General features: G+C 60.4%; 103 protein-coding genes and 1 pseudogene (2 of these 104 only partly in view). 45 read left to right on the top strand and 59 right to left on the bottom strand.

The window, feature by feature from the left end; translation table 11 throughout:
• The 4 genes from NE357_RS17925 to NE357_RS17910 form a co-directional block, all read left to right on the top strand.
• On the top strand, positions 1–803 hold the 3' portion of the coding sequence (locus NE357_RS17925) for a hypothetical protein (RefSeq protein WP_169430989.1). The gene continues 532 nt to the left of window position 1, outside the view; the window shows 803 of its 1,335 coding nt (coding positions 533–1,335); the start codon falls outside the window, past its left edge; it ends in the stop codon at positions 801–803.
• 46 nt (positions 804–849) lie between these two features.
• Complete coding sequence (locus tag NE357_RS17920) at positions 850–1,614, top strand: enoyl-CoA hydratase-related protein (protein WP_169430988.1); 765 nt, start codon at positions 850–852, stop codon at positions 1,612–1,614.
• Between the two features lie 121 nt (positions 1,615–1,735).
• Positions 1,736–2,830, top strand: coding sequence for a catalase family peroxidase (locus tag NE357_RS17915; RefSeq protein WP_169430987.1), 1,095 nt, complete (start codon positions 1,736–1,738; stop codon positions 2,828–2,830).
• Positions 2,827–3,372 (top strand): cytochrome b, encoded by a 546-nt coding sequence (locus tag NE357_RS17910; protein WP_169430986.1) that lies wholly within the window; start codon positions 2,827–2,829, stop codon positions 3,370–3,372. Before NE357_RS17915 ends, NE357_RS17910 begins: the two co-directional genes overlap by 4 nt.
• A gap of 9 nt (positions 3,373–3,381) precedes the next feature.
• Here the strand turns inward: NE357_RS17910 and NE357_RS17905 are convergent, their stop codons facing one another.
• Positions 3,382–4,587, bottom strand: coding sequence for an MFS transporter (locus NE357_RS17905; RefSeq protein WP_169430985.1), 1,206 nt, complete (start codon positions 4,585–4,587; stop codon positions 3,382–3,384).
• A 151-nt stretch (positions 4,588–4,738) separates the two neighbouring features.
• A complete protein-coding gene (locus NE357_RS17900) occupies positions 4,739–5,890 on the bottom strand; it encodes a M14 family metallopeptidase (RefSeq protein ID WP_169430984.1) in 1,152 nt (383 codons plus the stop codon).
• A 97-nt stretch (positions 5,891–5,987) separates the two neighbouring features.
• Between NE357_RS17900 and NE357_RS17895 the strand changes: the two genes are divergently transcribed.
• Complete coding sequence (locus NE357_RS17895) at positions 5,988–6,206, top strand: hypothetical protein (RefSeq protein ID WP_169430983.1); 219 nt, start codon at positions 5,988–5,990, stop codon at positions 6,204–6,206.
• 151 nt (positions 6,207–6,357) lie between these two features.
• Here NE357_RS17895 and NE357_RS17890 read toward each other — a convergent pair whose 3' ends face one another.
• Positions 6,358–6,696 (bottom strand): DUF6124 family protein, encoded by a 339-nt coding sequence (locus NE357_RS17890; RefSeq protein WP_169430982.1) that lies wholly within the window; start codon positions 6,694–6,696, stop codon positions 6,358–6,360.
• Positions 6,697–6,825: 129 nt separating this feature from the next.
• On the opposite strand from NE357_RS17890, the gene NE357_RS17885 reads away from it, so the two are divergent.
• Positions 6,826–7,482: a LexA family protein gene (locus tag NE357_RS17885; RefSeq protein ID WP_085648459.1), complete on the top strand. Its 657-nt coding sequence runs from the start codon at positions 6,826–6,828 to the stop codon at positions 7,480–7,482.
• Between the two features lie 39 nt (positions 7,483–7,521).
• On the opposite strand, the gene NE357_RS17880 is transcribed toward NE357_RS17885, so the two are convergent.
• The 4 genes from NE357_RS17880 to NE357_RS17865 are packed head-to-tail and all read right to left on the bottom strand — an operon-like array spanning position 7,522 to position 13,083.
• Complete coding sequence (locus NE357_RS17880) at positions 7,522–9,471, bottom strand: acetyl/propionyl/methylcrotonyl-CoA carboxylase subunit alpha (RefSeq protein WP_169430981.1); 1,950 nt, start codon at positions 9,469–9,471, stop codon at positions 7,522–7,524.
• The gene (locus NE357_RS17875) at positions 9,471–10,286 is read right to left on the bottom strand and encodes a gamma-carboxygeranoyl-CoA hydratase (RefSeq protein ID WP_169430980.1); all 816 of its coding nucleotides are present in this window, start codon (positions 10,284–10,286) and stop codon (positions 9,471–9,473) included. The genes NE357_RS17880 and NE357_RS17875 overlap by 1 nt, the downstream gene beginning before the upstream one ends.
• Before the next feature lie 13 nt (positions 10,287–10,299).
• A complete protein-coding gene (locus NE357_RS17870) occupies positions 10,300–11,907 on the bottom strand; it encodes a carboxyl transferase domain-containing protein (protein WP_085612691.1) in 1,608 nt (535 codons plus the stop codon).
• Between the two features lie 12 nt (positions 11,908–11,919).
• On the bottom strand, positions 11,920–13,083 hold the full coding sequence (locus tag NE357_RS17865) for an isovaleryl-CoA dehydrogenase (RefSeq protein ID WP_064597789.1): 1,164 nt from the start codon (positions 13,081–13,083) through the stop codon (positions 11,920–11,922).
• A 201-nt stretch (positions 13,084–13,284) separates the two neighbouring features.
• Here NE357_RS17865 and NE357_RS17860 point away from each other — a divergent pair, with 201 nt between their 5' ends.
• Positions 13,285–14,982 (top strand): AMP-binding protein, encoded by a 1,698-nt coding sequence (locus NE357_RS17860; RefSeq protein ID WP_169430979.1) that lies wholly within the window; start codon positions 13,285–13,287, stop codon positions 14,980–14,982.
• A gap of 663 nt (positions 14,983–15,645) precedes the next feature.
• Here the strand turns inward: NE357_RS17860 and NE357_RS17855 are convergent.
• From NE357_RS17855 to NE357_RS17845, 3 genes are all read right to left on the bottom strand, one after another.
• Positions 15,646–16,545, bottom strand: coding sequence for a hydroxymethylglutaryl-CoA lyase (locus NE357_RS17855; protein ID WP_169430978.1), 900 nt, complete (start codon positions 16,543–16,545; stop codon positions 15,646–15,648).
• Positions 16,546–16,688: 143 nt separating this feature from the next.
• Positions 16,689–17,090: a MerR family transcriptional regulator gene (locus tag NE357_RS17850; RefSeq protein WP_007951507.1), complete on the bottom strand. Its 402-nt coding sequence runs from the start codon at positions 17,088–17,090 to the stop codon at positions 16,689–16,691.
• A gap of 55 nt (positions 17,091–17,145) precedes the next feature.
• Positions 17,146–18,090, bottom strand: a complete 945-nt coding sequence (locus NE357_RS17845) for a LysR family transcriptional regulator (RefSeq protein ID WP_011334997.1) — start codon at positions 18,088–18,090, stop codon at positions 17,146–17,148.
• 189 nt (positions 18,091–18,279) lie between these two features.
• Here NE357_RS17845 and NE357_RS17840 point away from each other — a divergent pair, with 189 nt between their 5' ends.
• A complete protein-coding gene (locus NE357_RS17840) occupies positions 18,280–19,509 on the top strand; it encodes an acyl-CoA dehydrogenase (RefSeq protein WP_003223710.1) in 1,230 nt (409 codons plus the stop codon).
• Positions 19,510–19,649: 140 nt separating this feature from the next.
• Here the strand turns inward: NE357_RS17840 and NE357_RS17835 are convergent, their stop codons facing one another.
• Both NE357_RS17835 and xthA read right to left on the bottom strand, forming a co-directional pair.
• Positions 19,650–20,984, bottom strand: a complete 1,335-nt coding sequence (locus NE357_RS17835) for a substrate-binding domain-containing protein (protein ID WP_169430977.1) — start codon at positions 20,982–20,984, stop codon at positions 19,650–19,652.
• A gap of 115 nt (positions 20,985–21,099) precedes the next feature.
• Complete coding sequence (gene xthA, locus NE357_RS17830; protein ID WP_169430976.1) at positions 21,100–21,912, bottom strand: exodeoxyribonuclease III; 813 nt, start codon at positions 21,910–21,912, stop codon at positions 21,100–21,102.
• Positions 21,913–22,086: 174 nt separating this feature from the next.
• Between xthA and NE357_RS17825 the strand changes: the two genes are divergently transcribed.
• The 7 genes from NE357_RS17825 (at position 22,087) to NE357_RS17795 (ending at position 33,309) form a co-directional block, all read left to right on the top strand.
• Positions 22,087–22,737, top strand: a complete 651-nt coding sequence (locus tag NE357_RS17825) for a GNAT family N-acetyltransferase (protein WP_169430975.1) — start codon at positions 22,087–22,089, stop codon at positions 22,735–22,737.
• A gap of 66 nt (positions 22,738–22,803) precedes the next feature.
• On the top strand, positions 22,804–24,531 hold the full coding sequence (locus NE357_RS17820; RefSeq protein WP_169430974.1) for an autotransporter assembly complex protein TamA: 1,728 nt from the start codon (positions 22,804–22,806) through the stop codon (positions 24,529–24,531).
• Entirely contained in the window at positions 24,528–28,202 is a 3,675-nt protein-coding gene (locus NE357_RS17815; protein WP_169430973.1) for a translocation/assembly module TamB domain-containing protein, read from the top strand. The genes NE357_RS17820 and NE357_RS17815 overlap by 4 nt, the downstream gene beginning before the upstream one ends.
• A 245-nt stretch (positions 28,203–28,447) precedes the next feature.
• On the top strand, positions 28,448–28,930 hold the full coding sequence (locus NE357_RS17810) for a MarR family winged helix-turn-helix transcriptional regulator (RefSeq protein ID WP_169430972.1): 483 nt from the start codon (positions 28,448–28,450) through the stop codon (positions 28,928–28,930).
• Positions 28,920–30,389 (top strand): efflux transporter outer membrane subunit, encoded by a 1,470-nt coding sequence (locus NE357_RS17805; RefSeq protein WP_169430971.1) that lies wholly within the window; start codon positions 28,920–28,922, stop codon positions 30,387–30,389. Before NE357_RS17810 ends, NE357_RS17805 begins: the two co-directional genes overlap by 11 nt.
• A 15-nt stretch (positions 30,390–30,404) precedes the next feature.
• Positions 30,405–31,607, top strand: a complete 1,203-nt coding sequence (locus tag NE357_RS17800; protein WP_169430970.1) for an HlyD family secretion protein — start codon at positions 30,405–30,407, stop codon at positions 31,605–31,607.
• Positions 31,608–31,779: 172 nt separating this feature from the next.
• Positions 31,780–33,309, top strand: coding sequence for a DHA2 family efflux MFS transporter permease subunit (locus NE357_RS17795; protein ID WP_169430969.1), 1,530 nt, complete (start codon positions 31,780–31,782; stop codon positions 33,307–33,309).
• Positions 33,310–33,433: 124 nt separating this feature from the next.
• On the opposite strand, the gene lpxH is transcribed toward NE357_RS17795, so the two are convergent.
• Together lpxH and NE357_RS17785 are read right to left on the bottom strand one after the other, a co-directional pair.
• The gene (gene lpxH, locus NE357_RS17790) at positions 33,434–34,186 is read right to left on the bottom strand and encodes a UDP-2,3-diacylglucosamine diphosphatase (protein WP_169430968.1); all 753 of its coding nucleotides are present in this window, start codon (positions 34,184–34,186) and stop codon (positions 33,434–33,436) included.
• A complete protein-coding gene (locus NE357_RS17785; protein ID WP_169430967.1) occupies positions 34,183–34,689 on the bottom strand; it encodes a peptidylprolyl isomerase in 507 nt (168 codons plus the stop codon). The genes lpxH and NE357_RS17785 overlap by 4 nt, the downstream gene beginning before the upstream one ends.
• Before the next feature lie 252 nt (positions 34,690–34,941).
• Between NE357_RS17785 and NE357_RS17780 the strand changes: the two genes are divergently transcribed.
• Together NE357_RS17780 and cysS are read left to right on the top strand one after the other, a co-directional pair.
• Positions 34,942–36,642 carry a glutamine--tRNA ligase/YqeY domain fusion protein gene (locus NE357_RS17780; RefSeq protein WP_169430966.1) on the top strand — a complete coding sequence of 567 codons (1,701 nt, stop codon included), beginning with the start codon at positions 34,942–34,944 and terminating at the stop codon, positions 36,640–36,642.
• A gap of 20 nt (positions 36,643–36,662) precedes the next feature.
• A complete protein-coding gene (gene cysS, locus NE357_RS17775) occupies positions 36,663–38,045 on the top strand; it encodes a cysteine--tRNA ligase (protein ID WP_169430965.1) in 1,383 nt (460 codons plus the stop codon).
• 92 nt (positions 38,046–38,137) lie between these two features.
• Here cysS and NE357_RS17770 read toward each other — a convergent pair whose 3' ends face one another.
• Both NE357_RS17770 and NE357_RS17765 read right to left on the bottom strand, forming a co-directional pair.
• Complete coding sequence (locus NE357_RS17770; protein WP_169430964.1) at positions 38,138–39,010, bottom strand: undecaprenyl-diphosphate phosphatase; 873 nt, start codon at positions 39,008–39,010, stop codon at positions 38,138–38,140.
• 244 nt (positions 39,011–39,254) lie between these two features.
• On the bottom strand, positions 39,255–41,102 hold the full coding sequence (locus NE357_RS17765; RefSeq protein ID WP_169430963.1) for a sigma-54-dependent Fis family transcriptional regulator: 1,848 nt from the start codon (positions 41,100–41,102) through the stop codon (positions 39,255–39,257).
• A 248-nt stretch (positions 41,103–41,350) separates the two neighbouring features.
• On the opposite strand from NE357_RS17765, the gene NE357_RS17760 reads away from it, so the two are divergent.
• The 6 genes from NE357_RS17760 to NE357_RS17735 are packed head-to-tail and all read left to right on the top strand — an operon-like array spanning position 41,351 to position 47,303.
• Complete coding sequence (locus NE357_RS17760) at positions 41,351–42,445, top strand: ABC transporter ATP-binding protein (protein WP_169430962.1); 1,095 nt, start codon at positions 41,351–41,353, stop codon at positions 42,443–42,445.
• A complete protein-coding gene (locus NE357_RS17755) occupies positions 42,445–43,557 on the top strand; it encodes an ABC transporter ATP-binding protein (RefSeq protein ID WP_169430961.1) in 1,113 nt (370 codons plus the stop codon). The genes NE357_RS17760 and NE357_RS17755 overlap by 1 nt, the downstream gene beginning before the upstream one ends.
• Positions 43,554–44,420, top strand: coding sequence for a carbohydrate ABC transporter permease (locus tag NE357_RS17750; protein WP_007981247.1), 867 nt, complete (start codon positions 43,554–43,556; stop codon positions 44,418–44,420). Before NE357_RS17755 ends, NE357_RS17750 begins: the two co-directional genes overlap by 4 nt.
• A gap of 9 nt (positions 44,421–44,429) precedes the next feature.
• Entirely contained in the window at positions 44,430–45,230 is an 801-nt protein-coding gene (locus NE357_RS17745; protein ID WP_169430960.1) for a carbohydrate ABC transporter permease, read from the top strand.
• Between the two features lie 10 nt (positions 45,231–45,240).
• Positions 45,241–45,513 carry a DUF2160 domain-containing protein gene (locus NE357_RS17740; protein ID WP_039767461.1) on the top strand — a complete coding sequence of 91 codons (273 nt, stop codon included), beginning with the start codon at positions 45,241–45,243 and terminating at the stop codon, positions 45,511–45,513.
• Positions 45,514–45,560: 47 nt separating this feature from the next.
• On the top strand, positions 45,561–47,303 hold the full coding sequence (locus tag NE357_RS17735; protein WP_169430959.1) for an ABC transporter substrate-binding protein: 1,743 nt from the start codon (positions 45,561–45,563) through the stop codon (positions 47,301–47,303).
• A gap of 43 nt (positions 47,304–47,346) precedes the next feature.
• Here the strand turns inward: NE357_RS17735 and NE357_RS17730 are convergent, their stop codons facing one another.
• The 6 genes from NE357_RS17730 to NE357_RS17705 all read right to left on the bottom strand — a co-directional run bounded on the left by NE357_RS17730 (position 47,347) and on the right by NE357_RS17705 (position 53,033).
• Positions 47,347–48,225, bottom strand: a complete 879-nt coding sequence (locus tag NE357_RS17730) for an alpha/beta fold hydrolase (protein ID WP_169430958.1) — start codon at positions 48,223–48,225, stop codon at positions 47,347–47,349.
• Positions 48,222–49,172 (bottom strand): class I SAM-dependent methyltransferase, encoded by a 951-nt coding sequence (locus NE357_RS17725; RefSeq protein WP_169430957.1) that lies wholly within the window; start codon positions 49,170–49,172, stop codon positions 48,222–48,224. The genes NE357_RS17730 and NE357_RS17725 overlap by 4 nt, the downstream gene beginning before the upstream one ends.
• Positions 49,169–50,392: a YcaO-like family protein gene (locus tag NE357_RS17720; RefSeq protein WP_169430956.1), complete on the bottom strand. Its 1,224-nt coding sequence runs from the start codon at positions 50,390–50,392 to the stop codon at positions 49,169–49,171. The genes NE357_RS17725 and NE357_RS17720 overlap by 4 nt, the downstream gene beginning before the upstream one ends.
• Positions 50,393–50,442: 50 nt before the next feature.
• Positions 50,443–50,571, bottom strand: coding sequence for a hypothetical protein (locus NE357_RS17715; RefSeq protein ID WP_279382152.1), 129 nt, complete (start codon positions 50,569–50,571; stop codon positions 50,443–50,445).
• Between the two features lie 384 nt (positions 50,572–50,955).
• Entirely contained in the window at positions 50,956–52,362 is a 1,407-nt protein-coding gene (locus NE357_RS17710; RefSeq protein WP_169430955.1) for a heavy metal sensor histidine kinase, read from the bottom strand.
• Positions 52,359–53,033, bottom strand: a complete 675-nt coding sequence (locus NE357_RS17705; RefSeq protein ID WP_169430954.1) for a heavy metal response regulator transcription factor — start codon at positions 53,031–53,033, stop codon at positions 52,359–52,361. Before NE357_RS17705 ends, NE357_RS17710 begins: the two co-directional genes overlap by 4 nt.
• A 409-nt stretch (positions 53,034–53,442) precedes the next feature.
• On the opposite strand from NE357_RS17705, the gene NE357_RS17700 reads away from it, so the two are divergent.
• The 5 genes from NE357_RS17700 (at position 53,443) to NE357_RS17680 (ending at position 59,847) form a co-directional block, all read left to right on the top strand.
• Positions 53,443–54,690: a TolC family protein gene (locus NE357_RS17700; protein WP_169430953.1), complete on the top strand. Its 1,248-nt coding sequence runs from the start codon at positions 53,443–53,445 to the stop codon at positions 54,688–54,690.
• Positions 54,691–54,739: 49 nt separating this feature from the next.
• On the top strand, positions 54,740–55,933 hold the full coding sequence (locus NE357_RS17695; RefSeq protein ID WP_169430952.1) for an efflux RND transporter periplasmic adaptor subunit: 1,194 nt from the start codon (positions 54,740–54,742) through the stop codon (positions 55,931–55,933).
• A 15-nt stretch (positions 55,934–55,948) separates the two neighbouring features.
• Positions 55,949–59,101, top strand: a complete 3,153-nt coding sequence (locus NE357_RS17690) for an efflux RND transporter permease subunit (protein WP_169430951.1) — start codon at positions 55,949–55,951, stop codon at positions 59,099–59,101.
• A gap of 134 nt (positions 59,102–59,235) precedes the next feature.
• Complete coding sequence (locus NE357_RS17685; RefSeq protein WP_169430950.1) at positions 59,236–59,436, top strand: co-regulatory protein PtrA N-terminal domain-containing protein; 201 nt, start codon at positions 59,236–59,238, stop codon at positions 59,434–59,436.
• A gap of 78 nt (positions 59,437–59,514) precedes the next feature.
• Positions 59,515–59,847: a DUF2790 domain-containing protein gene (locus NE357_RS17680; RefSeq protein ID WP_169430949.1), complete on the top strand. Its 333-nt coding sequence runs from the start codon at positions 59,515–59,517 to the stop codon at positions 59,845–59,847.
• Between the two features lie 148 nt (positions 59,848–59,995).
• On the opposite strand, the gene NE357_RS17675 is transcribed toward NE357_RS17680, so the two are convergent.
• The 23 genes from NE357_RS17675 to NE357_RS17565 all read right to left on the bottom strand — a co-directional run bounded on the left by NE357_RS17675 (position 59,996) and on the right by NE357_RS17565 (position 87,567).
• Positions 59,996–61,321, bottom strand: a complete 1,326-nt coding sequence (locus NE357_RS17675; protein ID WP_169430948.1) for an OprD family porin — start codon at positions 61,319–61,321, stop codon at positions 59,996–59,998.
• Positions 61,322–61,569: 248 nt separating this feature from the next.
• Positions 61,570–63,033, bottom strand: a complete 1,464-nt coding sequence (gene nuoN, locus NE357_RS17670; protein WP_169430947.1) for an NADH-quinone oxidoreductase subunit NuoN — start codon at positions 63,031–63,033, stop codon at positions 61,570–61,572.
• Between the two features lie 7 nt (positions 63,034–63,040).
• A complete protein-coding gene (gene nuoM / locus NE357_RS17665; RefSeq protein WP_007951464.1) occupies positions 63,041–64,573 on the bottom strand; it encodes an NADH-quinone oxidoreductase subunit M in 1,533 nt (510 codons plus the stop codon).
• 39 nt (positions 64,574–64,612) lie between these two features.
• Entirely contained in the window at positions 64,613–66,466 is a 1,854-nt protein-coding gene (gene nuoL / locus NE357_RS17660) for an NADH-quinone oxidoreductase subunit L (RefSeq protein WP_085712395.1), read from the bottom strand.
• Positions 66,463–66,771: an NADH-quinone oxidoreductase subunit NuoK gene (nuoK, locus tag NE357_RS17655; RefSeq protein WP_003180046.1), complete on the bottom strand. Its 309-nt coding sequence runs from the start codon at positions 66,769–66,771 to the stop codon at positions 66,463–66,465. The genes nuoL and nuoK overlap by 4 nt, the downstream gene beginning before the upstream one ends.
• Before the next feature lie 3 nt (positions 66,772–66,774).
• Complete coding sequence (nuoJ, locus tag NE357_RS17650) at positions 66,775–67,275, bottom strand: NADH-quinone oxidoreductase subunit J (protein WP_085690004.1); 501 nt, start codon at positions 67,273–67,275, stop codon at positions 66,775–66,777.
• A gap of 9 nt (positions 67,276–67,284) precedes the next feature.
• Positions 67,285–67,833 carry an NADH-quinone oxidoreductase subunit NuoI gene (nuoI, locus tag NE357_RS17645; protein WP_085690002.1) on the bottom strand — a complete coding sequence of 183 codons (549 nt, stop codon included), beginning with the start codon at positions 67,831–67,833 and terminating at the stop codon, positions 67,285–67,287.
• Between the two features lie 11 nt (positions 67,834–67,844).
• Positions 67,845–68,852, bottom strand: a complete 1,008-nt coding sequence (gene nuoH, locus NE357_RS17640) for an NADH-quinone oxidoreductase subunit NuoH (RefSeq protein ID WP_007951460.1) — start codon at positions 68,850–68,852, stop codon at positions 67,845–67,847.
• Positions 68,849–71,563, bottom strand: coding sequence for an NADH-quinone oxidoreductase subunit NuoG (gene nuoG / locus NE357_RS17635; RefSeq protein ID WP_169430946.1), 2,715 nt, complete (start codon positions 71,561–71,563; stop codon positions 68,849–68,851). The genes nuoH and nuoG overlap by 4 nt, the downstream gene beginning before the upstream one ends.
• 137 nt (positions 71,564–71,700) lie before the next feature.
• Positions 71,701–73,056 (bottom strand): NADH-quinone oxidoreductase subunit NuoF, encoded by a 1,356-nt coding sequence (nuoF, locus tag NE357_RS17630; protein ID WP_064597744.1) that lies wholly within the window; start codon positions 73,054–73,056, stop codon positions 71,701–71,703.
• Positions 73,053–73,550 carry an NADH-quinone oxidoreductase subunit NuoE gene (nuoE, locus tag NE357_RS17625; protein ID WP_003223804.1) on the bottom strand — a complete coding sequence of 166 codons (498 nt, stop codon included), beginning with the start codon at positions 73,548–73,550 and terminating at the stop codon, positions 73,053–73,055. The genes nuoF and nuoE overlap by 4 nt, the downstream gene beginning before the upstream one ends.
• A gap of 2 nt (positions 73,551–73,552) precedes the next feature.
• Positions 73,553–75,337: an NADH-quinone oxidoreductase subunit C/D gene (nuoC, locus tag NE357_RS17620; RefSeq protein ID WP_115078470.1), complete on the bottom strand. Its 1,785-nt coding sequence runs from the start codon at positions 75,335–75,337 to the stop codon at positions 73,553–73,555.
• Positions 75,338–75,407: 70 nt separating this feature from the next.
• Positions 75,408–76,082 (bottom strand): NuoB/complex I 20 kDa subunit family protein, encoded by a 675-nt coding sequence (locus NE357_RS17615; protein ID WP_007951456.1) that lies wholly within the window; start codon positions 76,080–76,082, stop codon positions 75,408–75,410.
• A 10-nt stretch (positions 76,083–76,092) separates the two neighbouring features.
• Positions 76,093–76,506 (bottom strand): NADH-quinone oxidoreductase subunit A, encoded by a 414-nt coding sequence (locus NE357_RS17610; RefSeq protein WP_003223812.1) that lies wholly within the window; start codon positions 76,504–76,506, stop codon positions 76,093–76,095.
• A 545-nt stretch (positions 76,507–77,051) separates the two neighbouring features.
• Entirely contained in the window at positions 77,052–78,377 is a 1,326-nt protein-coding gene (gene aceA / locus NE357_RS17605) for an isocitrate lyase (RefSeq protein ID WP_039767419.1), read from the bottom strand.
• Positions 78,378–78,853: 476 nt separating this feature from the next.
• Positions 78,854–79,591: a secretin N-terminal domain-containing protein gene (locus NE357_RS17600; RefSeq protein ID WP_169430945.1), complete on the bottom strand. Its 738-nt coding sequence runs from the start codon at positions 79,589–79,591 to the stop codon at positions 78,854–78,856.
• A 243-nt stretch (positions 79,592–79,834) separates the two neighbouring features.
• Complete coding sequence (locus NE357_RS17595; RefSeq protein ID WP_169430944.1) at positions 79,835–80,260, bottom strand: GNAT family N-acetyltransferase; 426 nt, start codon at positions 80,258–80,260, stop codon at positions 79,835–79,837.
• Positions 80,253–81,428 carry a ribosomal protein uL16 3-hydroxylase gene (locus NE357_RS17590; protein ID WP_169430943.1) on the bottom strand — a complete coding sequence of 392 codons (1,176 nt, stop codon included), beginning with the start codon at positions 81,426–81,428 and terminating at the stop codon, positions 80,253–80,255. Before NE357_RS17590 ends, NE357_RS17595 begins: the two co-directional genes overlap by 8 nt.
• 86 nt (positions 81,429–81,514) lie before the next feature.
• The gene (purB, locus tag NE357_RS17585) at positions 81,515–82,885 is read right to left on the bottom strand and encodes an adenylosuccinate lyase (RefSeq protein ID WP_085712387.1); all 1,371 of its coding nucleotides are present in this window, start codon (positions 82,883–82,885) and stop codon (positions 81,515–81,517) included.
• Between the two features lie 127 nt (positions 82,886–83,012).
• Positions 83,013–83,636: a high frequency lysogenization protein HflD gene (hflD, locus tag NE357_RS17580; RefSeq protein ID WP_064380694.1), complete on the bottom strand. Its 624-nt coding sequence runs from the start codon at positions 83,634–83,636 to the stop codon at positions 83,013–83,015.
• The gene (gene mnmA, locus NE357_RS17575) at positions 83,633–84,757 is read right to left on the bottom strand and encodes a tRNA 2-thiouridine(34) synthase MnmA (protein WP_169430942.1); all 1,125 of its coding nucleotides are present in this window, start codon (positions 84,755–84,757) and stop codon (positions 83,633–83,635) included. The genes hflD and mnmA overlap by 4 nt, the downstream gene beginning before the upstream one ends.
• A gap of 59 nt (positions 84,758–84,816) precedes the next feature.
• Positions 84,817–85,263: an NUDIX hydrolase gene (locus tag NE357_RS17570; protein WP_169430941.1), complete on the bottom strand. Its 447-nt coding sequence runs from the start codon at positions 85,261–85,263 to the stop codon at positions 84,817–84,819.
• 78 nt (positions 85,264–85,341) lie between these two features.
• Positions 85,342–87,567: an NADP-dependent isocitrate dehydrogenase gene (locus NE357_RS17565; protein WP_169430940.1), complete on the bottom strand. Its 2,226-nt coding sequence runs from the start codon at positions 87,565–87,567 to the stop codon at positions 85,342–85,344.
• 481 nt (positions 87,568–88,048) lie between these two features.
• On the opposite strand from NE357_RS17565, the gene icd reads away from it, so the two are divergent.
• Positions 88,049–89,305: an NADP-dependent isocitrate dehydrogenase gene (gene icd, locus NE357_RS17560; protein WP_169430939.1), complete on the top strand. Its 1,257-nt coding sequence runs from the start codon at positions 88,049–88,051 to the stop codon at positions 89,303–89,305.
• Between the two features lie 61 nt (positions 89,306–89,366).
• Here the strand turns inward: icd and NE357_RS17555 are convergent, their stop codons facing one another.
• Positions 89,367–89,648: a cold shock domain-containing protein gene (locus NE357_RS17555; RefSeq protein WP_169430938.1), complete on the bottom strand. Its 282-nt coding sequence runs from the start codon at positions 89,646–89,648 to the stop codon at positions 89,367–89,369.
• A gap of 224 nt (positions 89,649–89,872) precedes the next feature.
• On the opposite strand from NE357_RS17555, the gene clpS reads away from it, so the two are divergent.
• Both clpS and clpA read left to right on the top strand, forming a co-directional pair.
• Positions 89,873–90,256, top strand: coding sequence for an ATP-dependent Clp protease adapter ClpS (clpS, locus tag NE357_RS17550; RefSeq protein ID WP_011334948.1), 384 nt, complete (start codon positions 89,873–89,875; stop codon positions 90,254–90,256).
• Positions 90,257–90,286: 30 nt separating this feature from the next.
• Positions 90,287–92,557: an ATP-dependent Clp protease ATP-binding subunit ClpA gene (gene clpA / locus NE357_RS17545; RefSeq protein WP_169430937.1), complete on the top strand. Its 2,271-nt coding sequence runs from the start codon at positions 90,287–90,289 to the stop codon at positions 92,555–92,557.
• Between the two features lie 1,009 nt (positions 92,558–93,566).
• Here the strand turns inward: clpA and infA are convergent.
• The 3 genes from infA to aat form a co-directional block, all read right to left on the bottom strand.
• The gene (gene infA / locus NE357_RS17540; protein WP_002553999.1) at positions 93,567–93,785 is read right to left on the bottom strand and encodes a translation initiation factor IF-1; all 219 of its coding nucleotides are present in this window, start codon (positions 93,783–93,785) and stop codon (positions 93,567–93,569) included.
• Positions 93,786–93,897: 112 nt separating this feature from the next.
• A complete protein-coding gene (locus tag NE357_RS17535) occupies positions 93,898–94,605 on the bottom strand; it encodes an arginyltransferase (protein WP_085732140.1) in 708 nt (235 codons plus the stop codon).
• Positions 94,606–94,663: 58 nt separating this feature from the next.
• Positions 94,664–95,344, bottom strand: coding sequence for a leucyl/phenylalanyl-tRNA--protein transferase (aat, locus tag NE357_RS17530; RefSeq protein WP_169430936.1), 681 nt, complete (start codon positions 95,342–95,344; stop codon positions 94,664–94,666).
• Positions 95,345–95,819: 475 nt separating this feature from the next.
• On the opposite strand from aat, the gene NE357_RS17525 reads away from it, so the two are divergent.
• From NE357_RS17525 to cysG, 6 genes are all read left to right on the top strand, one after another.
• Positions 95,820–98,228 carry a DNA translocase FtsK gene (locus NE357_RS17525; RefSeq protein WP_169430935.1) on the top strand — a complete coding sequence of 803 codons (2,409 nt, stop codon included), beginning with the start codon at positions 95,820–95,822 and terminating at the stop codon, positions 98,226–98,228.
• A 65-nt stretch (positions 98,229–98,293) separates the two neighbouring features.
• Positions 98,294–98,914, top strand: coding sequence for an outer membrane lipoprotein chaperone LolA (lolA, locus tag NE357_RS17520; protein ID WP_007958184.1), 621 nt, complete (start codon positions 98,294–98,296; stop codon positions 98,912–98,914).
• 24 nt (positions 98,915–98,938) lie between these two features.
• A complete protein-coding gene (locus NE357_RS17515; RefSeq protein WP_169430934.1) occupies positions 98,939–100,261 on the top strand; it encodes a replication-associated recombination protein A in 1,323 nt (440 codons plus the stop codon).
• Positions 100,261–100,635, top strand: a complete 375-nt coding sequence (gene crcB / locus NE357_RS17510; RefSeq protein ID WP_007958188.1) for a fluoride efflux transporter CrcB — start codon at positions 100,261–100,263, stop codon at positions 100,633–100,635. Before NE357_RS17515 ends, crcB begins: the two co-directional genes overlap by 1 nt.
• A 15-nt stretch (positions 100,636–100,650) precedes the next feature.
• Positions 100,651–101,931, top strand: a complete 1,281-nt coding sequence (serS, locus tag NE357_RS17505) for a serine--tRNA ligase (RefSeq protein ID WP_169430933.1) — start codon at positions 100,651–100,653, stop codon at positions 101,929–101,931.
• Entirely contained in the window at positions 101,932–103,326 is a 1,395-nt protein-coding gene (cysG, locus tag NE357_RS17500; protein WP_169430932.1) for a siroheme synthase CysG, read from the top strand.
• Positions 103,327–103,371: 45 nt separating this feature from the next.
• On the opposite strand, the gene NE357_RS17495 is transcribed toward cysG, so the two are convergent.
• From NE357_RS17495 to NE357_RS17460, 8 genes are all read right to left on the bottom strand, one after another.
• Positions 103,372–104,373: a glutathione S-transferase family protein gene (locus tag NE357_RS17495; protein ID WP_169430931.1), complete on the bottom strand. Its 1,002-nt coding sequence runs from the start codon at positions 104,371–104,373 to the stop codon at positions 103,372–103,374.
• A gap of 91 nt (positions 104,374–104,464) precedes the next feature.
• Positions 104,465–105,466: a glycosyl transferase family protein gene (locus NE357_RS17490; protein WP_169430930.1), complete on the bottom strand. Its 1,002-nt coding sequence runs from the start codon at positions 105,464–105,466 to the stop codon at positions 104,465–104,467.
• Positions 105,463–105,798: a TusE/DsrC/DsvC family sulfur relay protein gene (locus NE357_RS17485; protein WP_169430929.1), complete on the bottom strand. Its 336-nt coding sequence runs from the start codon at positions 105,796–105,798 to the stop codon at positions 105,463–105,465. The genes NE357_RS17490 and NE357_RS17485 overlap by 4 nt, the downstream gene beginning before the upstream one ends.
• Positions 105,795–106,088, bottom strand: a complete 294-nt coding sequence (gene tusB, locus NE357_RS17480) for a sulfurtransferase complex subunit TusB (RefSeq protein ID WP_169430928.1) — start codon at positions 106,086–106,088, stop codon at positions 105,795–105,797. Before tusB ends, NE357_RS17485 begins: the two co-directional genes overlap by 4 nt.
• Positions 106,088–106,444 (bottom strand): sulfurtransferase complex subunit TusC, encoded by a 357-nt coding sequence (gene tusC, locus NE357_RS17475; RefSeq protein ID WP_039767393.1) that lies wholly within the window; start codon positions 106,442–106,444, stop codon positions 106,088–106,090. The genes tusB and tusC overlap by 1 nt, the downstream gene beginning before the upstream one ends.
• Position 106,445: 1 nt before the next feature.
• Positions 106,446–106,838: a sulfurtransferase complex subunit TusD gene (gene tusD / locus NE357_RS17470; protein ID WP_169432669.1), complete on the bottom strand. Its 393-nt coding sequence runs from the start codon at positions 106,836–106,838 to the stop codon at positions 106,446–106,448.
• A gap of 77 nt (positions 106,839–106,915) precedes the next feature.
• Positions 106,916–107,620 carry a YoaK family protein gene (locus tag NE357_RS17465; protein WP_169430927.1) on the bottom strand — a complete coding sequence of 235 codons (705 nt, stop codon included), beginning with the start codon at positions 107,618–107,620 and terminating at the stop codon, positions 106,916–106,918.
• A gap of 25 nt (positions 107,621–107,645) precedes the next feature.
• Positions 107,646–107,975 (bottom strand): DUF6388 family protein, encoded by a 330-nt coding sequence (locus NE357_RS17460; RefSeq protein ID WP_169430926.1) that lies wholly within the window; start codon positions 107,973–107,975, stop codon positions 107,646–107,648.
• 135 nt (positions 107,976–108,110) lie between these two features.
• Between NE357_RS17460 and NE357_RS17455 the strand changes: the two genes are divergently transcribed.
• Positions 108,111–108,461, top strand: coding sequence for a hypothetical protein (locus tag NE357_RS17455; protein WP_169430925.1), 351 nt, complete (start codon positions 108,111–108,113; stop codon positions 108,459–108,461).
• Positions 108,462–108,480: 19 nt separating this feature from the next.
• On the opposite strand, the gene NE357_RS17450 is transcribed toward NE357_RS17455, so the two are convergent.
• Positions 108,481–108,906, bottom strand: coding sequence for a GNAT family N-acetyltransferase (locus NE357_RS17450; protein WP_169430924.1), 426 nt, complete (start codon positions 108,904–108,906; stop codon positions 108,481–108,483).
• 149 nt (positions 108,907–109,055) lie between these two features.
• On the opposite strand from NE357_RS17450, the gene NE357_RS17445 reads away from it, so the two are divergent.
• From NE357_RS17445 to NE357_RS17430, 4 genes and pseudogenes are all read left to right on the top strand, one after another.
• Positions 109,056–109,493 (top strand): hemerythrin domain-containing protein, encoded by a 438-nt coding sequence (locus NE357_RS17445; protein WP_169430923.1) that lies wholly within the window; start codon positions 109,056–109,058, stop codon positions 109,491–109,493.
• Between the two features lie 223 nt (positions 109,494–109,716).
• Positions 109,717–110,352: a lytic polysaccharide monooxygenase auxiliary activity family 9 protein gene (locus NE357_RS17440; protein WP_169430922.1), complete on the top strand. Its 636-nt coding sequence runs from the start codon at positions 109,717–109,719 to the stop codon at positions 110,350–110,352.
• Positions 110,353–110,391: 39 nt separating this feature from the next.
• A pseudogene (locus NE357_RS17435) lies at positions 110,392–111,393 on the top strand (chitinase); the annotation flags it as partial.
• 148 nt (positions 111,394–111,541) lie between these two features.
• A complete protein-coding gene (locus tag NE357_RS17430) occupies positions 111,542–112,132 on the top strand; it encodes an NUDIX domain-containing protein (RefSeq protein ID WP_169430920.1) in 591 nt (196 codons plus the stop codon).
• On the opposite strand, the gene NE357_RS17425 is transcribed toward NE357_RS17430, so the two are convergent.
• Entirely contained in the window at positions 112,129–112,644 is a 516-nt protein-coding gene (locus NE357_RS17425; protein WP_169430919.1) for a methylated-DNA--[protein]-cysteine S-methyltransferase, read from the bottom strand. The two genes, NE357_RS17430 and NE357_RS17425, sit on opposite strands and share 4 nt — an antisense overlap.
• Positions 112,645–112,779: 135 nt before the next feature.
• Between NE357_RS17425 and ggt the strand changes: the two genes are divergently transcribed.
• From ggt to NE357_RS17410, 3 genes are all read left to right on the top strand, one after another.
• Positions 112,780–114,507, top strand: a complete 1,728-nt coding sequence (gene ggt / locus NE357_RS17420; protein ID WP_169430918.1) for a gamma-glutamyltransferase — start codon at positions 112,780–112,782, stop codon at positions 114,505–114,507.
• A gap of 66 nt (positions 114,508–114,573) precedes the next feature.
• Positions 114,574–115,107: a cysteine hydrolase family protein gene (locus NE357_RS17415; RefSeq protein ID WP_169430917.1), complete on the top strand. Its 534-nt coding sequence runs from the start codon at positions 114,574–114,576 to the stop codon at positions 115,105–115,107.
• A gap of 98 nt (positions 115,108–115,205) precedes the next feature.
• A protein-coding gene (locus NE357_RS17410) for a lysozyme inhibitor LprI family protein (protein WP_169430916.1) crosses the window boundary here: on the top strand, positions 115,206–115,343 show its start. The gene runs 882 nt beyond the window's last position; the window shows 138 of its 1,020 coding nt (coding positions 1–138); it begins with the start codon at positions 115,206–115,208; its stop codon lies off the right edge, out of view.

Below are 115,343 nucleotides of genomic sequence, written 5' to 3'. Positions count from 1 at the left end.
GTTTTGAACGTACACACCGTTTTGCCGGTTGGGCTGCCTTGCTGCTGTTCTGGGCCATGACGCTGGTGTTTGCCCGGGACCGCAATCCAGCGACAGATCTGACACAGGTGTTGCTGACGTCTGCGTCGTTCTGGATGCTGCCGGTGCTGACGCTCAGCATTGCGTTGCCCTGGCTGCGCCTTCGCAGGGTGCCGGTGACGTTGGTCAAGCCATCGTCACATGCAGTCATTGCCCGCTTCGATCACCATACGCCGTTCGCCGGATCCTCCACCGCGATCAGTCGCAATCCGCTGTGGGAATGGCATTCCTTTGCCAACATTCCTGCACCGGGCGAGCGGGGTTTTCGCTTGATCATTTCCCGAGCGGGTGACTGGACAGGCGAACTGATCGAGCAACCGCCAACCCATGTCTGGGTCAAGGGCATCACCACCGCCGGGGTCGCTCGCATTGAAACCCTGTTCAAGTCGGTGGTTTACGTCGCCACGGGCAGCGGGATCGGCCCGGTGCTGCCGCATCTTTTGGCGCGGCAGGTGCCCATTCATCTGATCTGGTCGACCCGCAGCCCGAGAAAGACCTACGGCGACGCATTGGTCGATGAAATTCTTCAAGCCCAACCCGATGCGCATATCTGGGATACCGATCTGCTGGGCAAGCCAGACCTGGTGAGGCTGGCCTACTCGGCGGTTCAACGCCACGGCGCGGAGGCGGTGATTTGCATTTCCAACCAGACGTTGACGGAGCGCGTGGTCAAGGAAATGGAGGGACGGGGCATTCCGGCCTATGGCGCGATCTGGGATTCCTGACGGGCGTATTACCGTTTTCCTTCCCCTTACATAGAAAGAGACTGCGATGAATATATTGATCGAAAGACTGGGTCGCGTGGTGTTGATCCGCCTCAACCGGCCCCACGCCCGTAACGCGCTCAGCGCACAATTGATGCGCGAGCTGCTGGAAACCCTGCAAGCACTTGATGGCGATCCGGGTGTCGGGTGTTTCCTGATCACCGGTACGAAGGATTACTTCGCGGCAGGCGCTGATATCAAGGAGATGTACGAAAAGTCTTGTCTGGACATGATTCAGGAAGATTACTTTGCCGGTTGGGACGCGTTCGCCGCGCTGCGTACTCCGAAGGTTGCGGCAGTAGCGGGGTTCGCCTATGGCGGAGGGTGTGAGCTGGCAATGATGTGCGATGTGATCGTAGCGGCCGAGTCCGCACAATTCGGTCTGCCTGAAATCACTTTGGGGGTGATGCCGGGCATGGGTGGCACGCAGCGACTGACTCGCTTGATCGGTCGTGCAAAAGCCATGGACATGATTCTGACGGGGCGCTCGATGTCCGCTCGTGAGGCCGAGCAGTCGGGGCTGGTATCGCGGGTGATCGCCGCCGAGCATTTGCTTGAAGAGGGATTGGCGGTTGCGCGGCGGATTGGCGGATTCCCTCGCACCGCGACACGGGCTGCGCGAGAGGCGGTGGACCGGGCCGATGAATCAGGGATGCGCGAAGGCCTTCTGTTCGAGCGGCGTTCGTTTCACGGCTTGTTTGCTACGCCCGGCCAAAAGGAAGGCATGCAGGCATTTCTGGAAAAGCGCGAGCCACGGTTCGATCTGATGTAAACGGCCCGGAGGTGGGCTTGCGCGTCACCGCGTGAAAGAAACTACAGTTCAAAGGGAATAAACCTACGAGGCGTGCGTCTCATAGCACCTTTCCCTATGGCCGATGGCCCTGGAGTTTTTCATGGTTGATCGCAGCTCACCGCCCGGCGGCCCCCAACGCCCGCCACTGAGTGCCGCGAGCCTGGTGTTGCGTCTCGGCGGAATCGCCGTGGTGGTCGCAGCCGTGGCCGGGGCGTTTGCCTACGTTCATGGCAACTTTGACCCACAACGCCTGACGCCCAAGGCGCTGGTCGATGTGCTGGAAAAGAACAACGGCGTGCATCCGGGGTTCCGTCGCAATCACGCCAAGGGTGTTTGCGTCAGCGGTCATTTCGAAAGCAGTGGTGAGGCGCGTCCTTACTCTGTCGCGCAAGTGTTCAATGAGCCACGCACTCCGGTAGTCGGTCGATTCGCGCTGCCGGCGGGCAATCCTTATGCGCCGGACAGCGCGGTACCGATTCGCAGTCTGGCGCTGCGCTTCACCCAGGCCAACGGGCAGCAATGGCGCACCGGAATGAACAGCATGCCGGTGTTTCCGGTCGGCACGCCCGAGGCGTTCTATCAGTTGCAGCAGGCGCAATTGCCGGACCCGGCGACCGGCAAACCCGATCCCGCCAAAGTGCCGGCATTTTTCGCCGCGCATCCGGAGGCCGTACCGTTCCTGACCTGGGTGAAGACGGCCAAACCTTCGGCCAGCTACGTGACCGAGACTTACAACAGTATCAACGCGTTCTATCTGGTCGACGCGAGCGGCAAGAAACAGGCCGTGCGCTGGAGCATGGCGCCGTTGGCCCAGGATGCAGCGGGAGCTGTGGCTCCAGAAGGCAGCGATTTTCTCGAGAAGGATCTGGTGCGACGGCTGGCCGAAGGGCCGCTGCGTTTTCAGTTGAACCTCACGCTGGCCAATGCCGACGATCCGGTGAATGACGCGAGCAAAGTCTGGCCTGCCGGTCGCAAAATGCTGAACGCCGGCACCCTGGTCCTGGAAAAGACTCAGCCGCAACTCAGCGGCGAATGCCGCGACATCAACTATGACCCACTGGTTCTGCCCGCCGGGATAGAAGGCTCCGACGACCCGTTGCTGGCTGCGCGCTCAGCCGGCTACGCCGATTCCTATCTGCGCCGCACCAGTGAAGTCAGTCAATTGCCCACTGGCAAACAGGAGGCACGCCCATGAGAACGCCACCGACGCATTTCAATCCGCTGGCGCGGCTGCTGCACTGGCTGATGGCACTCATGATCATCGCCATGTTGTTCATCGGGGCCGGCATGGTGACCTCGGTGTCAGCGCGGCATGAATGGCTGATCAACCTGCACAAACCTTTGGGTATCGCAATTCTGTTGCTGGTGATCGTGCGCATCCTTGTCCGGTTGGGGACTCGTCAGCCACCGCTGCCGGAGGACCTGCCGGGATGGCAGGTGATGGCAGCCAAGGCGTCGCACCTGTTGCTTTACGCATTGATGCTGGTGTTGCCGCTGCTGGGCTGGGCGATGATCAGTGCGGCGGGGGATCCGGTGATGTTGGGGCGATCCCTGCAATTACCGTCAATCCTGCCGGCGGATGCCCAGGTGTTCGCCTTGCTGCGCAAGGCGCATGGCTATCTGGCCTATCTGCTGTTTCTGACCGTGTTGCTGCATCTGGCTGCCGCGTTGTTTCATGGCTGGGTGCGCCGCGACGAGGTACTCGACAGCATGCTGCGGGGACGGAGTCGCGACTGACCCCGGAGGTTATTCCGACGTGGCGAGGGAGCACTGCTCGCCACGTTTTTGCGGTGCCAATGTTCGCCACCAGTAAAGCAGCGCGACGATATTGATTGCGGCACCCAACCAGCAGACACCCGACCATCCTGCCCAGGCGTACATGGCCGTCGAGGCCATGGATCCCAGGGCGCTGCCAACCGAATAAAACAGCATGTAGCCGGCAGTCAGTCGGCTCTGTGCCTGTGGGCGAACGCTGTAGATCATGCTCTGGCTCGTGACATGCACGGCTTGCAAGCCCAGATCCAGAGTGATCACGCCGATCAGTAGCGCCCACAACGAGGATTGGGTCAATGCGATCGGCAGCCACGAACCGAGCATCAGCAACAAGGACAGGCCGCTGACCCATTGCCCGAGACCACTGTCCGCCAAGCGTCCGGCTCTCGCAGCCGCCAGTGCGCCAGCCGCGCCGGCCAGTCCGAACAATCCGATTTCACTGTGGGAAAGCGACAGCGGCGGGGCGGCCAGCGGCAGGACCATGGGTGTCCATAGCACCATGGCGCTGGCGAAGGTCAACAACGCCAGAATCGCCCGTTGTCGCAGCACGGGCTCCTCTCGAAACAGGCTGAACACCGAAGCAATCAATGCTGCGTAGGAGGTTGCCGGTTGGGGGCTCTCATCCTTGGGCAGCGCGCGAAACAGCAACAGCGCCATGATCAGCGTCATTCCTGCCGACAACAGATAGATCGCCCGCCAGCCGGCCAGATCCGCCATCCCGCCGGCTACGGTGCGTGCGAGCAAGATGCCGACCACTATGCCGCTGGTGATCACGCCGACGACGTGTCCGCGTTGCGCCGGGATGGCCAGGGTTGCGGCATAGGCCACCAGCACTTGAGTGACGACGGCGAGCAGGCCGGTCAGGGTCATGCCTACCAGCAGCCAGGTGCTGTTGGTGGCCAGTGCGATCATCAACAATGCTGCGGCGGACAGCAGGGTTTGCGTGACGATCAAGCGTCGGCGGTTGAGCAGATCGCCGAGCGGCACGAGCAATACCAGTCCGATGCCGTAGCCGACCTGGGTCAGCGTGATGACGATGCCGATGCTCGCGGGTGACAGGTTGAATGCTTCGGCCATGGCGTCCAGCAACGGTTGCGCGTAGTACACATTACCGACGGCCAGCCCGCAGGCGATGGCGAACAGCAGCACGACACCGCTGCCGAGTGTTTGCGCTTTCATGTTCTGATTCCTTTTCAGGTTTTAAATTAAAACTGGATTGACGGTAGGTAATCTGGTTTTGTTTTGCAACCTGATTAGGCAAAAAGTGCAACGCGAAAAAAAAGATCGCAGACAGCGCTGCGATCTTTCATGTGGCGAAAAACAGGGGATATCAGCGCAGGGTGTCGACCATGTCGGCGATGGTGGTCAGCACATCCTTGCCCAATTGCTTCGACCGCTGGCCCGACCAACCGGTAAGCGGGTTCGGCGCATCGTCGTGATCCTTGAACGGCATTTCCAGGGTCAACGACAGGCAGTCGAACTTCTGGCCGACGCTGTTGCAGGCCAGGGTCATGTTGGCCTGACCCGGTTCATCGCGGGTGTAGCCGTACTTGGTCTGGAAGTCTTTGGTGGTGTGTTTCAGATGGCTGCGAAAGTGCTCTTCGAGTTTCTCGATCCGCGGGGTGTAGCCTGGATTGCCTTCGCAGCCGGCAGTGAACACGTGAGGAATTTCTTCGTCGCCGTGTACGTCGAGGAACAGATCGACGCCATATTTTTCCATCTGCTGCTGTACGAAAAGCACTTCCGGGCTGACGTCCTGACTGGCGTTCTGCCAGGCGCGATTCAGGTCCTGGCCCATGGCGTTGGTACGCAGGTGACCGTGGAAGGCACCGTCCGGGTTCATGTTCGGCACCAGATACAGATCGGCACTTTCCAGCAGTTTGTTCAGCACTGGATCGTTGTGATGCTCCAGACGTTCGATCACGCCTTCCATGAACCACTCGGCCATGTGTTCGCCGGGGTGCTGCTGGGCGATGATCCAGATCTTGCGGCGGCCTTCGGCACCGGTGCCTTTGCGCAGGAGCTGGATGTCGCGGCCTTCAACGCTTTTGCCGGTGGCCAGCAGTTCGGTGCCGGCCTTGGTCAGCGCTTGCTCGATCAGCCAGTCATGACGGCCACGGCTGTAAGGCTCGAAGTAGGCGAACCAGGCGTGAGTCTGCTCGGCTTCGAGGCAGAAGCGCAGGCTGTCGCCTTCGAATTGGGTCGGAATGCGGAACCAGTTGACGTGGTCGTAGGAAGCGACCGCCTGATAGCCGGTCCAGGCTTTGTTGTAGGAGGACTGGCTGGCGTTGACCAGGCGGAACCAGTGCTCCTGATGAACATGCAGGCCGCTGGCCTTGAAGTGGAACCACTGGAAATGGGCGCTGCGGGTATCTGGCCGAATGGCCAGAACCGGGTTGAGCGGGTTGCTGATGTCGATGACTTGGATGTTGCCGCTGTCGAAGTTGGCGCTGATGTCGAACGAAGATTTGGCCACGGTCATAATCGGTTCCTGAATATGATTTTTATGGCGGCTACTTTACACGCAAGGCAGGGGTGAAACCGAGGGAAATTGCGGGTTGCGGCGGGGGGCGTCTTCCATGACGCGCAGGCAGCTTAGTGGCTGTGCGATTGATTCTCAAGTGCTAATTGGCATTAGTTCGCCCCAATGTGGCCGGGGTTCGCTTGCCAAGCAATATTCTTTTGATATTATCCGCGCCATCGAATTTGCGGCACCCAAAGACTTCATTAGCCTGAAGCCAAAAGCCAGAAAACTGGCAAAAAAAAGACCCGGCAAAAAGCCGGGTCAAAAACCGTGATTAGCCTGATGAGGAGATAGTCCAGAAGACCGACCTAAGGTCTCTGGCCCATCGACTGATCTCGCGACCAGCTGCTTGCAATAATAATCATTATCATTTGCAAGTCAAACGTTTTTATCTGCGCGATTGGAAAATTCTTTCCTGTCCGTCTTCATCGAACACCGCCATCCAGCGAGTGATCGACCATCGCCCGTGCCATGTCCACCATGTGCACTACCGAAAACGCCAGATCCCGACTGACACCCTGCAGACCATCCGCTGCCTTGAATGCCGTGGCCGCCGCGCATCGCAGCAGATCGGAGGCGTGGACCAGGGATTCTTCGCCGCTCAGGTTGCTGTTTACGCCGAAAAATCGTTCTTCCACGTCCGGCGCTGACACAGCCGGTTTCAAGTAATAGTCCAATGCCCGCTGCGCTGCGGCACAGCCCTGCGGTGACTTGAAAGTGGTGTCTATCTGCAGGTCGGGCAAGTCGTTGCTGGTGATATTCATGGTGAAAGGTCACTCCTTGGTCGATTCAAATCCGTGACCCAAGAATAGTACTTATAGTATTTGTGACCAGAATTTAAATACTACAATATGTGTTTTGCCGGCCGAAGGCGTCCACGTATGGTGCCGCACATGGATAAATGGATTGAGTTGGTCAAAGCCAAAATGAGTGAACTCAACGTCACTCAAGTCGAGCTCGGCGAGCGCGTCGGCATGTCTCAGGGTGGCATCGGCCATTGGCTGAACAAGCGCCGCGAGCCCGGCATCACGCAGATGAACCGCGTGCTGAAAGCACTGGGCATGGAGTATCTCGAAGTCGCGGTGGTAATTCGTGAACCGCAGATCGATGCGGACGACGAAATGCCTCTGGCACAGAAGTACAACCCTTACTTTCGCTATCCGGTCAGCGAGTGGAATGCGCCGGTCGAGGCCCGTGAAAGTCAGCCAGCGTATTCGAGTGCCAAAGACAAGCGACGTTTCGAACTGACGGATTACCACGCCCGTGGCCCGGCGTTCTGGCTCACGGTAACGGGCAACGCGATGACTGCGCCCACCGGGCAGAGCATTGGCGAGGGGATGATGATCCTGGTGGATCCGGCGCTGGAAGCCGAGCCCGGCAAACTGGTGATCGCCCAGTGGCCGGACAGCGACGAGGCAATCTTCCGCAAGCTGATCGAAGAGGGCGGTCAGCGTTACCTGGTGCCGCTCAATCCGACCTGGCCGAAAGCCTTGTTGACCGAAGAATGCCGAATCATCGGTGTCGTGGTTCAGGCAACCGCCAAATACTAGTCAGATCGATCCTCGCCAGGCGTAGGATCGATCCACCTTTCACGCTTCTTCCAGTTCGACCAGTGCACTGCCTTCGCTGACCATTTCGCCTTCCTGGCAATACAGCGCCTTGATCACGCCGGCATGGGGCGCGCGGATGCTGTGCTCCATCTTCATCGCTTCCAGCACCACCAATTGAGCGCCGGCCTCAACCGATTGCCCGGCCTCCACCAGCACCCGCACGATGCTGCCGTTCATCGGCGCCGTCAGACCGCCCTGATGGCTGTGACTGGCTTCGACAGCGCTGATCGGATCGTACGTTTCAACGTGTCGCAGCTCGCCGTCCCATTGCAGATACAGAAACTCTCCACGACGAATCGCACGCAGCTGTCGACGCAGCCCATCGTGCTCGAGCACCAGATGCTCGCCGATCAGTTTTGCATTGCCGCCAGCACCGAGCGTCAACGCCCGATCCTGCCCCTCGCAGCTCAAATGCAGAGTGATTTCCCGTGGCAACCCAGCGCGCAAACCACTGTGAAGCGCCCAAGGCGAAGCGGGATCATCCGCCCGAGCCATCCCCGGCAGGCTCTGTGCAAAAGCCTGCGCCGCCGCCTCCCAGAATTCATCGCTCAGCGCAGCAGGCGCTGGCAGCAACTGTTCCTGATAACGCGGAATGAACCCGGTATCCAGCTCCGCCGCCGCAAACGCCGGATGCCCGATGATCCGCCGCAGGAAGTTGATGTTGGTCTTCAGCCCGCCAATCGCAAGCTCGTCGAGCATGCTCAGCAGCCGTAAACGCGCCTGCTCACGATCCTCGCCCCAGGCAATCAGCTTGCCGAGCATCGGGTCATAGAACGGCGAAATCTCATCGCCTTCCTCAACGCCGCTGTCCACACGACGCCCCGGCCCGGCGGCGGATTCACGGTACAGATCCAGACGCCCGGTCGCCGGCAGGAAGTCATTCGACGGATCTTCCGCATACAGCCGCACCTCAATCGCATGCCCGTTCAGCGGCACCTGATCCTGAGTGATCGGCAACGCTTCGCCACGGGCGACTCGAATCTGCCAGGCCACCAGATCGAGACCGGTAATGGCTTCGGTGACCGGGTGTTCGACCTGTAGCCGCGTGTTCATCTCCATGAAGAAGAACTCGCCGCGCGCGTCCAGCAGAAACTCCACTGTGCCGGCGCCGACGTAACCGATGGCCTGCGCCGAACGCACAGCCGCTTCACCCATCGCCCGACGCAGTTCCGGACTCAAGCCCGGTGCCGGTGCTTCTTCAACGACCTTCTGGTGCCGGCGCTGGATCGAGCAGTCACGCTCGTTCAGGTACAGGCAATTGCCATGCTGATCGGCGAACACCTGGATTTCCACGTGACGCGGCTTGAGCAGGTATTTCTCCACAAGCATCCGCGAATCGCCGAACGACGACTGCGCTTCACGCTGGGCCGAGGCCAACGCTTCAGCCAGTTGGCTGACGTCTTCAACGACCTTCATGCCTTTACCGCCACCACCGGCGGTGGCCTTGAGCAGTACCGGATAGCCGATGCGCTCGCAAGCATCGCGGAAGGTGTCCAGATCCTGGGCTTCACCGTGATAGCCCGGCACCAGCGGTACGCCAGCCGTTTCCATCAGGGCCTTGGCGGCGGATTTGCTGCCCATCGCGTCGATGGCCGAGGCGGGTGGGCCGAGGAAGATCAGGCCGGCGGCTTCGATGGCGCGGGCAAACCCGGCGTTCTCCGACAGAAAACCATAACCCGGGTGAATCGCCTGAGCGCCGCTGGCTTTGGCCGCCGCGATCAGTTTGTCGATTTGCAGGTAACTGTCGGCGGCTTTGCTGCCGCCCAGATCGACACGAATATCCGCTTCACGGCTGTGCCGCGCTTCACGGTCGGTGGCGCTGTGCACGGCAACGGTGGTCAGGCCCAAAGCCTTGGCGGTACGCATGACCCGGCAAGCGATTTCGCCACGGTTGGCCACCAGCAGGGTGGTGAGAACAGGTGCGCTCATCAACGCGACTCCTTGGTGGTGGTTGCGGCTTGCCAACTCGGTGGGCGTTTCTGCAGAAAGGCCCGCAGACCTTCCTGACCTTCCGGGCTGACGCGGATGCGGGCGATGGCATTTTCGGTGTAGCGACGCAGGGCCGGGGTCAGCGCGCCGTTGCCGACTTCACGCAGCAGATCCTTGCTGGCGCGCATGGCGGCGGGGCTGTTGAGCAGCAGGTTGTCGATCCATTGCTCGACTTTCTGTTCAAGCTCGCTTGCGGGATAGCTTTCCGACAACAAACCGATTTCCCGCGCCCGCTGCCCGCCGAAACGCTCGGCCGTCAGCGCATAACGCCGCGCCGCCCGTTCGCCGATGGCTTGCACCACGAACGGGCTGATCACCGCCGGCGCCAGACCAATGCGCACTTCCGACAGGCAGAACTGCGCGTCATCGGCGCCAATCGCCATGTCGCAGCAACTGATCAGACCCAGCGCGCCGCCGAACGCCGCGCCTTGCACCACGGCCACGGTCGGGATTTTCAGTTTGGCGAGGTTGTACATCAGCTCCGCCAATTCCCGGGCGTCGTCGAGGTTGGTGTGGTAATCGAGCTCGGCCGATTGCTGCATCCAGGCCAGATCCGCGCCGGCGCTGAAGTGTTTGCCGCGTCCGCGCACCAGCAGGAAACGCAGGCTGGCGTCGCTGGCGACCTTGTCCAGCGCCAGGATCAGTTCGCGGATCATCTCGGCGTTGAACGCGTTGTTCTTTTCTTCGCGGCTCAGCCACAGGGTCGCGAAACCCCGTGGATCGCTCTGCAATTCGAGGGTGTTGAAGTCGCTCATGAGGTTCTCCCGATCACATCCGGAACACGCCGAAGCGGCTCGGTTCGATAGGCGCGTTCAACGACGCGGACAAGGCCAGGGCCAGTACATCGCGGGTTTGTGCCGGGTCGATGACGCCGTCGTCCCACAGCCGTGCGCTGGAGTAATAGGGGTGACCCTGTTCTTCGTACTGGTCGAGAATCGGTTGCTTGATTTCGCTTTCCTGCTCGGCACTGAATGCCTGGCCACTGCGTTCGGCCTGCTCGCGCTTGACCTGAACCAGCACGCCGGCTGCCTGTTCGGCGCCCATCACGCCGATCCGCGCGTTCGGCCACATCCACAGGAAACGCGGATCGTAGGCCCGCCCGCACATGCCGTAGTTACCGGCGCCGAAGCTGCCGCCGATGATCACGGTGAATTTCGGCACCTTGGCGCACGCCACGGCGGTCACCAGTTTGGCGCCGTGTTTGGCGATGCCGCCGGCCTCGTATTTCTGGCCGACCATGAAGCCTGTGATGTTCTGCAAGAACAGCAGCGGAATGCCGCGCTGGCAGGCCAGTTCGATGAAGTGCGCGCCTTTTTGCGCGGCTTCGGCGAACAGGATGCCGTTGTTGGCGAGGATCGCGATCGGGTAGCCGTGCAGGTGGGCGAAACCGCAGACCAGCGTGGTGCCGAACAAGGCTTTGAATTCATCGAACACCGAACCGTCGACCAGTCGCGCAATCACTTCACGCACATCGAACGGCTGCTTGGCGTCCGCCGAAACCACGCCGTACAACTCGTCGCTGGCGTACAGCGGCGCAATCGGCGCGCGCTGCTGCACTTCGCCGAGCTTGCGCCAGTTGAGGTTGGCGACGCTGCGGCGGGCGAGGGCGAGGGCGTGCTCGTCGCTTTCGGCGTAGTGGTCGGCGACCCCGGAAATCTTGCAATGCACATCGGCCCCGCCGAGGTCTTCGGCGCTGACCACTTCACCGGTCGCGGCTTTCACCAAGGGTGGGCCGGCGAGGAAAATCGTCGCCTGATTGCGCACCATGATCGCTTCGTCAGCCATCGCCGGCACGTAAGCGCCGCCGGCGGTGCAGGAGCCCATGACCACGGCAATCTGCGGAATGCCCATGGCGCTCATGTTGGCCTGGTTGAAGAAGATCCGCCCAAAGTGCTCGCGATCCGGGAACACTTCGTCCTGACGCGGCAGGTTGGCGCCGCCCGAGTCCACCAGATAGATGCACGGCAGGCGATTCTGCTGGGCGATAGTCTGGGCGCGCAGGTGTTTCTTCACGGTCAGAGGGTAGTACGAGCCACCTTTCACGGTCGCGTCGTTGGCGACGATCATGCACTCGACGCCTTCCACGCGACCGATCCCGGCAATCACGCCTGCGGCCGGCACGTCTTCGCCATAAACGGCGTGGGCGGCCAATTGACTGATTTCCAGAAACGGCGAGCCCGGATCGAGCAAGCGGTTGATCCGCTCACGGGGCAGCAGTTTGCCGCGCGAGGTGTGCCGTTCCTGAGCTTTCGCGCCGCCGCCCTGAGCCACTTGGGCGAGCAGGGTGTGCAGGGCGTCGACCTGTTTGAGCATCGCCGCGCTGTTGGCAGCGAACTCCGCTGAACGAGGGTTGAGCTGGGTATGCAGGATAGCCATGGGCAGCTCCGTTTAGCGGGTTTCGTTGAACAGTTCGCGACCGATGAGCATGCGACGGATTTCACTGGTGCCGGCGCCGATTTCGTACAGCTTGGCGTCACGCAACAGACGGCCGGCGGGGAATTCGTTGATGTAACCGTTACCGCCGAGAATCTGGATCGCGTCCAGGGCCATTTGCGTGGCGCGTTCGGCGGTGTAAAGGATCACGCCGGCGGCGTCCTTGCGCGTGGTCTCGTTGCGCTCGCAGGCCTGGGCCACGGCGTAGAGGTAGGCGCGGCTGGCGTTGAGCTGGGTGTACATGTCGGCGACTTTGCCCTGGATCAGCTGGAATTCGCCGATGCTCTGGCCGAACTGCTTGCGGTCGTGGATGTACGGCACGATCAGGTCCATGCACGACTGCATGATCCCGGTCGGGCCACCGGACAGCACGACGCGTTCGTAATCGAGGCCGCTCATCAACACTTTCACGCCGCCGTTGAGTACGCCGAGGATGTTTTCTTCCGGCACTTCGACGTCATCGAAGAACAGCTCGCAAGTGTTGGAGCCGCGCATGCCGAGCTTGTCGAACTTGTTGCTGCGGCTGAAGCCTTTCCAGTCGCGCTCGACGATGAACGCGGTGATGCCGTGAGGGCCTTTTTCCAGGTCGGTCTTGGCGTAGATCACGTAGGTGTTGGCGTCGGGGCCGTTGGTGATCCAGGTTTTGCTGCCGTTGAGTACGAAACGGTCGCCGCGTTTATCGGCGCGCAGTTTCATCGAAACCACGTCGGAACCGGCGTTCGGCTCGCTCATCGCGAGTGCGCCGACGTGTTCGCCGCTGATCAGCTTCGGCAGGTATTTGGTTTTCTGTTCGTGGTTGCCGTTGCGGTTGATCTGGTTCACGCAGAGGTTGGAATGGGCGCCGTAGGACAACGCCACGGAAGCCGAGCCACGGCTGATTTCTTCCATCGCCACCACGTGCGCCAGGTAACCCAGACCAGCGCCGCCGTACTCTTCCGGTACGGTGATGCCGAGCAGGCCCATGTCGCCGAACTTGCGCCACAGATCAGCCGGGAACAGGTTGTCGCTGTCGATCTGCGCGGCACGCGGAGCGATCTCTTTGGCGACAAAGGACTGAACCTGATCGCGCAGCATGTCGATGGTTTCACCGAGGGCAAAGTTCAGGGATGGGTAGCTCATGGGTCACCTTTTGGCTTTTTTGTAGGGTGGGGAGGGCGGCGTTTCGGCTCTCACCTTTACGTTAACGTAAGCCTGTGACGAATGGCTGTCAATCACCCTTTACGTTAACGTCAACTTGAGCGAGAGTAGGGCCAGTTCTGAATGGTCGGAGCTCATATGGCTCCGGTCCAACACCCACTAATAAAGACAATAGGGGTCGTCATGGATCAACCCAGTGCAAACCCGCAGCGCAGCTACACCCGTGGTTCCCAGGACAAAGCCTTGCTGGCGATGACCATCGGGCAGAAGTTCGACGAAACTGTCGCGCAGTACCCGGACGGCGAGGCGCTGGTGGTGCGCCATCAGCAGCTGCGTTACACCTGGCGGCAACTTGCCGACGCGGTGGACGTGCATGCCAGAGCCCTGCTGGCGTTGGGTTTGCAGGCCGGTGATCGGCTCGGCATCTGGGCACCGAACTGCGCGCAGTGGTGCATCGCTCAGTTCTCCACCGCGAAGCTCGGCGTGATTCTGGTCAACATCAACCCGGCCTACCGCAGCTCCGAACTCGAATACGTGCTCAAGCAATCCGGTTGCCAATGGCTGGTCTGCGCCGGGGCGTTCAAGAGCTCCAACTATCACGGCATGTTGCAAGGCTTGCTGCCGGAACTGGCCGAGCAATCCATCGGCGAACTGCGCAGCGAGCGCCTGCCGGAGTTGCGTGGCCTGATCAGCCTCGATTCACAGCCGCCTTCGGGTTTTCTCCCGTGGTCGCAACTGGCCGATCTGGCCGCCAGTGTCTCTCCAGAACAATTGCGTGAACGCAGCGACAGCCTGCACTTCGATCAGCCCGTCAACATTCAGTACACCTCCGGCACCACCGGTTTCCCCAAGGGCGCGACCCTCAGTCATTACAACATCCTCAACAACGGTTACATGGTCGGCGAAAGCCTCGGCCTGACCGCCGCTGATCGGCTGGTGATCCCGGTGCCGCTGTATCACTGCTTCGGCATGGTCATGGGCAACCTCGGCTGCATCACCCACGGCAGCACGATGATTTACCCCAACGACGCCTTCGATCCGCTGCTGACCCTGAGCACCGTCGCCGAAGAAAAGGCCACCGCGCTGTACGGTGTGCCGACCATGTTCATCGCCATGCTCGATCAGCCGCAGCGTGCCGAGTTCGACCTGTCGACCCTGCGAACCGGGATCATGGCCGGCGCCACCTGCCCGATCGAGGTGATGCGCCGGGTCATCAATGAAATGCACATGAGCGAAGTGCAGATCGCCTACGGCATGACCGAAACCAGCCCGGTCTCGCTGCAGACCGGCCCATCCGATGAACTGGAATTGCGCGTCACCACCGTCGGCCGCACCCAGCCACAACTCGAAAGCAAAATCATCGACGAGGCCGGCAACCCGGTACCGCGCGGCACCATCGGCGAACTGTGCACCCGTGGCTACAGCGTGATGCTCGGCTACTGGAACAACCCGAATGCCACCGCCGAAGCCATCGACGCAGCAGGCTGGATGCACACCGGCGACCTGGCGAGCATGAACGACGAGGGTTACGTGTGCATCGCCGGCCGCAACAAGGACATGATCATCCGTGGCGGCGAAAACATTTACCCGCGTGAACTGGAAGAGTTCTTCTTCACCCATCCAGCGGTGGCGGACGTGCAGGTGATCGGCATTCCCTGCTCGCGTTACGGCGAGGAAATCGTCGCCTGGATCAAATTCCACCCCGGCCACAGCGCGACCGAACAAGAACTGCAAGCGTGGTGCAAGGAGCGCATCGCCCACTTCAAGACGCCGCGTTACTTCAAGTTTGTGGAGGAGTTTCCGATGACGGTGACGGGCAAGATCCAGAAATTCCGGATGCGTGAGATCAGTATCGAAGAATTACGCGAAAAGCACGCCTGACACAGATCAAATGTGGGAGCGAGCTTGCCCGCGAATGCAGTGTGCCATTCACCAAGCATGTTGGCTGACCTGACGCATTCGCGAGCAAGCCCGCTCCCACATGGCGGCGGTGAAAACAGGAATCACAGGAAGCACAAAGGGGAGCCGAAGCTCCCCTTTAATTTTGTCGTCGCGTGCTCTTTTTATTATTGAGGGTCGGTCTGTTGTTGTTTTTGGCAACCGTGGCCCTTTACCGCTGTTTTTGGCGACCCCCATCCGGGGTCAAGAGCAAACGTATTTTTTTGAGCGCTGATCTACTTTCTCGTCTAGCGATCCAACCGATTCGGGAGCTACCTGAAGGTAGTTTTATTGTTCTCTGCCCGGTTGCGGGTCATTCCGAGGAACACCCTGAAAAGCACACCTTCTCCAAAAAAATCTGTTAGCTGCGTCTCTGCCGTGTTGTTTTTGTTATGTCAGAGTCGGTACGTCTTATTTTTATTGGTTTGCTGCTTTTTATTCTTGTTATGCCATAGAGATAGCAGAAGCCGTGCCAACTTTTCAAAACCCTTGTAAATCAATGGTTTGAGATTTTTGAGGGATTTTTCCTTCAGGCTAAACCAGACAATTTGTTTCCGTGTTACTCGCTTGCGCCCACGTTTCGCACTCGGCGGTAACACCATCCCCTCACTGTGCGCTACGGGCCTTGGCCACGCGCGAACCGGTCGGGCGACCCAGCACCGCACTGATCTGCTGGCCGGCGGCAATCAAGGCGTCGAGGTCGATACCGGTCTCGATGCCCAGGCCGTTGAGCAGGTACACCACGTCTTCGGTGGCGACGTTACCGCTGGCGCCTTTGGCGTACGGGCAGCCGCCGAGGCCGGCGATCGAGCTGTCGAACACCGCGATGCCTTCCAGCAGGCTGGCGTAAATGTTGGCCATGGCCTGGCCATAGGTATCGTGGAAGTGGCCGGCGAGTTTCTCTCGCGGCACCTCCTTCGAGACCACTTCGAACAGCCGGCGGGTCGCGCCCGCGGTGCCGGTGCCGATGGTGTCGCCCAGCGACACTTCATAGCAGCCCATCGCGTACAACTCGTGGGCTACCACCGCCACTTGCTCCGGGGCGACCTCGCCTTCATAAGGACAGCCGAGCACGCAGGACACGTAACCGCGCACGGTAACGCCGTGCTGTTTCGCCGACTCCATGATCGGCGTGAACCGCGCCAGGCTTTCGCTGATCGAGCAATTGATGTTGCGCTGCGAGAACGCCTCGGACGCAGCGGCAAACACCGCGACTTCCTTGACCCCGGCGGCCAGCGCATCTTCAAAGCCGCGCAGGTTCGGCGCCAGCGCGCCGTAGGTCACGCCGGGCTTGCGCTGGATTTGCGCGAACACCTCGGCGGAACCGGCCATCTGCGGCACCCACTTGGGCGAGACGAAACTGCCGACTTCTATATAGCCGAGGCCGGCGGCGCTCAACGCGTCGACCAGTTGCACCTTGTCGGCGACGCTGATGGGCTGGGCTTCGTTCTGCAGGCCGTCACGCGGGCCGACTTCGATCAGGCGTACTTGGGAGGGGAGGGACATGGCGTTGACCTGCTGTTTGAATTCCTGCGGAACCCTTGTGGGAGCGGGCTTGCTCGCGAAGGCGGAGTGTCAGCCGACAAATCTGATTCTGAAACACCGCATTCGCGGGCAAGCCCGCTCCCACAGGAGATGAATTGTGGCTGTTACTGCGCGACTTGCTGACTCTTGAGCGTCTGCTCCAGCGCCTGCACGCAGCGTTCTTCGGCGGTGTCGAGTTCCAGCTTCATCTGTTCGATGTCCAGCAGTTGCTGTTCAAGCTGTTCACGGCGTTCGCTGATTTTCGCCAGCATGCTGTTGAGTTGTTTGGTGTTACCGCTGGAGGGGTCGTAGAGCTCGATCAGCTCGCGGCACTCGGCCAGGGAAAAACCGATGCGCTTGCCCCGCAGGATCAGCTTCAGGCTGACCTTGTCGCGTGGCGAATAGATACGTTCCTGGCCTCGGCGCTCGGGGCTGAGCAGGCCTTGTTCTTCATAGAAACGGATCGCCCGGGTGGTGATGTCCAGCTCGCGGGCGAGGTCGGAAATGCTGTAGGTCTGGCTGCTCATGAAAGCGCTCGAAGAAGGGTCTTGGCGCTAAGCTAATGGCAGGTTGACGTTTACGTCAAGTGGCGGGCGCCTGCAGCTTGTCGAGCTTCTTCTCGTGCGCTGTCACTTGCTGGCACAACTCGATCATCTGCTCGCGCATCCAGCGGTTGGCCGGGTCCTGATCGGTGCTTTCGTGCCAGTACAAATGGGTTTCCACCGGTGGCACATCGTTGACCGGCAGATTGAACGCATGCAGATCATGGCGACGGGCGAAACGCTCCGGCACGGTCATCACCATGTCGGTCTGCTGCAACACCTGGGAAGCCATCAGGTAATGCTGCGAGCGCAGGGCGATCTTGCGCTGGATGCCCATCTTCCCCAACGCCAGATCGACATGGCCCAGGCCACTGCGCCGGCTGGAAATATGAATGTGGGTCAGCGACAGGTAATCGTCGAGTGTGAATTTTTCCTTGGTCGCCAGCGGATGACCCTTGCGCATCGCGCAGACGTAACGGTCTTCCATCAGCTTGACGTGACGCACCTGCGGGTCGGTGTTGAGCGGCGCATCCACTGCGAAATCGAGGCGCCCGGCGGCCAGTTCCTTTGTGGTTTCCCGGCGCTTGGACAGGAAACTCTCGATGATCACCGTCGGTGCCAGCCGACGCAGGCGCTGGAACAGCGGGGGCAGAATCACCGCTTCGGTAAGGTCAGTCATGCTGATGCGGTAGGTCTTGACCGCTTGCGATGGGTTGAAAATCCGGCTTTCCTGAACCGATACCCGCAGCAGCGACAGCGCGTTGCGCACCGGGCCGATGATGTTCTGCGCCATGGGCGTCGGCACCATGCCCTGGGCGGTGCGTACGAAGAGCGGGTCGTTGAAGGTCTCGCGCAACCGCGCCAAGGCGTTGGACACCGCTGGCTGGGTGATGCCGACAATCTGCCCGGCGCGGGTCAGGTTGGCTTCGGTGTAGATCGCGTCGAAGACGATGAAAAGGTTGAGGTCGACCTTGCTCAGATTCATTACGCGGCTCTCTTGTTATAGGGGCTTGTTATAGGTGAATGGCGCGGGTCAGGGCGGCCAGGAAAATCAACCAATCATATATCGGTGATGAATGTTTATACACGCCGAGAATAGGCTAGGTAAATTATCAACGCTGTTCTAGCATCGATTGCATGACTTAAACAACCTGCCGAAAAAAGGTAATTGCTCATGGATTTCGCTTATTCGCCCAAGGTGCAAGAACTGCGTGAGCGCGTGACCGCGTTCATGGACACTTACGTTTACCCGGCCGAAGCCGTGTTCGAACGGCAGGTTGCCGAGGGCGACCGCTGGCAGCCGACCGCAATCATGGAAGAGCTCAAGGCCAAGGCGAAAGCTGAAGGGCTGTGGAATTTGTTTCTGCCTGAGTCGGAGCTCGGCGCCGGCCTGACCAACCTCGAATACGCGCCATTGGCAGAAATCATGGGCCGTTCGCTGCTCGGTCCCGAGCCGTTCAACTGCTCGGCGCCGGACACCGGCAACATGGAAGTGCTGGTGCGTTACGCCAACGAAGAACAGAAGCAGCGCTGGCTTGAACCGCTGTTGCGCGGCGAGATCCGCTCGGCGTTTGCCATGACCGAACCTGACGTCGCGTCCTCCGACGCCACCAACATGGCCGCCCGTGCCGTGCGCGATGGCGACGAGTGGGTCATCAATGGCAAGAAATGGTGGACCTCCGGCGCCTGCGATCCGCGCTGCAAGATCCTGATCTTCATGGGCCTGAGCAACCCCGACGCTCCGCGCCACGCCCAGCACTCGATGATCCTGGTGCCGGTCGACACCCCCGGCGTGAAGATTGTCCGCCCGCTGCCGGTGTTCGGTTACGACGACGCACCTCACGGCCACGCCGAAGTGCTGTTCGACAACGTGCGAGTGCCGTACGAAAACGTCCTGCTCGGTGAAGGACGCGGCTTCGAAATCGCTCAAGGTCGCCTTGGCCCGGGCCGGATTCACCACTGCATGCGTTCGATCGGCATGGCCGAGCGTGCACTGGAACTGATGTGCAAACGTTCGGTAAGCCGTACCGCGTTCGGCAAACCGCTGGCGCGCCTGGGCGGTAACGTCGACAAGATCGCCGACTCGCGGATGGAGATCGACATGGCGCGCCTGCTGACCCTGAAAGCGGCGTATATGATGGACACCGTGGGTAACAAGGTCGCCAAGAGCGAAATCGCGCAGATCAAGGTCGTCGCACCGAACGTCGCGTTGCGGGTGATCGACCGGGCGATCCAGATCCATGGCGGGGCCGGGGTGTCGAACGATTTTCCGCTGGCCTACATGTACGCCATGCAACGCACCCTGCGCCTGGCCGACGGCCCGGACGAAGTGCACCGCGCGGCGATCGGCAAGTTCGAGATCGGCAAGTACGTGCCGAAGGAAATGCTGCGTAGCGGTCATTAAGACCGCGGTGCCTGCTATCGCGAGCAGGCTCGCTCCCACGGGTTCGCTGGTGTCCACACACTTTGTGTTCACTGGAGATCTAATGTGGGAGCGAGCCTGCTCGCGATGGGGCCTGCTCGTTCAACGCATCACCAACAAATTCAGTAAACCCAAACCTCAACCCGCCGATTCTTGATCCTGCCTTCATCCCCGCTGTTGGTCGCCACCGGCATCAGCGCGCCAAACCCGCGCACTTCGCGCAACACCACGCCGTTTTTCACCAACTCCCGGCGTACCGCCATCGCCCGCAGCTTCGACAGCAAATCCGCCCGGGCCGGGTCGTCCTTGGCGTCGCCGAATCCCACCAGCGTTACCGCGCGGTCGGTCTTGTCGTGGTGCTTTATATAGTCGAACACCCGGGCCAGATCCTGCCGGGCCTTGTTGTCGAGGCTGGCGCTGCCTTCTTCGAAGCGGAAGTTCACGGTCAGACGCTGGGCGTGCCGGCTGAGGGATTGATAACCCTCGGGCATCAGCGCATTGGGCGTGACCGAGATGGCGTGCACGGTCTGGGCGATAAAACCGTTGGCCGCGACAATCGCCTGGCCCTGGCGGCTTTGCGCAAAATCCACCAAGGCTGCGGCCCACGGATTTTGATTGTCGGGTGGCAAATAGAAAAACAAGCGCCGAGACAGTGGATAGTCTTCGGTGGCGATCAGGCTGGCCAGTGGCAGCATGGCCTGGGATTGCCCGTCGACAATCGCCACGGCTTTGGCCTGGCGCACATAGGGCAAACCAATAAAACCGATGGCCTGGGGATCGGCGCTCACGGCGTCGGACAATTGCTCGCTGGATTCGAAACGTTTCGCCGAGCTGTTCAGGGTTTTCCCACGACGGCTGAGGACAAGTTCCTTGAACGTGTCATAGGTGCCGGACTGATCATCCCGCGCATATAAATGAATCGTCCCACCCTTGCCGCCGACGTCTTCCCACGTCTTCGCCTCGCCGCTGAAGATTCGCGCCAGTTGTTCTGTGTTCAGTTGATTCAGCGGATTGTCGGGATGGAGGATGATCGCCAGACCATCGATGGCGATGACTTGCTCGGCGCCGGGGCTTTTCAGGTCACCGAGAGGTAGCAGGCTAGCGAGTTCGCTGTCCTTGATCGGACGGGAGGAGGCGGCCAGATCGGCGCTTTTGCTTTTGAGAGCGGTGAAACCGGTGCTGGAACCATGGGCGGCGATTTCCACCACGACCCGCTTACCTTGAGCCGTGAGGCCGACGACCCGTTGTTCGTTGGCGGTGTCCGGGGTTTCGCTGTGGATTTTCAACAGCCCCTGATCTTGCAGCAAGCCTTCCACCAATGCCGGACCCAGCGCCGCACCAATGGTGTTGGAACCCTGGATGCGCAAGGCCGGGCCGTTCTCGGGAATGGGTAACGCCGCGGCCGAAACCTGCAGCCAGCCGCTCAGGAGAAAGACGAACAGAACACGCAGGGTCATGCCGGCACCGATTGCAGCCAAGGGGATTGCCGGGGAGATTAAGTCAGTTAGGTTGCTGAAAGATGACAGGACAGAAGATCACAACCGCCGGCCGTGATCTTCTGCTTCAAGCGGGTCAGCTCAATTCCAGCCAGATCGGCGCATGATCCGAAGGCTTTTCCATCCCGCGCAATTCATAGTCAACGCCGGCCGCTTTCACCCGTGGCAGCAAGCCATGGGACGCCAGAATCACATCGATGCGCAGACCGCGCTTCGGCTCGTCTTCAAACCCGCGGCTGCGGTAGTCGAACCAGCTGAACATGTCCGTCACGTCCGGGTTCAGGTGACGGAAGCTGTCGGTCAGGCCCCAGTTTTTCAGGCGGGCCATCCATTCGCGTTCTTCCGGCAGGAAGCTGCATTTACCGGTTTTCAGCCAGCGCTTCATGTTGTCCGGGCCAATGCCGATGTCGCTGTCTTCCGGGGAAATGTTCACGTCGCCCATCACCACCAGTGGCTGTTGATTGTGGAACTGGCTTTCCAGCAACGCCTGCAAATCGCTGTAGAAGCGCTGCTTGGCCGGGAATTTGGTCGGGTGGTCGCGGCTTTCGCCCTGTGGGAAATAGCCGTTCATGATCGTCACCGGCACGCCGTTGGCGTCGGCGAATGTGCCCCAGATAAAGCGCCGCTGCGCGTCTTCTTCATCGGTGGCAAAGCCCTTGTGCACGGCAATCGGCTCCTGGCGCGAGAGCAGGGCAACGCCGTAATGACCTTTCTGACCGTGGAAATACACGTGATAACCCAGGGCCCGTACGTCTTCCAGCGGGAACTGGTCGTCGTGGACTTTGGTTTCCTGCAGGCCGATGACGTCCGGCTGATGCTTTTCGATCAGCGCCGCCAGCTGATGCGGGCGAGCCCGCAGTCCGTTGATGTTGAAGGAAACGATCTTCATGGTCGGCAGTCCTGGCAAAAGGGCGATGCTAGCTGACATGTAGGATCTGGGCCAGCGTGGCGGTAGTCCATATGCGCTGCTAATGTCTTTCGGGTGTGGGAACGATCCCTTCAGCCCAAGGCTCGTATAACAAGAACGGGGCCTGTTGAGTTCCGTCCAGGGAGAATCACCGTCATGCCTGAAACCTCGACCGCCATCGCCGACATCCACATGCTCGACCGCGGCTATTCCCGTGAAGCGCGCTCCTTGCTGTATCAGGCCTATCGTCACGAGCCGACTTTCGCTTACCTGTTCGAGGCCGAACGTCCGGGGTACGAACAACGCGTGCGCGCCACGGTGCGGGAACTGGTCAAACAGCATTTCCTGCAGGATCTGCCGGCCATCGGCCTGCTGGTCAACGATCGCTTGATCGGCATTGCCCTGATCGCGCCGCCGCAACGACGACTGGGTGTCACCGAAAGCTGGGCCTGGCGTTTGCGCATGGTGTTGAGCACCGGTTTTCGCTGCACCCGGCGCTATCTGGAATATCACGCCGCCGTTGAAGCCTGCGTGCCCACCGACTCGGTGCACATGCTGCCGCTGCTGGGCGTGCATCCGCAATTTCAGGGCAAACACTTCGGCGAACAGCTGCTGCAAGCGGTACATAACTGGTGCGCGGTGGACGAAAACTCCCAGGGCGTGATCCTCGATACCGGCAACCCGAGATACCTGGAGTTTTACAAGCGTCAGGGCTACGAGGAAATCGGCGAAGTCGCCGTCGGCCCGGTGCGTGAACACGTGTTTTTCCACGCCAACCCGCAGGTGTTACAAACTGCAACGGCTTGAGGGTCGAACTTTCCGCGCACCCCAAGGCTCTATCACGCTCCCAAGCTCGTGATAGCATCCGCGCCTATGAAGTTTCCAGGAAGATTTACCAGTGGCGTGCTCATGCTGTTAACCAGCTGCGCGGCGCTGGCGCAAAGTGAATTGGATGTGCGGGTCAAACCGTCCAACGATGAACTCAAGGCCAATATAGAAGGCTATATCGGCAGCCTCGGCGATCGTGACGAAGAAGCCTTGCAGCGCTTCAGTCGCGGTGCCGAAGAGCAGGCGCGCAAGGCCGCCCAGGCTTTGGGCTACTACCAGCCGCAGATCGACAGCGAAGTGAAGGGCGGTGAAAAACCGCGTCTGGTGCTGAAGATCGATCCCGGCGAGCCGATTCGCCTGCGCAACGTGACCGTGCGCGTCGACGGCCCGGCGGCCTCCCTCAAATCCTTTCGAGTCCCCAAGAGCGACGTGCTCAAGCCCGGCGCGGTGCTCAACCATGGGCGTTACGAAGACGCCAAGCGCCTGATTCAGAACCAGGCGTCGCGCTACGGCTTCTTCAGCGGTCGTTTCACCAGTCAGAAATTGATGGTCGATCCCCGCGCCGGGGTCGCCGACGTAGAACTGATCTACGAAAGCGGCCCGCGTTATGCGCTGGGCAAAGTCAGTTTCGAGGGCGACACGCCGTTCGATGAAGACCTGCTCCAGCGCATGGTGCCGTTCAAGCCGGGCGAGCCTTACGACTCCGAACTGATCGCCGAACTCAACCGCGACCTGCAATCGAGCGGCTATTTCGAAGGCGTGCGGGTCGACGCCGCGCCGACCGCCGCAAAAAACGACGTGATCCCGGTGGACGTCAAACTCGACACCCGCAAGCCGCGCACCATGGGCCTGGGCCTTGGTTATTCCACCGACGTCGGCCCGCGGATCAAGGCCAACTGGACCCGTCACTGGGTCAACCCGCAAGGCGACAGTTATGGCTGGGAGGCCGAGCTGTCGGCGCCACGGCAGAACGTCGGTCTGTTCTACGACATTCCGCTGGATCCGCCACTGACCGACAAGTTGCGCTGGGCCGGTGGTTATCAGTACGAAGACATCGACGGCTCCGACACCCTGAGCAAACTGCTGACCTTCGGCCCGGAATGGCACAGCAAGTTGCCCAGCGGCTGGCAACGGGTCATTTCGCTGAAATGGCAGCGTGAGGAATATCAGCTCGGTGACGATTCGGGCCTGAGTACCTTGCTGATGCCCGGCATCAGTTACTCCTATCTGAAAAGTGACAATCGTATCGACCCGCACAACGGCTATCGCCTGACCTTCGAAAGCAAGGTGGCGAAAGAAGGCCTCGGTTCGGACAACAACTTGCTGTATGGCACCGCGCTGATCAAAGGCCTGACCACGGTGTTCGACAACCACCGCTTTCTCGGACGTGTCCAGGTCGGTGGCAGTGCCACTAACGGTTACAGTTCGGTGCCGCCATCGCTGCGTTTCTTCGCCGGTGGCGACCAGAGTGTGCGCGGTTACGACTATCAGAGTCTGTCCCCGGAGAACTCCAAAGGCGACCGCATCGGTGGGCGCTACATGGTGGCCGGCAGTGTCGAGTATCAATACTCGATCGCCGAGAAATGGCGGGTCGCGACTTTCGTAGACCAGGGCAACTCCTTCAACAAACTCGAACTGCCGAACCTCAAGACCGGGGTCGGTATCGGTGTGCGCTGGGTTTCACCGGTGGGGCCGATCCGCCTCGACCTGGCCCATGCGCTGGACGATGACGGCGGCATCCGGCTGCACTTTTCCATGGGGCCTGAGCTGTGAAGCGTGGTTTGAAAATATCGGCGCTGGTGCTGTTGTCGTTGGTGCTGCTGATGGTGTTGAGCATCACCGCTGTGCTCGGAACGCAGGCTGGCAGCCGGTGGGTGTTGGGGGTGGTGCCGGGCCTGAGCGTCGACAACTTCCAGGGTCGCCTCGGCGGGCAGTGGAGCGCCGATCATCTGTTGTGGCAGCAAGACAGCAGCCGCGTTGAGTTGAGCAAGCCGATCTTCGAATGGTCGCCACTGTGCCTGACGCGTATGACGCTGTGCATCGAGCAGCTCAAGGCTGATCAAGTCATCCTGCAGTTCCCGCCCAGTGAAGAAACCACCGAAAGCGGTCCGATCAAACTGCCGGACCTGCAATTGCCGGTGGCCATCGAGCTGGGCGACGTGCAAGTCGGCAGCCTGCTGTTCAACGGCAGCGAACAGCTCAAAGGCCTGCAACTGGCGGCGCACTGGACTGCCAAGGGCATGCAGATCGACAGCGTGAAGCTGCAACGCGATGACTTGAGCCTGAAGCTGTCTGGTCTGTTGCAACCCACCGGTAACTGGCCGCTGAGCATTGCCGGTGATCTGACGCTGCCGTCGCCGGGCAGTGGTCCATGGACACTGGCACTCAAAGTCGACGGCGACCTGCTGAAAACCCTCAACCTGCACGCCGACAGCCGTGGCTACCTCGACGGCCAGTTGAGCGGCGAGCTGCAACCGCTGGTGGAAAACCTGCCGGCCAAGGTGCGGATCACCTCGGAAGCGTTCAAACCGAGCGCGGATCTGCCGGATACCCTGCAATTGAATCAACTGGTATTGACCGGCGAAGGCGACCTGAAAAACGGTTACCAATTGCTCGGCAACGCCACGTTGCCTGCGGATAAAGGCCCGGTAGCGCTATTGCTCAAGGGCAAGGTCGACGCCAAGGGCGCACAGATTGCCGGCCTCGACCTGACGGCCAACGACAAGCAAAGCCTCAAGCTCACCGGCAACGTCGACTGGAGCAAAGGCCTCAGTGCCCAGGCCACTATCAACTGGCTGGATTTTCCGTGGCACCGGCTCTATCCGGAGATCGACGAACCGCAGGTCACGTTGCGTACCTTCACCGGCGAAGTCTCCTACACCGACGGTCAGTACATCGGTAACTTCGCCGCCGCCGCAGATGGACCGGCGGGGGCGTTCAGCCTGAGCAGTCCGTTCAGCGGCAATCTCAAGCAGATTTTCCTGCCACAACTGAAACTCGAAGCCGGGCAGGGTAAAGCCGAAGGCCATGTGAACGTGCAGTTCGCCGATGGCATCGCCTGGGACACTGCGCTGGAACTGTCGGCGCTCAACCCGGCGTACTGGGTTGCGGAGTTGCCGGGCACCCTGGCCGGCCCGTTGAAAAGCAAAGGTGAAATGAAGAACGAGCGCCTGAGCCTCAACGCCGACCTCGATCTGAAGGGCAAACTGCGCGGGCAACCGGCGATCCTGCAAGCCAAGGCCGACGGCGCGGGCGAGCAGTGGAATCTGAATGCCCTGCAAATCCGCCTCGGCGACAACAGCATCAACGGCAAGGGCAGCCTGCAACAGAAGCTCGCCGGGCAGATCGACATCAAGCTGCCGCGTCTGGCCCAACTCTGGCCGCAGCTGCGCGGACAGGTCAACGGGCGGGTCGATGTCGCCGGCACGCTGAAGGCGCCGCAGGGCAAGCTCGGCCTGCAAGGTTCGCAACTGGCGTTCCAGGACAATCGCCTGCAAAGCCTCAACCTCGACGCCACTCTCGACAGCGCGCAACGGGCAAAAATCGACCTCAAGGGCAGCGGCATCCAGGCCGGCGATACGTCGCTGGGCACCCTGACCGCCAGCGCCCAAGGTGACATCAAAAGCCAGAAACTCAATCTCGACCTGCTCGGGCCGAAGCTGAAACTGGCGCTGGGCCTGGACGGCAATCTGGACAAGGGCAACTGGCGCGGTCGTCTGGCCAGCGGTGATATTCAGGCTGGCGGCCAGGACTGGAAGCTGCAAAACCCGGCCAGGCTCGAACGACTGGCCGACGGCAAGATCAACTTCGGGGCCCATTGCTGGATGTCCGGCAATGCCAGCCTGTGTGGCGAAGACCAGCGGTTGATGCCGGAGCCGAAGCTGCGTTATCACCTCAAGCAATTCCCGATCGAAAGCCTGGCACAGTGGCTGCCGAAGGATTTCGCCTGGCAGGGCAAGCTCAACGCCGACCTGCAACTGGACCTGCCGGCCAGCGGCCCGAACGGCCAGATCAGCATCGACGCCAGCGGCGGCACCTTGCGCATGAAGGAAAAGGATCAGTGGCTGGACTTCCCGTACCAGACCCTCAAGCTCACCAGCAAACTCACGCCGAAACGCATCGACACCGACCTCAATTTCGTCGGCGGCAAACTGGGTGAACTGATGGTGCAGGCGCAGCTCAATCCGTTGCCGAAGAACAAACCGCTGAACGGCTCGTTCCGTCTCAGCGGGTTGGATCTGTCGGTGGCACGGCCGTTCGTGCCGATGGTCGAGAAACTCACCGGGCACCTGAACGGCAGCGGCACGATCTCCGGCGGACTGCTCGCGCCGCTGGTCAACGGCACCGTGCAACTCAGTGACGGTGAAGTGTCCGGCCCGGAACTGCCGCTGGAGTTGCAGGCGCTGCAACTGCAAGCAGTGATCGCCGGGGAAACCGTGCGACTGAACGGCGGCTGGAAAAGCGGCAAGGCCGGGCAGGGCAGCCTCAGCGGCAATGTTGCCTGGGGCCAGGCGCTGGTGGTGGATCTGGCGCTCAAGGGCACGCAATTGCCGGTCACCGTCGAACCCTACGCCAAGCTTGAAGTGGCGCCGGACCTGAAGATTTCCATGGCCGGCGATGAGCTGGCGATTGCCGGCAAGGTGCTGGTGCCCAGAGGCGAAATCACCGTGCGCGAATTGCCGCCATCGACGGTGAAAGTCTCCGATGACACGATCATCGTCGGTGCGCAGACCGAAGAGGGCAAACCGCCGCTGGCGATGAAAATGGACATCGACGTGGTGGTCGGCGAGGACAAACTGAGCTTTGCCGGGTTCGGCCTGACCGCCAACCTGCAAGGTCACGTGCACATCGGCGACAACATGGACACCCGTGGCGAGCTGTGGCTCAACGACGGCAAATACCGCGCCTACGGCCAACGCCTGACGGTGCGCCGGGCGCGTCTGCTGTTCGCCGGGCCACTGGATCAGCCGTATCTGGACATCGAAGCGATTCGCCAGACCGACGATGTGATCGCCGGTATCCGCCTGAGCGGCAGCGCCGAGCAGCCGACCACGCAGATCTTCTCGGAACCGGCCATGAGCCAGGAACAGGCGCTGTCCTATCTGGTGCTGGGGCGTCCGCTGAGCACCACGGGCGAAGACAACAACATGCTCGCGCAAGCAGCGCTCGGTCTGGGGTTGATGGGCAGTTCCGGGGTGACCAGCGGTCTGGCCAAGGATCTGGGGATTCAAGACTTCCAGCTCGACACCCAGGGCAGCGGCAACACCACCAGCGTGGTGGCCAGCGGCAACATCTCCGAGAAGCTCAGCCTGCGTTACGGCGTCGGCGTATTCGAACCGGCCAACACCATCGCCTTGCGCTACAAGCTGAGCAAGAAGGTCTACCTGGAAGCCGCCAGCGGCGTGGCCAGTTCGCTGGATATCTTCTACAAGCGGGATTTCTAGCCCGCTTTTCCCTCCCTTTATACCAAGTTGGTGCAATCGCCAGCAGGCTGACTCCCGCAGGGTTTTTGATGTTCACAACTCTGTGGGAGCGAGCTTGCTCGCGAAGGCATTCGCCTGGGCACCCGAAAACCCCAGTCCGCTGGTCAACTAATTACAAAGCAACCTAACTATTACGTTGACATTCGCTGCCTAGGCAGTAACATCTCGACATACATTCACTGCCTAGGCAGTTATTAGGTGAGCACATGAAGCATTTCACCCCCGACGAATTCAAGCATTGCCATCTCGGCCTGTTGCTCGGCCGTGCCGCTTTACTCAAGGACAAGATCATCGACACCCACATGGAACCCCACGGCATTACCGCCGCGCAGTTCAAGGTGTTGATCATCATGGCCCAGTTCGGCGTCGACACCCCGGCCGAGCTGTGCCGGCATCTGTCGCTGGACAGCGGTTCGATGACGCGCATGCTCGACCGTCTGGAGCAGAAAGGCTTTCTGGTTCGCCAACGCAGTGAAGGCGATCGCCGTCAGGTGCAACTGAAACTCACCGAGCAAGGCCAGCAACTGGCCGATCGCCTGCCATACATCGGCGCTGACGCGATGAATGAACTGGCCGGCGCCGTCACTCCGGACGAGTTGAAGACCCTGGAATACATCCTCAAGAAAATCCTGCTGGCAGCCGGTGACCCGATCACTATCCAGCGGTTAGGTGAACACAATGAGCGGTAAAACCTTGCGCAGCAGCCTGACACTGGTGCTGTCGGCGATGATTCTCGCCGGTTGTGCCAACTACAGTGGCCTCGATACCCAAGGCAAAAACCTTGATGCGAAAGACCTGAAGGTCGGCCAATCCCTCAATGGCGTGACGCTGTCCCAGGCCGCGTGGCCCAAGAGCGACTGGTGGACCAGCCTCGGCGATCCGCAGCTCGACGGTCTGATCCGCGAAGCCCTGCACGACAGCCCGGACATGCAGATCGCCGACGCCCGCGCCCATCAGGCCAGCGCCGCTGCGTATGCCGCCGATGCCGAGCGCTATCCGACCCTCGACGCCAGTGCCGGCATTACCCGTTCACGCCTGGCCAAGGATCAGGACCCGCGAGGGCAGGGCGATGCCTACGCCACCGTGCGCAACATCAGCGCCGGCTTCAATTACAACTTCGACCTGTGGGGCGGTCAGCGTGACGCCTGGGAAGCTGCACTCGGCCAGGCCCGCGCCGCCGAGGTCGACCGTCAGGCTGCGCAACTGACCCTCGCCGCTGATGTGGCCCGTGCCTACAGCGATCTCGGTCAGGCGCACATCGTTTATGACCTGGCCAACGAAGATTTGAAGCGCACCAAACAGATGCTCGACCTGAGCCAGCGCCGTTTGAGCTCGGGGATCGACAGCCAGTACCAGTTCCAGCAGACCCAAAGTCTGGAAGCCAGCTCCGAAGCCAGTCTGATCGACGCCGAAAAACGCCTGAACAGCGCGAAAATCGCTCTGGCCGTATTGCTCGGCAAAGGCCCGGATCGTGGCAACGAAATCGCCCGGCCGAAAGTCCTGCAAGCCAGCGCTGTCGCACTGCCATCGGTGCTGCCGGCCGAACTGCTGGGGCGTCGCCCGGATCTGGTCGCCGCGCGCTGGCGTGTCGAGGCGGCGAGCAAGGACATCGACTCCGCCAAGACCCGCTTCTATCCCAACTTGAACCTGTCGGCCTCCGCCGGTGCCGAATCTCTGTTGGGTGACGCGATGTTCGGTTCCGCCAGTCGCTTCTTCAACATTGCCCCGACGATTTCGGTGCCGATCTTCGATGGCGGACGCCTGCGCGCCAACCTCGATGCCCGCGACGCCGATTACGACCTCGCCGTGGCGCAGTACAACAAAAGTCTGGTGAAAGCCTTGGGCGATGTTGGCGACACCATCAACCAGTTGCGTGACATCGGCCGGCAGATCGGCGCCCAGCAGCACGCGACCGAGATTGCCCAGGACTCTTACAACACCGTCGTCCAGCGTTACGGTTCCGGCATCGGCAACTACCTGGACGTGCTCAGCATCGAGCAGCAATTGCTGCAGGCCCAGCGTCAGCTGGCGACCCTGAATGCCGAGCAGATCGACCTGTCGATTCAACTGATGCAAGCGCTGGGCGGCGGCTTCCAGGGTGAAACCCTGACCGCAGCCAACGCCACCCCAGCCACGCCGCACAACTAATTCAAGGTACTTGTCATGGCCACTGCCGAAAACACACAAGCTCAAGACAACGCCCAAGACACTGGCAATCCGCGCAAACGCAAGGTGATGCTGCTGGTGCTGGCCGTTGTGGTTGCCCTCGCCGGTGCCGGTGTCTGGGCGTATCACGAATTCATCGGGCGCTGGAGCGAAAGCACCGACGACGCCTATGTCAACGGCAACGTGGTGGAAATCACTCCGCTGGTGACCGGCACCGTGGTCAGCATCGGCGCCGACGATGGTGACCTGGTTCATGAAGGCCAGGTGCTGATCAACTTCGACCCGAATGATGCCGAAGTCGGCCTGCAAAGTGCCAAGGCCAATCTGGCCCGCACTGTGCGTCAGGTTCGCGGCCTGTACAGCAACGTCGATGGCATGAAGGCCCAGGTCAACGCGCAACAGGCCGAAGTGCAGAAAGCCCAGGACAACTTCAACCGCCGGAAAAATCTTGCCGCCGGCGGGGCGATTTCCCAGGAAGAACTGTCCCACGCCCGCGATGACCTGACCTCGGCGCAAAATGCCCTGGCCAACGCCAAACAGCAGCTGAAAACCACCAGCGCGCTGGTCGATGACACCGTAGTCTCGTCGCACCCGGACGTGATGGCTGCCGCCGCGCAACTGCGCCAGGCCTACCTGACCAACGCCCGCAGCACCTTGATCGCCCCGGTCACCGGTTACGTCGCCAAGCGCACCGTGCAACTCGGCCAGCGTGTGCAGCCGGGCACCGCGCTGATGGCGGTGATCCCGCTGGATCAACTGTGGATCGATGCCAACTTCAAGGAAACCCAGCTGCGTGACATGCGCATCGGCCAACCGGTGGAGATCGAGTCGGACATCTACGGCAGCGACGTGAAGTTCAGCGGCACCATCGACAGCCTCGGCGCGGGCACCGGCAGCGCGTTCGCCCTGCTGCCGGCGCAGAACGCCACCGGTAACTGGATCAAGATCGTGCAACGTGTGCCGGTGCGGATTCACGTCAACGCCGAAGAGCTGGCCAAACACCCGCTGCGCGTCGGGCTGTCGACCAATGTCGAGGTCAACCTGCACGACCAGAGCGGCCCGGTACTGGCCCAGCAGCCGCCGCAACAGGCCTCGTTCAGCACCAACGTCTACGACCGTCAACTGGCCGAAGCCGACGCGATGATCACCCAGCTGATCCACGACAACAGCGCGGCGGTCAGCAAGACCGCGCAACGCTGATCCGCCACTGACCCTGTGGGAGCGGGCTTGCTCGCGAAAGCGGTGTGTCATTCAGCATTGATTTGTCTGACAGACCGCCTTCGTCGGAACGCCGCCCGGAGCAAGCCCGCTCCCACAAAGGTGACTGCGTCTGTAACAAGCGCGGCACCCGCCGAGTTCCAAAGGATTCACGATGAGCAATAACGCCTCTTTTTCGCCGCCCAGCCTGTTGCTCAGCACCATCGGCCTGTCGCTGGCGACCTTCATGCAAGTGCTCGACACCACCATCGCCAACGTGGCGCTGCCGACCATTTCCGGCAACCTCGGCGTGAGTTCGGAACAGGGCACCTGGGTCATCACTTCGTTCGCCGTGAGTAACGCCATCGCGTTGCCGCTCACTGGCTGGCTGAGCCGTCGCTTCGGCGAGGTGAAGCTGTTTCTGTGGGCGACCATTCTGTTTGTGCTGGCCTCGTTCCTGTGCGGTATTTCCACCTCGATGCCGGAGCTGATCGGCTTCCGCGTGCTGCAAGGCCTGGTGGCCGGGCCGTTGTACCCGATGACCCAGACGCTGCTGATTGCGGTGTATCCGCCAGCGAGGCGGGGCATGGCCCTGGCGTTGCTGGCGATGGTCACGGTGGTGGCGCCGATTGCCGGGCCGATCCTCGGCGGCTGGATCACCGACAGTTACAGCTGGCCGTGGATTTTCTTCATCAACGTGCCGATCGGGATTTTCGCGGTAATGGTGGTGCGCCAGCAGCTGGCCAAGCGCCCGGTGGTCACCAGTCATCAGCCGATGGATTACGTCGGGCTGATCACGCTGATCATTGGCGTGGGCGCGTTGCAGGTGATCCTCGACAAGGGCAATGACCTGGATTGGTTCGAGTCGAACTTCATCATCATCGGCGCGGCGATTTCGGTGATCGCGCTGGCGGTGTTCGTGATCTGGGAAATGACCGACCAGCATCCGGTGGTCAACCTGCGGCTGTTCGCCTATCGCAACTTCCGCATCGGTACGCTGGTGCTGGTGTTGGGTTACGCCGGTTTCTTCGGCATCAACCTGATCCTGCCGCAGTGGCTGCAGACCCAGATGGGCTACACCGCGACCTGGGCCGGGCTGGCGGTGGCGCCGATCGGCATTCTGCCGGTGCTGCTGTCACCGTTTGTCGGCAAGTACGCACACAAGTTCGACCTGCGTCTGCTGGCCGGGCTGGCGTTCCTGGCGATCGGCCTGAGCTGCTTCATGCGCGCCGAGTTCACCAACGAAGTGGACTTCCAGCACATCGCCTTGGTGCAATTGTTCATGGGGATTGGTGTGGCGCTGTTCTTCATGCCGACCCTGAGCATCCTGATGTCGGACCTGCCGCCGAGTCAGATTGCTGACGGTGCCGGCCTGGCGACGTTCCTGCGGACACTGGGCGGCAGCTTTGCGGCGTCGTTGACCACCTGGATCTGGATTCGCCGGGCGGATCAGCATCATGCCTATATGAGCGAGAGCATCAGCACCTTCGAGCCAGCGACTCGCGAGACCTTGCATTCGCTGGGTGGCGCGAGCCAATCGGCCTATGCGCAGATGGATCAGATCCTCACCAGTCAGGCGTACATGCTCTCCACCGTGGATTACTTCACGCTGTTGGGGTGGGGGTTCATGGGGCTGATATTGATTGTGTGGCTGGCGAAACCGCCCTTTGCTGCCAAGGCAGGCCCTGCGGCCAGCGGCCACTGATCTGCAATCCGATCAAATGTGGGAGCGAGCCTGCTCGCGATAGCGCAATCACACTCAGCATTAATGTTGACTGATTCGCCACTATCGCGAGCAGGCTCGCTCCCACAATTGGACCTGTATTCACTCAGATGGCGGGTGCTGCCAGCTGTGGCGGCGGGGCGAAGTCGAACGGCGCCAACGCAAACCCGTTCTCATCCACCTGCAACGCCCAGCCCTGACGATCCCAATCCCCCAGCACAATCCGCTTCGCCGCCTGATCGCCGATCTGCAACTTGTGGATGGCCGGGCGATGGGTGTGTCCGTGAACCAGGGTTTTCACCCCGTATTCCTGCATGATCCGCGGGATTTCCTCCGGCGTGACATCGACGATGTCATTGGCCTTCATCCGCGTCTGCGCCCGGCTTTCGCTGCGCAGTTTGCGCGCAAGCTTATGTCGGGTGCGCAGGGGCAGGTTGCGCAATATGAACAGGCTGATCGGATTGCGCAGGTAACGACGCAGCTTCATATAGGCTTCGTCGCGGGTGCACAGGCTGTCGCCGTGCATCAGCAGCACCGGTTCGCCGTAAAACTGCACGACACTCGGATCCTTCAACAGCGTGCAGCCGGCTTCCTTGCAGAAAGCCTTGCCGAGCAGAAAGTCGCGATTGCCGTGCATCAGAAAAATGGCCGTGCCGCTGTCGCTCAATTCGCGCAGGGCCTGGCAGATGGAACGCTGGAAGGGGGTCATGGCGTCGTCGCCAATCCACGCCTCGAAAAAGTCGCCCAGGATGTACAACGCACTCGCCGAGCGGGCGCGTCCGGCGAGCAAATCCAGAAACGCCCGGGTAATGTCCGGGCGCTCCTCTTCCAGATGCAAGTCTGAAATCAGCAATATCACGCTTCGATGATCTCGGCTTTCTCGATGATCACGTCGTCTGCGGGTACGTCCTGGTGGCCTGCCTTGGACGTGGTGGAAACGCCTTCGATCTTGTCGACAACGTCGGTGCCCGCAACCACTTTACCGAACACGGCATAACCCCAGCCCTGGGCGGTCTTGGCGGTGTGGTTCAGGAAGCTGTTGTCGGAGGCGTTGATGAAGAACTGCGCCGAAGCCGAATGCGGGTCCATGGTACGGGCCATGGCGATGGTGTACTTGTCGTTCTTCAGACCGTTGTCGGCTTCGTTCTGGATGCTCGGGCTCTTGTCTTTCTTTTCTTTCATGCCTGGCTCGAAACCGCCGCCCTGGATCATGAAGCCTTTGATGACGCGGTGGAACACGACGTTCTCGTAGTGACCTTTCTTGACGTATTCGATGAAGTTGGCGGTGGTGACAGGCGCCTTTTCAGCGTTCAGTTCGATGACGATGTCACCGAAGTTGGTGGTCAATTTAACTTGAGTCATGATCGATGCTCTTTGTGAGGAATTCGTGGGTATTGGGACATGTCGGCCCCGTACCGGTTCAGCCCGAGAGGGCCAAGGTGCGCAGTTTAGCGTGACAGGCGCGAATTTCGAGGCAGTTTTTCAATTGCCGGCGATTAAATGCGCGCCTTTATAAGAGTGTGCTCTGTCAGGCCCTTGACAGCATCGGCTATGATAGCGGCTTTGTTTTGTCTGGCCCCCTTTGCGGCCGCGCACATGTAAGTCAAGGATCCTATGAGCAAGCCCACTGTCGACCCTACCTCGAATGCCAAGTCCGGCCCTGCCGTGCCGGTCAATTTCCTGCGGCCGATCATCCAGGCAGACCTGGACTCGGGCAAGCACACCCAGATCGTCACCCGTTTCCCGCCTGAGCCCAACGGCTACCTGCACATCGGCCACGCCAAGTCGATCTGCGTGAACTTCGGCCTGGCCCAGGAGTTCGGCGGTGTCACGCACTTGCGTTTCGACGACACCAACCCCGCCAAGGAAGACCAGGAATACATCGACGCGATCGAAAGTGACGTCAAATGGCTGGGGTTCGAATGGTCCGGCGAAGTGCGCTACGCCTCGCAATACTTCGACCAGTTGCACGACTGGGCCGTCGAGCTGATCAAGGCCGGCAAGGCCTACGTCGACGACCTGACGCCTGAACAGGCCAGGGAATACCGCGGCAGCCTGACCGAGCCGGGCAAGAACAGCCCGTTCCGCGACCGTTCGGTGGAAGAGAACCTGGACTGGTTCGCCCGCATGCGCGCCGGTGAGTTCCCGGACGGTGCCCGCGTACTGCGCGCCAAGATCGACATGGCCTCGCCGAACATGAACCTGCGCGACCCGATCATGTACCGCATCCGCCACGCTCATCACCATCAGACCGGTGACAAGTGGTGCATCTACCCGAACTACGACTTCACCCACGGTCAGTCGGACGCCATCGAAGGCATCACCCACTCGATCTGCACCCTGGAGTTCGAAAGCCATCGTCCGCTGTACGAGTGGTTCCTCGACGCACTGCCGGTGCCGGCGCACCCGCGTCAGTACGAGTTCAGCCGTCTGAACCTCAACTACACCATCACCAGCAAGCGCAAGCTCAAGCAATTGGTTGACGAGAAACACGTCAACGGCTGGGACGATCCGCGCATGTCCACGCTGTCGGGCTTCCGCCGCCGTGGCTACACCCCGGCATCGATCCGCAATTTCTGCGAGATGATCGGCACCAACCGTTCCGACGGCGTGGTTGACTTCGGCATGCTCGAGTTCAGCATCCGTCAGGATCTGGACGCGAACGCCCCGCGCGCCATGTGCGTGCTGCGCCCGTTGAAAGTCGTGATCACCAACTACCCGGAAGGCCAGGTCGAGAACCTCGAACTGCCGCGTCATCCGCAGAAAGAAGAACTCGGCGTGCGCCAGCTGCCGTTCGCCCGTGAAATCTACATCGACCGCGATGACTTCATGGAAGAGCCGCCAAAGGGCTACAAGCGCCTGGAGCCGAATGGCGAAGTGCGCCTGCGCGGCAGCTACGTGATCCGTGCCGAAGAAGCGATCAAGGACGCCGACGGCAACATCGTCGAACTGCGTTGCTCCTACGATCCGGACACCCTGGGCAAGAACCCTGAAGGCCGCAAGGTCAAGGGCGTGATCCACTGGGTGCCGGCCGCTGCCAGCGTCGAGTGCGAAGTGCGTCTGTACGATCGCCTGTTCCGTTCTCCGAACCCGGAGAAGGCCGAAGACAGCGCGAGTTTCCTGGACAACATCAACCCTGACTCACTGCAAGTGCTGACCGGTTGTCGTGCGGAGCCTTCGCTGGGCAATGCACAGCCGGAAGACCGTTTCCAGTTCGAGCGCGAAGGCTACTTCGTCGCGGATATCAAGGACTCGAAACCAGGCCAGCCGGTATTCAACCGTACCGTGACCCTGCGCGATTCGTGGGGCCAGTGATCAAGTCTTAAGGAAACACCGTGCTTACGATCTACAACACGCTCACCAAGAGCAAAGAAGTCTTCAAGCCGCTGGATGGCAACAAGGTGCGCATGTACGTCTGCGGGATGACCGTGTACGACTACTGCCACCTGGGCCACGGCCGCAGCATGGTCGCGTTCGACCTGGTGACCCGCTGGTTGCGGTTCAGCGGTTATGACCTGACCTATGTGCGCAACATCACCGACATCGACGACAAGATCATCAACCGGGCCAACGAGAACGGCGAGTCGTTCGAAGCGTTGACCGAGCGCATGATCGCCGCGATGCACGAAGACGAAGCGCGCCTGAACATCAAGAAGCCGGACATGGAGCCGCGCGCCACGGATCACATCCCAGGCATGCACGCGATGATCCAGACCCTGATCGACAAGGGTTACGCCTACGCCCCGGGCAATGGCGACGTGTACTACCGCGTCGGCAAGTTCATGGGCTACGGCAAGCTGTCGCGCAAGAAGATCGAAGACCTGCGCATCGGTGCGCGGATCGAGGTCGACGAAGCCAAGGAAGATCCGCTGGACTTCGTGCTGTGGAAAGGCGTCAAGCCGGGCGAGCCGAGCTGGGAATCGCCGTGGGGCGCCGGGCGTCCGGGCTGGCACATCGAGTGCTCGGTGATGTCGACCTGCTGCCTCGGTGAGACGTTCGACATTCATGGCGGCGGCAGCGATCTCGAGTTCCCGCACCACGAAAACGAAATCGCCCAGAGCGAAGCGGCCACCGGCAAGACCTACGCCAACGCGTGGATGCATTGCGGCATGATTCGTATCAATGGCGAGAAGATGTCCAAGTCCTTGAACAACTTCTTCACCATTCGCGACGTGCTCGACAAGTACCACCCGGAAGTCGTGCGGTACCTGCTGGTGTCGAGCCACTACCGCAGTGCGATCAACTACTCGGAAGACAACCTCAAGGACGCCAAGGGCGCCCTGGAGCGTTTCTACCACGCGTTGAAAGGCCTGCCGAACGTGGCGCCGGCTGGCGGCGAAGCGTTCGTCGAGCGTTTCACCACGGTGATGAACGACGACTTCGGCACGCCGGAAGCCTGCGCGGTGCTGTTCGAGATGGTCCGTGAGATCAACCGCCTGCGCGAGAGCGACCTCGAGGCAGCGGCGGGTCTGGCGGCGCGCCTGAAAGAACTGGCCAGCGTGCTGGGTGTGTTGCAGCTCGAAGCCGATGACTTCCTGCAGGCCGGCGCCGCAGGGCGTGTCGATGCCGCCGAGGTCGAGGCGCTGATCGCTGCGCGTCTGGCGGCACGTGCCGGCAAGGACTGGGCCGAATCCGACCGCATCCGCGACCAGCTCACCGCCATGGGTGTGGTGCTGGAAGACGGCAAGGGCGGCACGACCTGGCGTCTGGCTGACTGATCCGCTCGGCATGTTTGTTCCCACGCTCAGCGTGGGAATGTTTCAAGAAAACAAAACCCGCCCAGTGCGGGTTTTGTTTTTTGCGGCGGGCCTCAGCTCAAGAGCCCGGTGCTGACCGCGACGATCAGGAAAATCCCGAGTGCAGCGCGGTAAATCACGAAAGGCCAGGTGGAGAACTTCTCCAGAAAGCGCATCAGGCCCCAGATCGCGAAAAACGCCGAGATACTGGCAATCACCAGACCGAAAATCAGGTGCGCCCAGGCTTGCGCCGGCAGTTGCGCATGGAACAACACCCACAACTCCTTCAAACCCGCCAGCGCGATGGCCGGCAATCCGAGCAGGAAGGAGAAGCGCGCGGCTTCTTCACGTTTGAAATTGAGGAACAGCGCCGCCGTCAGCGTCGACCCGGAGCGCGAAACGCCCGGAATCAGTGCCCCGATCTGAGCAATACCCACGATCAGCGCATCGCGCAGACGCATTTCGCCAACAGTGCGGCGGTGGCGGCACGTAAGTTCAGCGATGGCCAGCAATACCGCCATCACCACGGAGGAAATCCCGATCACCATCAAGCCGCGCAACGGCGAGTTGCAGGCGTTGAGCGTCGAGGACAAGGCGATGCCGGCAATACCGATGGGGATGGTCGCCAGCACGATGGCCACCGCAAGGACGAACCACTGATTGTTGAAATCCCGTTGTCGCACCGCCGCCAGACTGCCCGTGGCGACCTGTCTGACGTCCCGCCAGAAATAACTCACCACCGCGGCCAGTGCGGCCAGTTGCATGGCGGCGGAAAACGCCGAGCCGGGATCCGGCCAGCCGAGCAGGGCCGGGACGATGCGCATGTGGGCGGTGGAAGAAACGGGCAATAGCTCGGTGATGCCTTGAATGATGCCGAGGATGCCGATTTGCAGGTAATCGAGAGAAGCAAAGCCGGTATCAAGGCCGGTGGTGCAGATGTTGGTCAAAGAGCTTGTCCTGTGAGGGGCAGGAGGAGGGAGGTGTCTGGATCAAAGGTACGCAGCGAAAATCTGAAACATTTCGTCACAGTCTGGTCGGTGTGGTCAATGGGTGGGCTTGATGGTTGTTGATGGCCACACTGGCGTCATCGCGAGCAGGCTCGCTCCCACAGGGGATTCGTGTCGTAGACAAAACCGCAGATGACGAAAATTTAATGTGGGAGCGACGATTTGACGTGCCTTCGGCCGACGATCACTCAGCCTGACGCAAGCGCTTGTAGAGCGTATTGCGACTGACCCCCAACCGCCGCGCCAGATGAGAAATATTGCCCCCGGCCGCCTGCAGTTCCCGATTCAACGCCTCGCTGTCATTCAGATCGATCCCCAACGGTTCTGGCGTTTCCAGCGGCTCCATCTCCAGATCGACAAAGAAATCATCCGGCAGATGCTCAGGTCTTACCGGTTGCTCTTCGGCCATGGCCAGCGCGACCTGCATCACGCTACTGACCTGCCGCAGATTCCCCGGCCACGGATGACGATCGAACAACTCCAGCACTTCGCGACTCAATCCCGCCCATTGCGTCGGTTCGCGATGCTGTTCCCACAAGCGTTTGAACAGCGCTTGCTTGTCACTGCGCTCGCGCAGCGGTGGCAATTCAAGGGTCAAACCGCCGATGCGGTAATACAAATCCTCGCGGAATCGCCCCAGTTGCACCTGTTCCCTGAGCGAGCGGTTGGTAGCGGAGATGATCCGCAGATCCACCGGGAACAACTCACTGCTGCCCACCGGTTGCACACAGCGTTCCTGCAGTACCCGCAGCAATCGGGCCTGAGTCGGCAGCGGCATGTCGCCGATTTCATCGAGAAACAGCGTGCCTTTGTCGGCCTTGCGGATCAGGCCGATGCTGCCTTTCTGGTTGGCGCCGGTGAACGCACCTTTTTCGTAGCCGAACAGCTCGGACTCCACCAGTTCGGCGGGAATCGCCGCGCAGTTGACGGCGATGAACGCTTGTTTGCTGCGAGAGCTGGCCTGATGCAGTGCTTTGACGAAGACTTCCTTGCCAACCCCGGTTTCTCCGTGAATCAGCAGCGGAATGTCCTTTTCCAGCAGTCGCTCGGCCTGACGCACGGCTTTTTCCACGCGGCTGTCGCCGAAGTGCAGACTGCTCAGACTGATGGTCGTGGAGGTCGTAACTTGCGGTTCGGTGACTTTGGCTTCAGCAAACACCCGCGCCTGAATGGGCGCCTGTTTAGGCCGCTTCAACAAACACTGGAAACGATTGCGCCCGGAGGTCTGCAAGGCAAACGGCAAACCGTCCGGCTGATTGATCAACTCCAGCAATGACACCTTGAACAGGCTCTCGACACTCACCCGCGACAGTCGCACGCCCAACAGATTGTCGGCCCGGCGGTTGGCCGACAGCACCTGACCGCTCTCATCGAAAATCAGCAACCCTGCCCACTGGCTGTCGAGGTTGTTCAACCCGGTGTTGAAGGTCAGTTGGAAGTGCTGGCCATGGAACAGGTTGAGGATCAGCCGGTTTTCCACGGTCTGGCTCATCATCTTGACCATGCCGAGGGTGTGCGAGGGCGGCAGGTAGCTGTCGCTGGACACATCGAGTACGGCGATGACTTTGCGCTCGGCGTTGAAGATCGGTGCGGCGGAGCCGGTCATGAAACGGTTGGCCTTGAGGAAATGCTCATCGTGCTCGATGTGCACTGCCTGTTCGCAGGCCAGCGCTGTGCCGATTGCATTGGTGCCGCTGGCGTGTTCCATCCAGCTTGCCCCGGCCTGGAAGCCGCGCGCCAGGTTCGGCTCGATAAAGCGTTGGGTGCCCCAGGACGTCAGTACCTGGCCCTGATTGTCGGCCAGCATGATCAGGCAGTTGGAATTGCTCAGGATGTTTTCGTAGTACGGCAGCACTTCCTGATGGGTGGTCTGCACCAGCGAATGGTGGCTGTCGAGCAACTGCGCAATGCCGGAGGCGGGCAACTGGTCGAACGCCGGAGCACTTTGATGCTTGAGGCCGAAGGCGCGGCAACGGGACCAGGAGTCCTGAACGATGGCCTCGTGAGAAAGCGGCGGGACAGGTGCGGCCATGACAGTCAGCCTCTGAAAGCAGCGTTTTTATTATTGTTATGAGGCCCGTCGGGACCTGAAAGCATCGATAGAGTGTTGTTCACTATTGTTCATTGTCAATCGTTGAACTGTTCAAATGTGTTCAGCAATGAAGGTGGTTTGCCCGTGTTTTCGGCGATTTTCGCGGCGAATCAACGGCTTGGGATTTCTGGCACGAATGTCGCTCTACTGCACACGTCGCTTGACTCCAATAATAAAAAGGCCGAGCCATGTCACTCACCCTGGAGCACGTCAGCCGCATCGTCGAGGGCCAGACCTGGATCGACGATGCGAACCTGAAATTCGAAGCCGGATCCTTCAACGTCCTGCTCGGACGGACGCTGTCGGGCAAGACCAGCCTCATGCGTTTGATGGCCGGTCTGGACAAGCCCGACAGCGGTCGCATTCTGATGAACGGCGTCGACGTCACCCAGCGTCCGGTGCGTCTGCGCAACGTGTCGATGGTCTATCAGCAGTTCATCAATTACCCGACCATGACGGTGTTCGAAAACATCGCCTCGCCGTTGCGTCAGGCCGGGATCTCCAACGAGCAGATCCAGAGCAAGGTGCAGGAAACCGCGAAGATGCTGCGCATCGAGAAATTCCTGAAGCGCTATCCGCTGGAACTGTCCGGCGGCCAGCAACAGCGCACAGCCATGGCCCGGGCGCTGGTCAAGGATGCCGAACTGATCCTGTTCGACGAGCCGCTGGTCAACCTCGATTACAAACTGCGCGAAGAATTACGCCAGGAAATGCGCGAGCTGTTCAAGGCGCGCCACACCATCGCCATCTACGCCACCACCGAACCCAACGAAGCGCTGGCGCTGGGCGGCACCACCACCATTCTTCATGAAGGCCGGGTGATCCAGAGCGGCCCGTCGACCGAGGTCTATCACCAGCCGCAAACGGTGCTGGCGGCCGAATTGTTCTCCGAGCCGCCGATCAACCTGATGCCGGGGCGTATTGCGGGCAACGAAGTGAGCTTTGCCAATTTCGTGCACTTCCCGTTGAACGTCGATCTGCGGCCGGTGGGCGAGGGCGAGTTCCGTTTCGGTGTGCGTCCGAGCCACATCTCACTGGTCCCGAGCAACGACGATGACCTCGAATTGGCCGTGACCGTCGAGGTGGCGGAAATCAGCGGTTCGGAAACTTTCCTGCATGTGCGCAACGAGCATTTCCTGCTGGTGCTGCACTTGCCCGGCGTTCACGAATATGACGTCGATGCGCCGATCCGCATCTACATCCCGACCCATAAACTGTTTGTGTTCGATGCACAGGGCCGTCTGGTGCAGGCACCGGGCCGGCGCGTCGCGAGGGTTGCCTGATGGCCGAAATCCGTTTGCAACACCTCGCCCACAGTTACAGCAAGAACCCGAGCGGGGCGGAAGACTACGCGATCCGCGAAATGGACCACATCTGGGAGCAGGGCGGCGCCTATGCCTTGCTCGGGCCGTCGGGTTGCGGCAAGTCGACCTTGCTCAACATCATTTCCGGCCTGCTCAGCCCGTCTCAGGGGCATGTGTTGTTCGACGGCAAAGCGGTCAACGACCTGACTCCGGAGAAACGCAACATCGCCCAGGTTTTCCAGTTTCCGGTGGTCTACGACACCATGACGGTGTTCGACAACCTGGCTTTCCCGCTGCGCAATCAGGGCATGGCCGAGGCGAAAGTCCACAGCAAGGTCCAGGAAATCGCCGAAGTCCTTGACCTGCAAAACCTGTTGAGCAAAAAGGCACGCAACCTCACCGCCGACGAAAAACAGAAAGTTTCCATGGGCCGTGGTCTGGTGCGCGACGACGTCTCGGCGATCCTGTTCGACGAGCCGCTGACGGTGATCGACCCGCACCTGAAATGGAAACTGCGGCGCAAGCTCAAGCAGATCCACGAGCAGTTCAACATCACCATGGTCTACGTCACCCACGATCAACTGGAGGCCTCGACCTTCGCCGACAAGATCGCGGTGATGTACGGCGGCCAGATCGTCCAGTTCGGCACGCCACGGGAATTGTTCGAGCGGCCGAGTCATACCTTTGTCGGTTATTTCATCGGCAGTCCGGGGATGAACCTGATCGAGGTGCAGCCGCAACCGGGCGGGGTCGGTTTCAACTCGACCCACCTGCCGCTTTCCGACGCCTTGCAGCGCCATATCGAACACGGACAGTGGAAAAACCTGAAGGTCGGCATCCGCCCCGAGTTCATTCATGTGTGGGACGAGCCTTTCGATGACGCGATGCGGGCGCGGGTCGTACACGTCGAAGACCTTGGCACCTACAAGATCATGACCCTGGATCTGGACGGCGCACCGCTGAAGGTGCGTCTGGCCGAAGACAAACCGGTGCCGCAGGGCACGGCGTACATCAGTTTCCCGGCGCAGTGGCTGATGGTCTACGCCGACGAATTTCTGCTGGATGCCACCGAAAGCGAGGTACAGCCATGAACAAGGTGCAGAACAACAAGGCCTGGTGGCTGGTGTTGCCGGTGTTTCTGCTGGTGGCCTTCAGTGCGGTGATCCCGATGATGACCGTGGTCAATTATTCGGTGCAGGACATCTTCGACCAGTCGAGCCGCTACTTCGTCGGTGCCGACTGGTACAAGCAGGTGCTGCTCGATCCGCGTCTGCACGATTCGTTGCTGCGCCAGTTCATCTATTCGGCGTGCGTGCTGCTGATCGAAATCCCACTCGGGATCGCCATTGCCCTGACCATGCCGACCAAGGGCCGCTGGTCGTCGGTGGTGTTGATCGTGCTGGCGATTCCGTTGCTGATTCCCTGGAACGTGGTCGGCACCATCTGGCAGATCTTCGGCCGTGCCGACATCGGTCTGCTCGGTTCGAGCCTCAACGCCATGGGCATCAGCTACAACTATGCGGCCAACACCATGGACGCCTGGGTCACGGTTCTGGTGATGGACGTGTGGCACTGGACCTCGCTGGTGGCGCTGCTGTGTTTCTCGGGGTTGCGGGCGATTCCCGATGTGTATTACCAGGCGGCGCGGATTGATCGGGCCTCGGCCTGGGCGGTGTTCCGTCACATTCAATTGCCCAAGCTGAAAAGCGTGCTGCTGATCGCGGTGATGCTGCGCTTCATGGACAGCTTCATGATCTACACCGAGCCCTTCGTGCTCACTGGTGGCGGACCGGGCAATGCCACGACCTTCTTGAGTCAGACCTTGACCCAGATGGCTGTAGGCCAATTCGACCTGGGGCCGGCGGCAGCCTTTTCGCTGGTGTACTTCCTGATCATCCTGCTGGTGTCCTGGCTGTTCTATACCGCCATGACCCACAGCGATGCCAACCGCTGAGGCCCGGCCATGAGCAAAAGAAAGCTTGTTCCACTGCTGCTCTACATCCTGTTCCTGCTGGTGCCGATCTACTGGCTGCTGAACATGTCGTTCAAGAGCAACACCGAAATCCTCGGCGGCCTGACGCTGTTCCCCCAGGATTTCACCTTCCACAACTACAAGGTGATCTTCACCGATCCGAGCTGGTACACCGGTTATCTCAACTCGCTGTACTACGTGAGCCTGAACACGGTGATTTCCCTGAGCGTGGCGTTGCCGGCGGCTTATGCGTTTTCCCGTTATCGCTTTCTCGGCGACAAGCACCTGTTCTTCTGGCTGCTGACCAACCGCATGGCGCCGCCGGCGGTGTTCCTGCTGCCGTTCTTCCAGCTGTATTCGTCGATCGGTCTGTTCGACACCCACATCGCCGTGGCGCTGGCGCACTGCCTGTTCAACGTGCCGCTGGCGGTTTGGATTCTCGAAGGGTTCATGTCCGGGGTGCCGAAGGAAATCGACGAAACCGCCTACATCGACGGCTACAGCTTTCCCAAGTTCTTCGTGAAGATCTTCATTCCGCTGATCGGCTCCGGCATCGGGGTGACGGCGTTTTTCTGCTTCATGTTTTCCTGGGTCGAACTGCTGCTGGCGCGCACGCTGACCTCGGTGAACGCCAAGCCGATCGCGGCGGTGATGACGCGCACGGTGTCGGCGTCCGGCATCGACTGGGGCGTGCTGGCCGCGGCGGGGGTGCTGACCATCCTGCCGGGCATGCTGGTGATCTGGTTTGTTCGCAACCACGTGGCCAAGGGCTTTGCCCTGGGCCGGGTCTGAGGAACTGATGATGGAATGGATGAGCTGGACCGTCCCGACGGCGGCGTTTTTCATCGTTATAGGTTTGATCCTGGTGGGCATGACCACCTGGGAACTGCGCTCGCCAAGCATCCTGCGGCGCGGGTTTCTGCCGATTGCCACTACCCGTGGCGATCGCTTGTTCATCGGTCTTCTCGGCAGCGCCTACCTGCATCTGCTGGTCATCGGCGTGACCGACTGGAGCATCTGGGTGGCGTCCGCGTTGTCCCTGGTGTGGCTGTTGGCTGTGATGCGTTGGGGCTAGTCGAATCGCTCGGCAATGTTGCTCCAGAACTTAAACAGGAGGTCTCTATGTTCGACAAAAACAATAAGCTGCGACATAGCATTTCATTGGCAGCCATGCTGGCACTCAGCGGTTTGAGCGCAACCGCCTGGGCCGATGCGTACGAAGACGCGGCAAAAAAATGGATCGGCAGCGAGTTCAAGCCGTCGACCCTGACACCCGAGCAGCAACTTGAAGAACTGAAGTGGTTCATCAAGGCCGCCGAGCCGTTCCGCGGGATGGACATCAAGGTCGTCTCGGAAACCCTGACCACCCACGAATATGAATCCAAGGTGCTGGCCAAGGCCTTCAGCGAAATCACCGGGATCAAGCTGACCCATGACCTGCTGCAGGAGGGCGACGTCGTGGAAAAAATGCAGACGGTGATGCAGTCGGACAAGAACATCTACGACGGCTGGGTCAACGACTCGGACCTGATCGGTACGCACTTTCGCTACGGCAAGACTGAATCGATCACCGACCTGATGGCCAACGAAGGCAAGAACTTCACCTCGCCGACCCTCGACATCAAAGACTTCATCGGCATCTCCTTCACCACTGCGCCGGACGGCAAGATCTATCAATTGCCTGACCAACAGTTCGCCAACCTGTACTGGTTCCGTGCCGACTGGTTCGAACGTGCCGACCTGAAAGCCAAGTTCAAGGAAAAGTACGGCTATGAGCTGGGCGTGCCGGTGAACTGGTCCGCCTATGAAGACATCGCCAAGTTCTTCAGCGAAGACGTCAAGGAAATCGACGGCAAGCGCATCTACGGGCACATGGACTACGGCAAGAAAGACCCGTCGCTGGGCTGGCGCTTCACCGATGCCTGGTTCTCCATGGCCGGTGGCGGCGACAAGGGCTTGCCCAACGGTTTGCCGGTGGACGAGTGGGGGATTCGCGTCGAGGACTGCCATCCGGTAGGCTCCAGCGTGACCCGCGGCGGCGACACCAACGGCCCGGCGGCGGTGTTCGCCACCACCAAATACGTCGACTGGCTGAAGAAGTACGCGCCACCGGAAGCGGCGGGCATGACCTTCTCCGAGTCCGGCCCCGTGCCGTCCCAGGGCAACATCGCCCAGCAGATTTTCTGGTACACCGCGTTCACCGCCGACATGACCAAACCGGGCCTGCCGGTGGTCAACGCCGATGGCACGCCGAAATGGCGCATGGCGCCGTCGCCGCGCGGACCGTACTGGGAAGAGGGCATGAAGTTGGGTTATCAGGACGTGGGTTCCTGGACTTTCATGAAGTCCACGCCTGAGAAACAGAAGCTCGCGGCCTGGCTGTACGCGCAGTTCGTAACCTCGAAAACCGTGTCGCTGAAGAAAACCATTGTCGGCCTGACGCCAATCCGCGAGTCGGACATCAACTCGCAAGCCATGACCGACCTGGCACCGAAACTCGGTGGTCTGGTGGAGTTCTACCGCAGCCCGGCCCGGGTGCAATGGACGCCGACCGGCACCAACGTGCCGGACTATCCACGTCTGGCACAACTGTGGTGGAGCCACATCGCCGAAGCCGCCAGCGGCGACAAGACCCCACAACAGGCGCTCGATGGTCTGGCCAAGGATCAGGACGCGATCATGACCCGCCTGGAACGCTCCAAGGCCCAAGCAGTGTGCGCACCGAAAATGAACCCCGAGCGCGACGCACAATACTGGTTCGACCAACCGGGCGCACCAAAACCGAAACTGGCCAACGAGAAGCCGAAGGGCGAAACCGTGAGCTACAACGAACTGCTCAAGTCGTGGGAGGCGGCGCGCAAGTAAGCGTTTTTGCGGGACGGAACGGCACCTTCGGGTGCCGTTTTTTTCAGCCCTCGATTTCACGTTTCACCGCCCGGCGCACCGCTTTGAGGATGGCGTTTTCAAAGGCGTTGTGCCCGGCGTGCAGCAAACGGCAGTGAATGTCCATCCGTTGCCTGAGCCAGCGCACGCTGGCCATGCCGAAGGTATCGCGGATGCCCTGGATCAGCAGGGTGTTGTCATCGAGGATCAGGTCATGGTCCCGTGGCCGGAAGAAATAGCCTTGGAGGTGGTAATGCAGCTCCAGACGGATCGCGAGCACCGCTTCCTGATCGACAAAACTCTCCAGCGTACCGGGGCAAACCGTCTGCCCCGTACGGCGCAAAAGAGCATTCAACCATTCGATGGCGGCGACGCGCTGTTGCAGTGGACAGCCTTCGCCGAGTATCCGGAAGATGTCCCTGGCGCGATGGCCTGACGCAGTTTGCGGCGATTGCGTCAGCCCCTCATTGAGTGACCGGTCATAAGCCCGGACATTGGCGGCGAAAGGTACGAACACCGAAACCAGTGTGGTTTTCAGAAGGTGCTGCGGATAGCGCTGCTGGTACTGGATCGCCAGCCAACTGCCCCAGGAAACACCGAGCACACTGATTTTTTCGAAGCCGAAGTGCTGGCGCAGGGCGTCAATGTCTTCGACACAAAGGCCGGTGGTGTTGTCGCGCAGTTCGCCGTAGGGCGTCGAGCGCCCGCATCCGCGCTGATCGAACAGGATGATGTCGAAACGGCGCAGATCGAAGAAGTCCAGATGATGACGGCTGCAGCGCCCGCCGGGACCGCCATGCAGGAAAAACACCGGTTCGCCTCCCGTAATGCCATGGCGTTCCCAATAGAGTTGATGGCCATCGCCGGTCGGGTAATAGCCTCTGCTTTGCAGGGAAAAGGTCATGCTGACAGGACCTTCAGACGATAGAACTGGAACAGTTCGACCTGCCCCGGGCGCGCTGCAACGCTGGACTCCAGTTGCAGGTGATGGGTGGCAGCGAGCCAGGCGACAGGGATCAGCACCGGCGTGTGACCAAAGACGAGGATCGTGCCGCCAGGCTTGACGCAGCGGATCAGCGACTCGAATGCGGTTCGGGCTTCTCGGCGGGTCAAGACCTCGGCGTTCAGGAAGCGCAGGATCAACACATCGCAGTGAATCCCGGCATCAAAGGCCTCACTCGCGTCGAGCAAGCGGAACTCGACGGGTGTCCTCCCATGAGCTCGTCGGGCGTGTTCGATCATCGAGGCTGAGCGATCAGTCCCCAGGCACAGACAGTCGGGGAGGGCGCGGGCGACATGGGCGATGAATTCACCCGTGGAGCAGGCCGGGTCGTAAATCAACGCGCCGGTTTTTGTGATCGCCTGGAGCAATCCGGCACAGTGCTCGCGCAAGTGTTGTTCATCGGTGTTCAACTGTTCGGCCAGTGATTCGTTGCATTGCCAGAACTCTGCCGGACAGACTGCTTCCCGGCCTGCTGCGTCAACGATCGGAAACGGAAACAGAATCTCGCTGTCAGCCTGACGCAATGCTCGTTCGAAGGTTTGCACTTTCTGTTCGGCGGAGACCGTCCGATAGCCGATCGACAAACCTTCATCACCCCACAATGAGTGGAGATGCGGACCCAGCAACATGCAGGGTTCAAGTACGCTGCCGGCCTGCCATCGAAACTGCCGGTCACGTTGCAGGCGTTTGCGGCCAACCCAGACTTCGTCGTGCAACCGCAGGAAAAAAAGGTGGTGCAATCCGTTGCCTGGCGGTTCGAGGTAATGGCCGACGCCACCGTTCTCGTTCAGGTGACGGGGCATGGAACGGGCCAGTGCCAGCTCACGGGTTTGATCGAGTCGGTTCATGGGACTGATCTTTCCAGCGTTCGTCCCCGGGCCTGCGGGATGACAACATTGCCGCTGGAAACAACAAAGAAACGCTCCAGCCCGGGAATCACCACGTTGAGCAGGGTTGTGCCGAACTCGGTTTGCTGCAGGATCGAAGCACCCAGCGTACGACCGTGGTTTTGCAGGTCTTGAGTCAGCAAGTGAAGTTGATCGTCCACCGACAGCTCTTCAATTGAACCGGGCAGTTTCACTTCGTGCTGCGGGCAGCGATGCAACAGCGTCTGCGGATCGAACTGCGCACAGCGCAGCAGGCGCGGGAAGGGCTGCAGGTTGCGCAGTGCATTGGTCAGCGTCCGATGGTATTCGGGCTCGGCGGCGCTCAGTTGCAATTGCACCAGTTCACTGAGCGCACGCGATGCAGCGTGGCGCGGATCAAGTGAACAGCCACTGCCGTAGACCTGTGGATGAGACCCCGGCTGCGTTGTGAAGGCCAGAAAGGTTCGTGCCTTGAATTCGCTGCTGATATCCACCAGCACGATTTCTCCGCCGATTTCCTGTTCGGCATCGGTCCACAGACGGCCGAGGTCGTCGTGGTCACTGAGACGAGCCACTCTTCGCAGGGGTGGGTGATTCTCGTAATAGAAATGGTTGAGCAGAAACAGCGATACCGCATCGCGCTCGATGCATTCGTTGGCGGCATGCAACAACGCCTCGCTGTAAGTGGCGCCAATGGCGGTGCCGCTGTTGCTGGCGTAGCGTCGCACGGCGCTGCAGTCCGCAGTGCCCGGTGACGAAGGCTGACGTGAACCGTTTGGCAAAGTCAGCGCCACCGGATAGGAAAAACGGTCATGCCACGGAGGACAGACATAGGTCCTGCAGATGATGCGCGCGTTTTGCTGACAGGTGAGCCTGTGCACAAGCGAGTCATCGGCAAAGATCGGTGTGTCTTTGAAGTAATGCTCTGTCTCGTGGTGAACCTCGGTCGCGAAGTGTTCATCCGTCCAATAATGCTCAAGCGCTTCATAGAGTGCGCCCAGGTGTGCCTGATCCGCATAACCCTTGCCGCAGCCACGGGCATGACGGTTGTCGCTGCCGTGAAGAATCGCCTCAACGGCAACGACCTTGCTGCCGAGTGTACGGGTTACCGGCGTGAGGCCCAGTCGTGAAAGCTCGGCCTGAATACGTCGCTCTGCCTGATCGGCCGTCAGCTCACGCTCGGCCATCCATGTCTTGTCCATGATGTCTTTCCTGGAAAGTCCGCAGGGGCGCGAGGCCCCTGCGGGTCATGTCACTCGGCGCTCAGTTCCGCCCGTTCTTCTTCGGTCAGTTGCAGTGCTTCAATCTGCTCCGCCGAGGGCGTTTCCTGCTCTTCAAGTTCATCGATAGGGTTTGCGTTCCAGCTGCCCATGTAGCCCATGAGGTTTCTCCTTGGTTATTGTTTGAGTGTGCTGGTGCAAGCACGAGTCGAATCTAAGAGCGCAGCGACGGTGGGGTCAAAAATGTCCAGACGTTTCCGTTCGCGGTTTTTAACCGCCCTGAAATACGTACTGATAAATCTTGAAGGGATGCGTCGGGATCACCGAAAACGCTTGTTTTAGAGGGGGTTGGCTGAGTGCAAAAAGGCGAACGAAACGATCAGGAACCAACCGTCTGCGAAGTTTTTTCCCTGTCTTTGTCAGACGTTTCATCGTGAGGCTGCCGCAAAATCCCACTGAAGGATTTACATGGCGCTATGGCGTACTTGTGCGGTGATTTTTCAGACGGAAATTGAGAAAACACCGCACAAATCTGTTTGAGGGTTTTAGTGCTTTTCCGCGAACACGGGGAACACCAGGCTGAATACCGTCATCGCCCCCGGGCGGCTTTGCACCTGCGTGGTGCCCTGATGCAGGGTCATGATCGAGCGCACGATGGCCAGCCCCAGACCGGTGCTGCCCTGCGAGCGGGTGCGACTGCTGTCGACGCGGTAAAAACGGTCGAACAGATGCGGCAAGTGCTGCGCTTCGATGCCAGCGCCGGGATTGCTCACTCGCAGTGCCACCTGTGTCGGCGCCTGTTCAATGAACAGCGAAACGGTTTTGCCGGCGGGGCAGTGGCGCAGGGCGTTGGACAGCAGGTTGGATATCGCCCGCTGGATCATCAAGCGGTCGCCCGAAACCTGAGCACTGCCGACCACCTTCAGATGGATTTGCTTGTCTTGCGCCGGGAGGGAAAACAGATCGGCCACCCGTAACGCCTCGTTTTCCAGCGCAATCGGCTCGAACGACGCGTGTGCCATCGGCTGGCTGGCCTGGGCCAGGAACAACATGTCCGAGACAATCCGCGCTACCCGCTCCAGCTCCTCGGTGCACGACACCAGAACGTCGGTGTATTCCTCGACCGTGCGCTCGCGTGAAAGCGTTACCTGAGCCTTGCCCATCAAATTGTTGATCGGCGTGCGCAGCTCGTGGGCCAGATCATCGGAGAACTGCGACAACTGCTGCACACCGCTGTCCAGGCGATCGAGCATGACGTTGATGCCTTGCGCCAGTTCGCTCAGTTCCTGAGGCATGTTCACCACCGACAACCGGTGGTCGAGGTCCTGGGTGGTCACCCGGGCCGCCACTTTGCGAAACTCGCGCAGCGGCGCCAGTCCGCGCTGCACCGCGCCCCAGGCGGTCAGGCCGATGAACACCAGGAGCAACGGCAAGGCAATCAGCGTCGAGCGCAGGTAGGCGCTGAGCAACGCCTGATCGTGGGCATTGTCCATCGACAGCAACACCGGTACGTTGCTGCCGTCCTTCAGGCGAATCAATTTCGAGGCGGTGAGAAATTTCGCACCTTCGGCATCGAAGCTGTCGGTATAGGACAACTGATCGGTCGTCGCCCGCACCGCTTTCAATTCAATCCGTGGGTCCGTCAATCCCGACCCGGACTTGAGCAGCGGCGAGCGCAGGTTGCCTCGGTCATAAATCGTCAGCGTCAGGTTGTCATGCCCCATGACCTGATCGAGCAGAATGTGCGGCTTGCTGCTGACTTCATTGGCATCGACGTACAGCGAGAGGCTGTGTTCCACCTGCGCCATCTTCTTTTCCAGGCTGTCCCGGGACAATGCATCGAGCTCATGAGTCAGGGCGAAATACGCAAGGATCGCCAGGAACACCACCAGCAACGCACCAAGAGTACTGACGGTCAGACCCAATCGCAGCGACAGGCTGGCGGGCTTCATTCCCGTGCCTCCAGCACATAGCCGACACCGCGCAGGGTGTGGATCAGTTTGCTGTCGAACGGGTCGTCGATCTTCGCCCGCAAGCGGCGGATCGAGACTTCGACCACGTTGGTGTCGCAGTCGAAGTTCATGTCCCATACCAACGAGATGATTTGAGTGCGGGTCAGCACTTCGCCGGACTGGCGCATCAGCAGATGCAGCAGGGCGAATTCCTTGGTGGTGAGGTCGATACGCTGGGTGCCACGAAAGGCCCGGTGACGGCCCGGATCGAGTTCCAGATCGGCGACCTTGAGTACTTGCGGCACCGGGATGTTTTCGCTGCGGCGCATCAAGGTGCGTACCCGCGCCAGCAATTCCGGGAATTCGAACGGCTTGACCAGATAGTCGTCGGCGCCCAGATCCAGGCCCCGGATCTTGTCTGCCAGGCGACCGCGTGCGGTGAGCATCATCACTCGCGTGGAATGGGTGCGGCGCAGTTGCTCCAGCACGCCCCAACCGTCGAGTTCCGGCAGATTCACATCCAGAATGATCAGGTCATAAACCTGTTGTTGGGCCAGGTGCAAACCATCCGCGCCATTAATGGCGTGGTCAACGATATAACCACTTTCGGTCAGGCCCTGATGCAAGTATTCGGCAGCTTTAAGCTCGTCCTCGACGACAAGGATTCGCATGATCTTTCACCACTTTTATTCAATGGATATTTAATTAAGGTGGCCGGGAAAGTTATTGTTTTTGTTGGGGCTTCCGGACGGTTTCAATAACGGGATGGCGTGCAAGGTAAAGGCTGTAGTGGCTACAGAGTCAACGCCTGAGTCCTTTAAAACAGCCGTCCGCGACAGCCTGTCGCAGCGAAGTGGTCAATTTTTCATGACTTCCATTTCGGCAAGTGCTGTTCGGCTGATAACTAATATGCATTTGTTTCGGTGTGTTGCAGCAAAGCCATTCGAACTTCGAATCCTAGAGCAAAACAACTTCAATTAACCGTGGATAACGGATTTGTAATGTTCACGTCACCTTGTCGATAAGTTCAAAACCCTACCGTGGCGCCATCAACGATTCTTGATTGAAGGAAGTCTTCCATTGCCCGGTTTAATTGAACTGACGGCGCGCTCACGCCTGAAAAAAACCGCCAGCGGCCTCTTGTTGCTGGCCTGCACAGGCCTTGCCAGTGCATCGACCCTGACGCTGGATCAGGCGCTGCAAACCGCGTTCGCCGGCAACCCGGAGCTGGCCGCCGCGCAGTGGGAAATCGGCATTGCCGAAGGTGACCGCAAACAGGCCGGGCTGATCCCCAATCCCGAGGTTTCGTGGGAGGCTGAAGACACTCGGCGCCAGTCACGCACCACCACGGTGATGCTCAGTCAGCCGATCGAGCTGGGCGGCAAGCGTGGTGCGCGGATTGATGTGGCGAGTCGTGCGCAGGATGCCGCCGGCATCGAGCTGGAGCGCAAGCGCAACGCACTGCGCGCCGACGTGCTTCAAGCGTTCAATGGCGCGCAAACTGCGCAGCAACGTTTGCAACTGGCCCGGCAGTCGCTGCAGCTCGCCGAGCACGGTTTGCGTGTGGCGCAGGGGCGGATCGAGGCGGGCAAGTCGTCGCCGGTCGAAGGCACACGGGCGCAAGTGCAGCTTTCGCAAGTGCGCCTGGAGCTAAGCCGCGCTGAGCGCGATCAGGCCAATGCGTACCAGCAATTGGCCCAGGTCATGGGCGCACCGTTGCCGACGTCGACCACGGTGCAGACCGCGACTCAAAGCCTGCCCAGCGTACCGACGCCCAGCCGTTTGCTTGAGCGCCTGAACGAGACGGCGGAGCTGCGCCTGGCCAGGTTGCAGATCGATCAGCGCGAGGCGTCGCTGGGGCTGGAAAAGTCCCAGCGGATACCCGATCTCACCGTCAGCATCGGCAGCCAGTACAGCGAAACCGAGCGCGAGCGGGTCAACGTGGTCGGGCTGTCGATGCCGATTCCGCTGTTCAACCGCAATCAGGGCAATGTGCTGGCGGCGGCGCGGCGTGCCGATCAGGCACGGGACCTGCGCAACGCCACTGAGCTGCGCCTGCGCACGGAAATCCAGACCACGCTGGAGCAGTGGCAGACCGCCAACGGCGAAATCAAGGCGTTCAATCAGACCATCCTGCCCGCCGCGCAAAGTGCGGTGGACAGCGCCACTCGCGGTTTCGAAATGGGCAAGTTCGGCTTCCTCGACGTGCTCGACGCCCAGCGCACGTTGATCGCCGCTCGCAGCCAATACATCCAGGCGGTGAGCGAGGCCACCGACGCCCAAGTCCGCATCGAACGCATCTTCGGCGACCTCAGCGCCAACCCTTGAATTTCAACCTTCTGATCACTGCGCGACGGTACGGCGCAGAGGAGTTTCCATGGATAAAAAACTGATCGTGGTCGCTGCGGCGACCTTGGCGCTGGGCATTGGCATCGGCTCGATGTGGGGCGGCAGTGGGTCTATCGATGCGCATGCCGATGAAGCGGCGGAACACGCCGATCACGCCGAAGAAGGCGCCGCCGCTGACGGCGAGCATGGCGAAGAAGGGCACATCGAATTGACTGCCGAGCAGATCGCGGCGGCGGGGATTCAACTGGCCGCCGCCCAGGCGCAGAACTTCAGCCTCGGTCTGTCATTCCCCGGCGAAGTGCGCTTCGACGAAGACCGCACCGCGCATGTGGTGCCGCGCGTACCGGGCGTGGTCGAGTCAGTGTCGGTCAATCTCGGGCAGTCGGTGAAGAAAGGTCAGTTGCTGGCCGTGATCGCCAGCCAGCAGATCTCCGATCAGCGCAGCGAGCAGGCGGCCGCGCAACGCCGTCTGGCTCTGGCCCGCACGACGTTCGAGCGCGAGAAAAAACTGTGGCAGGACAAGATTTCCGCCGAGCAGGATTTCCTTCAGGCGCGTCAGGCCCTGGAAGAAGCCGAAATCGCCGTGAGCAACGCCCGGCAAAAGATCAGTGTGCTCAGCGGCAGTGTGGTCGCCACTGGCGGCAATCGTTATGAACTGCGGGCGCCGTTCGATGGCGTGGTGGTGGAAAAACACCTCACGCCGGGGGAGGTGGTCGATGAAACCACGGCGGCGTTCACGCTCTCGGACTTGTCCCGGGTGTGGGTCACGTTCGGCGTTTCGCCCAAGGAGCTGAACAAGGTGCAAGTGGGCAAACCCGTCACCGTCAGTGCGGCGGAATTGAACGCCGAAGTCAGCGGCACCGTGGCTTACGTCGGCAGCCTGCTCGGCGAACAGACCCGCACCGCGACCGTGCGCGTGACGTTGGAAAACCCGCAAGGCTCATGGCGCCCGGGCCTGTTTGTCACCGCGCTGGTCGCCACCGACAGCCGTCAGGCCAAAGTCGCCGTGCCGGAAACCGCGATCCAGACCTTCGAGGACAAACCCACGGTATTCGTGCGCACCGACGACGGCTTCAAAGCGCAAGCGGTGGAGCTGGGCAGTCGGGCGGCGGGGCAAGTGGAAGTCACCGCCGGGCTGGAGCCGGGCGTGCAAGTCGCCAGCGCCGGCAGCTTCGTCCTCAAATCGGAGCTGGGCAAAGCCTCGGCCGAGCACAGTCATTAATCGCGGAAGACTCCCATGTTCGAACGCCTGATCCAGTTTGCCATCGAGCAGCGCATCATCGTGCTGCTCGCCGTTCTGCTCATGGCCGGCCTCGGCATCGCCAGTTATCAGAAGCTGCCGATCGACGCTGTGCCTGATATCACCAACGTCCAGGTGCAGATCAACACCGGTGCGGCGGGGTTCTCGCCGCTGGAGACCGAGCAGCGCATCACCTTCCCGATTGAAACCGCGATGGCCGGTCTGCCGGCGCTGGAGCAGACCCGCTCGCTGTCGCGCTCGGGGTTGTCCCAGGTCACGGTGATCTTCAAGGACGGCACTGATCTGTTCTTTGCCCGGCAATTGGTCAACGAACGCTTGCAGTCCGCCAAGGAGCAATTGCCCGAAGGTGTGGAAGCGGTGATGGGGCCGATCTCAACAGGGCTCGGCGAGATCTTTTTGTGGACGGTCGAGACCAGGGAAGGTGCGCTGAAGGACGACGGCACGCCCTACACGCCGACCGACTTGCGGGTGATTCAGGACTGGATCATCAAGCCGCAACTGCGCAACGTCCCCGGCGTGGCCGAGATCAACACCATCGGCGGTTTTGCCAAGGAATACCAGATCGCGCCCGACCCCAAAAAACTTGCGGCCTACAAGCTGACCCTCAGCGATCTGGTAACGGCGCTGGAGCGTAACAACGCCAACGTCGGCGCCGGCTACATCGAACGCAGCGGCGAGCAATTGCTGATTCGCGCGCCGGGGCAGGTGGCGAGCACCGAGGACATCGCCAATATCGTCATGGCCAATGTCGACGGCACGCCGATCCGCATCAAGAACGTCGCCACCGTGGAGATCGGTCGTGAGCTGCGCAGCGGCGCCGCCACGGAAAATGGCCGTGAAGTGGTGCTGGGCACCGTGTTCATGTTGATCGGTGAAAACAGCCGCACGGTCTCCCAGGCCGTCGCCGCCAAGCTCGAACAGATCAACAAATCCTTGCCCGGCGGCGTGATCGCGGTGCCGGTGTACGACCGCACGCATCTGGTCGACAAGGCCATCGCCACGGTGAAGAAGAACCTCGTCGAGGGCGCGATTCTGGTGATCGCGATTTTGTTTTTGTTTCTCGGCAACATCCGCGCCGCGCTGATCACGGCGATGGTGATTCCGCTGTCGATGCTGTTCACCTTCACCGGCATGTTCAGCAACAAGGTCAGCGCCAACCTGATGAGCCTCGGCGCGCTGGACTTCGGCATCATCGTCGACGGCGCGGTGGTGATCGTCGAAAACACCCTGCGACGGCTGGCTCATGCGCAGCAGCATCACGGGCGACTGTTGACGCGATCCGAGCGTTTCCATGAAGTGTTTGCGGCGGCAAAAGAGGCGCGGCGACCGCTGATTTTCGGACAGCTGATCATTATGGTGGTGTACCTGCCGATCTTCGCCTTGAGCGGTGTCGAAGGGAAAATGTTCCACCCGATGGCGTTCACCGTGGTCATCGCGTTGCTCGGCGCAATGCTGTTGTCGGTGACGTTTGTACCGGCGGCGATTGCGCTGTTCGTGACCGGCAAGGTCAAGGAAGAAGAGGGCGTGGTGATGCGCGGCGCACGTCGTGTTTATGCACCGGCGCTGGCCTGGGTCATGTCCCATCGGGCGATGGCGGTCGGCGCGGCGCTGGGGGTGATTGTGCTCAGCGGTGTGATCACCAGCCGCATGGGCAGCGAGTTTGTGCCGAGCCTCAGCGAAGGTGATTTTGCCTTGCAGGCATTGCGCGTGCCGGGCACCAGCCTGACGCAATCGGTGGACATGCAGCAGCGTCTGGAAACGCTGATCCTGAATAAAGTACCGGAAGTCGAGCGGGTGTTCGCCCGCACCGGCACCGCCGAAATCGCTTCCGACCCGATGCCGCCGAACATCTCCGACAGCTACGTGATGCTCAAGCCCAAAGAACAATGGCCGGACCCGGGCAAGTCCCGCGAAACTCTGATGGCCGAACTGCAACAGGCCGCCGCGACGTTGCCGGGCAGCAACTATGAATTGTCGCAGCCGATCCAGTTGCGCTTCAACGAACTGATCTCCGGCGTGCGCAGCGACGTGGCGGTCAAGGTGTTCGGTGATGACATGGACGTGCTCAACGACACGGCGACAAAGATTGCCGCCGCGATGCAGAAGGTCGACGGTGCGTCCGAGGTCAAGGTCGAACAAACCAGCGGTCTGCCGGTGCTGACCATCAACATCGATCGCGATAAGGCCGCGCGTTACGGGCTCAACGTCGGCGATGTACAGGACACCATTGCGGTGGCTGTCGGTGGGCAGAAGGCCGGGACAATGTACGAAGGTGATCGCCGGTTCGACATGGTCGTGCGTTTGTCCGACGCGATGCGCAAGGACATCGACGGGTTGTCGGCGCTGCTGATCCCGGTGCCGGCGGCGGGTGGTGATGCCTCCAGTCAGATCGGCTTCATTGCGCTCAAGGACGTGGCCAGCCTCGATCTGGTGCTGGGGCCGAATCAGGTCAGCCGCGAGAACGGCAAGCGCCTGGTGATCGTCAGCGCCAACGTGCGTGGGCGTGACATCGGTTCTTTCGTCGCCGAGGCGGGCGAAGTGATCGAGCGCGACGTGCAGGTGCCGCCGGGTTACTGGACCACCTGGGGCGGGCAGTTCGAGCAACTGCAATCGGCGGCCAAGCGCTTGCAGATCGTGGTGCCGGTGGCGTTGCTGCTGGTGTTCGGGTTGCTGTTCATGATGTTCAACAACCTCAAGGACGGCTTGCTGGTGTTTACCGGGATTCCGTTTGCGCTGACCGGCGGGGTCATGGCGTTGTGGCTGCGGGACATTCCTTTGTCGATTTCGGCGGGTGTCGGTTTTATTGCGTTGTCCGGTGTGGCGGTGCTTAACGGGCTGGTGATGATCGCGTTCATTCGCAACTTGCGAGAGGAGGGGCGCTCGCTTGCCGACGCGATCAACGTCGGTGCACTGACTCGGTTGCGCCCGGTGTTGATGACGGCGCTGGTGGCGTCCCTGGGCTTCATTCCGATGGCCCTGGCGACCGGCACCGGGGCCGAGGTGCAGCGACCGCTGGCGACGGTGGTGATTGGCGGGATCCTGTCCTCGACCATTCTCACGTTGCTGATCCTGCCGGCGCTGTATCAGATTGCGCACCGTCGGGACGAGGAATCGCCCACGGCGGTCTAGTCACTTTTTGCCTCAACAACAGGCCCGCCCATGCGGGCCTTTCTACATGACGGATATGTAATTTCGGCGCCACCGTCACGAAAGGTTCGGATTGTTACCTTGATCCCGTCAGTTACTTGAATGAGGAATCAACGATGAAACTTGCACAGATTGGCGCGTTTGCCGTGGCTCTGATGATGTCTTCCCTGGTGTTGGCCGAAGGTGGCGGCGACCGCACTTTCGAAAAAATGATGGCTGCCAATGGCCGCTCGATGGAGGTGTTTGCCGCCAGGGAAAAGGCCCGTGATCCGGTCGTTGTGAACGACAAGAAGGACGACAAGACCCAAGACCTGTAAGCGTGCTGCCAGTGAATGAGCCCGTCATCGCGCATCGATGGTGGGCTTTTTTATGAGTTTGTTTTGAGGGAGATGGATATGAAGCTTCTCAAGTGGATGGCGTTCACCGGTGTCATGGCAATGTCTTGGAATGCGCTGGCCGAAGGCGGTGGCGACAGAACGTTCGACCGGGCGCTCAGCGCCAACACCAAAGCCATGGAGCAGTACGCGGCCAGTCAGGGCAAAGCGGCACCGGTGGTCAAGGAATACGAGTACGGAATGAAGCTGGACGTGAAAAAAGTGGTGAGTGTTGTCCGGCCGAAAAATGAATGTGCGGTGGTGCCGGCCGCGATGACTTACGAAGACTCCAAGGGGCAGCTCAATACGGTCACCTACAGCGTGATGGGCAACTGTCGTCAGCAGGGTGGATAGCGTCTGTAACGGCTCAAGCGCCCGGTTCATATTCAGTGAGTCGGGCTTTTTTTCAGGCATAAAAAGGCGTCCCGAAGGACGCCAAAGATTCACCTCTTACCAAAGGAGCAAGGAGCTTCTAAAGGTGAATGGGCATTGCTCGTGAAACTCAGAGAATCGCCAGCGGGTATTCGACGATCACCCGCACTTCGTCCAGGTCCGATTCGAATGCGGTGGCCCGGGTGGTGGCCTGGCGCAGACGCAGCGACAGATCTTTCATCGAACCGCTTTGCACCACGTATTTGACTTCGATGTCACGCTCCCAGCGTTTCTGATCGGTCAGCGGATTACCGTCGGCATCACGGCGCATGTACACGGCGTTGGCGTTGGAGTAGTCGGCGTCGGTGCCGCGTGCGTAACGGGTCATGAACGACAGGCCCGGCACACCATAGGTGGTCATGTCGACGTCGTAGCGGACCATCCAGGAGCGCTCTTTCGGCGAGTTGAAGTCGCTGTACTGGATCGAGTTGTCGAGGAAGATCGAGTCGGACTGGCGCAGGTAATCGAAGTCGTCGTTGCCGTTGTTGCGCTGGTGGGAGAGCGCGACCGAGTGGGCGCCAAGCTTCACGCCGACGCGGCCGCTCCAGATGTTGTTGTCGAACTGACCGAGCAACTGTTTGCCTTCATCGACTGCCTTGTAATAGTTCAGGCCACCGAACAGCGACAGGTCATCCGATAGCGGATACGTCCAGGTGGTGCCGGCGTAATACTGGTTCCAGGCATCTTTGAGGCGACTGGAGTACAGGCTGAAACTCAGGTTTTTGTTCAGCGCATAATCGCCGCCGCCGTAAGCGATCCAGGGCGAGTTGACCGGGCCGGCATAGAAGGTCGCGAAGTTTTCGCGCATGTCGCTGGACACCGGCTGGCTCATCGCATGCAACCGGCCGCCCTGGATCGACAGACCTTCGATGCTGGTGTTGGTCGCCGTCACGCCGCGAAAGCTTTCCGGCAGCAGTCGCGAATCACCTGCTGCAACCACCGGGTTGGCCGGGAACACGTCGCCGACTTTCACCACCGTATCGAAGGCCCGCACTTTGGCGGCACCACCGATCTTGGTGTATTCGTCCCGTGCTTTGCCTTCGCTGTCGACCGGCAATACATCGAACGAACTGCGGCCACCGTTGCGTCCGTCACCGGTGTCGAGTTTCAGGCCGATCATCGCGAAAGCATCCACCCCGACCCCGACAGTGCCTTGGGTGAAGCCAGATTCGAACTTGCTGATGACCGCATGGGCCCAGGCCTCGGAATAACCATTGCCGGTGGGACTGGACTGGCCGTTGCGGTGATCACGATTGAAATAGAAGTTGCGGTTGAGTACCGACAGGCTGCTGCCTTCGATAAACCCTTCGGGTTTGTCTTCTGCAAACACCATGGACGGCCCGGCGCCGACGACCACTGCTAAAGCGGCCATCGATATTTTTGTGTTGTTAACCATCAATCACTCCTGAGTTCGGCAGAACGGGAACGTGCTTCGGCGTGGGTTTTATTGTTCGACGGGCAAGGGCCCGCCTGTAGGGTCGCCGGGTGACATCGTTGCAGGCTGCGGATAACGCGGAGGTGATTGGGGGATTACAATTTTGTTAGGTGGGTGCGGAAAGGGCAGGGCACTCGTAATGAATTCCCCAAACGCAAAAACGGCACCCGAAGGTGCCGTTTCTGTTTGTAGCCATTCCAGCAGAGCAATCAGCCCGCCAGACCCGCCTGCTGAACCAGGGTCAGCAACGGCTGCGGGTAAACACCCAGGAAGAACGCAACCACAGCGATCGCCAGCAGCATCACGCCGCCTGCTTTCTGTTCCCAGTGCAGTTGGGCGTCGTGGCGGCGCAGGTTCGGTTCGATCAGGTACAGGGTGACCATCACGCGCAGGTAGTAGAACACGCCGATGGCGCTGCCCAGTACCAGCGAACCTACCAGCCACCATTGGTGAGATTCGACACCGGTGGCGATGATGTAGAACTTGCCGATGAAGCCTGCAGTCAGCGGGATACCGGCCAGGGACAGCATCATCACGGTCAGTACGGCGGTCAGGTACGGACGGCGCCAGAACAGGCCGCGGTATTCGTACAGGGCGTCTGCGTCACGGCCGTTGTACGGCGAGGACATCAGGGTGATCACACCGAAGGCGCCGAGGCTGGTGATCACGTAGGTGACCAGGTACACGCCGATGGCTTCCACTGCCAGACCCTTGCTCGCCACCAGTGCGATCAGCAGGTAGCCGAAGTGCGCGATGGACGAGTAACCGAGCAGACGCTTGAGGTTGCTCTGGGTCAGGGCCAGCAGGTTACCGAACAGGATCGAGGCGATGGCGATGATGGTCAGCACGTTGCTCAAAACGCCACTGCTGGCGGCAGGGGAGATCTGGAACAGACGAACCATGACCGCGAACACAGCCACTTTCGACGCGGTGGCGAGGAACGCGGCCACTGGTGCCGGAGCACCTTCGTACACGTCCGGCGTCCACAGGTGGAACGGTACCAGCGACAGCTTGAATGCCAGACCGATCAGCATCATGCCCAGGCCCAGTTGCGCCAGCGAGCTTGGCAGGCCGGTCGCGGCCAGTGCCTGACCGATACCGACGAAGCTCAGCGAACCCGAGTCGGCGTACAGCAGCGCCATACCGAACAGCAGGAACGCGGAACCGGCGGCCGATAGCACCATGTACTTGATGCCGGCTTCCAGCGAACGCTTGTTGAAGAAGGCGTAGGCCACCAGACCGTAGACCGGCACCGACAGCAGTTCCAGACCGATGAACAAGCCGGCCAGGTGCTGCGCGCTGACCAGAACCAGGCCACCGGCGGCGGCCATCAGGATCAGCAGGTACAGTTCTTCACGGTTGCCCGGGTAACCCGAACCGCCATCGCCGAGGTAGGCGTGGGCGAGGGTGACGCAAGCGAGGGTGGCGACCAGGATCAGCGCCATGTACAGGCAGGCAAAGGTGTCGATCTGCAGCAATGGAGTCACGGCCAGAGGCGCGACTTTCAGGGCCGGCAGGATCGACAGCAAGGCCAGGTTCAGACCCGCCACCGAAATCAGGAAGGTCTGCGAGTGGTTGCGGCGCCAGGCGATTGCCAGCATCACCACGATAATGGTGAGGCTGGTGATCAACAGTGGCGCAAGCGCAATAAAGTGTTGAATCGTGAATTCCATAGCGCTCTTACCGGGCCGAAGCGAGTTGAGTGAAGGCGGTGCCGAGCCACTGCTGCACGCCATGCATCGTGGCGGCGGAAGTGTCGAGGAACGGTTGCGGGTAGACGCCGAGGTAAATCAGCAGTACCGCAAGGCCCAGCACCATGATCAGTTCGCGACCGTCCATGCCGTGCAGGATCGAATCCGATTTCGACGGACCGAAGTAGGCACGGTGGATCATGATCAGCGAGTAGACCGAACCGAACACCAGACCGGAGGTAGCGATCGCGGTGATCCATGGAGCACTGGCGAACGTACCGATCAGGATCAGGAACTCGCCGACGAAGTTACCGGTACCCGGCAGACCCAGAGAGGCGGCTGCAAAGAACAGGCTGATCGCCGGCAGGTAAGCGATACGCGACCACAGGCCGCCCATCTCGCGCATGTCACGCGTGTGCAGACGCTCGTACAGCTGACCGCTGAGGATAAACAGTGCCGCGGCCGACAGACCGTGCGCCAGCATCTGGATCACTGCACCTTGCAGCGCCAGTTGGCTGCCGGAGTAGATGCCGATCAGTACGAAGCCCATGTGGGAAACGGACGAGAAGGCGATCAGACGCTTGATGTCGGTTTGTGCGAACGCCAGGAACGCACCGTAGAAGATCCCGATCAGACCGAGGGTCATGGCGATCGGCGCGAACTCGGCCGAGGCGTTCGGGAACAGCGGCAGGGCGAAACGCAGCAGACCGTAGGCCGCGGTTTTCAGCAAGATACCGGCGAGGTCAACGGAACCTGCAGTCGGCGCCTGGGCGTGAGCGTCAGGCAGCCAGGAGTGGAACGGAACCACTGGCAGCTTGACCGCGAAGGCGATGAAGAAGCCGAGCATCAGAATGTACTCGGTGGTCATCGACATCTTGGTCTTCAACAGGTCGGCGTAGTTGAAGGTGATCACGCCGGTGCTGTTGTAGTTGACCAGGACCAGACCGAGGATCGCCACCAGCATGATCAGGCCGGAAGCCTGAGTGAAGATGAAGAACTTGGTCGCCGCGTAGATACGGGTTTTCTTGCCGTCCGAAGAACTGTGACCCCAGAGCGCGATGAGGAAGTACATCGGCACCAGCATCATTTCCCAGAAGAAGAAGAACATGAACAGGTCGAGGGCGAGGAACACGCCGACAACGCCGCCCAGGATCCACATCAGGTTCAGGTGGAAGAAGCCAACGTGACGTTGAATTTCTTTCCACGAGCAGAGTACCGACAGGATACCCAGCAGGCCGGTCAGCAGGATCATCAGCAGCGACAGGCCGTCGAGGGCCAGGTGCACGTTGATGCCGAAGCGCTGGATCCAGACGTGCTTGAACTCAAGCGCCCAGGTCGGATCGGCGCCAGGCGCCGGTGCAAATGAATAGTCACCGTGGGCCCACAGCCAGAGGCCGAGGGCGAGTTCCAGGGTCATGGTCAACAGCGCAATCCAGCGGGGGAGGGTAGCGCCGAAGCGCTCACCCATCCAGCACAGCAGGCCGCCGATGAAGGGGATCAGGATTAGCCAAGGCAGAATCATGACGGGCTCGTTTCCTTTCGCAAATTCGCAAGGTTCATATCAGACCGCTACCAGCACGACAGCGCCGATGACCAACACGGCACCAGCAGCCATCGAAGCAGCGTACCAACGCAGTTGACCGGTTTCGGTACGGCTCAGGGCGGTGTGACCCCCCTTGGCCATGCGCGGGATCAGACCGATGGTCTGGTCGAGCGGGTCTTTGCGCAGCATGTGGCTGATCGCAAGGTACGGCTTGACGAACAGTTTGTCGTAGATCCAGTCGAAGCCCCAGGCCGCGAACCACCAGGCCGAGAGGAGACGGCCGATGCCGCTGTTGGCGATCGCGGTCACGAAGCGACGCTTGCCGAGGAACAGCAGGGCCGCCAGCAGGATACCGGCCAGGGCGATGGCGCCCGAGGCGATTTCCAGACTGTGCTTGGCTTCGCCACCGGCATGGCCAACGCTCTCGGGCAGTACGCCGTGCAGCGGTGGAACGATCATGGCGCCGACGAAGGTCGACAGCACGATCAGCACCGACAGTGGCAGCCAGTGAGCGATGCCGTGACCGGCGTGAGCTTCGGTCTTGGCTTCACCGTGGAACGCGATGAAGATCAGGCGGAAGGTGTACAGCGAGGTCATGAACGCACCGACCAGACCGGCGTACAACAGACCGTTGTGGCCGCTGGCGAACGCTTCCCAGAGGATTTCGTCCTTGGAGTAGAAGCCTGCGGTCACCAGCGGCAGGGCGGCCAGAGCGGCACCACCGACGATGAAGCTGGCGTAGGCCAGTGGCAGTTTCTTCCACAGGCCGCCCATCTTGAAGATGTTCTGCTCGTGGTGGCAGGCAACGATCACCGCACCGGAAGCGAGGAACAGCAGGGCCTTGAAGAAGGCGTGGGTCATCAGGTGGAAGATCGCGCCTTCCCAGGCACCAACGCCCAGCGCCAGGAACATGTAGCCGATCTGGCTCATGGTCGAATAGGCGAGGATACGTTTGATGTCGGTTTGCACCAGTGCCGCGAAACCGGCCAGAACCAGCGTCACACCGCCAACGATGCCGACCAGGTGCAGGATGTCCGGCGCCAGGGCGAACAGACCGTGGGTACGGGCGATCAGGTAGACACCGGCGGTCACCATGGTTGCGGCGTGGATCAGTGCCGAAACCGGGGTAGGACCGGCCATCGCGTCCGCCAGCCAGGTCTGCAGCGGCAGTTGAGCCGATTTGCCGACCGCACCACCCAGCAGCATCAGGGTTGCCAGCACGATCCAGAAATCGCCGACCTTGAAGTGCTCAGGCGCTTTCACCAGCAGTTCCTGAACGTTCAGCGTGCCCAGTTGCTGGAACAGGATGAACAGGCCGATCGCCATGAACACGTCGCCGATACGGGTGACGATGAAGGCTTTCAGTGCGGCGTTACCGTTGTTGCGGTTGCTGTAGTAGAAACCGATCAACAGGTACGAGCACAGGCCCACGCCTTCCCAACCGAAGTAGATGAACAGCAGGTTGTCGCCCAGGACCAGGAACAACATGCTGGCGATGAACAGGTTGGTGTAGGCGAAGAAGCGCGAGTAACCGGCTTCACCGCGCATGTACCAGGAGGCGAACAGGTGGATCAGGAAACCCACGCCGACCACCACACCGAGCATGGTCACGGACAGACCATCCAGGTACAGGGCGAAGTTCGGCTGGAAGCCTTCCACCGAGATCCATTTCCACAGTACGTGGACGTACACGCCACCTTCCGGTGGAGCGACGTTGAACTGCCAGATCACGTAGGCCGCGACGATGGCAGACAGGCCGATGGAGCCGACACCGATCAGCGCCGACAGGTTTTCCGAGAGGCGGCCGCGCGAGAACGACAGCAACAGGAACCCGATCAGAGGGAATACGAAAGTCAGAAAGAGTAGGTTCATCCGCGCATCTCACTGGCAGCGTCGATATCGAGCGTGTGGAAGCGGCGATACAGTTGCAGCAGGATCGCCAGGCCAATACTGGCTTCGGCGGCTGCAAGGCTGATCACCAGGATGAACATGATCTGTCCATCCGGTTGCGCCCAGCGGGCGCCCGCGACGATGAAGGCCAGTGCAGAGGCGTTCATCATCACTTCCAGACTCATCAACACGAACAAAATGTTGCGGCGGACCATCAGGCCGACCAGACCAAGGCAGAACAGGATGCCGGCAACGGCCAATCCATGCTCGAGAGGGATAGCAGGCATGTCTTACTCCTTCGCCTCGTTACGGCCCAAATGGAACGCCGTGACGGCTGCAGCGAGCAGCAGCATCGAGGCGAGTTCGACCACCAGCAGATACGGACCGAACAGGCTGATGCCCACGGCTTTCGCGTCAACGGTGGTTTGACCGATGGCCTGACCGCTCTGGTGAGCGAACAGCACATACAGCAGTTCGGCCAGCAGCAGGGCGGCGAGAATCACCGGTCCTGCCCAGATGCCGGGCTTGAGCCAGGTGCGTTCCTGCTGAACCGAGGCAGGCCCCAGGTTCAGCATCATCACCACAAACACGAACAGCACCATGATGGCGCCGGCGTAGGCGATCACTTCCAGCACGCCGGCGAACGGTGCGCCGAGAGCGAAGAAGGTCATGGCCACGGAGATCAGCGAAATGATCAGGTAGAGCAGGGCGTGCACAGGATTGGTGTTGGTGACCACACGCAGTGTGGACACAACAGCGATACCCGATGCGAAATAGAAAGCGAATTCCATCGTTCTTCCTTAAGGCAGCAAGCTCTTCACGTTGATCGGCTCGGCTTCGTTTTGTGCGGCGCCTTTCGGCTTGCCCGCAACGGCCATACCTGCAACACGATAGAAGTTGTAATCAGGGTTTTTGCCGGGGCCGGAGATCAGCAGATCTTCTTTCTCGTACACCAGGTCCTGACGTTTGAACTCGGCCATCTCGAAATCCGGTGTGAGCTGGATCGCGGTGGTCGGGCAGGCTTCCTCGCAGAGACCGCAGAAAATGCAGCGCGAGAAGTTGATACGGAAGAAGTCCGGGTACCAGCGACCGTCTTCGGTTTCAGCTTTCTGCAGCGAGATGCAACCCACCGGGCACGCCACGGCGCACAGGTTGCAGGCTACGCAGCGTTCTTCGCCATCGGGGTCGCGGGTCAGGACGATACGGCCACGGTAGCGTGGCGGCAGGTAGACCGGCTCTTCCGGGTATTGCAGGGTGTCGCGCTTGCGAAAGCCATGACCGAAGATCATGACCAGGCTGCGCAACTGGGTACCGGTACCCTTAACGATGTCGCCAATATATTTGAACATGGGTCAAATCCTCACTGAACCGCAACCGCAGGCGTGTTCCACAACACGATTGCAGCGGTCACCAGCAAATTGATCAGGGTCAGTGGCAGGCAGAATTTCCAGCTGAAATCCATCACCTGGTCATAACGCGGACGCGGGATGGAGGCGCGCAGCAGGATGAACAGCATGATAAAGAACGCGGTCTTCAGTGCGAACCAGACGAAGGACAGTTGCGGCAGGATGCCGAACGGACCGTGCCAGCCACCGAAGAACAGGGTGACCAGCAGTGCCGAGATCAGGATGATGCCGATGTATTCACCGACGAAGAACATGCCCCATTTCATACCGGCGTATTCAATGTGGTAACCGTCGGCCAGTTCCTGTTCCGCTTCCGGCTGGTCGAACGGGTGACGGTGAGTCACGGCCACGCCAGCGATGAAGAAGGTACAGAAGCCGAAGAACTGCGGAATGATGAACCACAGGTTCTGCGCCTGGTACTCGACGATGTCGCGCATGTTGAACGAGCCGACCTGCACCACGATGCCCATCAGGGCCAGGCCCATGAACACTTCGTAGGACACGGTCTGCGCCGAGGCACGCAAGCTGCCCAGCAGGGCGAACTTGTTGTTACTCGACCAGCCGGCGAACAGTACCGCGTAGACCGAAAGACCGGCCATGGCGAAGAAGAACAGCAGGCCGATGTTCAGGTCCGCCACGCCCCAGGTCGGGGTGATCGGGATGATCGCGAACGCGATCAGCAGGGCGGACATGGCCACCACCGGCGCCAGGGTGAAGATCACCTTGTCGGCAAACGGAGGGGTCCAGTCTTCCTTGAAGAACATCTTCAGCATGTCGGCTGCGATCTGGAACATGCCGAACGGGCCGACGCGGTTCGGACCGTAACGGTCCTGCCACCAGCCCAGCAGGCGACGTTCGACAAAGCTGAGCAACGCGCCTGCGACCACCACGGCCAGCAGGATCACGATGGCCTTGATGACCGTCAGGATCACATCGATCACTTCAGGGGTGAACCAGGTCATTGCGCTGCCTCCTGCAGACCATCAACGGTTTGGCCGAAAATCGCCGGCGGAATGCCTGCCAGACCGGCCGGCAGTGCAACCAGGCCAGCGCCCAGCTCTTCATTGATGCGCAGCGGCAGACGCAGGGTCTGGCCGGCAACATTGAGGCTCAGCAGTGCGCCGTCGTTGACGCCCAGGCGGTCCGCTTCGGACTTGGCCAGTGCGACGTAGGCAGCCGGAATGCGTTCCTGGACCGGAGCGGCTTTCGACGAGGTCTCGTCGCTGCCGAACAGGTGGTAGAACGGCACGGCTTGCCAGGTGCCCTGGGCCGGGTTGAACGCGCGCGGAACACTGGCGAACCAGTTCAGCGAATCACCGGTGCTTTCGATCAGGCGGGTGCCCGGATCGCCAGCGCGCAGGTGACCACCGACTTCGTCCTGGAACTTGTTCCAGGCTTGCGGCGAGTTCCAGCCCGGCGACCATGCAAAAGGAACCTGCTGACGCGGTTCGGCGGAGCCCGAGTAACCTTCCATCGAGAAGGCGAACGCGGTGTCCTTGTCTTGCGGGGTGCGTGGTTCGTGAACGCTGATGTCAGCGCGCATCGCCGTGCGACCGGAGTAACGCAGCGGTTCACGGGCCAGTTTCAGACCCTTGATGCGGAACGAGGCGGACGGTGCGGCGTCGACGATTCGGGCCAGTTGCGGGGTGCTCGAAGCAACGGCAGCGGTCACGTGGTCGAGTTGCGTCCAGTCGATCGGCTGGTTCAGCAGGGTGGCGCGCAGGGCGTGCAGCCAGCGCCAGCCTTCGTGGACCAGAATGCTCGCGTCCATGTATTGCGGGTCGAAAACCTGGAAGAAGCGCTGGGCGCGGCCTTCCTGGCTGACCAGCGTACCGTCGCCTTCAGCGAAGCTCGCGGCCGGTAGAACCAGATGCGCGCGGTCGCTGGTGGCCGTCTTCTGATGGTCGGCAACGATCACTACTTTCGCAGCGTTCAGTGCCGCATCGACCTTGGCCTTGGCGGTACGGGTGTACAGATCGTTTTCCAGCACGACGATGGCGTCGGCCTTGCCGTCAATCACTGCTTGCAGCGCAGCATCAACCGATTCGCCACCGAGCATGGCCAGGCCGAGGCTGTTGGCTTCCGGCACGATCAGGCTGATCGAACCGTTCTTCTCGCGCAGCTTCAGGGCCTTGGCGATGTTTGCAGCGGCTTCGATCAAGGCTTTGGAGCCCAGCGAAGTACCGGCGATGATCAGCGGACGCTTGGCAGCGAGCAGGGCATCGGCGATGCGCTTGGCCAGTTCCAGGGCTTCGGCGTCCAGACCTTCGACGGCCGGTGCGCTGGCGTCCAGGGCGTGAGCCACGGCGAAACCGATGCGCGCCAGATCGTCGGGAGCGGCGTGTACACACTCTTCGGCGATATCGTCGAGCTTGGTTTCAGCCAGGCTGGCGATGAACAGCGGGTTCAGTTCGTGCTGACCGATGTTCTTCACCGCCGCGTCGAGCCACGGCTGAACGCGCATGGCTTCGGCCATGTCTTCGGCCTTGCCTTTGACCGACTGACGCAGGGCCAGGGCCATGCGGGCGGCGGTCTGGGTCAGGTCTTCACCGAGGACGAACACGGCGTCGTGGTCTTCGATGTCGCGCATGTTCGGCACGGGCAGCGGGCTGTCCTTCAGCACTTGCAGGACCAGACGGATGCGTTCCAGTTCGGACGCTTCGATACCGGAGTAGAAGTGCTCGGCGCCGACCAGTTCACGCAACGCGTAGTTGCTTTCGAGGCTGGCACGTGGCGAACCGATACCGACGATGTTGCGACCGCGCAGCAGGTCGGCGGCTTTGTCCAGCGCAGCATCCAGCCCAAGCTTGGTGCCGTCGGCCAGCAGCGGCTGACGTGGACGGTCGGTGCGGTTGACGTAGCCATAACCGAAACGGCCACGGTCGCACAGGAAGTACTGGTTCACCGAACCGTTGTAACGGTTTTCGATGCGACGCAGTTCGCCGTAACGCTCGCCCGGGGAGATGTTGCAACCGCTGGAGCAGCCATGGCAGATGCTTGGCGAGAATTGCATGTCCCACTTGCGGTTGTAGCGCTCGGAGTGAGTCTTGTCGGTGAACACACCGGTCGGGCAGACCTCGGTGAGGTTGCCGGAGAACTCGCTTTCGAGGGTGCCGTCTTCAACGCGACCGAAGTACACGTTGTCGTGGGCGCCGAATACACCCAGGTCGGTGCCGCCGGCGTAGTCCTTGTAGAAACGCACGCAGCGGTAGCAGGCGATGCAGCGGTTCATTTCGTGGGAAATGAACGGGCCCAGTTGCTGGTTCTGGTGGGTGCGCTTGGTGAAGCGATAACGGCGCTCGTTGTGGCCGGTCATCACCGTCATGTCTTGCAGGTGGCAGTGACCGCCTTCCTCGCACACAGGGCAGTCGTGCGGGTGGTTGGTCATCAGCCATTCAACAACACTGGCGCGGAACGCCTTGGATTCTTCATCGTCGATGGAGATCCAGGTGTTGTCGGTGGCAGGCGTCATGCAGGACATGACGATACGACCACGGGTGTCGTTCTCATCGGTGTACTGCTTGACCGCGCACTGGCGGCAGGCCCCGACGCTACCAAGCGCGGGGTGCCAGCAGAAATAAGGGATGTCGAGGCCCAGCGACAGACATGCCTGTAACAGGTTGTCTGCCCCGTCGACTTCGAGCGCTTTGCCGTCTACGTGGATAGTGGCCATGGTTCAAAGGTCTTCGTTGGCCCGGTGTCAGCGGGCGTGGCTAATGGAATCTTGTTATCCGTCCGAATCCAGTCAGCCCCGAAAGGCGTCATCGGACGAAAGGCGAAGGGCACGGACCCTTCGCCTTTTTTAAGCGTTTACGCGCCGACTGTGATCGGCTTCGCCAGAGGCGGGACGGCGGCGCTTGCAGGCGCGATACCGGCTTCGAACTCTGGACGGAAGTATTTGATGGCACTGCCCAATGGTTCCACGGCACCCGGTGCGTGAGCACAGAAGGTCTTGCCCGGGCCGAGGAAGTTGACCAGACCCAGCAGAGTCTCGATGTCACCCGGCTGGCCGCGGCCTTGTTCGATGGCCATCAGCAGCTTGACGCTCCATGGCAGGCCATCACGGCAAGGAGTGCAGAAACCGCAGGATTCGCGAGCGAAGAACTGTTCCATGTTGCGCAGCAGGGACACCATGTTGACGCTGTCGTCCACCGCCATGGCCAGGCCGGTACCCATACGGGTGCCCACCTTGGCGATGCCGCCGGCGTACATTTGGGCGTCGAGGTGTTCCGGCAACAGGAAACCGGTACCGGCGCCGCCCGGCTGCCAGGCCTTGAGCTTGTAACCGTCGCGCATGCCGCCGGCGTAGTCTTCGAACAATTCGCGACCGGTCACGCCGAAGGGCAGTTCCCACAGGCCGGGGTTCTTGACCTTGCCGGAGAAGCCCATGAGCTTGGTGCCCATGTCTTCGCTGCCGTCGCGGGCCAACGATTTGTACCAGTCCACGCCGTCGGCGATGATCGCCGGCACGTTGCACAGGGTTTCAACGTTGTTCACGCAGGTCGGCTTGCCCCACACACCAACGGCGGCAGGGAAGGGCGGCTTGGAGCGCGGGTTGGCGCGGCGGCCTTCGAGGGAGTTGATCAGTGCGGTTTCTTCACCGCAGATGTAACGCCCGGCGCCGGTGTGGACGAACAGCTCGAAATCGAAGCCGCTGCCCAGGATGTTCTTGCCCAGCAGACCGGCTGCCTTGGCTTCTTCCACGGCACGGTTCAGGTGCTTGGCGGCGGTGGTGTACTCCCCGCGCAGGAAGATGTAGCCACGGTAGGTTTTCAGCGCGCGGGCACTGATCAGCATGCCTTCGATCAGCAGATGGGGCAGTTGCTCCATCAGCATGCGGTCTTTCCAGGTGTTCGGCTCCATTTCATCCGCGTTGCACAGCAGGTAGCGGATGTTGATGGATTCGTCCTTTGGCATCAGGCCCCACTTCACGCCAGTGGGGAAGCCTGCACCGCCGCGACCCTTGAGGCCGGCGTCTTTCACGGTCTGGACGATGGCGTCCTGATCCATGTCGGCGAAGGCCTTGCGCGCAGCGGCGTAACCGTTCTTGGCCTGGTACTCGTCGAGCCACACGGCTTCGCCGTCGTCGCGCAGGCGCCAGGTCAGCGGGTGAGTCTCGGCCGAACGCTGGATGCGGTTGGCAGGACCGAAAGAAGTCAGGGTCATACGTAGCCCTCGAGCAGTTTGGCGACGCCGGCAGGCTGGACATCGCCAAAGGTGTCGTCATCGATCATCAGCGCCGGTGCCTTGTCGCAGTTGCCGAGGCAGCAGACCGGCAGCAGGGTGAAACGACCGTCGGCGGTGGTCTGACCCAGGCCGATACCCAGGTTGTTCTGGATTTCGCTGACCACCGACTCGTGGCCACCGATGTAGCAGACCATGCTGTCGCAGACGCGAATGATGTGACGGCCGACCGGTTGACGGAAGATCTGGCTGTAGAACGTGGCCACGCCTTCAACGTCGCTGGCCGGGATGCCGAGGATCTCGCCGATGGCGTACAGGGCGCCGTCCGGCACCCAGCCGCGTTCCTTCTGGACGATCTTCAGGGCTTCGATCGACGCCGCGCGCGGGTCTTCGTAGTGATGCAGCTCGTGCTCGATGGCCGAGCGCTCGGTTTCACTCAAGGTGAAACGGTCTGTCTGGATAAGCGTGCTGTTCATGCTTAGCGGTCCACGTCGGCCATAACGAAATCGATACTACCCAGGTACGCAATCAGGTCCGCGACCATGCTGCCTTTGATCACCGAAGGGATCTGCTGCAGGTGGGCGAAGCTCGGAGTACGGATCCGGGTACGGTAGCTCATGGTGCCGCCGTCGCTCGTCAGGTAATAGCTGTTGATGCCCTTGGTCGCTTCGATCATCTGGAAGGATTCGTTGGCCGGCATGACCGGGCCCCACGAAACCTGCAGGAAGTGCGTGATCAAGGTTTCGATGTGCTGCAGCGTGCGCTCTTTCGGCGGCGGCGTGGTCAGCGGGTGATCCGCCTTGTACGGGCCTTCCGGCATGTTGCGCAGGCACTGGTCGATGATCTTGACGCTCTGGCGCATTTCTTCGACGCGAACCATGCAGCGGTCATAGGCATCGCCGTTGGCGGCCAGCGGCACTTCGAACTCGAAGTTCTCGTAGCCGGAATATGGACGCGCTTTACGCAGGTCGAAGTCGCAACCGGTGGAACGCAGGCCGGCACCGGTGACGCCCCATTCCAGGGCCTCTTTGGTGTTGTACTGGGCAACGCCGATGGTACGACCCTTGAGGATGCTGTTCTGCAGGGCGGCCTTGGTGTATTCGTCGAGGCGCTTTGGCAGCCATTCAACGAAGTCTTTCACCAGTTTTTCCCAGCCACGCGGCAGGTCGTGGGCAACACCGCCGATGCGGTACCAGGCCGGGTGCAGACGGAAGCCGGTGATGGCTTCGATCACCGTGTACGCCTTCTGGCGGTCGGTGAAGGTGAAGAACACCGGGGTCATCGCGCCGACGTCCTGGATGTAGGTACCCAGGAACAGCAGGTGGCTGGTGATCCGGAAGAACTCGGCCATCATGATGCGGATGACGTCGACCTTCTCGGGCACCTTGATGCCGGCCAGCTTCTCGACCGAGAGCACGTACGGCAGGTTGTTCATCACGCCGCCGAGGTAGTCGATACGGTCGGTGTACGGAATGAAGCTGTGCCAGGACTGACGCTCGGCCATCTTCTCGGCACCACGGTGGTGGTAACCGATGTCCGGGACGCAGTCGACGATCTCTTCGCCGTCCAGTTGCAGGATGATGCGGAACGCACCGTGCGCCGAAGGGTGGTTCGGCCCCAGGTTGAGGAACATGTAGTCCTCGTTCGGGCCGGAACGCTTCATGCCCCAGTCTTCCGGACGGAAGCGCGCGGCTTCTTCCTCGAGCTGTTGCTTGGCCAGGTTCAGGCTGAACGGGTCGAATTCGGTGGCGCGCGCCGGGAAGTCCTTGCGCAGCGGGTGACCTTCCCAGGTCGGCGGCATCATAATGCGCGACAGGTGAGGGTGACCTTTGAAGTCGATACCGTACATGTCCCAGACTTCACGCTCGTACCAGTTGGCGTTCGGCCAGATGCTGGTGACGGTCGGCAAGCTGAGGTCGCTCTCGGACAAGGCAACCTTGATCATCACGTCACTATTACGTTCCAGCGACATGAGGTGATAGAACACGGTGAAATCGGCACCGCTTGGCAGCCCTTGACGCTTGGTGCGCAGACGCTCATCCACGCCGTGCAGGTCATAGAGCATGACGTACGGCTTGGGCAGGTTGCGCAGGAAGGTCAGGACTTCGACGAGCTTGGCGCGGGCCACCCACAGCACCGGCATGCCGGTGCGGGTCGGCTGGGCGGTGAACGCCTCGGCACCAAAACGGTTGTTCAGTTCGACGACCACATCCTGGTCGTCTGCCTTGTAAGGCGGGATGTACAGAGCACTGCCTGTAGTCATGGTTATTTTTTCGCTTTCGGTCAACGTAAAGAATGAAGCCAGCTTCTCGTTTCTTTGAAACAGATCTGGATCAGACTTCGTCAGGGCTGCGCAGATTGGTGACTGCGATTCGCTGTTCGCGGCGCTGTTCCTTCTGCGAAGGCATGTCGGCGCGATAAACGCCTTGATCGCCAACGACCCAGGAAAGTGGGCGACGCTCCTGGCCAATGGATTCCTGCAGCAGCATCAAGCCTTGCAGAAATGCTTCTGGACGGGGCGGGCAGCCAGGTACGTAGACGTCCACGGGCAGGAACTTGTCCACCCCTTGAACCACGGAGTAGATGTCGTACATGCCACCGGAGTTGGCGCACGAACCCATGGAGATAACCCATTTCGGCTCGAGCATCTGCTCGTAGAGACGCTGAATGATCGGCGCCATCTTGATGAAGCAGGTCCCGGCGATAACCATGAAGTCGGCCTGACGCGGTGATGCCCGGATAACTTCGGCGCCGAAGCGCGCGATGTCGTGGGGCGCCGTGAAGGCGGTGGTCATTTCCACGTAGCAGCACGACAGACCGAAGTTGTACGGCCACAGGGAGTTTTTACGTCCCCAGTTGACCGCGCCGCTCAGCACGTCTTCCAGCTTGCCCATGAAAATGTTTTTGTGGACTTGATCCTCTAACGGATCGGAAACGGTTTCCCGCTGGCCGATCGGATACTGCTCGTTAGGAGCATCGGGGTCGATTCTGGTGAGATTGTATTGCATTGCCAAAGCCTCATTGTTTCAGCTTCGCCTGCCGCTTGCGACGAGCTTCCGGAGCCCAGTCAAGGGCGCCCACTCGGAACAGGTAGACAAGACCTGCCAACAGAATTGCTATGAAAACGAGAGCTTCGACGAATCCGGTCCAGCCGCTTTCGCGGACGGACACAGACCATGCAAAGAGAAAGAGGGCTTCGATATCGAAGATCACGAACAGCATCGCGACCAGATAGAATTTGGCTGAGAGCCGCAAGCGGGCGCCACCGGTAGGTAGCATGCCGGACTCGAACGGTTCGTTTTTGCTGCGGCCCCAGGCTTTTGACCCGAGGAGGCTGGAGACGCCGAGCATGAAGGCACACAGGCCGACTACACCCAGAAGGAAAATGGCAAAGCCCCAGTTGTGGGCCATGAGTCCTGTCGCTTCGGGCATGCTGGAAATCCTTAACAGAGAGCAAAGGTCTCTGAGCTTGATAAAGAAATAAGGCAGTGACGATATGTCGCAGCAATCAATCGCGCTGATTTTATGGCTAAACACCCTGCAAGTAAAATTCCTATAGCGAAATTATTTATTGGAATAAGGACATAGCGCACCTCTATGGCCCTGTAGCCCATGCGTTGCGGGCATTAGCCGGGATTTCACGAATTATGTTTTGTCGAAAATGTAACGAATATAGTTGCCGCTAAATGATAATTAATATCGTTTGTGATGGTTTTGTAACTGTTTAGCGATTGGGCAGTTGGGAAGTTGTCTTATATCCGCGTTACTGCAAGTAGCGGCGGCACACGTTTTAACCGATTTTTGTGACGTGGATAGCGCTCTGGATCAATGTTTTGCCTGACGGACTGTGCCAGCCCTGGGTTGGTCAGAAGGTCGCAGGCAAAAAAACGCCCCGAACCAGTCGGGGCGTCAGTTCTTCGGCAATGCGGTTAGCTTTCTACACGGTCCGCAAAGGCCGTTCGCTCAGGCGAAGTCGATCAGTGGAACTGTTCTTCTTCGGTCGAACCGGTCAGCGCGGTCACCGAGGACGTGCCGCCCTGGATCACGGTGGTCATGTCGTCGAAGTAGCCGGTGCCCACTTCCTGCTGGTGAGCCACGAAGGTGTAACCCTTGGCGGCATCAGCGAATTCCTGCTCCTGCAGCTTCACGTAGGCAGTCATGTCGTTGCGGGCGTAGTCGTGCGCCAGGTTGAACATGCTGTGCCACATGTTGTGAATGCCGGCCAGGGTGATGAACTGGTGCTTGTAACCCATGGCGGACAGTTCGCGCTGGAACTTGGCGATGGTCGCGTCGTCCAGGTTTTTCTTCCAGTTGAAGGAAGGCGAGCAGTTGTACGACAGGATCTGGTCCGGGTATTCCTTCTTGATCGCTTCGGCGAAGCGACGGGCTTCTTCCAGGTCCGGCTTGGCGGTTTCGCACCAGATCAGGTCGGCGTACGGCGCGTAGGCCAGGCCACGGGCGATGGCCTGGTCCAGACCTGCACGAACCTTGTAGAAGCCTTCCTGGGTGCGGGTGCCAGTCACGAACGGCTGGTCGTACGGGTCGCAGTCGGAAGTCAGCAGGTCGGCAGCGTTGGCGTCGGTACGGGCCAGGATGATGGTCGGTACGCCGGCAACGTCGGCAGCCAGACGAGCAGCGGTCAGCTTCTGTACGGCTTCCTGGGTTGGAACCAGAACCTTGCCGCCCATGTGGCCGCACTTCTTCACGGAAGCCAGCTGGTCTTCGAAGTGAACGCCGGCGGCGCCTGCTTCGATCATGCTCTTCATCAGCTCGTAGGCGTTCAGTACGCCGCCGAAGCCGGCTTCGGCGTCAGCCACGATCGGCGCGAAGTAGTCGATGTAGCCCTCGTCGCCCGGGTTCTTGCCGGCTTTCCACTGGATCTGGTCGGCACGACGGAACGAGTTGTTGATGCGCTTGACCACGGTTGGAACCGAGTCCACCGGGTACAGCGACTGGTCCGGGTACATCGATTCGGCGGAGTTGTTGTCCGCAGCGACTTGCCAGCCCGACAGGTAGATCGCCTGGATACCGGCTTTAACCTGTTGAACAGCCTGGCCACCGGTCAGGGCGCCCATGCAGTTGACGAAATCTTTCTCTGGGCGGAAGGACGGCTTGGCACCCTGGGTGACCAGGTTCCACAGTTTTTCGGCGCCCATTTTTGCAAAGGTGTGCTCTGGTTGAACCGAGCCACGCAGACGGACGACGTCAGCAGCGGAGTAATTGCGAGTCACGCCTTTCCAGCGCGGGTTTTCAGCCCAGTCTTTTTCAAGGGCTGCAATTTGCTGTTCGCGTGTCAGTGCCATGGAGATAAACCTCGTCGCGTCTTTATGAAAAGTTGTTCTGCGGTGGAAAATTCCTTGCGCTCGCTGACCAGAAGCTTAGGTGGTCAGGTCGGGTTCGGCGGGGCAGGCGACGGGATGAACGATGGGCTCGAGGGGAGGTGAGCAGGTAAAGGCGAACTGGCGGGCGCATTCGGGCGTCGTGGGCCTTTATGCGAACTACAGTGTAAAGCCGGGTTACCTAATTACGCTTCCGTCCCTCGGGACAACTTCGTTCCAGTCGGCAACCTCGTCAAACACACCTTGTGGGCGGTACAGACACGAAACGGCTCGCGGGGATGGTTGCGAGCAGCGCTTCGAAGGCCCTTGCCAGGGCCTCTGATTAGCGGGAGCGAGGCCATCATGCCTTCGCTTTTTTGGCTCGTCAAACGTTTTGTAGTGCTTTTTTTCATGCACTACATCTTTCGTCTAATACGACTAATCAGTCAGTTTTCGGTGCTTTAGTCCAGGGTGTCGACTTTCACCCGCAACGTCATGTCATCCCGGCCTTGAGTCGAGTAGCTGCGGGCCAGGCCCTGTTTGTCGGCCTGAGTCTCACGGTTCACGCCGGCGAGGGTGATCCATTCGCCCAGGCGTCCTGTGACAGTTGTGTCGGTGCTTTGCACGTTCACTACATCGGGACGTTCCTGGCTCATTCGGTCACGGTTGGTACTGATGGACAGGTGAACGGTGTCACCGGTGACGCTGGCAGTGACGTAGAAACCCTGAGTGACGTTGCGATACTGGGTCTGGCTGCTGTAATCGCCCCAGGAGTTGCTCTGGCTGCTGGTGATCGGCACGCTCTGTCCGACCTGGATCAGCGCCGGTGCACCCTCGCTGGCCTGTACCTGTTGAATGCCGCCGTCACGGCTGGCGGTGCTGTAGTCAATGATCCTGGTTTGCTGGTCGCCGGTGTTCTGTTGGTTGTTTTCGTTGGTGTCGACGGTGATCAGCAGGCGTTTGGGGGCGGTATCGAGCTGCGTGAGCAGGGCTTTCAATTCCTGGATCTTGTCCGGCTCAGCCTTGACGATCAGTTGATTGCCATAGGCGCTGACCTGACCGTCCTTGCCGATGAAATCCTGAGCCACCGGCAGCATGTCGGCGCTGGTGTGGTACTTGAGGGGCACGATTTCTGTGGCTGCCATCACCGAAAAACTGCAGCCGAGCAGCAGGGTGGTGAGCAGGGTGCGTAGGGACATGTCCGTTATCTCCGCTTTCGAAAGGCTTGATATTGCCAGTTTGTCGGCCCGGGGTGGGGCAAATTGAATCGTAGACAGCAAAACGCCCCGGCATCCGAAAATGGCGGGGCGTTTTGTGGTGTTCTGAAGGGCCTCTTCGCGAGCAAGCCCGCTCCCACATTGGATCTCTGCCGGGCACAAAATCTGTGTTCGCTGGAGGTTTCCTGTGGGAGCGGGCTTGTCCGCGAATGCCGCGACGCGGACTTAAGCCGAGTGACGAACCATGTCGACATGCGGAATCCCTGCTTCCAGGAATTCCTCGCTGACCAGATTGAACCCCAGGCGCTCATAGAACGCCGTGGCCTGCACCTGGGCGCTGAGCATCTGCTGCTTCAGGCCCCGTGCTTCCGCTTCGGCAATCACCGCGTGCATCAGCGCATCGCCGACCTTTAGCCCGCGCCAGTCCTTCAGTACCGAAACCCGGCCAACATGCCCGTCGGGCAGCAGGCGGGCGGTGCCGATCGGAAAGTCGCCTTCGAAGGCCAGAAAATGCACGGCGGTGGCGTCATCGGCGTCCCACTCAAGCTCGGGTGGAACCGACTGTTCGGCAATGAACACCGTTTCGCGAATGCGGCGGATCTCGGCGTTGTCCTTTTGCCAGTCTGCAACGCGTACGCGAATCTTATTCATCGTCGGCGAACCCCAGGCTTCCCTGTTTGACCAGTTCGCACAGCAGGCCGCGGCCATCTTCGTCGCTCAGCCAGTCGCCGAGGTTGTCGGTGTGCAGGGCGTCAGCCGAGCAGATCAGCTTCAGCAGCTCGCGCAACTTGCCAGGCAGGTAACGGCTCTGGCCGCTGGCGAACAGCAGCAGATCGTCATCGACGTTGGACCATGCCAGGCGTGCACTCGGGTTGCGGATCAGGATGGCACCGTCTTCGAGGGCGCTGAGGAGGTCTTCTTCCTCGACTTCCTCCGGGCCGACGACCAGCTCTGGATAACGCGGCTCGGTCATGTACTGGCCGAACCAGGTCAGCAGCAGGCGTTCGTCGCTCATGTGCTCGGCGAGCAGTGCCTTCAGGCGGCCAAGAGCATCGTGCTGGATCTGGTGCGGGTCATCGCTGACCGGCTTCGCATCGGCGTCGGTGTAGCGCTCTTCGTCAGTCAGGAACTGGCTGAGGAAGTCGGTGAAGTGGGTCAGCACTTCAGCGGCGCTTGGTGCGCGGAAGCCGACCGAGTAGGTCATGCAGTCATCGACGGCCACGCCGCAGTGAGCCAGGCGCGGCGGCAGGTACAGCATGTCGCCCGGTTCCAGAACCCACTCTTCGGTTTCGTGGAATTCGGCGAGGATGCGCAGGTCCGCGTGCTGCAGCAGCGGGCTTTCGGAGTCGCACATCTGGCCGATTTTCCAGTTGCGCTTGCCGTGGCCTTGCAGCAGGAACACGTCGTAGTTGTCGAAATGCGGGCCAACGCTGCCACCCGGGGCGGCGAAGCTGATCATCACGTCATCGACGCGCCAGCTCGGCAGAAAGCGGAAGTTTTCCAGCAGTTCGCTGACTTCCGGCACGAACTGATCGACAGCCTGCACCAGCAGGGTCCACTCGCGTTCCGGCAGTTTGCTGAATTCGTCTTCGGCGAACGGGCCGCGGCGCAGTTCCCATGGGCGCTCGCCGTGTTCGATCACCAGGCGCGATTCGACTTCTTCTTCCAGGGCCAGGCCGGCGAGTTCGTCGGCGTCGATCGGGCTTTCGAAATCAGGAATCGCCTGACGGATCAGCAGTGGTTTTTTCTGCCAGTAATCGCGCATGAACTCGCGCGCCGTAAGACCACCCAGAAGTTGAAGAGGAATATCGGGATTCATATGTAACCTATTGAAAAAAAGCATTTTTCAGACGGGAATAAAAACGCCCGGCGCGGCCGGGCGTCTCAAACGGGTCAAGCAGTCGATCAGATGCGTTTGGCTTGCGCTACAGCGTTGCCGATGTAGTTGGCCGGGGTCAGTTGCTTGAGCTCGGCTTTCGCAGCGGCCGGCATGTCCAGGCCATCGATGAAAGTCTGCAGCGCTTCAGGGCTGATGCCCTTGCCGCGCGTCAGTTCTTTCAGCTTCTCGTACGGGTTTTCGATGTTGTAGCGGCGCATTACGGTCTGGATCGGCTCGGCCAGGACTTCCCAGCAGGCGTCCAGATCGGCAGCAATCTTGTCAGCGTTCAGCTCGAGTTTGCTGATGCCTTTGAGGCTCGCTTCGTACGCGATCACGCTGTGGGCGAAGCCGACACCGAGGTTGCGCAGAACGGTGGAGTCGGTCAGGTCGCGCTGCCAGCGGGAGATCGGCAGTTTGCTCGCCAGGTGCTGGAACAGCGCGTTGGCGATGCCCAGGTTGCCTTCGGAGTTTTCGAAGTCGATCGGGTTGACCTTGTGCGGCATGGTCGACGAACCGATTTCGCCGGCAATGGTGCGCTGCTTGAAGTAACCCAGGGAGATGTAGCCCCAGATGTCACGGTCGAAGTCGATCAGGATGGTGTTGAAGCGCGCAATGGCGTCGAACAGCTCGGCGATGTAGTCGTGCGGCTCGATCTGCGTGGTGTACGGGTTGAAGGCCAGGCCCAGCTCGTCTTCGATGAAGGCGCGGGCGTTGGCTTCCCAGTCGATCTGCGGGTAGGCCGACAGGTGCGCGTTGTAGTTGCCGACAGCGCCGTTGATCTTGCCCAGCAGCGGAACGGCAGCGACCTGAGCGATCTGGCGCTCGAGACGGTAAACCACGTTCGCCAGCTCTTTACCCAGGGTGGTCGGCGAAGCCGGCTGGCCGTGGGTGCGCGACAGCATTGGCACGTCGGCGAAGCGCAGGGCCAGTTCGCGGATGGCGTTGGCGGTCTGGCGCATCAGCGGCAGCATCACGTCGTCACGACCTTCGCGCAGCATCAGGGCGTGGGACAGGTTGTTGATGTCCTCGCTGGTGCAGGCGAAGTGGATGAACTCGCTGACCTTGGCCAGTTCCGGCAGCTTGGCTGCCTGTTCCTTGAGCAGGTACTCGATCGCTTTCACGTCGTGGTTGGTGGTGCGCTCGATCTCTTTCACGCGCTCGGCGTGTTCCAGCGAGAAGTTTTCGGCCAGTTCGTTCAGAACGGCGTTGGCTTCGGCGGAGAAGGCTGGCACTTCCGGGATGCCGGCGTGAGCGGCCAGGCGCTGGAGCCAGCGCACTTCAACCAGGACGCGGGCACGGATCAGGCCGTACTCGCTGAAAATCGGGCGCAGGGCCTGGGTTTTGCCGGCGTAGCGGCCGTCAACAGGGGAAACCGCAGTGAGCGAAGAGAGCTGCATGGGGTGTTCTCGGACAGTCGGGCAACGAAATGGGGCGCGTATCATACATGAAAAAATCCGCCGGTCCGTCGCCAACTGACCGGCGTATTACGCGTTACAGACTACAAAGCTTTTATTGCGCGGCGATTTACTCGCTGCGCATCAACGGATACAGCTCTTTGAGCAGCTTGCGACGACTGATCACCAACTGCCAGCGATGGCCGCCGAGTTGACGCCACAGGCGTGCCGAACGAATACCGGCGAGCAACAGGGCGCGAATCTTCGACGCGTTGCTCGGCTGCTGCAGGTTGCGCATGTCGCCGTGCACTTGAATGCGTTGGCGCAGCGTGCTCAGGGTGTCCTGATACAGCGCACCGCAGGCCGCGATCACGTTTTCGTGGGCCGGGCCGAAATGCTCGACCTGCGACTGAATCTGCGGCAGGCGCTTGCCGATCACGTCGAGCATGTCGTTGCGCTTGGCCAGTTGCCGCTCGAGGCCGAGCATCGACAATGCGTAGCGCAATGGCTCGCGCTGCAAGGTGCTCGGGTCGCGCTCGAGGGCGCCGATCAGCGCACGGTAACCCTCGCGCAGATTGATGTCGTCGCCACCGTACACGTCCAGCGTGTCCTTCGGATCGCGGACCAGCAGGCTGCCGAGCATGCAGCTCAGGCCGGCCTCGTTGGTCTGGCCGGTCTTGGCGATCCGGTCGACCAGTACGGCGGCAAGAAACACGCCACCCAGAGCCGTCAGTTGCTCCTGAGTCGGGCTCATGCCTGGCCGCTCCACGGCTCGGCGACTTCGATCACGCCGCCGCCGAGGCAGATTTCACCGTCATAGAACACCACCGACTGACCCGGCGTGACCGCGCGTTGCGGTTCGTCGAACACGGCGCGATAGCCGGTCTCGGTTTTTTCCAGCGTGCAGGTCTGATCGCTCTGGCGATAACGAACCTTGGCGGTCAGGCGCAGCGGCTGGCTCAAATCGATCGGGTTGACCCAGTAGATTTCCGAAGCGAGCAGGGCGCTGGAGAACAGCCATGGATGGTTGTTGCCCTGGCCGACGATCAGCTCGTTGGTGTCCAGATCCTTGCGCAGCACGTACCACGGCTCATCACCGGCGTCTTTCAGGCCGCCGATGCCCAGGCCCTGGCGCTGACCGATGGTGTGGTACATCAGGCCGTGGTGACGGCCGATGACTTCGCCTTCGGTGGTCTTGATCTCGCCCGGTTGCGCCGGCAGGTATTGCTTGAGGAAATCGCTGAAACGGCGCTCGCCGATGAAGCAGATCCCGGTGGAATCCTTCTTCTTGGCAGTCGCCAGCTCGTATTTCTCGGCGATTGCACGGACTTCCGGTTTTTCCAGCTCGCCGACCGGGAACAGGGTCTTGGCGATCTGTTCGCCGCCGACAGCGTGCAGGAAGTAGCTCTGATCCTTGTTCGGATCCAGGCCCTTGAGCAGTTCGGTGCGGCCATCAATGTCGCGGCGGCGCACGTAGTGACCGGTGGCGATCAGGTCGGCGCCGAGCATCATGGCGTAGTCGAGGAACGCCTTGAACTTGATCTCGCGGTTGCACAGGATGTCCGGGTTCGGCGTGCGGCCGGCCTTGTACTCGGCCAGGAAGTGCTCGAACACGTTGTCCCAGTACTCGGCGGCGAAGTTGGCGGTGTGCAGCTTGATACCGATCTTGTCGCACACGGCCTGGGCATCCGCCAGGTCGTCCATGGCGGTGCAGTATTCCGTTCCGTCGTCTTCTTCCCAGTTCTTCATGAACAGGCCTTCCACTTCATAGCCCTGCTCGATCAGCAGGAGAGCGGAAACGGAAGAGTCCACGCCGCCGGACATGCCGACAATGACGCGCTTCTTGGATGTGTCAGAAGGGGCTGGATCACGCATAGGGATTCAATGAGTGTCTTGAAAAAGGACGCGATTCTATCAGGCTCACGGCCTCAAGGCTAAAGGGAAGGGCGTATCAGTTCGAGGCCGAAGCGATTGCCGGCCAGATAATCGTCGATGCAACGGATGATCAGCTCGCTGCGCCAGTTATCGCGCTGGGCCAATAATTCGTCGCGGGTCAGCCACTTGGCGCCGACGATGCCGTCGTCCAGCTGATATTCCGGGTAATGTTTCACGGCTTTGGCGCTGAAGCACACGCGCTGGTAAGTCACGCCGTTGCTCGGAGCGGTGTACAGATAAATGCCGATCACGGCGGTGGGTTCGACGTCCCAGCCGGTTTCTTCGAGGGTTTCGCGCACGGCGGCTTCGATCAGGGTTTCGTCCGGATCCAGATGGCCGGCGGGCTGATTGAGCACGTTACGCCCGGCTTTGTGTTCCTCGACCATCAGGAAACGGCCGTTATCCTCGACGATGGTGGCGACGGTGATGTGGGGGAGCCATTGCATTGATTGAATCTCCTGGGCGAAAGGCAGAAACACAAACCCCGGCGCATGGCCGGGGTTTGTGATGTTCCCTTTACAACCTTATACCAGCGCAGCAATCGCCGCGTTGAAGGTTGCGCTTGGGCGCATGGCCTTGCTGATCAGCTCGGCATCGGCGTGGTAGTAACCACCGATGTTCACTGGCTTGCCTTGAACGGCGTTGAGCTCGGCGACGATGGTCGCTTCGTTCTCGGTCAGGGTCTTGGCCAGGGTCGCGAACTGCGCTTGCAGTGCAGCGTCTTCGGTCTGGGCGGCCAGGGCTTGTGCCCAGTACATCGCCAGGTAGAAGTGGCTGCCGCGGTTGTCGATGTTGCCGACTTTGCGCGATGGCGACTTGTTGTTGTCGAGGAATTGGCCAGTAGCCTGGTCCAGGGTCTTGGACAGCACCAGCGCTTTCGGGTTGTTGTAGTTCACACCCAAGTGCTCGAGAGAAGCGGCCAGGGCCAGGAATTCGCCCAGCGAATCCCAGCGCAGGAAGTTCTCTTCGACCAGTTGCTGCACGTGCTTCGGAGCCGAACCGCCGGCGCCGGTTTCGAACAGGCCACCGCCGTTCATCAGCGGCACGATCGACAGCATCTTGGCGCTGGTGCCCAGTTCCATGATCGGGAACAGGTCGGTCAGGTAGTCGCGCAGTACGTTGCCGGTCACCGAAATGGTGTCCTTGCCTTCGCGGGTGCGCTGCAGGGTGTATTTCATGGCGTCGACCGGTGCCATGATCTGGATGTCCAAACCAGCGGTGTCGTGATCCTTCAGGTAAGCCTGAACCTTCTCGATCACTACGCCGTCGTGGGCGCGCATCGGGTCCAGCCAGAAGATGGCCGGGGTGCTGCTTGCGCGAGCACGGTTGACGGCCAGTTTGACCCAGTCCTGGATCGGCGCGTCTTTGGTCTGGCACATGCGGAAGATGTCGCCGGCTTCAACAGCCTGTTCCATCAGCAGGTTGCCTTTGCTGTCGGTCACGCGAACCACGCCGTCGGCCTTGATCTGGAAGGTCTTGTCGTGGGAGCCGTACTCTTCAGCCTTTTTAGCCATCAGGCCAACGTTCGGCACGCTGCCCATGGTGGTCGGATCGAAAGCGCCATTGGCTTTGCAATCTTCGATCACGGCCTGGTAGATGGTGGCGTAGCAACGGTCCGGGATCACAGCCTTGGTGTCGTGCAGCTGGCCGTCGGTGCCCCACATCTTGCCGGAGTCACGGATCATGGCCGGCATCGAGGCGTCGACGATGACGTCGCTCGGCACGTGCAGGTTGGTGATGCCTTTGTCGGAGTTGACCATCGCCAGCGACGGACGAGCGGCGTAGACCGCCTGAATGTCAGCTTCGATCTGCGCTTGTTGCTCGGCCGGCAGGGATTTGATGCGGGCGTACAGGTCGCCGATGCCGTTGTTCAGGTTGAAGCCGACCTCGGCCAGCACGTCGGCGTGCTTGGTCAGGGCGTCTTTGTAGAACTCGGCAACGATCTGGCCGAACATGATCGGGTCGGAGACCTTCATCATGGTGGCTTTCAGGTGAACCGACAGCAGCACGCCTTGTTGCTTGGCGCTGTCGATTTCAGCGGCGATGAACGCGCGCAGGGCCTTTTTGCTCATCACGGAGCAGTCGAGGATCTCGCCCGCCTGAACGTTGGTTTTTTCTTTCAGGACGGTGGCGGTGCCGTCTTGGGCGATCAGCTCGATCTTCACGGTGTCAGCGGCGTCGATCAGGGCGGCTTTTTCGCTGCCGTAGAAATCGCCGGTGCTCATATGAGCGACGTGGGACTTGGAGTCTTTGGCCCAGGCGCCCATTTTGTGCGGGTGCTTGCGAGCGTAGTTCTTGACCGACAGCGGAGCGCGACGGTCGGAGTTGCCTTCACGCAGAACCGGGTTCACGGCGCTGCCCTTGACCTTGTCGTAGCGCGCCTTGGCGTCTTTGTCGGCGTCGCTGGTCACGGTTTCCGGGTAGTCCGGCAGGTTGTAGCCCTGGGCTTGCAGTTCTTTGATCGCGGCTTGCAGTTGCGGAACCGAGGCGCTGATGTTCGGCAGCTTGATGATGTTGGCTTCAGGCGTAACGGCCAGGTCGCCCAGTTCGGCGAGGTGGTCGGCTACGGCTTTGTCGCCCAGTTGCTCGGGGAAGCTGGCCAGAATACGTGCTGCAAGAGAGATATCGCGGGTTTCCACGGCGATATCGGCCGAGGCGGTGTAAGCCTCGATGATTGGCAGCAGGGAATAGGTGGCGAGGGCTGGAGCTTCGTCGGTGAAGGTATAGATGATCTTCGAGCGGGTGGGCATATTCGGATTAACTCTCTCTTCTTTGCTAAAGCGTGCGCAGAAACTCGAGGGGCGCCGGGTAAGCGCGTTCGTTCAAAGTCATCCATGAACCGAATGTCGAGAATCTTCGCGGTGATGTTGGGTGCATCAGTAGAGCGTCAAGCAGTCGGACTGCGGTAACAACCCGACCAATCAGGCGGAAAGTCTCGTGCTAGAGAGGCCAGCCGTCGTGACCCTTTGGTCAGCGGGCGGCATTATACATAGGTAGCTGGCAATCTGCCGATGCTTCATATGCAACGATTCTCGTCCATTGGTCTAAAGGTCGCAGGGCGGGGTGGGGCGTAGAGTCGCCGTGAATGCTTGAGATTGGCGCTTTTCCCTTTGCTTTCAGGCTTGTACGAAACGAGATGTCGCCGCGCCCGGAACAGAGGGTTTGCGTGTTGATTCAACTGGGTTACGCTCGAACCAAGCCAGATGTTCAATCCAAACAATGGAGTTCAGCATGGGTTACAAGAAGATTCAGGTTCCAGCCGTCGGCGACAAAATCACCGTCAACGCAGACCATTCTCTCAATGTCCCTGATAACCCGATCATTCCCTTCATCGAAGGTGACGGCATTGGCGTCGACGTCAGCCCTGTGATGATCAAAGTGGTTGATGCTGCCGTGGCCAAGGCCTACGGGGGCAAGCGCAAGATTTCCTGGATGGAGGTTTATGCTGGCGAAAAAGCAACTCAGGTCTATGACCAGGACACCTGGCTGCCCCAGGAAACCCTGGACGCCGTCAAGGATTACGTGGTTTCCATCAAAGGCCCGCTGACCACCCCGGTCGGTGGCGGCATCCGTTCCCTCAACGTTGCCCTGCGCCAACAGCTCGATCTCTATGTCTGCCTGCGCCCTGTGGTGTGGTTCGAAGGCGTGCCGAGCCCGGTGAAAAAGCCCGGCGACGTCGACATGGTGATCTTTCGCGAGAACTCCGAAGACATTTATGCCGGTATCGAATGGAAGGCCGGTTCTCCTGAGGCCACCAAGGTCATCAAATTCCTGAAAGAAGAAATGGGCGTCACCAAGATCCGTTTCGACCAGGATTGCGGCATTGGTATCAAGCCGGTTTCGAAAGAAGGCACCAAGCGTCTGGTGCGCAAGGCCCTGCAATACGTGGTGGACAACGACCGCAAGTCGCTGACCATTGTGCACAAGGGCAACATCATGAAATTCACCGAAGGTGCCTTCAAGGACTGGGGTTACGAGGTGGCGAAGGAAGAATTCGGCGCCGAGCTGCTCGATGGCGGCCCATGGATGAAATTCAAGAACCCGAAAACCGGCCGCGAAGTCGTCGTCAAGGATGCCATCGCCGATGCCATGCTCCAGCAGATCCTGCTGCGTCCGGCCGAATACGATGTGATCGCCACCCTCAACCTCAACGGTGACTACCTGTCCGACGCCCTGGCGGCGGAAGTGGGCGGTATTGGTATCGCGCCGGGTGCCAACCTGTCCGACACCGTGGCCATGTTCGAGGCGACCCACGGTACCGCGCCGAAGTACGCCGGCAAGGATCAGGTCAACCCGGGTTCGGTGATTCTGTCGGCCGAGATGATGTTGCGTCATCTGGGCTGGACCGAGGCGGCGGACCTGATCATCAAGGGTACCAATGGCGCGATCAAGGCCAAGACGGTGACCTATGACTTCGAACGTCTGATGGAAGGCGCCACGCTGGTGTCTTCTTCGGGCTTCGGTGAGGCGATCGTCAAGCATATGTAAGTCGTGCAGGTACAAAAAAACCGCCTTCGGGCGGTTTTTTCATGACCAGGTGACGGTTGAGTCAGCCTGACACTTTTTCTGTATGAGGGGCATGCGTAGCCGCTTCACTTGCCACGGTTGCCGCCGTGATATTCACCGCATGCAGTCCCTTGGGGCCCTGGACGATTTCGAAAGTCACGATCTGTCCGGCCTTGAGGGTCTTATACCCGTCCATCTCAATGGCGGAGTAGTGGGCAAAGAAATCAATGTCTTTGCCATCCTCGTCACGTCCTTCGCGGGCATCGGTATTGATGAAGCCGAATCCCTTGGCATTGTTGAACCACTTGACCTTGCCGACAGCCATGCTCAAATCCCTCTGCAACAGACTCCATCGCTGGAGTATCATCCAAGACATCCGCAGTCGAATCCGTTAAAAGGATTGACTCCGCGGATCTTTTTTCCCCACTGTGGGTTCTATTGGTTGTAACACCGTTTTCCCGATAGTCAAGGTGACCGGGCAGTCGGAGTTGAAAACGTGTCAAGCCGCCCCCACCACTGTATTTGCACAACTGACGAACCTTTCTTTCCATGCATGCAATCAGCCAGATTCGACTAACATTCAATCAGGATCGCCCGCTTCTCCAAAAGGATCTTCCACAGGAGCACGACGACGATTCGGCAGGCGTTGCTGTTCAGGAAGCAAAGCCTGCGTTACAGGCGCCGCCGATGTACAAGGTGGTTTTGTTCAACGATGACTACACACCGATGGATTTCGTCGTCGAAGTGCTCGAGGTGTTTTTTAACCTGAATCGCGAGCTGGCGACCAAGGTCATGCTGGCCGTCCACACAGAAGGACGGGCAGTATGTGGAGTGTTTACCCGCGACATCGCCGAGACAAAGGCCATGCAGGTCAACCAGTACGCCAGGGAAAGCCAGCATCCGCTACTCTGTGAAATCGAGAAGGACGGTTAATCGCCGACCACTTGGGTATGAGGTGAAGCTATGTTAAACCGCGAGCTCGAAGTCACCCTCAATCTTGCCTTCAAGGAGGCTCGTTCGAAGCGTCATGAGTTCATGACCGTCGAACACCTGCTGCTGGCCCTATTGGATAATGAGGCTGCCGCCACCGTATTGCGTGCCTGCGGCGCAAACCTCGACAAACTCAAGCACGACCTGCAGGAGTTCATCGACTCCACCACGCCGCTGATCCCCGTCCATGACGAAGATCGCGAAACCCAGCCAACCCTGGGCTTCCAGCGTGTGTTGCAACGTGCTGTCTTCCATGTGCAGAGCTCGGGCAAACGCGAAGTAACCGGCGCCAACGTGCTGGTTGCAATCTTCAGTGAGCAAGAGAGTCAGGCGGTGTTCCTGCTGAAACAGCAGAGCGTTGCACGCATTGATGTCGTCAACTATATCGCCCATGGCATTTCCAAGGTGCCGGGGCATGGCGATCACTCTGAAGGTGAACAAGACATGCAGGACGACGAGGGCGGTGAGTCTTCTTCTTCAGGCAATCCGCTGGATGCGTATGCCAGCAACCTTAACGAACTCGCACGCCAGGGCCGGATCGATCCGCTGGTCGGGCGAGAGTCGGAAGTCGAGCGCGTTGCGCAGATTCTCGCGCGTCGCCGCAAGAACAATCCGTTGCTGGTGGGCGAGGCGGGCGTGGGCAAGACCGCGATTGCCGAAGGCCTGGCCAAACGCATTGTCGACAACCAGGTGCCGGACCTGCTGGCCAACAGCGTCGTTTATTCCCTCGATCTGGGTGCCTTGCTCGCAGGCACCAAATATCGCGGCGATTTCGAGAAGCGCTTCAAGGCGCTGCTCGGCGAACTGAAAAAACGTCCGCAGGCGATCCTGTTCATCGACGAGATTCACACCATTATTGGTGCGGGCGCTGCGTCCGGTGGCGTCATGGACGCCTCTAACCTGCTCAAGCCGCTGCTGTCGTCGGGTGATATCCGCTGCATCGGGTCGACCACGTTCCAGGAATTCCGCGGCATCTTCGAGAAGGATCGGGCTCTGGCCCGCCGCTTCCAGAAGGTCGATGTGGTCGAGCCGTCGGTGGAAGACACCATCGGTATCCTGCGTGGTCTGAAAGGGCGTTTCGAACAGCACCACAACATCGAGTACAGCGATGAGTCGCTGCGCGCCGCTGCGGAACTGGCATCGCGCTACATCAATGACCGGCATATGCCGGACAAGGCCATCGATGTGATCGACGAGGCGGGCGCCTACCAGCGCCTGCAACCGGTCGACAAGCGTGTGAAGCGCATCGACGTGCCGCAGGTCGAGGATATCGTGGCGAAGATCGCACGTATTCCACCAAAACACGTCACCAGTTCCGACAAGGAGCTGTTGCGTAACCTGGAGCGCGACCTGAAGCTGACGGTGTTTGGTCAGGATGCGGCGATCGATTCGTTGTCGACTGCGATCAAGCTGTCCCGTGCCGGTCTGAAGTCGCCGGACAAGCCTGTCGGTTCGTTCCTGTTTGCAGGGCCGACCGGTGTTGGTAAAACCGAAGCTGCGCGGCAATTGGCCAAGGCGCTGGGGATCGAGCTGGTTCGTTTCGACATGTCCGAGTACATGGAGCGCCACACCGTATCGCGTCTGATCGGTGCGCCTCCGGGCTATGTCGGTTTCGACCAGGGCGGTCTGTTGACCGAAGCGATCACCAAGCAACCGCATTGCGTATTGCTGCTCGATGAAATCGAGAAGGCGCATCCGGAAGTCTTCAACCTGCTGCTGCAGGTGATGGACCACGGTACGCTGACCGACAACAACGGGCGCAAGGCGGACTTCCGCAACGTGATCGTGATCATGACCACCAATGCCGGTGCTGAAACGGCGGCACGTGCTTCGATCGGTTTCACCCATCAGGACCACTCGTCCGATGCGATGGAAGTGATCAAGAAGAGCTTCACGCCGGAATTTCGTAACCGTCTGGACACCATCATTCAGTTTGGTCGCCTCAGTCATGAGGTCATCAAAAGCGTGGTGGACAAGTTCCTCACCGAACTTCAGGCGCAGCTGGAGGACAAGCGTGTACTTCTGGAAGTTACCGACGCAGCGCGCAGTTGGCTGGCGGCCGGTGGTTACGATTCGGCCATGGGCGCTCGTCCGATGGCGCGTCTGATTCAGGACAAGATCAAGCGTCCGCTGGCAGAGGAGATTCTGTTTGGCGAGCTGGCCGAGCATGGCGGTGTGGTGCACATCGACATCAAGGATGGTGAGCTGACGTTTGACTTCGAGACTACTGCGGAAATGGCTTGATGGTTGTTGGTCTGTTGTAAAGCGAAAGGCGCCTTTGGGCGCCTTTTTGCTGTCTGCGGTTTTTGGTTTGGGGGCATATCCGTTGCTGCGGTAACGGCTTCTTAGGGTTCCGCCCTTACGGCGGGTCACTTTGGCAAACGCCGGAATGCCGGCCCAGCCCAAAGTAACCAAAGGTCTTGAGCCCTGACGTACGGCCCTCGCTGTGGCTCGGGTTCCTTCGCTCCGGGATTGATCCGGGGGCATCGCCTACGGTTTGCTTCGCTGCACCTCCTCTCGATGTGTTTGGCTTCGCCAAACGGTCGCTGCGCTCCCACCCCCGGATCAATCCCTCCACTCAGCCTGCCGATGGGCCTTGAGATCAAAAGCTTTACTCGAGCTAACGCTCATCGTTTGAGTGGTGGGAGCAGGGCGTGTTTGGCTTTGGTTTTGTTGTGGGTTTACCCCTCACCCCAGCCCTCTCCCCAAGGAGAGGGAGCCGATTTGTGGGCTTTTCAAAACTTGAGTTCGACCGGTATTGCACGTCGGCGCAGTTCTCCCAAACACCTCAATCAGTTCCCTCTCCCTACGGGCGGTCCGACGTTTCGGGAGGGCTAGGGTGAGGGGCTCTTGATCTGGCCTTTGCTCTTGATCTGGCCTTTGCTCTGGCTCTGGCTTTTGATCTCAAGCCCCTTCGGCAGGCCGAGCGGAGGTGTCCATCAGGGGGTAGGCGCGCAGCGCCGTGCGGCGAAGCCGCATACATCGAGAGGAGGTGCAGCGAAGCAAACCGTAGGCGATGCCCCCTGATGGACACCGTAGCGAGGGAACGCTGAGCCTAAGCGAAGTGCCGTACGCCGGGGCGTAGACTTTTTGGTTACTTTTGAGGCGTTTGTCAAAAGTGACTCGCTGTAAGAGCGAAACCGCCAGCGGCAGCTCCCGAAGCAACGGATATACACTCAAAACTCAAGCACAAACCCAAAACCCAGACAAACAAAAACGCCCGGCAAATGCCGGGCGTCTTGTATTGACTTGATTAGCGAGCGCGGTAAGTGATACGCCCTTTGCTCAAGTCATAGGGCGTCAGTTCGACGCGCACTTTGTCACCGGTAAGAATACGAATGTAGTTCTTGCGCATCTTGCCGGAGATATGCGCGGTTACGACGTGCCCATTTTCCAACTCCACACGAAACATGGTGTTGGGCAGGGTGTCGACGACAGTGCCTTCCATTTCGAAGCTGTCTTCTTTCGACATGCAGTAAAGCCCTCGGTATCCAGTGAATGGCCCGGTGCAACTGCGCCAGGCAAAAGCGGCGTGCATTGTGCCCGAAAAATGGGGTTTACGCCAAGGGGTTTAGGGTTTGCATTCAGTTCAGGATGACCCAGCGCTGGTTAATCAGCAGTTCTATGGGGCGATACTGGGTCTTGTAGTTCATCTTTTTGCAGTTTTTGATCCAATAGCCAAGGTACACGGCTTCGAGCCCAAGGCGTCTGGCTTCGGTGATTTGCCAGAGGATTGCATAGCGTCCGAGGCTGCGGCGTTCTTCTTCCGGCTCGTAAAAGGTGTAGACCGCCGACAGGCCGTTGGGCAGGAGGTCGGTGACGGCAACTGCCAGTAACCGTCCGTCGAGCCGGAACTCGTAAAAACGTGAGAAGGGCAGATCGCGAACCAGAAAAGTCGAGAATTGATCGCGGCTCGGTGGGTACATGTCGCCGTCGGCATGGCGTTGTTCGATGTAGCGTTGATAAAGATCAAAATATTCTTCGCTGAAACCGGGCTTGACCGGCCGCACCTGCAAATCGGCGTTGCGTTTGAAAATGCGTTTCTGCTGGCGATTGGGGTTGAACTGCGCCACCGGAATACGCGCAGGCACGCACGCGTTGCAGTTCTGGCAATGCGGACGGTACAGGTGATCGCCGCTGCGACGAAAGCCCATTTCCGACAGGTCTGCGTAGACATGCACATCCATGGGCTGGCTGGGATCGAGAAACAGGGTCGTGGCCTGCTCCTCGGGCAGATAGCTGCAAGAGTGAGGCTGAGTGGCATAGAACTTCAACCGCGCCAACTCGGTCATGATCAACCCTCGGGGGTAAGCTGGTGAATTAAGTGTAAGCCACGCACGCAAAAGTCGCTCAGCAAACCCAGGTGGCGAGGTTGGGTTGGTCAAGGTGCCGGGACAGATAATCGGCAAATGTACTGCGAGAAATGGCCCGAGCACCGAGGCTGTGCAGGTGATCGGTCGGCATCTGGCAGTCGATCAGCACGAACCCGGAGTCCTTCAGATGTTGCACCAGGGTGGCGAAACCATATTTGGAGGCGTTGTCGGCGCGGCTGAACATTGATTCACCGAAAAACAGCTGCCCCATCGCCAGGCCATAGAGGCCGCCAACCAGTTCGCCTTGATCCCATACTTCTACCGAGTGGGCAAAGCCGCGCTGGTGCAGTTCGATGTAGGCATCCTGCATGGCCTGGGTGATCCAGGTGCCATCGGCGTAATCCCTTGGTGCGGCGCAGGCACGGATGACCCCCGTGAAGTCCTGGTCAAAGGTCACTTGATAGCGCTTTTTGCGCAGCAGTTTGCCCAGGCTGCGTGAGATGTGCAGTTCGTCGGGAAACAGAACGGTGCGCGGATCCGGCGACCACCAGAGGATCGGCTGACCTTCGGAGAACCACGGAAAGCAGCCGTGACGATAAGCCTGGATCAGGCGATCGGCGGACAGGTCGCCGCCGGCTGCGAGCAATCCATTGGGATCGCGCATGGCTTTTTCCAGGGGCGGGAAAGTCAGTGAATTGCGTTGTAACCAAGTCAGCATGGCGTCCAGGCTTGCAGAAGGGGAGGGAGGTGGGCGTCTGGGCCCGATGCAAAGTGTGCCGTTAAATGAGGTGAATGTCCTCCCGAACGTGCCCGATGATTGCGCTCCTGCAACTTGACCGTATCGATGCGGTCGTAGACGGGCGATGAGTGCGGGCGCAGATGCTTCGCTACGTTCATCAAATACACCTCATAAGCCTTTGTCACAAAAGACAATGCATGCTCAAATTGCGGCGCAGGTCGCGTCTGTTTGGCTATGCTTGAGCTTGGGATGCGAAGCATGGCATCGAGCGCGCAAACCCGTACAATGCCGGGCTGTTACAGAATATTCGCAGTGTGCCGTGTTTATAAAAGACCGGACGCAGTGTTAAAAGTAGTCTCAGTTGCGCCCGTCAATTTTTTTACCTGCCTGGAATGGGCAGTTTTTATCGTCATTCAATAGATGGACGCGCCTCTGGCGCAGGAAAAGAAGCGTTTTGAAGAAATCCACGGAAGCACCAAAAACAGTCGTTCCGCTCTGGCGTCAGCAATTGCACTACCGGCTCAAGGAAGGTGCATTGATCGCCATCGGTGCCTTGTGCCTGTTCCTGATGATGGCCTTGCTGACTTACGGCAAGGACGATCCGGGCTGGAGCCACAACAGCAAGATCGACGACGTGCAGAATTTCGGCGGCCCAGCGGGTTCCTACAGCGCCGACATTCTGTTCATGGTGCTGGGTTACTTTGCCTATATCTTCCCGCTGCTGCTGGCGATCAAGGCCTATCAGATCTTCCGTCAGCGCCACGAGCCGTGGCAGTGGAGCGGCTGGCTGTTTTCCTGGCGCCTGATCGGCCTTGTGTTTCTGGTGCTGTCCGGTGCTGCGCTGGCGCACATTCATTTCCATGCGGCCACCGGGTTGCCGGCCGGTGCGGGTGGCGCGCTGGGTGAAAGCCTCGGTGACCTGGCCCGCAATGCCCTGAACATTCAGGGCAGCACATTGCTGTTCATCGCGCTGTTCCTGTTCGGCCTGACCGTATTCACCGATCTGTCCTGGTTCAAGGTGATGGATGTCACCGGCAAGATCACCCTCGACCTGTTCGAACTGTTCCAGGGTGCGATCAATCGCTGGTGGTCGGCGCGTACCGAGCGCAAGCAACTGGTGGCGCAACTGCGTGAAGTCGATGACCGGGTGCACGACGTGGTCGCACCGACCGTCACCGACAAGCGCGAGCAGGCCAAGGTCAAGGAACGTCTGATCGAACGCGAGCAGGCCCTGAGCAAACACATGTCCGAGCGTGAGAAACAGGTTCCGCCGGTCATTGCCCCGGCCCCGGTCAAGGCGCCGGAACCCAGCAAGCGCGTGCAGAAAGAGAAGCAGGTGCCGTTGTTCGTCGACAGCGCCGTGGAAGGCACCTTGCCGCCGATCTCGATTCTCGATCCTGCAGAAAAGAAACAACTCAATTATTCGCCTGAATCCCTGGCGGCGGTCGGCCACTTGCTGGAGATCAAGCTCAAGGAATTCGGCGTCGAAGTCACCGTGGACTCGATCCATCCCGGCCCGGTCATTACCCGTTACGAAATCCAGCCGGCTGCCGGTGTGAAGGTCAGCCGTATCGCCAACCTGGCGAAAGACCTTGCACGTTCGCTGGCCGTGACCAGTGTGCGGGTGGTGGAAGTGATTCCGGGCAAGACCACGGTCGGTATCGAGATTCCCAACGAAGACCGGCAGATCGTGCGCTTCTCCGAAGTGCTGTCGACGCCTGAGTACGACAACTTCAAATCGCCGGTCACCCTGGCCCTGGGTCACGACATCGGCGGCAAGCCGGTCATCACCGACCTGGCGAAGATGCCGCACCTGCTGGTGGCCGGTACCACCGGTTCCGGTAAGTCGGTGGGCGTGAACGCGATGATCCTGTCGATCCTGTTCAAGTCCGGTCCGGACGACGCCAAGCTGATCATGATCGACCCGAAAATGCTCGAACTGTCGATCTACGAAGGCATTCCGCACCTGCTGTGCCCGGTCGTGACCGACATGAAAGACGCCGCCAATGCCCTGCGCTGGAGCGTTGCCGAGATGGAGCGTCGCTACAAGCTGATGGCGAAGATGGGTGTACGAAACCTGTCCGGCTTCAACGCCAAGGTCAAGGAAGCCCAGGACGCCGGCGAGCCGCTGAGCGATCCGCTGTACAAACGCGAAAGCATCCACGACGAAGCGCCGCTGCTGCAGAAGCTGCCAACCATCGTCGTGGTCGTGGACGAATTTGCCGACATGATGATGATCGTCGGCAAGAAGGTAGAAGAATTGATCGCCCGTATCGCCCAGAAGGCGCGGGCGGCCGGTATCCACTTGATCCTCGCGACCCAACGTCCGTCGGTGGACGTGATCACCGGTCTGATCAAGGCCAACATCCCGACGCGGATGGCGTTCCAGGTATCGAGCAAGATCGACTCCCGGACCATCATCGACCAGGGTGGTGCCGAACAATTGCTTGGTCACGGTGACATGCTCTACATGCCGCCGGGCACCAGCCTGCCGATCCGGGTTCACGGCGCATTTGTATCCGACGATGAAGTTCACCGGGTGGTGGAAGCCTGGAAACTGCGCGGCGCGCCGGAATACAACGACGACATCCTCAACGGTGTCGAAGAGGCGGGCAGTGGTTTCGAAGGCAGCAGTGGCGGCGGTGACGGTGATGATCCGGAAGCTGACGCGCTGTACGACGAAGCCGTGCAGTTCGTGCTGGAAAGCCGTCGTGCCTCCATCTCTGCTGTACAGCGCAAGCTGAAGATCGGTTACAACCGCGCCGCGCGCATGATCGAAGCCATGGAAATGGCCGGCGTCGTGACGTCCATGAACACCAACGGTTCCCGCGAAGTCCTGGCCCCTGGCCCGGTGCGCGACTGATTCAAATGCAATGGACGGTGCATGAGGCGCCGTCCACTTTCCCACGCGTATTCAAGAGGACTCCCATGCGTCTTATCCGCATGCTGCTGCCGGTACTGGCTCTGACCACCCTCACGGCTCACGCCGATGACAAGGATGTGGCTCGCCTGACCCAATTGCTCGAAACATCCAAGACCCTGACCGCCAATTTTTCCCAGCTGACCCTCGACGGCAGCGGCACCCAGCTGCAGGAAACCACCGGCGACATGACCCTGCAGCGTCCGGGCCTGTTCTACTGGCACACCAATGCGCCGGCCGAGCAGACCATGGTCTCCGACGGCAAGAAAGTCACCCTGTGGGACCCGGATCTGGAGCAGGCCACCATCAAGAAACTGGACGAGCGCCTGACCCAGACCCCGGCCCTGTTGCTGTCCGGTGACGTATCGAAAATCAGCCAGAGCTTCGATATCAGCGCGAAAGAGGCGGGTGGTGTGATCGATTTCACCCTGAAGCCGAAAACCAAGGACACCCTGTTCGACAGCCTGCGTCTGTCGTTCCGCAACGGTCTGGTCAATGACATGCAACTGATCGACAGCGTCGGTCAGCGCACCAACATCCTGTTCACCGGGGTGAAGGCCAACGAAGCGGTCCCGGCCTCGAAGTTCAAGTTCGACATCCCCAAGGGTGCCGATGTGATCCAGGAATAAACACAGAGGTTTCAACGCTACGTGATGGATCTGTTTCGCAGTGCACCGATTGCCCAGCCACTGGCCGCCCGTTTGCGGGCGACCAATCTGGACGAGTACGTCGGTCAGGAACATGTGCTCGCTCGCGGCAAGCCTTTGCGCGAAGCGCTGGAGCAGGGTGCCCTGCATTCGATGATCTTCTGGGGCCCGCCGGGCGTGGGCAAGACCACCCTGGCGCGGTTGCTGGCGGAAGTCTCGGATGCGCATTTCGAAACGGTGTCGGCCGTATTGGCTGGCGTCAAAGAGATCCGTCAGGCGGTGGAAATCGCCAAGCAGCAGGCCGGTCAGTACGGCAAGCGCACGATCCTGTTTGTCGACGAAGTGCACCGCTTCAACAAGTCCCAGCAGGACGCCTTTCTGCCGTACGTTGAAGACGGCACGCTGATCTTCATCGGCGCAACCACCGAAAACCCTTCCTTCGAATTGAACAACGCGTTGCTGTCGCGGGCGCGGGTCTATGTACTCAAGAGTCTCGACGAAGCAGCGTTGCGCAAACTGGTGCACCGCGCGCTCACCGAAGACCGAGGTCTGGGCAAGCGGCATCTGACCCTCAGCGATGAAGGCTTCCAGATGCTGCTGTCCGCCGCCGACGGTGATGGCCGGCGGTTGCTCAATCTGCTGGAGAACGCTTCGGACCTGGCCGAAGACAACAGCGAGATGGGCACCGAGCTGCTGCAAAGCCTGCTCGGCGATACCCGTCGGCGTTTCGACAAGGGCGGCGAAGCGTTCTACGACCAGATTTCCGCGCTGCACAAATCGGTGCGTGGCTCGAACCCGGACGGCGCGCTGTACTGGTTTGCGCGGATGATCGACGGTGGCTGCGATCCGCTGTATCTGGCCCGCCGCGTGGTGCGCATGGCCAGCGAAGACATCGGCAATGCCGACCCCCGCGCCCTGAGTCTGTGCCTGGCCGCGTGGGAAGTGCAGGAACGCCTTGGCAGCCCGGAGGGTGAGTTGGCAGTGGCTCAGGCCATCACCTACCTGGCGTGTGCGCCGAAAAGCAACGCGGTGTACATGGGCCTCAAGACCGCGCTGCGCGCCGCCGCCGAGCACGGTTCGCTGGAAGTGCCGCTGCACCTGCGCAATGCGCCGACCAAATTGATGAAGCAATTGGGTTACGGCGACGAATACCGTTATGCCCACGACGAACCGGACGCCTACGCGGCCGGCGAAGACTATTTCCCGGAAGAACTCGACCCGATTCCGTTCTACCAACCGGTGCCCCGTGGCCTGGAGTTGAAGATCGGCGAAAAGCTCAACCACCTCGCCCAACTCGATCGTTTAAGCCCCCGGCAGCGGAGAAAATAGTGGTTCCATTGATTGTTGCAGTCTCCGTCGGCGGGATTGCCGGCACCTTGTTGCGCTTCGCCACTGGCAATTGGGTCAACGCCAATTGGCCGCGGCACTTCTATACCGCGACGCTGGCCGTTAATATCGTGGGCTGTCTGCTGATTGGCGTGTTGTACGGCCTGTTTTTGATACGCCCGGAAGTACCGATCGAGGTACGTGCCGGGTTGATGGTCGGCTTCCTCGGGGGGCTGACGACTTTTTCATCCTTTTCACTGGATACGGTGCGCCTGCTGGAAAGCGGGCAAGTGCCGCTGGCCCTGGGCTATGCGGCCATCAGCGTATTCGGCGGGCTGCTCGCGACCTGGGCCGGCCTGTCCCTGACCAAACTTTGATAACGAGAAACCGACATGCTCGATTCCAAACTGTTACGTAGCAACCTTCAGGACGTAGCGGACCGCCTGGCTTCCCGTGGCTTTGCCCTGGATGTCGCGCGCATCGAAGCGCTGGAAGAACAGCGCAAGACCGTCCAGACCCGCACCGAAGCACTGCAGGCTGAGCGTAATGCGCGTTCCAAATCCATCGGTCAGGCCAAGCAGCGCGGCGAAGACATCGCGCCGCTGATGGCGGACGTCGAGCGCATGGCGGGCGAATTGAGCGCCGGTAAAGTCGAACTCGACGCGATCCAGACCGAACTGGATTCGATCCTGCTGGGCATCCCGAACCTGCCGCACGAGTCGGTACCGGTCGGTGAAGACGAAGACGGCAACGTCGAAGTCCGTCGCTGGGGTACGCCGACTGCGTTCGACTTCCCGGTTCAGGACCACGTGGCCCTGGGCGAGAAATTCGGCTGGCTCGACTTCGAAACCGCCGCCAAGCTGTCCGGCGCACGTTTCGCCCTGCTGCGTGGCCCGATTGCCCGTCTGCACCGCGCACTGGCGCAGTTCATGATCAACCTGCACGTCACCGAGCACGGCTACGAAGAGGCTTACACGCCTTATCTGGTTCAGGCTCCTGCGCTGCAAGGCACCGGTCAACTGCCGAAGTTCGAAGAAGACCTGTTCAAGATTGGTCGCGAAGGCGAAGCCGATCTGTACCTGATCCCGACCGCCGAAGTGTCGCTGACCAACATCGTGGCCGGTGAAATCGTCGATTCGAAACAGCTGCCGATCAAGTTCGTCGCTCACACTCCGTGCTTCCGCAGCGAAGCCGGTGCGTCCGGCCGTGACACTCGCGGCATGATCCGCCAGCACCAGTTCGACAAGGTCGAGATGGTGCAGATCGTCGAGCCGTCGAAGTCGATGGAAGCGCTGGAAAGTCTGACCGCCAACGCCGAGAAAGTCCTGCAACTGCTGGGTCTGCCTTACCGTACCCTGGCACTGTGCACCGGCGACATGGGCTTCAGCGCGGTCAAGACTTACGACCTGGAAGTGTGGATCCCGAGCCAGGACAAGTACCGTGAAATCTCGTCGTGCTCCAACTGCGGCGACTTCCAGGCCCGCCGCATGCAGGCGCGTTTCCGCAACCCGGAAACCGGCAAGCCTGAGCTGGTACACACCCTGAACGGTTCCGGTCTGGCGGTCGGTCGTACGCTGGTGGCCGTGCTGGAAAACTACCAGCAGGCCGACGGTTCGATCCGCGTGCCGGACGTGCTGAAGCCGTACATGGGTGGCCTTGAGGTCATCGGCTAAATGAAATATCTGCCGCTGTTTCACAACCTGCGCGGCAGTCGTGTGTTGGTTGTCGGTGGGGGGGAGATTGCCTTGCGCAAGTCCCGCCTGCTGGCCGATGCCGGTGCGCTGCTGCGGGTGGTTGCACCTGAAATCGAAGCGCAACTGCGCGAACTGGTCGCCACCAGCGGTGGCGAGTGCCTGTTGCGTGGCTACGCCGAAACGGATCTGGACGGTTGCGGGCTGATCATTGCCGCCACCGACGACGAAGCGTTAAACGCGCAAGTCTCCGCTGATGCTCATCGGCGTTGCGTTCCGGTCAATGTGGTGGACGCGCCGGCGTTGTGCAGCGTGATTTTCCCGGCGATCGTCGACCGCTCGCCGCTGATCATCGCGGTCTCAAGCGGCGGCGATGCGCCGGTGCTGGCGCGGTTGATCCGCGCCAAGATCGAAACCTGGATTCCTTCGACCTACGGCCATCTGGCCGGTCTGGCTGCACGCTTTCGTGATCAGGTCAAAGGCCTGTTTCCCGATGTGCAGCAGCGTCGCGGTTTTTGGGAAGACGTGTTCCAGGGGCCGATTGCCGACCGCCAACTGGCTGGGCAGGGCGCCGAGGCCGAACGTTTGCTGCAAGCCAAGATTGACGGCGAAGCCATGGTTACGACCGGTGAGGTGTATCTGGTGGGCGCAGGGCCGGGCGATCCGGATCTGCTGACCTTCCGCGCCTTGCGTCTGATGCAGCAAGCCGACGTGGTGTTGTATGACCGCTTGGTGGCACCTGCGATTCTTGAGCTGTGCCGTCGCGATGCCGAACGGGTTTACGTCGGCAAGCGTCGCGCCGATCACGCTGTGCCGCAGGATCAGATCAACCAGCAACTGGTGGACCTGGCCAAGGCTGGCAAGCGTGTGGTGCGGTTGAAGGGCGGGGATCCGTTCATCTTCGGCCGTGGTGGTGAAGAGATCGAAGAGCTGGCGGCCCACGGCATCCCGTTCCAGGTGGTGCCGGGTATCACGGCGGCCAGCGGTTGCGCGGCCTATGCCGGGATTCCGCTGACCCATCGCGATTACGCGCAGTCGGTACGTTTCGTCACCGGGCACTTGAAGGACGGTTCCACCGATCTGCCGTGGGCCGACCTTGTCGCGCCGGCGCAGACGCTGGTGTTCTACATGGGGCTGGTGGGGCTGCCAGTCATCTGCGAGCAGTTGATCAAGCATGGTCGTGCGGCCGATACCCCGGCAGCGTTGATCCAGCAGGGCACCACGGTCAATCAGCGGGTCTTCACCGGCACGCTGGCTGATCTGCCGCGTCTGGTGGCGGAGCATGAAGTGCATGCGCCGACGCTGGTGATCGTCGGCGAGGTGGTGCAACTGCGCGAGAAACTGGCGTGGTTCGAGGGCGCTCAGGGTCAGGTCTGACCCTGAAAAAAAGATCGTTCCCACGCGGTGGGAACGATCAGGCTCTCAACCTCTGCGCCAAACCCCTTTACCGCCCAACCGGTTCCGGTCATGGGCAACATTGAAATCCTGCTTCGGCCCCTTTGGCACAACTCCGGTCGGGTTGATGGTCTTGTGGCTGCCGTAGTAGTGATTCTTGATGTGCTGGAAATCCACGGTCTCGGCCACGCCCGGCCACTGGTACATCTCCCGCAGCCAGTTCGACAGGTTCGAATAATCGCTGATCCGCCGCAGATTGCATTTGAAGTGCCCGTGATACACCGCGTCGAAACGAATCAGCGTGGTGAACAACCGCACGTCTGCCTCGGTCAGGTATTCGCCCGTCAGATATCGATTGGCGCCCAGCAACTGCTCCAGATGATCGAGTTCGGCAAACACGTCGTCGAACGCTTCTTCATAGGCGTTCTGCGAGGTGGCAAACCCGGCGCGGTATACGCCGTTGTTCACCGCCGGATAGATGCGTTCGTTCAGCGCATCGATCTCGCTGCGCAGTGGCGCCGGGTAGAAGTCCAGATCGTTGCCGGTCAAGTCGTCGAACGCGCTGTTGAACATGCGGATGATTTCCGCCGATTCATTGCTGACGATGCGCTTGAGCTTCTTGTCCCACAGCACCGGCACGGTGACGCGGCCGGTGTAGTCGGCGGTGTCAGCGGTGTAGCGTTGGTGCATGAAGTCGAGGTGGTCGAGTTTGTCGCCGCTCGAGCCGAGGGTCTGGTCGAAGGTCCAGCCGTTTTCCAGCATCAGCCAGCTGACGACTGACACGTCGATCAGACTTTCCAAGCCTTTGAGCTTGCGCAGGATCAGCGTGCGATGGGCCCACGGACAGGCGAGGGAAACGTAGAGGTGATAACGCCCGGCTTCGGCGGCGAAACCGCCTTCACCGCTCGGGCCCGGCTCGCCGTTGCGCGTGACCCAGTTGCGACGCTGCGCCTGTTCGCGCTGGAACGCGCCGTCCTTGCTGCTTTCGTACCACTTGTCCTGCCAGCGGCCGTCGACGAGTAAACCCATGATCAAGACTCCATAAACCCATAATCGTTGGAGCTGAGTCTATTCCGATGAGTTCGAACAAAAAGCGCAAAGATCGGGCGTTAATGATCGGCTAAATCGATCTGTTCCGTGCGGCCCAGTATTTCTCGGCGGTTTCGAAAGCCTGTTCACGGCTCTGACCGAGGCCGCGCAGCGCCAGCGCCATGGTCGAGATCAACGCCATTTGCGGGTAACTGTCGACCACATCGCCACGCCAGACGGCTTTCAAATGCTCGATATCCAGCGACGCTGGTTTGACATGACGTTGCGCCGATAGCTGCGGCCATTCCTCGTCCCAGCTCTCGCCGCCGGTAGTGCCGTAAAGGTGGCTGTCGGCATCCGGGTTGATCTCGATTTCGCCGCCGTCGCCCTTGATCACGATTGCCGTATCGCCGAGCAGACCGCTCGCATCGCGGTGTACCGCTTGGTAGCCAGGGTGGAAAATGCTCTGCAAGCCGCAGCGCGCGCCCAACGGATTGAGAATCCGCGCCAGCGAATGGATCGGCGAGCGCAGACCGAGGGTGTTGCGCAGGTCGATCATCCGTTGCAGCTGCGGTGCCCAGTCCACCAGTGGCATGAACGCCAGACCGCCGTTGTCCAGCGAGTCGCCCACCTGTTGCCAGTTGCGGCACAGCGGGATGTTCAGCTCGCCGAGCAATTGTTCGGAATACAAGCGCCCGGCGGTATGTGCGCCGCCGCCGTGCATGAAGATGCGCACGCCGTTCTGCGCCAGGCACTTGGCGGCCAGCAGATACCAGGGCAGATGACGCTTCTTGCCTGCGTAAGTCGGCCAGTCCAGATCGACCTTCAGCGCCGGTGCCTGCAAGCGTTCACGCAAGGCCTCGGTGAAGCCGGCCATCTCCTCGGCGCTTTCTTCCTTGTGCCGCAGCAACATCAGGAACGCGCCGAGCTGGGTTTCTTCGACCGCTTCGTCGAGCACCATGCCCATGGCCTCCCGGGCTTCCTCGCGGGTCAGGTCGCGGGCGCCGCGCTTGCCTTTGCCGAGGATGCGTACGAACTGGGCGAACGGATGTTCGGCGGGCGTTTCGAGGGTCAGCGCTGGATAGTCGGTCATAGGCAATTCGTCGGTTTGGGCAGGCCCGCCAGTTTCGCGGCGAGTTTGGCAGGGGTGCCTTTGAACAGTCGGTTCAGGTGCAGGCTGTTGCCTTTCTCCGCGCCGAGCTTGAGCGCGGTGTACTTGATCAGTGGCCGGGTCGCGGGGGACAGCTGGAATTCGGCGTAGAAGCTGCGCAGCAGTTCGAGGATTTCCCAGTGTTCGGCGCTCAGTTCGATGTCTTCGGCAGCGGCGAGGGCGCTGGCGACTTCAGCCGACCAGTCGTTGAGGTCGACCAGGAAGCCGTCCTTGTCCAGTTCGATGGCGCGGGCGCCGACGGTCAGCGCATTCATAGCCAGCTGTTGACCTTGTCGTGGCGGATCGACAGTTCGACGAAGGCCGGATAATCGATGGCTTCGGCCCAGTCCGGAACCTGCACGGCACGGGCTTGCGCGTCTTCGGCCAGGACAAAGAGTTTCACCCGACGGGTTTCCAGCGCGCTGAACGGCGCGGTGCCGGGTTGCAGCGCATAAGCGGCATCGCCAGACAGCAACAACGCGTCGGCAGCGCCCAGCAGGCGCAGGCAACTGGACAGGCGTTCGTCGCCGAACGGGGAGTGGGACAACACATGCAAAGTCGACATCAGAGGGTGATCACCTGGTCGTAACGGTCAATGAGGGCGGTGATTTGCTCGGCGGCCAAAGGCTGCGCCTCGTCCAGCGAGCGATCGCCGAGGCCGCGAACACTGGCGCTGTCGGCGCAGTAGAACAGCTCCTCGACACCGAACATCGGCAACGCTTGCAGGTTGGCGCTCAGGTCTTTCTGTTGCAGGGCCTTGGCGTTTTGCCCGGCGGCCAGTTGCAACACGCCGTCGTCGAGAAACAGCAGGCCGATCGGCAGATCGAAGGCCCCGCCGGCCAGCACGATGTCCAGTGCTTCGCGGGCGCCGGGGCCGGACCACGGCGATTGACGGCTGATAATCAGAAGGGACTTGGCCATGTCACGCGCCTCCGAAACAGACGAGGCGGTCGGCATCCTGCACCGCGTCATGCAACTGGCCGAGGCCGGACAATTCCCACGGCGCGCTGACGGCCACTGCATCACGCTGATAACGCCCGGCTTCCTCGGCATTCAACACGCCACGGCGCAGGGCCGCGGCGATGCACACCACGCCGTCGAGGTTTTGTTCGGCAATGAAGCTGCGCCACTGCCTGGGCAGGTCCAGTTCGTCCTGGGGCGTGACCACAGCGTCGGACGCGTTGTAGACCCCGTCCTGATAGAAAAACAGCCGGACAATCTCATGCCCGCCGGCCAGCGCGGCCTGCGCGAACAGCAGGGCGCGGCGCGAGGAGGGCGCATGGGCGGCGGAAAACAATGCAATGGCGAACTTCATGACGGACTCGATCAGCAAAACTGCGGCCATGATAAAGCTTTCTCGGCAGAGCAGCGAAGTCGATGTTGCCGCAGACTTCAGCGCGGCATGTACCCCAACTGCCAGCGCCGGGGGATTTTCAGCGAAACCAGGCCGATCAACGCCGCCAGCAAACCGCTGGCGTACAGCGCTTTGAGTCCCAGATGATGCTCCAGTACGGCGCCGAGGATGGCGCCGATGAACATGCCGCTCCACGGCACCAGTTGCACGCGCCAGCCATTGCGCCGCTCCCCCATTATCCAGCGCCCCAGACCGCGACCGAACCGCGAGAGTGCACCGGTGACATAGGTCAACCCGACCGCCAGACCGTTCACTTCCTCCACCGCCGCATTGAGCATGCCCATGGCGACGATCGCCGCCAGCAGTGCCGGCAGTTGAACATCGGACGGCCAGGCGGCAGCTCCGCAGAGCAGCGTTGCGATGCACAGCAGCAACGGCAGCGCGCGGCGCCCGCCGAGGCGACCGATCACCACGCCGAGAGCGTTGCCGAAGACGAACGTGGCGACCAGAATCACCAGTCGCACCGTCAGACTCACATCGCCATCACTGATCGCCACCGCCAGTCGCGTAGTGTTGCCGCTCATGAAGGAAACGAAGTCACCACTGGCCATGAAACCGATGGCATCGGTCATCCCGGCCAGCACCGAGAGCGCGGCCACCATTGCCAGCCCTACGCGACCGCGCCATTTCTGTTTATGCAGGTGGCCGGGGCTGGCGCGGTGAGTCGAGGCGGTTGGCAGCATTGGCGTGGATGTCCTTGCGTAGAGGTCAGGGTTCTATGCCATAAAGGTCGCAATATTCCAACCAGTCCATCCCGGCCATCTCCGCCACTTCGCGGTGCACTTCCAGGCGTTGCGCCTGATACTCCTCGAGTGTGGCTGCGGTCAGTTGCAGCGTCAGTTCCCAGGCAAACAGTCCCTGGCTTTCGGCCTCGGCTTCAAAGGCTTCGTGCAGGCGTTCTTCACGATATTGTGCCTGTGTTTCGCCCTTGGCCTGGGCCAGCAGCGGGTTGAGATGGTCGAGGGTTTCGCGCAGCTCGGGGCGTGCATCGAGAAACAGTTTCAGAGCCTGTTCATGTCGCTGATCGGTAGGCGCCATAGGGGGTCCTTGTGGGGCTGATGACCTTTAATGTGCCGCAGCTGCCGGCCGGTGTCGCGCTCTAAATGCAGTAAAGCAGAACGATTTTGCGCGTTGCGATGATACAGTCCGCTTTTTTCCGAATGAGCGAATGCAATGCGAATGCTGATGGTGGCACTGGCGGCAACCCTGCTGGCCGGTTGCGCGGGTTCGGTGATGGAAGACGCCCGCACTCAAACCCCTTACAAGGTCCTGAACTCGGACAAACCCGAGAAAGTCGTGGCCCAGTGCGTGCAGTTCGCCTGGCAGGACGAAGCGGTGTTCGGTGTGGATGCGGCGGCGTATCTGCAACCGGGCAAGAAGGGTGGCTCGACGGTCTACACCCGTTCGGCGGAGTCGTTCGTCGACTTGACCACTGATGCGTCCGGCACGGTTCTGAATTACTACGCGCAGAAGGACGACTTTGTCGCCAAGCGGCGGTTGGCAGCGCTGGCGACCTGTCTGTAAACCTGGCGATCCGTGGGGCTCAGGCGTCCAGACGTTTCTGGAAAAACATTCGTTTGTGCCCCGGCGGGTAGTCCGCCAGCTCGCCAAACTGGCTATACCCCAGCTTTTTGTAGAACTCAGGCGCCTGAAAATCGAAGGTGTCGAGCCACGCCCCGATGCAACCTTTCTCCCGCGCCAGGTCTTCGGCCATGCGCATCAGTTTGGAGCCGATCCCCTGATGGCGACCTTGCTCCGGCACCGACAACAGATCGATGAACAACCACTGGCAGACCAACCGGCCATAGAGCCCACCCAGAATGGTGTCGTGTTCATCGCGTACCAGCAACGTGAGCGGCTCCGATACGGCAATTCCGGCCTGAGCGACGTTATAGGCGTGCAGGGGCGCCAGAATGGCCCGGCGTTCTTCTTCCGTGGAGTCTTGCGACAGCTCGATCCGTAAACTCATGTGCAACATCCTTATGGCAGCGAACCGGCAGACTATCGCGCCTCGGTCAATTGATCCATCCCGGCATCGAACAGTTGGAACCGTCGCTCCAGCGTTGGGGTCTAGCCCTTCAAGGCGTTCATTCCGAATGCGTTTGTCGAGGAGAGTCCATGAACATTTTCGAAGCCCTTCGCCAGAGCCACGACCGCCAGCGCCGCTACGCCAGGGCATTGATCGAGACCAGCGGCGACACCCCGGAACGCGTCGAGGCCTACAAGCAACTGAAAGCCGAACTGCAAGCTCACGAAACGGCCGAAGAGCGCCACTTCTACATCCCGCTGATGGAGTTCGACAACGGCGTCGACCTCAGTCGCCACGCTATCGCCGAGCACCATGAAATGGACGAAATGATGGAGGAACTCGACGAGACCGAAATGTCCAGCCCGGCCTGGCTGGCCACGGCGAAAAAGCTCTCGGACAAGGTCCATCACCACTTGAAGGAAGAGGAGCAGAAGTTCTTTCAGATGGCCGGCAAGCTGCTCGATGACAAGCAGAAAGAACAGCTCGCCGGGCAGTATGAAAAAGAGTTCAAGGCGCAGCTGGCCTGAGCCGGTGAATGCAGGTGTTTGTAATAACGCCGTGTAGTCTTTTTGCCATGCGCAGGGTGAGAAACATCGCAATGTACTGTATTTATATCCAGTATTATCGGGGTTTTCCGAGCCTGTCCGCGGCAGGCTGCGACAAAACCGCCGATGGACAAAAAATCCCCCTCCGTTAGTTTCAAGGCCTCTCCTCGGAAAGGAGAGTTCTTAAATCAACGGAGTGAAAAACATGAACCAACCACAAGCTCAAACCCAACTGCGACACGGTCGCGTCATTTCCCCTGCAAGCCGCGGTGCGGTGGCCATCGAGCAAGGATTGCTCGGCGGCTGGCAGGTCAACGAGATGGAGGGTGGCAAGAACTTCCCGGCACTGGTGGCCGGCCCGTTTCCGGCACCTTTCGAGTCGGATAACCCGAGTGTCGTGCCGCCGGCCGACGGTCACATTCTCAGCGGCGGCAAGGACGATGCCCGTGACTGTGTGAACTTCACCGACGAGGAAATGAGCAAGAAACTCGGTCGTCCGTTCACCTGGCCACTGCTCAATGTCACTCCTGGCCAGACCCTCGAAGTGAAATGGGAATACACCGCGCCGCACACCACCCGCGGCTACCGCTGGCTGATCACCAAGGATGGCTGGGACCCGAAACAACGCATCACCCGTGCACAACTGGAAGCAAAACCGTTCGCCGAGGACTTCTATCCGCAAGTGCCGTACTACAGCCATTCGGCGGAGCTGAAGGCCAAGGTCAATCATGCGGTAACACTCCCGGCCAACAAGCACGGGCGTCACGTCATTGTTCTGATGTGGATCGTCGCCAACACCGGCAACGCCTTCTATCAGGCCTTCGATGTGGACTTCAAATAAGTCTGCAACCTCCAGCCACACGTTCTGAAGGATTAGAACATGTCAAACATCGACTTCACCTTAATGCAAAACCAGGCGAGCGACGCTGCCTCGCTGATGCCGAGCATCGCCGGCAAGAAGATCCTCATGGGCTTCTGGCACAACTGGCCCGCCGGCCCGAGTGATGGCTATCAGCGTGGTCAGTTCGCCAACATCGCCCTGACGGACGTCCCCAAGGACTACAACGTGGTCGCCGTGGCGTTCATGAAGGGCAGCGGGATTCCGACCTTCAAGCCGTACAACGTCTCCGACGCCGAGTTCCGCCGCCAGGTCGGGGTGCTCAACAGCCAGGGTCGGGCGGTGCTGATTTCCCTCGGCGGCGCAGACGCGCACATCGAGTTGCGTGCCGGCCAGGAGCAACCGCTGGCCAATGAAATCATCCGTCTGGTGGAAACCTACGGCTTCGACGGTCTGGACATCGATCTTGAACAGAGCGCGATTGATTTCGCTGCCAACAAGACCGTCCTGCCGGCCGCCCTGAAACTGGTCAAGGATCACTACGCAGGCCAGGGCAAGCATTTCATCATCAGCATGGCGCCGGAGTTTCCGTACCTGACCACCTCCGGCAAATATGTCGGTTACCTGCAGGCGCTGGAAGGCTATTACGATTTCATCGCGCCGCAGTTCTATAACCAGGGAGGCGATGGCGTCTGGGTACCGGAGGCCAACAACGGTAACGGGGCGTGGATCGCGCAAAACAACGACGCGATGAAGGAGGACTTTCTCTATTACCTGACGGAAAGTCTGGTGACCGGCACGCGCGGGTTCACGAAAATCCCTGCGGACAAGTTTGTCATTGGCCTGCCAGCCAACAACGATGCGGCGGCCACCGGTTACGTGATTGACAAAAACGCGGTCGGCAACGCGATGAAACGTCTGGCCGTCAAAGGGCACCCGATCAAGGGCCTGATGACCTGGTCGGTGAACTGGGACAACGGCACCAGCAAGGATCGGGTGCCATACAACTGGCAGTTCAGTCGGCGTTACGGACCGCTGATCAATGGCGTGGCGGTTGTCGCGCAGGAGCCCGATGTCGCAATGGCCGACATGGCCCGTCAGCAGTAAACGAATGAAAAAGCCCGGTAGCGCTGCCGGGCTTTTTTTCGCCTAACATGGGGGCTTTTCCGATGACAGAAAAGGATCGATCGTCATGCCCGACACCGCCGAACGGATCAACATCGTCGACACTCAGGTGTTGTCCCACGACTGGTACCTGCTGAAGAAAATCACGTTCGATTACCTGCGCAACAACGGTGAATGGCAACGCCAGACTCGCGAGGTTTACGACCGTGGCAATGGTGCAGCGATTCTGTTGTTCAACCGCGAAAAACGTACCGTGGTGCTGACCCGCCAGTTCCGTCTGCCGGTGTTCGTCAACGGTCATGACGGCTTGCTGATCGAGGTCGCTGCAGGATTGCTGGAAGGCGCGGCGCCGGAGCAGCGAATCCGTGACGAGGCTGAGGAAGAAACCGGTTACCGCGTACATGACGTGAGGAAGGTCTTCGAGGCTTACATGAGTCCGGGGTCTGTGACCGAGAAATTGCACTTCTTCGTGGCCGAGTACGATGCAGCGTCGAAGGTCAGCAGTGGCGGCGGGCTGGAAGAGGAAACCGAAGAACTGGAGGTGCTGGAGTGGCTTTTCGATGACGCGCTCAAGGCGTTTGCGCGCGGCGAAATCTGCGATGCCAAGACCATCATGCTGTTGCAGTACGCGGCGATGAATAATTTCTTTGATGCTTAAAACAGCTCGCCGGTTTTGCCGATGTCTGATCCCGGACCGCTCTCCAGCGTCAACAATCGTTCCTTGGCCTCCAGGCCTCCGGCAAATCCGGTCAACTGGCCCGACGCGCCGATGACCCGGTGGCAGGGCGCGATGATCGAAATCGGATTGCGCCCGTTCGCCGCGCCGACGGCGCGCACTGCGCTCGGGTGGCCGATCTGCTGCGCAATCTGGCTGTAGGTGCGGGTCTCGCCGAATGGAATGGTCAGCAATGCGGCCCAGACCTTTTTCTGGAACTCGGTGCCGGCAAAGTCCAGCGCCACATCGAACGCATCGCGCGTGCCGGCAAAATATTCTTCCAGTTGTCGTGCGGTTTTCATCAACACCGGATTGTCCGGCGCTTCGCTCATCGGTCCAAGGCGCACCCGGTTCGGTTTGTCGTTTTCCCAGAGGATGGCGGCCAGTCGTGAACCGTTCGCGACCAGCTTCAACTCGCCGACGGGCGAGGGCAGGGTGATGAACGTGTAGGCCATAAGGAAAACTCCGGGGCGGGTCGGCAACAGCGCCCAGCATACTGCCGGATCGGGGAGGCGCAAACCGCAATCGCGACCATACTGGCTGTTGCTTTTGAAGCGTTTTCCTACCTTATAAAAAGAAGAGACTGACTCATGAAGTACGAACCTTTTGCCAAATCGCTGATTGCGACCTCATTGGCGCTCAGTTGCCTCATGGCCCACGCGGCCTCCGTGGCACCGGTGGCCGCCGAAAACGGCATGGTGGTCACCGCCCAGCATCTGGCGACTCACGTGGGTGTCGATGTACTGAAAAGTGGCGGCAACGCGGTGGATGCGGCAGTCGCGGTGGGCTACGCGCTGGCGGTGGTTTACCCGGCAGCGGGTAACCTCGGCGGTGGTGGTTTCATGACCATCCAGCTGGCGGACGGACGCAAGACCTTCCTCGACTTCCGGGAAAAAGCCCCATTGGCTGCGACGGCCGACATGTACCTCGACAAGCAGGGCAATGTCATTCCTGATCTGAGCACCCGTGGTCACCTCGCGGTGGGCGTTCCGGGCACCGTGTCCGGCATGGAGCTGGCGCTGAGCAAGTACGGCACCAAACCGCGCAAGGACATGATCGCCCCGGCGATCAAACTGGCGGAGGAAGGTTTCGAACTGGAGCAGGGTGACGTCGATCTGCTGGACTACGCCACTGACGTGTTCAAGAAGGACATGAAAGACTCCGGCGCGATATTCCTCAGTAATGGCGAACCGATGCAGGTCGGGCAGAAACTGGTGCAGAAGGACCTGGGCAAAACCCTGCGCACCATTTCCGAGAAAGGCGCCGATGGCTTCTACAAAGGCTGGGTGGCCGACGCCATCGTCACCTCCAGCCAGGCCAACAAGGGCATCATCACCCAGGCCGACCTGGACAAATACAAGACCCGCGAACTGGCTCCGGTGGAGTGCGACTATCGCGGCTACCACGTCGTGTCGGCGCCACCACCGAGTTCCGGCGGGGTGGTGATCTGCCAGATCATGAACATTCTCGAAGGCTATCCCATGAAGGACCTGGGCTTCCATTCGGCCCAGGGCATGCACTACCAGATCGAAGCGATGCGCCACGCCTACGTGGATCGCAATAGCTATCTGGGTGACCCGGATTTCGTGAAAAACCCGATCGAGCACCTGCTGGACAAGAACTACGCCACCCAATTGCGCAACGCGATCCAGCCGCAGAAGGCCGGCGTTTCCGCTGAGCTGAAACCTGGCGTTGCGCCTCACGAAGGCAGCAACACCACGCACTATTCGATCGTCGACAAATGGGGCAACGCGGTGTCCGTCACCTACACCCTCAACGACTGGTTCGGCGCGGGCGTGATGGCGAGCAAGACCGGGGTGATCCTCAACGATGAAATGGACGACTTCACCTCGAAAGTCGGCGTGCCGAACATGTACGGCCTGGTGCAGGGCGAAGCCAACGCCATCGCGCCCGGCAAGGCGCCTCTGTCGTCGATGAGCCCGACCATCGTGACCAAGGACGGCAAAGTGGTGATGGTGGTCGGTACGCCGGGCGGCAGTCGCATCATCACGGCAACCTTGCTGACCATGCTCAATGTCATCGACTACGGCATGGGCCTGCAGGAAGCGGTCGATGCGCCGCGTTTCCACCAGCAGTGGATGCCGGAACAGACCAACCTCGAAGACTTCGCCGCGAGCCCCGACACGAAGAAGATTCTCGAGAGCTGGGGCCACAAGTTTGCGGGCCCGCAGGACGCCAACCACATCGCCGCGATTCTGGTCGGTGCACCGTCGCTGGGTGGTAAACCGGTCGGCAAGAACCGCTTCTACGGCGCCAACGATCCACGGCGCAACACCGGGTTGTCACTGGGTTACTGAGCAGAGTAAAAAGGGGGCGGGCACACGTCCGCCCCTGTCTCAAGGACCGATCAAGGAAGGCTCACCATGACCACCGCATTGCTGATCATCGATGTCCAGCGCGCCCTGTGCACAGGCGAATACGAGTGTCACGACATCAAACGGGTGATCGACACCATCAACGGCCTCAGCGCCCGGGCGCGCAAGGCTGGCGTTACAGTCGTACTGATCCAGCATAATGAAAAGGACAGTCCGCTCGCCCACGGCGCCGAGGGCTGGCAACTGGCTGACGGCCTGGCCACCGCGCCCGGCGACCTGCGCGTCGACAAGACCGCCAACGACTCGTTCTACCAGACCAACCTGCTGAAACTGATCCCCCGGGAAGACTTCGATCGCCTGGTGATTTGCGGTCTGCAGACCGATTACTGCGTCAACGCCACCGTGCGCCAGGCCCATCAACTGGGCTACGACGTGGAGCTGGCGGCCGACGCGCATTCCACCGTCGACAACGGCAACATGAGCGCCGAAGACATCATCGCCGAACACAACAAGGACTGGGCGCACCTGACCGGCTCCGTGGCGCGGATCGATGTGAAGCCCGCGGCGGAAATCGCGTTCTGACTCTCTCTTGCAGAAGATCCCGGTAACCGGTGAAAAATCCAGAGCATCGATAGCCCGGGCCCGGCATACTGCCGCCGCCTCAGGAATGGAATCTGTCGATGCTCGCTTTCAATCTCCGTCACGCCTTGCTGCTGACGTCTCTCGTTTTTGCTGCCAATACACACGCTGCCAGTTTCGACTGCGCTGGCGCTTCCAGCCCGGTTGAAAAAGCCATTTGTGCCGATCCGTATACCTCG

The organism is Pseudomonas sp. G7(2022) (assembly GCF_052660475.1).
This window is presented reverse-complemented; position numbering and strand designations above follow the sequence as displayed.

Bases quoted from the DNA above. Each gene is read 5' to 3' on its own strand.
- NE357_RS17455 (WP_169430925.1), top strand. From the start codon at position 108,111: ATGCGAATGCTGATGGTGGCACTGGCGGCAACCCTGCTGGCCGGTTGC.
- NE357_RS17910 (WP_169430986.1), top strand. From the start codon at position 2,827: ATGAGAACGCCACCGACGCATTTCAATCCGCTGGCGCGGCTGCTGCAC.
- NE357_RS17555 (WP_169430938.1), bottom strand. From the start codon at position 89,648: ATGGCTGTCGGCAAGGTCAAGTGGTTCAACAATGCCAAGGGATTCGGC.
- NE357_RS17895 (WP_169430983.1), top strand. From the start codon at position 5,988: ATGACGCGCAGGCAGCTTAGTGGCTGTGCGATTGATTCTCAAGTGCTA.
- NE357_RS17780 (WP_169430966.1), top strand. From the start codon at position 34,942: ATGAGCAAGCCCACTGTCGACCCTACCTCGAATGCCAAGTCCGGCCCT.
- NE357_RS17900 (WP_169430984.1), bottom strand. From the start codon at position 5,890: ATGACCGTGGCCAAATCTTCGTTCGACATCAGCGCCAACTTCGACAGC.
- NE357_RS17415 (WP_169430917.1), top strand. From the start codon at position 114,574: ATGACCACCGCATTGCTGATCATCGATGTCCAGCGCGCCCTGTGCACA.
- NE357_RS17680 (WP_169430949.1), top strand. From the start codon at position 59,515: ATGAAGCTTCTCAAGTGGATGGCGTTCACCGGTGTCATGGCAATGTCT.
- NE357_RS17685 (WP_169430950.1), top strand. From the start codon at position 59,236: ATGAAACTTGCACAGATTGGCGCGTTTGCCGTGGCTCTGATGATGTCT.
- tusC (WP_039767393.1), bottom strand. From the start codon at position 106,444: ATGGCCAAGTCCCTTCTGATTATCAGCCGTCAATCGCCGTGGTCCGGC.
- NE357_RS17835 (WP_169430977.1), bottom strand. From the start codon at position 20,984: ATGACCCTGCGTGTTCTGTTCGTCTTTCTCCTGAGCGGCTGGCTGCAG.
- nuoK (WP_003180046.1), bottom strand. From the start codon at position 66,771: ATGCCTGCTATCCCTCTCGAGCATGGATTGGCCGTTGCCGGCATCCTG.
- cysG (WP_169430932.1), top strand. From the start codon at position 101,932: ATGAAATATCTGCCGCTGTTTCACAACCTGCGCGGCAGTCGTGTGTTG.
- NE357_RS17425 (WP_169430919.1), bottom strand. From the start codon at position 112,644: ATGGCCTACACGTTCATCACCCTGCCCTCGCCCGTCGGCGAGTTGAAG.
- NE357_RS17515 (WP_169430934.1), top strand. From the start codon at position 98,939: ATGGATCTGTTTCGCAGTGCACCGATTGCCCAGCCACTGGCCGCCCGT.
- serS (WP_169430933.1), top strand. From the start codon at position 100,651: ATGCTCGATTCCAAACTGTTACGTAGCAACCTTCAGGACGTAGCGGAC.
- NE357_RS17855 (WP_169430978.1), bottom strand. From the start codon at position 16,545: ATGTCCCTCCCCTCCCAAGTACGCCTGATCGAAGTCGGCCCGCGTGAC.
- clpS (WP_011334948.1), top strand. From the start codon at position 89,873: ATGCATGCAATCAGCCAGATTCGACTAACATTCAATCAGGATCGCCCG.
- tusB (WP_169430928.1), bottom strand. From the start codon at position 106,088: ATGTCGACTTTGCATGTGTTGTCCCACTCCCCGTTCGGCGACGAACGC.
- clpA (WP_169430937.1), top strand. From the start codon at position 90,287: ATGTTAAACCGCGAGCTCGAAGTCACCCTCAATCTTGCCTTCAAGGAG.
- NE357_RS17730 (WP_169430958.1), bottom strand. From the start codon at position 48,225: ATGACCTTTTCCCTGCAAAGCAGAGGCTATTACCCGACCGGCGATGGC.
- NE357_RS17495 (WP_169430931.1), bottom strand. From the start codon at position 104,373: ATGGGTTTACTCGTCGACGGCCGCTGGCAGGACAAGTGGTACGAAAGC.
- NE357_RS17595 (WP_169430944.1), bottom strand. From the start codon at position 80,260: ATGAATAAGATTCGCGTACGCGTTGCAGACTGGCAAAAGGACAACGCC.
- NE357_RS17920 (WP_169430988.1), top strand. From the start codon at position 850: ATGAATATATTGATCGAAAGACTGGGTCGCGTGGTGTTGATCCGCCTC.
- NE357_RS17430 (WP_169430920.1), top strand. From the start codon at position 111,542: ATGCCCGACACCGCCGAACGGATCAACATCGTCGACACTCAGGTGTTG.
- NE357_RS17535 (WP_085732140.1), bottom strand. From the start codon at position 94,605: ATGACCGAGTTGGCGCGGTTGAAGTTCTATGCCACTCAGCCTCACTCT.
- nuoH (WP_007951460.1), bottom strand. From the start codon at position 68,852: ATGACCTGGTTCACCCCTGAAGTGATCGATGTGATCCTGACGGTCATC.
- nuoL (WP_085712395.1), bottom strand. From the start codon at position 66,466: ATGAACCTACTCTTTCTGACTTTCGTATTCCCTCTGATCGGGTTCCTG.
- NE357_RS17720 (WP_169430956.1), bottom strand. From the start codon at position 50,392: ATGGACAAGACATGGATGGCCGAGCGTGAGCTGACGGCCGATCAGGCA.
- NE357_RS17885 (WP_085648459.1), top strand. From the start codon at position 6,826: ATGGATAAATGGATTGAGTTGGTCAAAGCCAAAATGAGTGAACTCAAC.
- nuoC (WP_115078470.1), bottom strand. From the start codon at position 75,337: ATGACTACAGGCAGTGCTCTGTACATCCCGCCTTACAAGGCAGACGAC.
- NE357_RS17715 (WP_279382152.1), bottom strand. From the start codon at position 50,571: ATGGGCTACATGGGCAGCTGGAACGCAAACCCTATCGATGAACTTGAA.
- NE357_RS17690 (WP_169430951.1), top strand. From the start codon at position 55,949: ATGTTCGAACGCCTGATCCAGTTTGCCATCGAGCAGCGCATCATCGTG.
- NE357_RS17765 (WP_169430963.1), bottom strand. From the start codon at position 41,102: ATGGCCGCACCTGTCCCGCCGCTTTCTCACGAGGCCATCGTTCAGGAC.
- purB (WP_085712387.1), bottom strand. From the start codon at position 82,885: ATGCAGCTCTCTTCGCTCACTGCGGTTTCCCCTGTTGACGGCCGCTAC.
- NE357_RS17890 (WP_169430982.1), bottom strand. From the start codon at position 6,696: ATGAATATCACCAGCAACGACTTGCCCGACCTGCAGATAGACACCACT.
- tusD (WP_169432669.1), bottom strand. From the start codon at position 106,838: ATGAAGTTCGCCATTGCATTGTTTTCCGCCGCCCATGCGCCCTCCTCG.
- mnmA (WP_169430942.1), bottom strand. From the start codon at position 84,757: ATGCGTGATCCAGCCCCTTCTGACACATCCAAGAAGCGCGTCATTGTC.
- nuoI (WP_085690002.1), bottom strand. From the start codon at position 67,833: ATGTTCAAATATATTGGCGACATCGTTAAGGGTACCGGTACCCAGTTG.
- NE357_RS17805 (WP_169430971.1), top strand. From the start codon at position 28,920: ATGAGCGGTAAAACCTTGCGCAGCAGCCTGACACTGGTGCTGTCGGCG.
- NE357_RS17460 (WP_169430926.1), bottom strand. From the start codon at position 107,975: ATGGCGCCTACCGATCAGCGACATGAACAGGCTCTGAAACTGTTTCTC.
- NE357_RS17840 (WP_003223710.1), top strand. From the start codon at position 18,280: ATGGATTTCGCTTATTCGCCCAAGGTGCAAGAACTGCGTGAGCGCGTG.
- NE357_RS17465 (WP_169430927.1), bottom strand. From the start codon at position 107,620: ATGCTGCCAACCGCCTCGACTCACCGCGCCAGCCCCGGCCACCTGCAT.
- NE357_RS17600 (WP_169430945.1), bottom strand. From the start codon at position 79,591: ATGTCCCTACGCACCCTGCTCACCACCCTGCTGCTCGGCTGCAGTTTT.
- NE357_RS17695 (WP_169430952.1), top strand. From the start codon at position 54,740: ATGGATAAAAAACTGATCGTGGTCGCTGCGGCGACCTTGGCGCTGGGC.
- NE357_RS17710 (WP_169430955.1), bottom strand. From the start codon at position 52,362: ATGAAGCCCGCCAGCCTGTCGCTGCGATTGGGTCTGACCGTCAGTACT.
- NE357_RS17490 (WP_169430930.1), bottom strand. From the start codon at position 105,466: ATGACCGACTATCCAGCGCTGACCCTCGAAACGCCCGCCGAACATCCG.
- NE357_RS17570 (WP_169430941.1), bottom strand. From the start codon at position 85,263: ATGCAATGGCTCCCCCACATCACCGTCGCCACCATCGTCGAGGATAAC.
- aceA (WP_039767419.1), bottom strand. From the start codon at position 78,377: ATGGCACTGACACGCGAACAGCAAATTGCAGCCCTTGAAAAAGACTGG.
- NE357_RS17810 (WP_169430972.1), top strand. From the start codon at position 28,448: ATGAAGCATTTCACCCCCGACGAATTCAAGCATTGCCATCTCGGCCTG.
- NE357_RS17785 (WP_169430967.1), bottom strand. From the start codon at position 34,689: ATGACTCAAGTTAAATTGACCACCAACTTCGGTGACATCGTCATCGAA.
- NE357_RS17870 (WP_085612691.1), bottom strand. From the start codon at position 11,907: ATGGCTATCCTGCATACCCAGCTCAACCCTCGTTCAGCGGAGTTCGCT.
- NE357_RS17760 (WP_169430962.1), top strand. From the start codon at position 41,351: ATGTCACTCACCCTGGAGCACGTCAGCCGCATCGTCGAGGGCCAGACC.
- NE357_RS17795 (WP_169430969.1), top strand. From the start codon at position 31,780: ATGAGCAATAACGCCTCTTTTTCGCCGCCCAGCCTGTTGCTCAGCACC.
- NE357_RS17445 (WP_169430923.1), top strand. From the start codon at position 109,056: ATGAACATTTTCGAAGCCCTTCGCCAGAGCCACGACCGCCAGCGCCGC.
- nuoJ (WP_085690004.1), bottom strand. From the start codon at position 67,275: ATGGAATTCGCTTTCTATTTCGCATCGGGTATCGCTGTTGTGTCCACA.
- nuoF (WP_064597744.1), bottom strand. From the start codon at position 73,056: ATGACCCTGACTTCTTTCGGTCCTGCCAACCGCATCCAGCGTTCGGCC.
- NE357_RS17675 (WP_169430948.1), bottom strand. From the start codon at position 61,321: ATGGTTAACAACACAAAAATATCGATGGCCGCTTTAGCAGTGGTCGTC.
- ggt (WP_169430918.1), top strand. From the start codon at position 112,780: ATGAAGTACGAACCTTTTGCCAAATCGCTGATTGCGACCTCATTGGCG.
- lolA (WP_007958184.1), top strand. From the start codon at position 98,294: ATGCGTCTTATCCGCATGCTGCTGCCGGTACTGGCTCTGACCACCCTC.
- icd (WP_169430939.1), top strand. From the start codon at position 88,049: ATGGGTTACAAGAAGATTCAGGTTCCAGCCGTCGGCGACAAAATCACC.
- NE357_RS17565 (WP_169430940.1), bottom strand. From the start codon at position 87,567: ATGCCCACCCGCTCGAAGATCATCTATACCTTCACCGACGAAGCTCCA.
- NE357_RS17820 (WP_169430974.1), top strand. From the start codon at position 22,804: ATGAAGTTTCCAGGAAGATTTACCAGTGGCGTGCTCATGCTGTTAACC.
- infA (WP_002553999.1), bottom strand. From the start codon at position 93,785: ATGTCGAAAGAAGACAGCTTCGAAATGGAAGGCACTGTCGTCGACACC.
- NE357_RS17905 (WP_169430985.1), bottom strand. From the start codon at position 4,587: ATGAAAGCGCAAACACTCGGCAGCGGTGTCGTGCTGCTGTTCGCCATC.
- NE357_RS17450 (WP_169430924.1), bottom strand. From the start codon at position 108,906: ATGAGTTTACGGATCGAGCTGTCGCAAGACTCCACGGAAGAAGAACGC.
- NE357_RS17845 (WP_011334997.1), bottom strand. From the start codon at position 18,090: ATGAATCTGAGCAAGGTCGACCTCAACCTTTTCATCGTCTTCGACGCG.
- NE357_RS17485 (WP_169430929.1), bottom strand. From the start codon at position 105,798: ATGAATGCGCTGACCGTCGGCGCCCGCGCCATCGAACTGGACAAGGAC.
- nuoG (WP_169430946.1), bottom strand. From the start codon at position 71,563: ATGGCCACTATCCACGTAGACGGCAAAGCGCTCGAAGTCGACGGGGCA.
- NE357_RS17725 (WP_169430957.1), bottom strand. From the start codon at position 49,172: ATGAACCGACTCGATCAAACCCGTGAGCTGGCACTGGCCCGTTCCATG.
- NE357_RS17705 (WP_169430954.1), bottom strand. From the start codon at position 53,033: ATGCGAATCCTTGTCGTCGAGGACGAGCTTAAAGCTGCCGAATACTTG.
- NE357_RS17610 (WP_003223812.1), bottom strand. From the start codon at position 76,506: ATGCCCGAAGCGACAGGACTCATGGCCCACAACTGGGGCTTTGCCATT.
- NE357_RS17825 (WP_169430975.1), top strand. From the start codon at position 22,087: ATGCCTGAAACCTCGACCGCCATCGCCGACATCCACATGCTCGACCGC.
- NE357_RS17615 (WP_007951456.1), bottom strand. From the start codon at position 76,082: ATGCAATACAATCTCACCAGAATCGACCCCGATGCTCCTAACGAGCAG.
- nuoM (WP_007951464.1), bottom strand. From the start codon at position 64,573: ATGATTCTGCCTTGGCTAATCCTGATCCCCTTCATCGGCGGCCTGCTG.
- xthA (WP_169430976.1), bottom strand. From the start codon at position 21,912: ATGAAGATCGTTTCCTTCAACATCAACGGACTGCGGGCTCGCCCGCAT.
- aat (WP_169430936.1), bottom strand. From the start codon at position 95,344: ATGCTGACTTGGTTACAACGCAATTCACTGACTTTCCCGCCCCTGGAA.
- NE357_RS17800 (WP_169430970.1), top strand. From the start codon at position 30,405: ATGGCCACTGCCGAAAACACACAAGCTCAAGACAACGCCCAAGACACT.
- NE357_RS17745 (WP_169430960.1), top strand. From the start codon at position 44,430: ATGAGCAAAAGAAAGCTTGTTCCACTGCTGCTCTACATCCTGTTCCTG.
- nuoN (WP_169430947.1), bottom strand. From the start codon at position 63,033: ATGGAATTCACGATTCAACACTTTATTGCGCTTGCGCCACTGTTGATC.
- NE357_RS17740 (WP_039767461.1), top strand. From the start codon at position 45,241: ATGGAATGGATGAGCTGGACCGTCCCGACGGCGGCGTTTTTCATCGTT.
- NE357_RS17590 (WP_169430943.1), bottom strand. From the start codon at position 81,428: ATGAATCCCGATATTCCTCTTCAACTTCTGGGTGGTCTTACGGCGCGC.
- NE357_RS17735 (WP_169430959.1), top strand. From the start codon at position 45,561: ATGTTCGACAAAAACAATAAGCTGCGACATAGCATTTCATTGGCAGCC.
- NE357_RS17880 (WP_169430981.1), bottom strand. From the start codon at position 9,471: ATGAGCGCACCTGTTCTCACCACCCTGCTGGTGGCCAACCGTGGCGAA.
- NE357_RS17755 (WP_169430961.1), top strand. From the start codon at position 42,445: ATGGCCGAAATCCGTTTGCAACACCTCGCCCACAGTTACAGCAAGAAC.
- hflD (WP_064380694.1), bottom strand. From the start codon at position 83,636: ATGAGCCCGACTCAGGAGCAACTGACGGCTCTGGGTGGCGTGTTTCTT.
- NE357_RS17915 (WP_169430987.1), top strand. From the start codon at position 1,736: ATGGTTGATCGCAGCTCACCGCCCGGCGGCCCCCAACGCCCGCCACTG.
- NE357_RS17875 (WP_169430980.1), bottom strand. From the start codon at position 10,286: ATGAGCGACTTCAACACCCTCGAATTGCAGAGCGATCCACGGGGTTTC.
- NE357_RS17865 (WP_064597789.1), bottom strand. From the start codon at position 13,083: ATGAGCTACCCATCCCTGAACTTTGCCCTCGGTGAAACCATCGACATG.
- NE357_RS17850 (WP_007951507.1), bottom strand. From the start codon at position 17,090: ATGAGCAGCCAGACCTACAGCATTTCCGACCTCGCCCGCGAGCTGGAC.
- NE357_RS17750 (WP_007981247.1), top strand. From the start codon at position 43,554: ATGAACAAGGTGCAGAACAACAAGGCCTGGTGGCTGGTGTTGCCGGTG.
- NE357_RS17440 (WP_169430922.1), top strand. From the start codon at position 109,717: ATGAACCAACCACAAGCTCAAACCCAACTGCGACACGGTCGCGTCATT.
- NE357_RS17860 (WP_169430979.1), top strand. From the start codon at position 13,285: ATGGATCAACCCAGTGCAAACCCGCAGCGCAGCTACACCCGTGGTTCC.
- nuoE (WP_003223804.1), bottom strand. From the start codon at position 73,550: ATGAACAGCACGCTTATCCAGACAGACCGTTTCACCTTGAGTGAAACC.